The following is a 110,965-nucleotide window of genomic DNA, read 5'->3' on the forward strand; positions in this document are numbered from 1 at the left end:
CGCGGTCGATGTCCAGCATCACCTGGCGCATGCCGGCCTCGCCCTGCGCTTCCACGTCCACCAGTTCCGGCAGGCCACGCAGTGCAGCAGCGACCTTCGGTGCCCATTGGCGCAGTGGCGCGGTATCAGCCGACAGCAGCTGGAACTCGTACTTGCCACTGCTACCCGCGCCTTCCAGGCGGATGTCCTGGTCCACCCACAGATAGAGGTTGCCCCCGGGCAACTTGGGCAGGCGTGCACGCAGGCGGTCGATCACCTGCTGGCTGGAGACGCCGCGTTCGGCCAGCGGCTTCATCTTGATCATGATGAAGGCGTTGTTGACCCCGTTGCTGCCACCGATATAGCCGATGATGTCCTCGATGGCCGGGTCGGACAGCAGCAGTTTGCGGTAGGCATCGATCTTCGGCTGCATCGCCTGGAAAGACAGGCCGTCATCGCCACGCGCGAAGCCGCGCAGCTGTGCGGTGTCCTGCTGCGGCACGATGCCCTTGGGTACCTGCTGGAACAGCCAGACATTGAGTGCGATCACTGCCACGAAGGCCAGCAGGGGCCAGCGCAGTTGCCGCAGGCTGGCCTGCAGGGTACGCAGATAGGCGCCACGCACGCGCTCGAACAGCGCATTGCTGCCGCGCTGCCAGCGCGAGGGCTGTTGTGCGTCATCGACGAACAGGCGCGCACACAGCATCGGCACCAGGCTGAGTGCCACCAGCACCGACACCGTCATCGCCGCCACCAGGGTCAGCGAGAATTCGCGGAACAGGCGCTCGACGAAATCGTCCAGGAACAGGATCGAAACAAACACCACCGCCAGCGCCAGGTTCATCGACAGCAACGTAGCGCCCACTTCCGATGCACCGCGCACCGCCGCCTGCCAGCGGTCGGCGCCCAGTTCGCGATGGCGCGCGATGTTCTCCAGCACCACGATGGCGTCGTCCACCACCAGTACCGCCGCCACGATCAGGGCCATCAGCGAGAGCGTATTGAGCGAGAAGCCCATCAGCGCGATCAACGCCAGCGTGCCGAACAGCACCACCGGAATCGCCACACTGGGTACCAGTGCCGCACGCCAGTGGCCGAGGAAGCCGAGCACCACCAGCACCACCAGCGCGATCGCCAGCAGCAGGGTCACTTCTGCTTCGTGCAGGGTGGCGCGGATCACCGGCGAGCGGTCCATCACCAGCCGCATGTCCACCGTGCTCGGCAGCAGGGCGTGCAGCTGCGGCAGCTGTGCCTGGATCGCATCTACGGTGGCGATGATGTTGGCGCCGGGCTGGCGGCTGACGATCAGCAGCACGGCGGGGCGTTCGTTGTGGAAGCCACTGGCATAGCGGTCCTCCACGCCATCGGCGACGGCGGCGACATCGCCCAGCCGCAGCAGGCGATCATCGCTGGCCTTCAGCGCCAGCTCGCGATACTGCGCGGCTTGGCGCAGCTGCAGCGGCGCCTCCAGTTGCCAGTGCTGCTGCGCGCCTGCGACTGCACCCAATGGACGCACCGCGTTGGCGCGGCTGATTGCCTGTGCCACGTCCTCCAGCGCCAGCCCTGCGTGATTGAGGGCATTCGGGTCCAGCGATACGCGAACCGCCGGCAGCGCGCTGCCGCCTACCTGCACTTCGCCCACGCCGGGTACCTGCGACAGCTTCTGCGCCAGCACGGTCGAACCCAGGTCGTACAGCTGGCCCGGCGAGAGCGTGTCGGAAGTCAGCGCCAGCGCCAGGATCGGTGCCTGCGATGGGTTGACCTTGCGGTACTGCGGCATGCCGGGCATGCCGCTGGGTAGCTGGCCGCGAGCGAGGTTGATCGCGGCCTGCACCTCGCGCGCGGCCTCGTCGATATCGCGGCCGAGCACGAACTTCAATTCGATCTCGGTCTGCCCCTGGGTGCTGGCCGAATCGATGCGCGAGATGCCGGGCAGGCTGCCCAGCGCACGCTCCAGCGGCGTGGCCACGGTCGCCGCCATCGATTCGGGCGAGGCGCCGGGCAGGCTGGCGCTGACTTCAATGGCGGGATAGTCGACCTGGGGCAGCGGTGCCACCGGCAGCAGGCGCAGCGCCAGCAGGCCGGCCAGTACCAGCGCCACCGCCAACAGGATGGTCGCCACCGGACGCTGCACGCAGGCCTGTGCCAGGCGTGCCACAGGGGTCATGCCCGGGCCTCGTCTGCTGTTGCCGGTGCCGCCGCGCGGCGACGCTGCAGACGGTCGAAGGCCAGATAGATCACCGGCGTGGTGAACAGGGTCAACACCTGGCTGACCATCAGGCCACCCACCATCACCCAGCCCAGCGGTTGCCGCAGCTCGGCGCCCGAGCCAGTGGCCAGCATCAGCGGTACCGCACCGAACAACGCCGCCAGGGTGGTCATCAGGATCGGCCGGAAGCGCAGCAGCGCCGCCTGGTGGATCGCTTCACGCGGAATCATGCCGCGTGTGCGCTGCGCGTCCAGCGCGAAGTCGATCATCATGATCGCGTTCTTCTTCACCAGCCCTATCAGCAGCACGATGCCGATCACTGCGATCAGGTCCAGGCTGCGTCCGCTCACCCACAACGCGGCCAAGGCGCCCACGGTTGCCGAGGGCAATGTGGAGAGGATGGTGATGGGATGGATGAAGCTCTCGTAGAGCACGCCCAGCACGATGTACATCACCACCACGGCGGCAAGGATCAGCCACAGCGTGCTCGACAGCGAGCTGCTGAAGGCCGCCGCCGCACCCTGCAGGCGCAGCTCGATGCTCTGCGGCAATGCCACCTGCGCCTGCGCGGCATGCACCGCATCCACCGCTTCACCCAGCGATGCACCGGGCGCAAGGTTGAACGACAGCGTGGCCGCCGGGAACTGGCCGACATGGTTGCGCAGCAGCGCCGTCGGCCCCTGTTCGACGCGCGCCACCGCCCCCAGCGGCACGGTCTGGCCGTTGCTGTTGCGCACGCGCAGGCCGGTGATCGCCTCCGGCCCCGGTTGCCGCGCCGGATCGGCCTCCAGCACCACCCGGTACTGGCTGGCCTGGGTGAAGATGGTCGAGATCTGCCGTTGCCCGTAGGCGTCGTACAGTGCGTCGGCCACCGCTTCCACACTCACGCCCAGGCGTGCGGCGGCATCGCGGTCGATGCTCACCTTGGCCTGTCGGCCCTGCATCTGCAGGTCGCTGGCCACATCGCGCAGCGCGGGCGACTGGCGCAGCGCGTGCAGCAGCTTCGGTGTCCAGGTTTCCAGCGTCTGCAGATCCGGTGTGGTCAGGGTGAACTGGTACTGATTGCGGCTGATGCGATCTTCGATACCCAGCTCCTGCACCGGTTGCAGATACAGGGTGATGCCGGGAATTCTGGCCACGCGCTGCTGCAGCCGCGCCATCACCACGTCGGCGCTCTCGCGCTCGCCGTGTGGTTTCAGTTCGATCAGCAGGCGGCCGGTGTTGAGGGCGGCATTGTTGCCGTCCACGCCGATGTAGGAGGACAGGCTGGCCACGGCCGGGTCCTGTTCGATGGCCGTGGCCAGGGCAAGCTGGCGCTCGCGCATGGCCTGGAACGAGATCGCCTGCGGGGCTTCGCTGATGCCCTGGACCAGGCCGGCATCCTGCACCGGGAAGAAGCCCTTGGGCACGGCGAAATACAGCGCCACGGTGAGCGCAAGCGTGGCCACCGTCGCCAGCAGCATCAGTGGCTGGCGCTGCAGTACCCAGCGCAGCTGGCGGTCGTAGAGGGCAATGATGCGATCGAAGACATCGGGCTTTGGGGTCGGAGCCCTGACGGGATCCGACCCCGCCAGGGTCAGATCCCCTTGGGGCTCTGACCCCTTGGCTTGCGGCTTCAGAAAGCGCGCGCACAACATCGGCGTCAAGGTCAGCGACACCAGCAGCGAAATGCCGATGGCCACCGCCAGCGTCACCGCGAACTCATGGAACAGCGCGCCCACCAGGTCGGCCATGAACAGCAACGGGATCAGCACGGCGATCAACGAGACCGTCAGCGACACCAGGGTGAAGCCAATCTCGCTGGCACCCTTCAACGCCGCCTCGCGCGGGCTTTCGCCGTCTTCCAGGTGGCGGGCGATGTTTTCCAGCATCACGATCGCATCGTCCACCACGAAGCCGGTGGCAATGGTCAGCGCCATCAGCGTGAGGTTGTTGAGCGAATAGCCGGCCAGCAGCATCACCGCGAACGTACCGATCAGCGACAGCGGCACCGCCACGCTGGGAATCAGCGTGGCCGGCAGGTTGCGCAGGAACACCCAGGTCACCAGCACCACCAGCGCGATGGCCAGTACCAGTTCCTTCTGTACGCCGCGCACGGACGCTCGGATCGATTCTGTGCGGTCGCTGAGCACGGTCATCTGCACGCCGGCCGGCAGCGTGGCCTGCAGCTGCGGCAGCAACGCACGCACCTGTTCGACCACGGCGATGACGTTCGCGCCGGGTTGGCGCTGGATGTTCACCAGTACCGCCGGGGTGGTGCCGCTCCATGCCGCCAGCTGGCGGTTCTCGGCGCCGTCGGTGATGGTCGCCACATCGCCCAGCCGCAGCGGTGCGCCCTCACGCCAGGCCAGCACCAGCGCGCGGTACTCGGCAACGCTGCGCATCTGGTCGTTGGCATCGAGCATCACCGCGCGGATCGGGCCATCGAAGCTGCCCTTGGGCAGATTGACGTTGGCCGCGGCGATCGCGGTGCGGATGTGGTCCATGCCCAGGTTGTTGGCGGCCAGTGCGCCCGGATTGACCTGGATGCGCACGGCCGGGCGCTGGCCACCGGCCAGGCTCACCAGACCAACACCAGGCAGCTGCGCCAGCCGCTGCGCGATGCGGGTGTCGACCAGATCGTGCACCTGCGGCAGCGACAGGCCCTGCGAGGTCACCGCCAGGGTCAGGATCGGCGTGTCGGCCGGATTGACCTTGCGGTACACCGGCGGCACCGGCAGGTCACCGGGCAGGAAGCTGCCGGCCGCGTTGATCGCCGCCTGCACGTCCTGTTCGGCCACGCCCAGCGACACCTCCAGGCCGAACTGCAGGGTGATCACCGAGGCGCCGCCGGAACTGGTGGACGACAGCTGTTTCAGGCCGGGAATCTGCCCGAGCTGGCGCTCCAGCGGCGCAGTGATGGTGCGCGTGGTCAGCTCGGGGCTGGCACCGGGGTACAGCGTGGTGATCTGGATGATCGGGTAGTCGACCTGCGGCAGCGCTGCCACCGGCAGCAGGCGATAGGCCAGCACGCCGGACAGCAGCAGCGCCACCATCAGCAACGTGGTGGCCACCGGGCGCAGGATGAAGGCGCGCGAGAGGTTCATGCGCCGGCCTTGGTCGATGCCTCCTCGGTGATGATCTCCACCGCGGTGCCGTCTTCCAGCCCGTCAATGCCTTCGATCACCACCTTGTCACCGGCCACCAGACCGGACCGCACCGCAACGCGACCGTCATCGGCCGGGCCGAGTACCACTGGGCGCCGTTGTGCCTTGTTGTCCTTGTCGATGATGTGCACGTAGTTGCCTTGGCTGCCGAACTGCACGGCGGCATCGGGAACCAGCAGCGCGGGGTGCTCACCCAGCTGCAGGCGCACATTGACGAACTGGTTGGGGAACAGCGCCTGATCGGCGTTGTCGAACTGCGCGCGCAGCTTCAGTGTGCCGGTGGCGGTATCGATGCGGTTGTCGACGCTGGACAGGGTGCCGCTGGCGAGCTGCCGGCGTTCTTCGCGGTCCCAGCTTTCCACCGCCAGCGCCGGCTGCGCCTGTACGGCTTCGAGCAGCGCGGGAAGCTCCGGCTCGGGCACGGTGAACAACACGCTGATCGGCGCCGTCTGCGCCAGCGTGACCAGGCCTTCGGCATCGCTGGCATGCACCAGGTTGCCTACGTCCAAACGCCGCAGGCCGACACGCCCGCTGACAGGGGCGACGATGCGCGTGTACTGCAGTTGCAGTCGTGCTTCATCCACCGATGCCTGGTCGCTGAGGCGACGCCCCTGCAGCTGCCGTACCTTGCTCTGCTGGTCGCTCAGTTCCTGCGCGGACACGTAGTTCTGGCGCTGCAGTTCGCGGTAACGCTGCAGCTGGCGCTCGGCATTCTCCAGCTCGGCCAGGTTCTGCTGCTGCGTACCCTGTGCGTGCGCAAGCTTCACCTGGTAGGGGCGCGGATCGATCTGCGCCAGCAGGTCACCGGCCTTGACCTGCTGACCCTCCTGGAAATGCAGGCGCATCAGTTCGCCGTCCACGCGGCTGCGCACCACCACGCTGTGCAGCGGGGTGACCGTACCGACGGCCTTCATCCGCAGCACCAGCGGTTCGGCGCTGGCGCGGGCGATGCGTACCGGCACTGCCTTGCCGCCACCGGCTTCTTTGCCACCGTCCGCCTCGGCATGCGGCCACAGCCACCACGCCAGGCCAGCGACAAGGGCAAGACCGGCAACGACCAACAGCGGACGGGCACGGCGAAAGCGGGAGTTTTCGGCGACAGACATGGGGCATCCTGCGCCCTGCGTGCACGCAGGGTCATGCGGGCCCGTCGGCACCACGAAGGGCCACGGGCAGCGGGGAGGGGGATTGTCTGGCGGGGCCGTGGACGCGGCGTGGCTGGATGCCGTCGCGCGTGCGACGGGGCGCCAATGGTAGCGGTTTACGCGGGCCGTCGCCGCGTGACCTTGGTCATGCGACCCAGCCGGAAATGCCGGCCAGCGGCCGGCACTACCCTCAAGGGCTCAATGCACTTCGTCGTGGTACACGAACTTCGGCATTTCCCAGCAGTAGTGGATTGCCAGCAGGCGCACGGCAAACCCACCACCCAGGCAGCACAGGATCGCCGTGGCATCGGCCACACCCCAGTGCAGCAACAGCAGATACACCGCACCGGTCAGCAGCGAGATGATCGCGTACAGCTCTTTCTGGAAGATCAGCGGCACCTCGTTGCAGAGGATGTCGCGCAGCACGCCGCCGAAGGCGCCGGTGAGCATGCCGGCGATCAGCACGATCGGCAGCGCATGGCCAGCCTCGCGCGCGATCGAGCAGCCGATCAGGGTGAAGGCGATCAGGCCCAGCCCGTCCAGCACCAGGAACGTGCGGCGGAAGTGATGCATCCAGCGCGCCACCCAGGTGGCGATCAGCGCCGCGCACACGGTGAAGCCCAGGTACTCAGGATGCTTCACCCAGCCCAGTGGATAGTGGCCGAGCAGGATGTCGCGCAGCGAGCCGCCACCGAGGGCGGTGACACAGGCGATCATGACCACGCCGAACAGGTCCATGCGGCGGCGGCCCGCAGACAGGGCGCCGGTCATGGCTTCGGCGGAAATGGCGATCAGGTAGATGATGGACAGCAGCATGGGACAGGCTCCGGGCGCGGTGGGGCCGGCCATGCGCGACCACCGCCGTTGCCTGCGCAACGACGGGATGACGATGACCGGTGCCGCTCCCGCTGTCCTTTTGCCTGAGAGTTCAGCGGCGTGAACCGCGTGCCCCTTCGGCGGATCGTCCCGGGCATGCCCGGTGACCTCTCTCCAGCTCGGCGAGTCGAATGCATGGTTGGTGGGATTCCAGCCCACCGGCCTGAGCGATCATGGGAGCCTGCGCCTTCGGCGGGCGCCAGCGCGGCGCCTCTCTCCTGCATTCGGTCGCCAGTATATCCGCTGCAGTGCAGCACGGCATAATCCGGCCATGGTTTCGCCTTCCCGCCCGTGGTTCCTGTATCTGCTCGAATGCCGCGATGGCAGCTATTACGCCGGCATCAGCACCGACGTGCAGGCCCGTTTCGCCGCCCACCAGGCCGGCAAGGGAGCCCGTTACACCCGATCGCGGCCGCCGCTGCGGGTGCTGGCGGTGCGCGAATACCCGGACAGGGCAACGGCCTCGCGCGCCGAATGGGAGCTCAAGCAGCAGCCGCGCGAACGCAAGCTGGCGTGGCTGCAGGCGCCGGCCGAGGCTGTTCTGTAGAGCCGAGCCCATGCTCGGCTGCTGCACTCGGCGACGGGCATCAGCCGAGCATGGGCTCGGCTCTACAACATCGCCGGTAGATCCACGCCATGCGTGGATGGGGCACATCCGGCCATGCCATGATCGCCCAGCCCTCAGCGCTGGAGACCCGGATGTCCACCGTTGCCCTGTTGTTCGCACTGTCCGCAGGTGCAAGCCCCGCCGCCGACGCCACCACGATCGCCGCCATCGAAGCGACCTGCCACGACTACGTCGACGGACAGCTGGAAGCCGACCCGCAGCGCGTCGCCCGTTCCCTGCATCCGGACCTGGCCAAGCGCGCGGTGCTCGGTGATACGCCCGACGAACGCCTCGGCCTGCGCCGGATGTCGAAGGAAGAACTGGTTGCGTTGACCAAGCAGGGCGCGTTGAAGACACCGAAGGATCAATGGGACCGCCGCTGCACGGTGCTGGACGTGACCGGCAATGCGGCGTCGGTGCGGCTGGAAACGCCGTGGTTCGTCGACTACTTCCACATGGGTCGCTTCGACCAGCGCTGGGTCATCGTCAACGCGTTGTGGTACCCGAAGCCGAAGTAGAGCCCCCCATGCGTGGCTGCGCTACATGCAACCTGCACAGAAACTCATCCACGCATGGCGTGGATCTACTGTGCCGGTCGAGGACGCGCCCACGGCACTACCTATCGCGAAGATTTCTGCCGGACATGAGCGGGTGCCCAGCGGCCCGATGAAGCAGTAGAGCCACGCCACGCGTGGCTACGCTCCATGCAGCCTGCACAGAAATCCATCCACGCATGGCGTGGATCTACTGTGTCGGTCGAGAGGTCACCCACGGCAGTACCTACCGCTTCGGCCGGCGGTCTTCGCGGTCGTCGCCAAAAATGATCCGCGCGCTGCGCTGGTAGCTCCAGTACGCCACCGCCCAGTTCAACAGCACCACGACGCGGTTGCGGAAACCGATCAGGAAGAACACGTGCGCGGCCAGCCAGAACCACCAGGCCAGCACGCCCGACAGCTGCAGCTTGCCCAGGTGCACGATCGCAGCCATGCGGCCGATGGTGGCCAGATTGCCGAAGTCGGCGTACTTGAAAGGCCCCGGTGCCGGCTTGTCGTGCAGGCGTGCGCGAAGCGTTTCCGCCACGTGCTTGCCCATCTGCTTGGCGGCCGGGGCCACGCCCGGTACCGGCTTGCCGTTGGCCTGGCTCAGTGCGGCCAGGTCGCCGGCCACGAACAGTTCGGGATGGCCGGGCAGGGTCAGGTCCGGCTGCACCGGCACGCGTCCGGCGCGGTCCAGCGGCACGTCCAGCGTGCGCGCCAGTGGCGAGGCGGCCACGCCGGCGGCCCAGACCACGGTGCGCGCGGGCACGAACTGGTCGCCCAGTTTGAAGCCCTGTCCATCGATGTGGCTGACCGGCGTGCCGGTCATCACTTCCACGCCCAGCTTTTCCAGCTGCCGGCGTGCCTTCAGCGAAAGCACTTCAGGGAAGGTCGACAACACGCGCGGACCGGCCTCGACCAGCCGCACCTTGGCGCTGGCTGGATCGATGTGGCGGAACTCATTGCGCAGCGTATGCCGGGCGATTTCAGCCAGGGTGCCGGCCAGCTCGACGCCGGTCGGTCCACCACCCACCACGGCAAAGCTCAGCCATGCGGCCTTCTTTGCTGGGTCCGGCTCGGCCTCGGCGCGCTCGAACGCCAGCAGCAGTTTGCGGCGCAGGGCGATGGCATCGTCCAGCGTCTTCAGGCCCGGCGCATCGTCGGCCCATTCGTCATGGCCGAAATAGGCGTGGGTGGCGCCGGTGGCCAGCAGCAGGCTGTCGTAGTCCAGCGTGCTGCCATCGGCCATGCGCACTTGGCGGGCTTCCTTGTCGATGGCCACCACTTCGCCCAGCCGCACCTCCACGTTGCGCTGGTGGCCGAGGATGTGGCGCAGCGGTGCGGCGATATCCGGAGCCGATAGTCCTGCGGTGGCCACCTGGTACAGCAGCGGCTGGAACAGGTGATGGTTGCGACGGTCGACCAGGGTGATGCGTATGCGTTCGCGGGCCAGCGCACGGGTGGCCCACAGGCCGGCGAAACCGCCGCCGACAACGACCAGGTGGGGGACGCGATCACGACTCATCGACTCACTCCAGGGGGGCATGGGGGAAGTGCCTGGCATCTTCGCACGGCCGGTCCTTGTCACGTCAGCGTGCATCCGGATCGGCGATACTCGGGTTCAGGCAACTGCCCGTGAGGAGTCCATGAGCGAACCGGAAAAGCGCATCGCCCTGTTGATCGACGCCGACAATGCACCGGCCTCGAAGATCGACGAAGTCCTGGCCGAGGTCGCTCGCTATGGTGTGGCCAACGTGCGCCGTGCCTATGGCAACTGGAAGAGCCCGCGGCTGAAAGGGTGGGAGGCGGTGCTGCACGAATACGCGATCCGGCCGATCCAGCAGTTCGCCTACAGCAAGGGCAAGAACGCGTCGGACATGGCGATGGTGATCGACGCGATGGATCTGCTGTACGCGCGCAACCTTGATGGCTTCGCGATCGTGTCCAGCGATGCCGACTTCACCCCGATGGTGATGCGCCTGCTGACCGACGGCGTGAAGGTCTATGGCTTCGGCGAAAAGAAGACCCCGGAACCCTTCGTCAACGCGTGCTCGAAGTTCACCTATCTCGAAGCGTTGGGCCAGACCCACGCCAGCGTGCAGGATGTCGAGCAGGCATCGAACGAACCATCATCGAACGAACAGGCGCCCAGCGAACAGGCGAGCAGCGACGATGCGCGCCCGCGCAAGAGCGGCGCGGAAATGCGCAGCGATACACGTCTGGTGAAGATGCTGCGGCGTGCGGTGTCCTCGGCAGAAGGCGAGGATGGCTGGTCGCACCTGGGCCCGGTCGGCAGCCAGATCGGCAACCAGGCCTCGTTCGATCCGCGCAACTACGGTTACGGGAAGCTCAGCGATCTGCTGGCCGCGATCGGTTTGTTCGAACTGAAGAAGGACGGTAAATCCTCCTACGTGCGCGCGCTGCCGAAGAAGAACCGGTAACGCCGGAAAACGCCGGTGCAAAGCAGGGCCGAGCCACGCTCGGCTGCTTTCTGCACGCGCTACAGCGCGCGTGCGTCGGACCCCGCGTAGCCCGCAGCAAAGCCATCGGCGAAATCCTCAACTCCGTTGAATGCCAGCAGCAACAGCCCGGCACACAGCAGCATGTTGCGGTTGGATCGGCGGTACCCCAGCACCAGCGCCACCAGCCCTGCTGCCAGCAGAACGTAATTCACTGCATCCCATGCGGTCATGCCGTTTCTCCTTGTGGATCGGCGTATCGTAACGGCTCCGCGCCCTCTTGGCGCAGCGCTGCACGCAAGGAAATCCGCATGTTGAAGATCTGGGGTCGCCGCAATTCCAGCAACGTCCGCAAGGTGCTGTGGTGTGCCGAGGAAATCGGCCTGCCGTACGAGTCCATCGAAGTGGGTGGCAGCCACGGTGGAACGCAGTCGCCGGAGTACGTGGCGATGAACCCGAACGGGCTGGTGCCGGTGATCGAAGACCACGGCCTGCCGCTGTGGGAGTCGAACACCATCGTGCGCTACCTCAGTGCGCGCTATTCGCTGGGCACGCTGTACGCGGAAGACGCGATGGAGCGTGCGCAGGCCGAGAAGTGGATGGACTGGAGCACCTCGCGGATGGCGCCGCTGTACTCCGAACTGATCTGGGGGATCATGCGCACCGCGCCGGCCGACCGCGATGAGGCGCGCATCAATGCGGCGATCGTGCGCGCCGGTGATTTCCTGGCGCTGCCCAACGCGACCCTGGCCACGCAGCCGTGGCTGTCGGGCGAGAAATTCGCCATGGGTGACATCGCCCTGGGCTCGTTGATCTACGCCTGGTTCGAGCTGCCGATCCAGCGCCCGGACCTGCCGCACCTGGCCGACTGGTATGCACGCCTGCGCGAGCGCCCGGCGTACCAGCGCGGCGTGATGTCACCGATGACGTAACGGTGGATCCAAGGTGGCACCTGTAGTGCCGAGCCATGCTCGGCAGCGCTCTGCCGATCAATACAGGTCGGTGGGATCCACATCCAGCGACCAGCGTACCTTGCGTGCCTCCGGCAGCGCGTACAGCTGCGGCACCAGCTGTGCCAGCACCCCGTGCAGCGGTGGCCGCTGCGCTGCCGACAACAACAACTGCGTGCGCTGGTAGCCGGCACGCCTCGGCATCGGTGCGGGCATCGGCCCATAGGCCTCCACCACGTTCTGCTCGCCCAGCAGTTTCCGCGCGGCCAGCAGGAATGCATTGGCATGCTCCAGCTGCTGCGCTTCGGCGCGCATCAGCGCCAGGTGCGCGAACGGTGGAAAACCCGCCGCTTCGCGCTGGTTCAATTCAGCCTGCGCGAACGGGTGGTAGCCACCGTTCACCAGCGTCTCCAGCAGCGGATGACCCGGGTGATGGGTCTGCAGCCACACTTCGCCCGGATCGCGCGCGCGACCGGCGCGGCCGGCTACCTGGATCAGCTGCTGCGCCAGTTTTTCGCTGGCGCGGAAATCGGCCGAGAACAGGCCTTCGTCGATGCCCACCACCACCACCAGGGTCAGCTTGGGCAGGTCGTGGCCCTTGGCCAGGATCTGCGTGCCGACCAGGATGCCGGGTTCGTTGCCCAGCTTGGCCAGCTGCTGCTCCAGCGCATCGCGCCGTGCGGTGGTGCCGCGGTCGATGCGCACCACCGGGAAATCGGCGAAGGCACTGACCAGGTGTTCTTCCAGCCGCTCGGTGCCGATGCCCTGCGGCTGCAGGGCCAGGCTGCCACAGGCGGGGCAGGCCAACGGTGCCGGCTGCCGCGCACCACAGTGATGGCATTGCAGGCGACGACCACCGCCATGCACGGTCATCGGTGCATCGCAGCGGTTGCAGGGCGCGGTCCAGCCGCAGTCGTGGCACAGCAGCACCGGCGCATAGCCGCGCCGGTTCTTGAACACCAGCACCTGCTGGCCCCGCTGCAGGTGTTCGCCGATGCCGGCCAGCACGTCGGCGGAAAGGCCATCGCGCAGCGGACGCTTGCGCACATCGAGGATGCGCACGCGCGGCGGTCGGGCATCACCGGCGCGCTGCTTCAGGCGCAGGTGCGCATAGCGGCCGGCGTAGGCGTTGTGCAGGGTTTCCAATGAGGGCGTGGCGCTGCCCAGCAGTACCGGAACGCCCTGCGCCTTGGCCCGCACCAGGGCGAAATCGCGCGCGTGGTAGCGGATGCCGTCCTGCTGCTTGTAGCTGCCGTCGTGCTCTTCGTCGACGATCAGCAGGCCCGGCTGCGGCAGCGGGATGAACACCGCCGAACGCGTACCCACGATCACCCGTGCTTCGCCGCGTGAGGCCGCGGCCCAGACCCGCGCGCGTTCGTTGTCGGTCAGCCCCGAGTGCAGCGCGTGCACGGCAATGCCGAGACGGCCGCGGAAGCGCGCCAGGGTCTGCGGGGTCAGGCCGATCTCGGGCACCAGCACCAGCGCCTGCCTGCCCTGCGCCAGGCAATGGATGATTGCCTGCAGGTAGACCTCGGTCTTGCCGCTGCCGGTCACCCCGTCCAGCAGGAATGCCTGGAAGCTTTCGGCGGCGGTGATCGCGGCCACGGCCTCGGCCTGCTCCGCATTGAGGGTGGGGCCGGGCAGGGGCTGGGCGTGCTGCGGCGCCACGCTCAGGGCGATGCGCTCGGCCAGGTCGCGCTTGCCCAGGCTGCGTGCGGCCACCCGCCAGTCCTGCATGCGCGCGGACAGGACATCCTCGTCCACCACCGCGTCGGCCAGCAGCTCGGCCAGTTGCCGTGGTCGGCTGCCGGCGCGCAGCTTTTCGCGCTGGGCATGGCCCTCCGGTGTCAGCTGCCAGCCCCAGTGATGGGTATCGGGCAGCGGTTCGCCGTGCCGCAGCGGGCCGGGCAGGGCGGTGCTCAGCACCTCGCCCAGGGGGGCGTGGGTATAGCGTGCCAGCCACTGCAGGCTCTGCCACAGCTCGCCCTGCAGCAGCGGCGCGGAGTCACACCAGGCCAGTGCCTGGCGCAGCCCCTGGCTGTCCTCGGCCTGCCCGTGGCCGGCCACCACGCCGATCAGTTCGCGGTTGCCGAACGGCACCTTCAGCCGGCAGCCGACCGCCATCGTCGGGCCCTCGCCCTGTGGCGGCAGGTAATCGAACAGGCGCGGCAGGGGGACGGGCAGGGCGACCTGCAGGGTCGGGACGGGGCCGGAATCGGGGGCGAGCATCGGGTCAGTGTAACGGCCCCTGCGAGGGCGCATTGCAGAGGCAGATGCGACTGGCATGCCCTTCGGCGAATCATAAATGTCACCTAAATATCGGTGTCTATTAGAGATTCAGTCTTATCCACATCTTCTGTGGATAAGTCTGTGCGTTAGCGGCTCGTGGCGCCGCATGAGGCCGATGGCGACGGCCTCACGCTTGGGTTGGTCAAAAAATAGCCACACTTTAAAGTGCATTAAAATCAATAAGTTAAGTGTGAAACATTGCTGAAACAGGGTGAATTCAGCCATTCATCAAGGAATCGCCCGATTCCCGCGGGATGCTGTGCACAACCTGCAGCATGAAGTGTCTGGAATCGCAAGCCTGCCGGGCAGCGATGGGCTGCCGCTATCATGCCGGCAGACCTTTGGAGTGACCGATGACGGCTGTGCCCGCCCCTGTTTCCTCGACCGCGGCCGGCGCGCTGTCGGCTTTTCTGCGTGGCGTCGAACGCCGTGCCCTGGTCGTGGCCGAACTGCAGTGCGGCGACCCCGCCCGTGCCGAACAAACGCTGGTGGCGGTGATGCGCGCCTTCGCCGCCGTCGCCAGCGACCTGCCGATGGCGCAGTGGCCCGGCCGCTTCTGGACCCTGCTGGGCCAGCGCCAGGCGCTGCGCGAGCCGACCACCGGTCAGTGGCCGCCGCCGCTGGCCGCGCTGGGCGACATGGCCCCCCTGCCGCGGCTGGCTCTGTTGCTGCGGGTGGGCGGCAGCCTGGACGAGGGCATCGCCACCCGCGTTCTGGATGTCGACGAGGAGGGTTATCAACGCCTGTTGGCCACGGCCTGCCCACGCGATGCCAATGGCCAGCCCGATGCCGCCGCATGGCGGACGCTGGCCGAACAGGTGCAGCTGCGTATCCGCGACCTGCCGGCCAAGCGTCTGCAGCAGCTGGCGCAACCGTCCGCGCCAGCGGCCAACAACCAGGCGCCTGCTTCCAGCTGGCGTGCGCCGCCGCGCGACGAACGCGCGCCTGCCAGCGGCAAGCGTCGTCGCCCCAATACCAAGCCGCGCTGGCGTGGCCCGGTGATCCTGTTGATCACCGTGGCGGTGCTGCTGCTGGCTGCGTTGGGCTGGCGCCATTGGCAGGGCCGCGCGTTGACGGCCGATGGCCCGTTGCCCGAGGGCGTGGTGGGTGAGGCCGGGCCGGTCACCGTCGAGGCACTGCCCGCCAGCGATGTCCGCCCCGCTGCAGGCGGCGATGCGCAGGCCAGCGAAGATGCCGCCATGCTGGCCGACCGCGATTACCCGCTGCTGGCCGAGGCCGACATGCATGCCTGGAGTGCTGCCGGTGGCCCGCTGCCGGTGGACGAGTCACAACCCAAGCCGACCCGCCCGGAACCGGTCGGCGCAGCGCTGGAAACCTCTGCTGCCGATGAATAAGCTCCTCTTCGCCGGCCTGCTGCTGGCCTTGCCGCTGTCGCTGGCCGCTGCGCCGCAATCGTTGAATGTGCCGCTGCCCGCACCCTCGGCAACACCGTCGGCGGCCGCGCCCACCGCAGCGGCGGCATTCGCGCAACTCGATCCCGCCCAGCAACGTCAGCGTCGCAGCGACTACGCCGCGTGGCGGGCCCTGCCAGAGGGTGAGCGCGAACGCATCCGTCAGGCCGCCAGCCGTTTCGCCGCCTTGCCGGCCGATCAGCAGCAGCGCCTGCGCACGCAGTTCCTGGCACAGGACCAGGCCTTCCGCGAAGGCTGGCGTCTGGGCCCGCAACTGGGCGCCGAGTTCCCCAAGCTGCACGGCCTGTTCGGCTTCGTGCCGCCGCAACAGCGCGACGCGGTCCTTGCCGTGCTGCGCCAGCTGAGCCCGGCGCAGTTGGCGCAGCTGGCCCTGGTCGCGCAGCGCACACCGCCGCAGGAACGCGACAGCGTACGCAGCGCATTCCTTACCGTCCCCGCCGCCGAACGCGACACCTGGCTCAAGCGCCAGGCCGGGCAGTAAGAAAAAGGGGAGGGAGGGAACTAGGTCATTTCTAGCCCGACTGTGCCGGATACGACTTGATTCCCTCCGTCCCCTTTATGGGGCAGTCATGGGAATGGCCGCCCAGCGCGCGTAAGATGGCCGGCCGCAACCCGGTGCCTGTGCCCTTCGCGCGCAACCGTAGTTCGCGTCAAGCACCTTATGTCTACTGCAACCTCCACGCCGCGCTTCAGCAAGGAAGTCGGCGCCACCGGTCTGCTTGCCCTGCCGCTTGTGCTCGGGCACGTCTCCACCGGTCTGATCTCCTTCGTCGACAACGTGATTGCCGGCCACCATGCGACATCCACCCTGGCCGCGGTGACCATCGGCACCGCGCTGCTGTGGCTGCCGATGCTGATCCCGATCGGCACGCTGATCTCACTCACCGCCTCGGTGTCGCAGCTGCATGGCGCCGGCCGTGAGCGCGAGATCGGCCCGTTGTTCCGGCAGGCGCTGTGGCTGGCGCTGGGCCTGGGCCTGATCATGTTCACCTTCCTCACCGTGGTGCCGCCGCTGCTGCCGGCCTTCGGCATCGCTCCGGACATCGTGCCGGGCGCAACGGCGTTCCTGCATGCGGTGCGCTGGGGTGGCCCGGCGCTGACCCTGTACTTCTGCATGCGCTATCTCAGTGAAGGCATGCATTGGACGCTGCCGACCATGCTGCTCGGTTTTGGCGGTCTGCTGGTGCTGGCGCCGATGGGCTACGTGCTGGCCAACGGCAAGCTGGGCTTCCCGGAAATGGGCGCCGAAGGCCTGGGCATCGCCTCGGCGGTGATGATGTGGCTGCAGGCGATCGCCTTCGGTACCTACCTGTGGTTCACCAAGCGCTTTGCCCACCTGCAGCTGTTCTCGCATTTCGAGGGACCGCGCTGGTCAGCGATCTGGGACCTGCTGCGCACCGGCCTGCCGATCGGCATCACCGTGTTGATGGAAGGTGGCCTGTTCATCGTCACCGCACTGTTGATCGGTCGCCTGGGTGCCAATGAAGCGGCCGCGCACCAGATCGCGATCAACGTGGCGCAGCTGTGCTTCATGATCCCGATGGGCGTGGCCGAGGCGACCACCGTGCGGGTCGGCCATGCGGTCGGCCGTGGCGATGGCTTCGGCGTGCGCCGTGCGGCGTGGGCCGGCTACGCGATCATCATGGGTACGCAGACGCTGTCGGCGGCGGCGCTGCTGTTCGGCCACGACGCCATCGTCGGCGTCTACACCAACGACCTGGCCGTGGCCGGTCTGGCCTCGACCCTGCTGCTGTACGCGGCCACCTTCCAGTTCCCCGATGGCATACAGGTGCTGTCGGCCGGTGCGCTGCGCGGACTGAAGGACACCCGCGTGCCGATGTTCATCGCCATGTTCGCCTATTGGGGCCTGGGCATGCCGCTGGGCGCCGGGCTCGGCCTCGGCCTGGGCATGGGCCCGCAGGGCATGTGGATCGGCCTGATCGTCGGCCTGACCGCCGCAGCAATCCTGATGGGCTGGCGCCTGAACCGCAGCAGCAAACGCCTGGGCCAGTCCACGCTGGCCTGATACCCCCCCTGTCATGGGCAACCGTGACTGGCGATCCCCTGACTTGTGTCCGATGCCGCCTCACGCGGCACCGGCTATGCTGTTACCACGGCAAGAAGCCATCCGGAGTGCTCCATGAACCAACCCGTGCCGCCGCTGCCCCCGGCGAACCGCAATCCTGTCGCCAGCTTCTTCATCGGGCTGTGGGACGTGATGAATTTCACCCGCCGGTTGATTCTCAACCTGGTGTTCTTCGGCCTGTTGCTGCTGGTGCTGGTGATGTTCATCGTCGCTGCGGGCATGGGCGCTGGCGCCAGCAAGGCGCTGCAGGACCGCACCACCCTGGTGATCGCGCCGGAAGGCCGCCTGGTCGAGCAGTACAGCGCCGATCCGGTCAGCCGCGCGCTGGCCAAGGCCGTTGGTGACAACGGTGCCGAGGAAGTGCAGCTGCGCGATCTGATCCGGGTGATCGAGAACGCGCGCGATGACAAGAAGATCGAGCGCGTGGTGCTGGAACTGGACAAGCTGCAGCCGTCCGGTTTCGCCTCGCTGCGCGAAGTGTCCGCTGCGCTGCAGGAACTGCGCGCTTCGGGCAAGCAGCTGGTCGCCTTCAGCGAGAGCATGGGGCAGTCGCAGTACCTGCTGGCCGCACAGGCCGACGAGGTCTACCTGGACCCGATGGGGTCGGTGGTGCTGGAAGGCCTGGGCCGCTACCGCCAGTACTTCCGTACCGGCCTGCAGGACAAGCTGGGCGTGGACGTGCACCTGTTCAAGGTGGGCGAGTACAAGTCGGCCGCCGAGCCGTACGTGCTCGACGCGGCGTCGCCGGCCTCCAAGGAAGCCGATCTGTTCTGGATGAACGATGTGTGGCAGCGCTACCTCGGCGACATCGCCAAGGCCCGCCGCCTGGATCCGGCGCAGCTGGCGGCCGGCATCGATACCCTGCCTGAAGGTGTGGCTGCCGCTGGTGGCGACCTGGCCAAGTTCGCCCTGCAGCAGAAGCTGGTGACCGCGCTGAAGACCCGCGAGGAATTCGAGGATCTGATGATCGAGCGCGGCGTGGCCGATGAAGACGCCGACGGTGGTTTCCGCAACATCGATTTCGGCACCTACATGGCCCAGCTCGATGCGCGCCGCAACCCGGTTGATTCGCGCCCGCAGGTCGCGGTCATCGTGGCCTCCGGTGAAATCAGCGGCGGTGATCTGCCGGCCGGCCGCATCGGTGGTGAATCGACCTCGGCGCTGCTGCGTGCGGCGCGCGACGATGACGACGTCAAGGCCGTGGTGCTGCGTGTGGATTCGCCCGGTGGCGAAGTCTACGCCTCCGAGCAGATCCGTCGCGAAGTGGTGGCCCTGCAGGCTGCGGGCAAGCCGGTGGTGGTGTCCATGGGCGACCTCGCTGCGTCCGGTGGTTACTGGATCAGCATGAACGCCGATCGCATCTATGCCGATCCGTCGACCATCACCGGTTCGATCGGCATCTTCGGCATGATCCCGAACTTCAGCCGTGCGCTGGACAAGTTCGGCGTGCACACCGATGGCGTCGGCACCACCCGTTTCGCCGGTGCCTTCGATGTCACCCGGCCGATGGATCCGGCGGTGGGCCAGGTCATCCAGTCGGTGATCAACAAGGGTTATGCCGATTTCACCGGCCGTGTCGCCGAGGCCCGCAAGAAGCCGGTCGAGGCGATCGACGAAGTGGCTCGCGGGCGTGTCTGGAGCGGTGCGCAGGCCAAGGAGCGCGGTCTGGTCGATGCCTTCGGTGGCCTGAAGGACGCCGTGGCTGACGCTGCCGGTCGGGCCAAGCTGGGTGCGACCGACAAGTACCGTGTGCGTTACATCGAGAAGGCGGCGACGCCGTTCGCGCAGTTCGTCAGCGGCTTCGCCGGCAGCCACGCCGGCGCCTGGATGCTGGCCGATTCCGGCGTGGGCCGGATGATGCTGGCGCGCACGATGCCGGAAATCGATACGCAGCTGCGCTTCGTTGAGAACGCGGCCCGCGAGAAGGGCAACGGTGCACCGGTGAAGTCGCTGGCGTATTGCTTCTGCGGGTTCTGATTCCCGATCAGCGATGTCCACGCATGGCGTGGATCTACTGAACGCACAACGCCCGGCCTTGGCCGGGCGTTGTTGCATGCGGGGATCTACTGCGCGTCGGCCTCTGCCTTGCGCTCGCGTTCGGCCGCCTCGTCCATGGTCTTCTGCACGCCTTTGGCACGGTCCAGTGGTTGCTTGACTGCCTTGGCCAATGCCTGCGGTTCCGGCGGTCGTTCCGGATTCGGCGGTGCAGGGCGCTGGCACCCGGCCAGCACGGCGGCCGACAGCAGGACGGGAATCAGGACGCGCATGGCAGCTCTCCACGAGGGATGTGGGGCCAGTGTCGCATCACGGACGGGGGGCGGTCGTGAGCGCGTATCCTTGCCGCATCGAAACACAGTGGGCGCGGCCCCGGAGGACATATGACCCAGCAACGGTGGCGCCTGGATGGGCAGACGGCCCTGATCACCGGTGCCAGCGCCGGTATCGGCCTGGCGATCGCGCATGAACTGGCCGGTCTCGGCGCCGATCTGATGATCGTCGGCCGCGACCTGGATATGCTGGAGAGTGCCCGCGACGAACTGCTGGATGTGTATCCGCAGCACCAGGTTCACGCGTTGGCCGCCGATGTGTCCGACGACGAAGACCGCCGGCAGATCCTGGACTGGGTCGAGGACCACGCCGATGGCCTGCACATCCTGGTCAACAATGCCGGTGGCAACATCACCAAGCCCGCCACGGAGTACTCCGAAGACGAGTGGCGTGGCATTTTCGAAACCAATCTGTTCTCGGCGTTCGAACTGTCGCGCTATGCGCATCCGTTGCTCGCGCGCCACGCGTCATCGGCCATCGTCAACGTCGGCAGCGTGTCCGGCCTGACCCATGTGCGCAGTGGCGTGGTCTATGGCATGACCAAGGCGGCGATGCACCAGATGACCCGCAACCTCGCGGTGGAGTGGGCCGAGGATGGCATCCGGGTCAATGCCGTGGCGCCGTGGTACATCCGCACCCGTCGCACCTCCGGCCCGCTGTCCGATACCGACTACTACGAAGAAGTGATCGGGCGCACGCCGATGCGGCGCATCGGTGAGCCGGAAGAGGTGGCCTCGGCAGTGGGTTTCCTGTGCCTGCCGGCATCGAGCTATGTCACCGGCGAATGCATCGCGGTGGATGGCGGCTTCCTGCGTTACGGGTTCTGATCGCAGCCGATCACCGCGGATGAGGGATCCATGCCATGCGTGGATGCCTCACTCGGGCACTGGGCAATTGCTGGCTTCCAGCACGGCCTGCAGGCGCTCGCGTTCGCCGCGCGCCGTCTGCTGATTCTCCGGTGCGACGAACCGCTCGCGACCGCGTGCATCGCGGAAGCGCTGTTGCCAGCTGCCGCAGCGCTGTGCTTCGGCCACTTCCGTGCAGCGGTCGCTGACCACCTCGCAACTGGCGGCGTTGACCGGTGTTGCCCCGCCCAGGCCCTGTATGTTCAACAGTTCGCAGCGACCTGGCGCAGCCTCGTACTCATGCAGGTAGGAACCGCCCTGCGTGTCAACGCACTGGAAGATCGCCGGTAACGGAGGCTTTGCTGGCGCGTCCTTGTCCGTTGCAGCGCCATCACCGCGTTGGTGCAGCGTCGCGCTGTCGAGGATGGTGTCTCCCTCTGCGCTGTCGACCATGCGGGCTTCCATGATCGGACGTTCCTCGCCGGCGCGCGGGCTGGCCGACGCGGCAGTGGGCACGCTGGGCGTTGAGGTGGGGGGCGAAGCAGGCAAGCCCCGGGGAGTGGGTGGCGGAACTTCCGGTGTGGCAGCGACGGGCGCCGTCCGAGCCGGATCGGCCACCCGCTGCACGCGCTGCGTGCTGCCGTCGGGACAGGGCATGCGCTGGATGGTCTGCACGTCGCTGGCCGAGGTGCAGCGGTAGATCACCATGTCATCGGCCAACGCGTTGCCGGGCAACAGGCCGATGGCCAGCCAGATCAGTCTTCTCATGCGAGCAGCCTACAGCCGTGGCCCATGCCCTGGTAGTTGCCAACCTTGGTTGGCACTGCTGTCTGCCAGCGCCCACCAAGGTGGGCCTCTACCAAAGCGGGGCGCAGCCCTCAGCGCAGGGCTCACACGTCCTGGTAGTTGCCAACCTTGGTTGGCCCGCTGTCTGCCAGCGCCCACCAAGGTGGGCCGCTACCAAAGCGGGGCACAGCCCTCAGCGCAGGACTCACACGCCCTGGTAGTTGCCAACCTTGGTTGGCACTGCTGTCTGCCAGTGCCCACCAAGGTGGGCGTCTACCAAAGCGCGGCACAGCCCTCAGCGCAGGGCTCACATGCCCTGGTAGTTGCCAACCTTGGTTGGCACTGCTGTCTGCCAGCGCCCACCAAGGTGGGCCTCTACCAAAGCGCGGCACAGTCCCGGCGCAGGGCTCACATGCCCTGGTAGTTGCCAACCTTGGTTGGCACTGCTGTCTGCCAGCGCCCACCAAGGTGGGCCTCTACCAAAGCGCGCGGCACAACCCCCGGCGCGGGGCTCAGCCGCCGCAGTCCTGCGCCAGCCGTGCATCGATGCCGCGCTGCTCGTTGCTGATCGCGGTGCGCTCGCTCTGCAGTGCGCTGTTGTAGCGCCGGTCCAGTTCCCAGCGACGGTCACGCAGGCGTGCGCACACTTCCTGCGGCGGCAGGGCGTGGCAGGTATCGCGAACCAGGATGTTGCCGGCAGGCACGTTGACGCCGACGCCCACTGACGGCGGGCGATACACCGGCGGCCCGCCGCCGATGGGGGCACCGATGGTGCTGCCGCTACCGGCCGGGCGCGGCCCTGGATGCGGCCCGGGTCGCCCGCCGCCAGGATGACCATGCGGATACCAGACGGTCGTCCACAGCGGTACCCAGCGCGGATTCCCTTCGTTGTTGTCGCTGGTGTAGCGGTCGCCGTCTTCACTCACGCATTCGTACATCGGCTGTGGCGGCTGGATGTAGACATGGCGCACCTCGCGCTCGCGCATCGGCGATGTCTGCGCCGGTGCGGGCACTGCGGCATCGGTGCTGACCACTCGCGGCGGCGGATCGCGTGGACGTTGCAGGTCGCGCACTTCCTGGCGGCCGGCCGTGCAGGGCTTGTCCTGCAGGGCGACGGCGCCATTGCTGCCGACGCAGCGGTAGACCCGCACGTCGTCAGCGGCAAGTGCCGGCAACGGCAGCAGCAGGGCCAGGCACAGGACAGGGCGCAGCAGGGTCATGGGCGCAGCGTGCGCGATCGGCAACGCCGGCGCAATCAGCCTATCAGGAGCGCAGTACGTTGCCACTGAGCGCGTCGCGGATCGGCGTGGGTTGGGCCAGGCCGCCGGTCTGCCCATCGAGGATGCCGTCGAGCAGGCGCAGCAGGCGCGGGTCCAGCTCTTCGCGGCTGCGCGCGGGGGGCTCGCCTGCGAGGTTGGCGCTGGTGGAGACCAGCGGACCTCCCCAGGCCTGGCACAGTGCTGCGACCAGCGGGTGGGCGCTGATCCGTACCGCGATGCCGTTGTGTTCGCCGGTGATCCAGCCGGGCGCGCGCGCGCCCGCGGGCAGGATCCAGGTGTTGGCGCCGGGCCAGCTGGCAAGCACCGCGCGCTGGCGTGCATCGGGCAGCGCCTGCAGGCGCACCCAGCCCTGCAACTGCGACAGTTCCGCAGCCACCAGGATCATGCCTTTCTCGATCGGGCGCTGCTTCAGCCGCAGCAGCAGGTGCACCGCTGCCTCATGCGAAGGGTCGCACCCCAGGCCCCAGACTGCTTCGGTCGGGTAGGCGATCACCCCGCCACTGCGAAGCGTGGCGACTGCGGTGTCCAGTGTGAGTTCTTTCATGGCGGCGACCGGGCCCGGCGTGGGCCTTCATTATCCCCCCGCTGCGTGCACAACGGGTGGAGCAGTGGGTGCGGACCGTTGGTCTGCACACCTTGGCAGATCATCCACGCATGGCGTGGATCTACTTGGCGGCTTTCTTGACGGCCTTCTTTGCCGGTGCCTTCTTGGCCACGGCCTTCTTCGCCGGTGCCTTCTTCGCAGCCGCCTTCTTTGCCGGCGCCTTCTTGGCAGCAGCCTTCTTCGGCGCGGCTTCCTTCTTCACTGCCGCTTTCTTGGCCGGGGCCTTCTTCGCGGCCGCCTTCTTGGCGCCGAAGCCCTTGCGCACCGGCTTGCCGGTTTCTTCCATCAACTGCTGCACTTCGGCCAGGGTCAGCGATGCCGGCTCACGATCCTTGGGAATCTTGCCGTTCATCTTGCCGTCGCTGATGTACGGGCCGAAACGACCGTTCAGCACCTGGATGTCGCTGCCCTCGAACTCCTTGATGATCCGGTTGCGCGCGATTTCTTCCTTCTCTTCGATCAGGAACACGGCGCGCGCCAGGTCGATGGTGTACGGGTCGTCTTCCTTCTTCAGCGAGGCATAGGTGCTGCCGCGCTTGGCGAACGGGCCGAAGCGGCCGATGCCGACGCTGACGTCCTCGCCCTTGTCCTCACCCAGTGCGCGCGGCATCAGGAACAGCTCCAGCGCGTCTTCCAGGGAAATGGTGTGCATCGACTGGCCCGGCCGCAGCGAAGCGAACTTGGGCTTGTCCTCGGCATCCTCGGCCGTGCTGCCGATGGCTGCGTAAGGCCCGAACCGGCCCAGGCGCACGCTGACCGGCTTGCCGGTCTTGGGGTCGGTGCCGAGCTCGCGCGCACCACTGGCCTCGGCGCGGTCGACCGATTCCTTCTTGTCTTCGACCAGTTCCTTGAACGGTCCCCAGAAACGCGACATCAGCGGAATCCACTCTTCCTCGCCGCGCGAGACGGCATCGAGCTCGTCTTCCAGCTTGGCGGTGAAGTCGTAGTCGACGTACTGGGTGAAGTGGCTGGACAGGAACTTGGATACCGCACGGCCCACATCGGACGGGCGGAAGCTGCGGCCTTCCATTTCCACGTACTTGCGGAACAGCAGGGTCTGGATGATCGAGGCGTAGGTCGAAGGACGGCCGATGCCATATTCTTCCAACGCCTTCACCAGCGCCGCTTCGGTGAAGCGCGGCGGCGGCTGGGTGAAATGCTGGTCGGCCACGATGCGTTCCAGCGGCACGCGGTCGCCCGGCTTCATCGCCGGCAGCTTGCGGCCTTCGTCGTCATCCTCGGCGCTCTTGCTGTCCTTGCCTTCCTCGTACACAGCCAGGAAGCCGGGCACGACCACGGTGGTGCCGCTGGCGCGGAACACGTGCTCGCTGCCGGCCGACAGATCCACGCTGACGGTGTTGAGCGTGGCCGGAATCATCTGGCAGGCCACTGCACGCTTCCAGATCAGCTCGTACAGCTTGCGCTCGTCGTCGGTCAGGAACCGCGCGACCTGGGCCGGGGTACGCAGTGCCGAGGTCGGACGCACCGCTTCGTGCGCTTCCTGGGCGTTCTTGGACTTGGTCTGGTAGGTGTTGGGCTGGTCGGGCAGCGAGGCGATGCCGTAGTCACGGGCGATCACGTCGCGGATCTCGGCCAGCGCGTCCTGCGACAGGTTCACCGAGTCGGTACGCATGTACGAGATCAGGCCGACCGTGCCTTCTTCGCCGCCGATGTCCATGCCTTCGTACAGCTTCTGCGCGACCTGCATGGTCTTGCGGGTTGTGAAACCCAGCTTGCGCGAGGCTTCCTGCTGCAGCGTGGAGGTGGTGAACGGCGGCGCGGGGCGACGCTTGCGCTCCTTGCTGGCCACGTCGGTGACATGCAGGGCGCCCTGTGCCGCCTGCTGGATGCGCAGGCGGGCAGCCTCGGCGGTGTCGCCGTCGGTGACGGTGAACTGCTCGAATTTCTGCCCGTCCAGCTTGATCAGCTTGGCGTTGAAGTGCTGCGAAGGGTGCGCGCACTCGGCGGCGATCGACCAGTACTCGCGGGCGATGAAGGCTTCGATCTCTTCCTCGCGCTCGACGATCATGCGCAGCGCCGGGCTCTGCACGCGGCCGGCGGACAGGCCGCGCTGGACCTTGCGCCACAGCACCGGCGACAGGTTGAAGCCGACCAGGTAGTCCAGCGCGCGGCGCGCCTGCTGGGCATCGACCAGGTCGCTGGCGATCTCGCGCGGCTGGCTGATGGCTTCCTTGATCGCGCGCGGCGTGATCTCGGTGAAGACCACGCGCTGCATCGGCTTGTCCCCGACCAGCCCGCGCTCTTTCAGGATCTCGGCGATATGCCAGCTGATCGCTTCACCCTCGCGATCCGGATCGGTCGCCAGCAGGATGTCGTCGGCGCCCTTTGCGGCCTTGGCGATCGCATCGACATGCTTTTCGTTCTTCTCGATCACGTCGTAATGCATGGCGAACCCGTTGTCCGGGTCAACCGCGCCTTCCTTCGGGATCAGGTCACGCACGTGCCCATACGAGGCCAGGACCGTGTAGTCCTTGCCGAGGTATTTGTTGATCGTCTTGGCTTTGGCCGGCGATTCAACGATGAGCAGGTGCTTGGGCATGGCAGCAGGGTCTGTGGGTAAGCCGCGGGGAAGGGCCGCTAGGGTGGAGCAAACGGCCGCATTAGTGAAGCGGCCACGGGCAAATCAATAAACTGAACGCCCGGGACTGTGCCGGGCGTTCAGGTTTCACCTTATTAGAGGAATCACGCCCGGCCTGCCATTGTCAAGCAGGGAGGCGTGAGGATGGCCGTCTGCGACGGCGCATTGGCCCTCGATCCCCGATCAGGACGCCATGTTGGCGATGACGCCGACGGCGATGATGATCGCGGCGAAACCGGCCAGCATCAGCAGGCCGCCCAGCACCAGGATCACGATGGTCACCGTGCCCAGCTCGCGACGCTGCAGCTGCGGCTGGTCGGTGTAGGCCCAGCGGTCGACCACCACGGTGTCGCAGATGAGGTCATGCAGGCCCTGCTTGCGCTCGGTGAAGGCGGCCATCAAGTAGCCGATGCACAGGGTCAGGCCACTGAGGATGGTGGCGAAATAGCGGCCGATGCTGCGGCCCAGGGTCAGGCGATCACCGTTGCCGCGCACGACCTTGATGCCGATGGCCATCTTGCCGAGGGTGGCGCCGCCACGGGAGGCATGGAACCAGCCGTAGTAGGCGGCGGCGATGAACAGGCCAGCCAGGCCACTGATCAGCTGGGTAACCACTTCCACTGCTGTTTCGCCGCTGCCGGTGGCCCCCATGCCGGCGCCGAGCACGAAGCCCAGCACGCCACCGACCACGCCGCTGGGAATCAGCAGGACGAAATAGTCGATCAGGTAGGCGGCAAAGCGCTTCCAGAAGCCCGCATAGACCACTTCGCCGCCCTGCACCGGCTGCGAATAGTCACCGCCGCCTGCGCCGGGCGCAGTGTACGGCGAGCTGCTGAGGGCGCCGGTGCCCGGCAGGGGCGCGGTGCCGTTGTCGATCGCGGCGTAGTCGTTGCGCAGGTCGAAGCCACCGGTGGCGGTGGAGGTGCTGGCATCGGCCAGGGTCTGCAGGCCCAGTTCGTCCACCATCTGCCGCAGCGGTGCCCACTGTCCCATGCCTTCGCGCCAGACCAGCGTGTCCAGGGTCAACTGGCCGCGCTGGAAACGCTGGCGGATCTCGGCGATCTCCAACGGGCCCTGGCGTTGCTGTCCTTCGGCGTAGTACCACTCAGTCATTGCATGTCCCCTGTTGGGTCGTCCTTGGTGGGTTGCCCGATGCGCGGCTCAGCCGTGGCATTGCGTGGGCAGATACTTGTCGTCGCTTTCGCCGCTGCATTCCCAGCGCCCGCTGTCGCGGTCGTATTCGAGCCACAGCAGGTCGCCATCCTGGCTCTTGCCCGGGACTGCCAGCGTTGCTTCGATGCCGCAGTGGCCATTGTTGAAGCGGCCGATATGCACGGCCGACAGGCCCTGGCCTGCGAATTCGTCCGCCGCCGGGAAGCCGGCGTCGTTGGCGCCCGGGCAACGGCCCTGGTCATCGGCGAAATGCTGGACCTTGTCCTTCAGCGGCTGCAGCGCGGTGATCGCGCCGGCGACCTTGGCCTTGATCGTGTAATCGTTGTAGGCCGGCAGCGCGATGGCCGCCAGGATGGCCAGGATCGGCACCACCACCAGCAGGGCAACGCCGCCGATGATGGCGGTCAACGCGCAGCCGGACAGGCCCTTCTTCGTGGCCGGTGCAGCGTCCATCGGCGTCGTCGCGTACGGAGAGGCAGGCGGCAGGGTCGGCGGCAGAGGAGCGGCAGGCGGCGGTGCCGCAGTGACGGGTGCATCAACGGCGGGCACGATCAGGCCCAGTTCGTCGACCACATTGCGCAACGGCTGCCATTGCGGCAAGCCGTCGCGCCATACCAGGGTGTCCAGGGTGATCTGGTTGCTACGGAACAGCTCGATCAACTGTTCCGATGGCAACGGGCCTTGCTGGCGGTTGCCTTCGGCATGGAACCACTCACTCACGGGGACGCTCCTGAATGCGCACGGCCCCCAAGTGTACGGTCAGTGCAGGGGTTCTGGCTCGTCCACGAACATCTGCGTTTCCATCCAGGCGTAGGCCGCCTCGGCGCCGGGCTGGTTGAACAGCACCATCAGCACCACCCACTTCAGGTCGTCGAGGTCCAGTTCGTCCTGATCCAGGGCCATTGCCCGGTCCAGCACCAGCTCGCGCTGGCCGGCATCCAGGATGCCGTGCTGTTCCAGGTACAGCAGGAAACCACGGCATTCCACATCAAGCTTGTCCAGCTCCGGGCCGTGATAGATGCGCACCGGGCCATCGACCCGGGCCTGGGCCGCGCTTGGGCGCTGCGCTGCCAGGGCATCGAGCCATTCGAATGCCTTGTTGATCTCAGTGGGGCTGAAACCGGCCTGGATCAGGCCATTCTGCAGTGAGTCGCGGTCACGGATCAGGTCCGCATCTTCGCTGAAATAGTGTTCAAACAGGTACAACAGTACATCCAGGATGCTCTCTTTCATTGCCCCTCGGCCTGCGTCGCGCGACGCTGTGGAGGTGAAGAAACTAGGGACGTCGACAGTAGCGGCCGTGTACGCACACCACGATCCCCGCAAGTTCCATGGCCAGCAGCATGGAGGACACCTCCGACGCCGTCAATCCACACTGCGTGATCAGTGAATCCATACTGATGGGGTCGTACTCCAGTGCCCGCCACAAGCTCTGGTAGTCAGCGTCGTTCGCCCAGCATGCCGGCAGGTCCGCCGGCGCTGCCTGTTCAGTGGGGGTGGCAAGCCGGGTTTGCAAGTCCGGAAGCTGGAGGCGCAATGCCGGGGCCAGCAGTTCCAGCACTTCCTCGGGGCGCTCGACCAGGGCAACCCCTTCACGGATCAGCCGGTGGCAGCCGGCGGCGCGCGGATTGAGCACCGAGCCGGGTATCGCACAGACCTCACGGCCCGCTTCGGCCGCCAGCCGGGCGGTGATCAGGGCGCCCGAGCGTTGCGCGGCCTCGACCACCACCGTGGCCAGGGCCAGCCCAGCCACCAGCCGGTTGCGTGCGGGGAAGTGGCCCGGCCGTGCGGGCGTGCCTGGCAGGTATTCGCTGAGCACCACACCTTCGGCGGCGATTCTTGCCTGCAGACGGGTGTGGCTGGTGGGATAGGCGCGGTCGGGGCCGGTGCCGATCACCGCAAGGGTGCAGCCGCCTGCGTCCAGCGTCGCCTGGTGGGCGGCGGCATCGATACCTGCCGCCAATCCACTGGTCACGGCCAACCCGGCCTCGACGAAGCAGGTGGCAAACCGGGCGGCGAGGGCACGCCCGGCGGGAGTGGGTGAACGGCTGCCGACCAGGGCTACCGCGGGACGCCAGGCGATGGCCGGATCCCCGGCAACGAACAGCGCCAGGGGCGGATTGGGTGCATCGAGCAGGAGGGGCGGGAAGGCCGGATCGTTGCAGGCCAGCAGATGATGATCCGGCTGCTGCAGCCAGCGCTGCGCAAGCGCGAGGGCGCGGGTGTCGGGACGCTCCAGCGCAGCGCATTGTTCCGGCGTGCAGCCGTGGGCCCGCCAGCCTGCAACGCCCAGCGCCAACGCTGCATCCGCATTGCCGGTGGTCTGCAACAGCGCGCGCCTGGGTGCCAGGGAACCACCGGCGATCAACAGGCGCAGCAGCGCCTCATGTCCATGCTCAGTCATCCTCCGACTATCGGCCCCACACAACAAAGGCGCCCTAGGGCGCCTTCGCGTATTGCTGTCAGGGTATCCCGGAGTGCCGGCCGATGCGGCCGGCGCCATCTGCCGAGGCCGGGCGGGGCCCGGCGCCGGATTATTTCGCGTCCGGATGCAGCGCGCTGTAGCCCACACGCACCGGCTTCACGCCCTGCATCACCAACGCATAGCTGACGTTGTCGAAGGTGCGGAAGACCATGGCATGCGCGGCGTACTCATCTGGCAGGCTGACCCGGCCGGCGCCCGTGCTGGTCGAGTCGTCCATGCGCGAGGACCCCGGGAACTTCATCCGGTGCGCCACGTGGCTGCCCTGGCGCCACAGCGAGAACACGGTGCCGTTGTCCACGCCCTGGGCGCGGCCAGCGGAAATCGCGATCACATCGCGCGGGCCGCCGGCGTTGAACATGTCGGTGACCGCCAGTACGCGCACGTCGACGCCTTCCACACCCGCTGCGGGTACATGCGGGAAGAACTGCAGGTCGTACGGCGTGGCCTCGACCGGTACCAAGCGGTCGCCGGCACGCACTTCACGGCCGCCGCTGGCGTTGTCCAGTACCAGGGTCGACGCTTCGGTCTTGCCGCCGGCCACCTTGGTGATGGTGCCGGTGCCGACCTGTGCCAGCTCGTAACCCAGTACGCCACGGCGGTGGTTGGGGGCGCTGAAGGCCTTCCAGAGGTTGCCGCTGCCCGGGGTGACATCACCGTTGGCGGTCAGGTCCTCGGTTGGCTTGGGCTGGGCGTAGCGCACGGTCGGACGGACCACGGCCCAGCGCTGCCCGACCTGGGCGTCGGCCAGGCGTACATAGGCGGTCTGCCCACCGGTGGCGCGCAGGCGGTTGTCTTCCAGGCCAGCCACGTACGGCAGCTGTTCGATGCTGTCGACCACGCTGAGCTGCTTCAGGAACGGCTCGACCTGGGCCAGCGGCACGCCGGTCACCGGGGCTTCCTGGCGCGGGCCGGGCTGGGCCGTCACACGGTCCAGGTAGGCCAGGCTGAGGACGTCACCGGGATAGATAAGGTGTGGATTGGCGACCTGCGGATTGGCCTGCCAGATCTCCGGCCACAGCCATGGTTTCTGCAGGAAACGTCCTGCGATGTCCCACAGGGTGTCCCCTTTGCGGACCACATAGGTGTCCGGGTGCCCGCCATTCACTTCCACGGCGGTAGCATAGGCAGCCACGGTCAGCATCGCCGCGGCGACGACCGTACGAAAACGAAGCAACATAGGTGTGAAGCCCTGATTCCCCAACAGGTCCGCGCACTATAGTCCAGAAACCGGGGCGCAAGGCAAGCGTTGGAGCTAGAATCTGCGACGTATGCCGGCGTAACCCGGCCCCAACCCCGGAAACTGCCATGGCTTTACTCCCCATCCTTGAGTTCCCCGATCCGCGCCTGCGTACCAAGGCTGCGTTGATCGATGCCGCCGAAGTGACCACGCCGGCGTTCCAGGAGCTGCTCGACAACATGTTCGAGACCATGTACGACGCCCCCGGCATCGGCCTGGCTGCCAGCCAGGTGGACGTGCACCAGCGCTTCATGGTCATCGACGTGAGCGAAGAAAAGAACGAACCGCGCGTGTTCATCAACCCGGAAATCGTCGCCAAGGACGGGGGCCAGGTGTACCAGGAAGGCTGCCTGTCGGTGCCTGGCATCTTCGCCGACGTGACCCGTGCCGACACCATCACCGTCAAGTTCCTGGACCGCCAGGGGCAGCCGCAGGAACTGACCACCGATGGCCTGCTGGCGGTCTGCGTGCAGCACGAGATGGACCATCTGGACGGCAAGCTGTTCATCGATTACCTGTCGCCGCTGAAGCGCGAGATGGTCCGCAAGAAGCTGGCCAAACAGCGCAAGCACGTGGCGTGATGGTTGTTGCGGGCCGCCCTTTCGGGGTGGCTCGCGCCTGTGCGTGACGCGCGGGCTGCCTGGCGCCGGTCGACGGCGCCGTTTTTTTTCCTGCACGATTTCATCCTGCAAGTGGGGTTGCCATGAGGATTGTCTTTGCCGGTACGCCGGAATTCGCGGTGTCGTCGCTGCGCGCGGCCGCGCGTCATCACGAGGTGGTGGCTGTCTATACGCAGCCTGATCGCCCGGCCGGTCGCGGCCGTGGGCTGGCGCCTTCGCCGGTCAAGCTGGAAGCGGTCGCCCGCGGCATCCCCGTGTACCAGCCGGAAACGCTGAAGGACGAGGCGGCCCAGCAGCAGCTGCGTGACCTGCAGCCGGACCTGATGGTGGTGGTGGCCTATGGGCTGATCCTGCCCAAGGCGGTGCTGACCATCCCGACCCACGGTTGCTGGAACGTGCATGGTTCGCTGCTGCCGCGCTGGCGCGGCGCCGCACCGATCCAGCGTGCCATCCAGGCCGGTGACGAGAAGACCGGCATCTGCCTGATGCAGATGGAAGCAGGCCTGGATACGGGCCCGGTGCTGCTGCACCAGGAGCTGCCGATCGCCGCCACCGATACCGGTGGCCAGCTGCACGACAAGCTGGCCGAGCTCGGCGCGCAGGTGCTGTCCGATGGGCTGGGCCTGCTGCGTGCCGGCATCAAGCCGATCGCAAGGCCGCAGCCGGAGCAGGGCGTGACCTACGCGCACAAGCTGGACAAGGCCGAGGCAAAACTGGACTGGGCGCAGGACGCAGAAGCGCTGGCGCGCACGGTGCGTGCGTTCAATCCGTGGCCGATTGCCGAGGCACTGTTGGCCGCTGAGCGCGTGCGCATCCACGGCGCGGTGGCGCTGGATGTGGCGCATGGCCAGGCACCGGGCACGGTGCTGGCCGCTGGCCGTGAAGGCATCGACATCGCTTGCGGGCAGGGCGCACTGCGCCTGCGCGTGCTGCAGCGGGAAGGCGGCAAGGCAATCACCGCCGCCGACTACCTCAATGCCCGCCGTGACCTGCGCGTGGGGGTTTGACGGGTGAGCAAGGCAAACGATTTTTCCATCGCCAAGGCGGCACCGGGCGCGGCCACCCGCATGTTGGCGGCGCGCGTGCTCGCGCAGGTGTTCACCCGCGGTCGTTCGCTCAAGGCGGAGCTGGCCTGGGCGCTGCCGAAACTGGCCGACACCCGCGACCGTGCGTTGCTTGAAGCGCTGTGCTTTGCGGTGCTGCGCCGTCGCAGCACCTATGACGCCGCCCTGCAGGGATGGATGCAGAAGCCGCTGTCCGCGCGCGATGCCGACCTGCGCACGCTGCTGATGGTGGGCTTCGCCCAGCTGGATGTGCTGGAACTGCCCGCCCATGCGGCGCTGTCGGCCACGGTCGACGCCGCGCGCGCACTTGGCCGTGAACGCCAGGCGGGCCTGGTCAACGCGATCCTGCGCCGGGCCCAGCGCGAGGGCTTCCCCGAACAGCCGGCACGCGACGCATTTCCGCTCTGGCTGGCCGAGGCCGTCGAGCGCGACTGGCCGGCACAGGCCGAGGCGATCTTCGCCGCCAGCCTGCAGCCGGCGCCGTTGTGGCTGCGTGCCAACCGCCAGCAGGGCGGGCGCGACAAGATGATGGCGGCCCTGGCCGAGGCGGGCATTGCCGCCGAAGCCAGCCCGCTGAGCGCTGATGCGTTGCGACTGGCCGCGCCGGTTCCGGTGAACCAGTTGCCCGGCTTCGGCGAAGGCCTGTTGTCGGTGCAGGATCTGTCGGCGCAATGTGCTGCCGACGCGCTGGCGCCGCCGGCCGGCAGCCGCGTGCTCGACGCGTGTGCCGCACCGGGTGGCAAGGCCGCGCACCTGCTTGAGCGCGACCCCAGCCTGCGATTGCTGGCGCTGGATATCGACGCCCGTCGCCTGGCGCGCGCCAAGGATACGTTCGCCCGTACCGGGGTGGGCGAAGGCGCCGAGGTCCTGGTGGCCGACGCCAGCGATCCGGGGGCATGGTGGGACGGCGTTCCGTTCGATGCGATCCTGCTGGATGCACCGTGCTCGGCCACCGGCGTCATCCGTCGGCAGCCGGACGTGATGTTCCATCGCCGCGCGGAAGACATCGATGCGCTGGTTGGCATCCAGGCCCGGTTGCTGGAGGCCTGCTGGTCGATGCTGCGCCCCGGCGGTGTGCTGCTGTATGCCACCTGCTCGATCCTGCGCGCGGAAAACGTCGATCAGGTAAAGGGCTTCCTGAAGTGGCACGCGGATGCGGAAGCGGTCGCGCTGGGTGACGCATTTGGTCTGGACTGTGACGGTATCGCACGCCAGCGCCTGCCCGGTGAAAACGATGCTGACGGATTTTTCTACGCGCGTCTGCTAAAAAAGGGCTGACCCAACCGCTGTCCGAGCCCCCATGCTGAAAACCCGTGCGTCACGCCAGACGTGGCTGTTCGTTGTGATGGCCCTGCTGGTGTTGGGTGCCGGTCTGGGACTACGCGATCCCTGGCCCTCGGACGAACCGCGCTTCGCCCTGGTTGCCAAGCAGATGGTGGACAGCGGCGACTGGCTGTTCCCGCACCGTGGGCTGGAGCTGTACTCGGACAAACCGCCGATGCTGATGTGGTGGCAGGCCACGCTGTACAGCGTGGTCGGCAACTGGCGGGTGGCGTTCCTGCTGCCCTCGTTGATCGCCGCACTCGGCACGCTGTGGTGTGTGGTCGATCTGGGCCGGCGCCTGTGGACACGCCAGGTTGGCCTGTACGCCGGTTGGGCGCTGCTGTTCGCCCTGCAGTTCACCTTCCAGGCGAAGAAGGCGCAGATCGACCCGCTGGTGGTGTTGTTCATCACCCTGGCCAACTACGGTCTGCTGCGCCACCTGCTGCTGGGGCCCGCGTGGCGCTGGTGGTGGCTGGGCTGGTTCTTTGCCGGCATCGGGGTGATCACCAAGGGCGTGGGCGTGATCGCGCTGCTGATGATCGTGCCAGCGGTGATCGGTTCGGCGCTGCACTGGCCGCGGGTGCGGCTGCATGCGCGCGACCTGCGCTTCTGGCTGGCGCCGCTGGCGTTCGTGCTGGCCATCGCGTTGTGGCTGGTGCCGATGGTGATGACCGCACTGGCGACCCGCTCCGGCGAGTACCTGGCCTATATGGACGACATCCTGTTCCGGCAGACCGCCAAGCGCTATGCGCAATCATGGGACCACCACCAGCCCTGGTGGTACTTCCTGGGCACCATGCCGTCGATGTGGATTCCCGCCTTCCTGGCAGTGCCGTGGGCGATCCCTGCCTGGTGGCGCCGGCTGCAGCGTCGGGACGCGCGCTATCTGTTGCTGCTGGGCTGGTGGGCGCTGATCGTGCTGTTCTTCTCGATCCCCAATGGCAAGCGCGACGTCTACATCCTGCCGGCGCTGCCGATGTTCTGCCTTGCGCTGGCGCCGCTGCTGCCGGGGCTGCTGCGTCGGCGGGATGTGCAATGGCTGCTGGGCGCGTTCACCCTGCTGCTGTCGCTGGGCACGTTGGCGGCCGGGCTGGCTGCCCTGCTGGGCAAGCCCGGCTTCGAAACGCGGCTGATGCAGACGCGGGGCATCGGCAATGGCGAGATGAACGCCCTGGCCTGGGCGGCGATGGCGATGGGCGGCTGGGGTGTGGCCAGCCTGCTGTTGTTCGGGCGCGGCCGCCGCCAGTTGGCGCTGGTCTCGACGCTCACTGTCGTCTGGGTGCTGTACAGCCTGATCGGCTATCCGGTGCTGAATGATTCAAGTTCCGCCCGTGGCCTGATGCGGCACACCGGCCAGCGCATCGGCGCCGATGCCGAGTTGGGACTGGTGGCCTGGAAAGAGCAGAATCTGTTGATGGCCGACCGCCCGGCGGCAACCTTCGGTTTCAACGAGCCTTGGGATGCACAGCTGGCCGCGGCCGTGGAATGGCAGCAGTTGGCGCCGCAGCGGCGCTGGTTGCTGGTCCACGAAGACGCGCTGCTGACCTGCATCGACCGCAGCCGTGCCGAACTGGCGGGAATCGCCAATCGCCGCCGCTGGTGGCTGGTGCCGGGCGCTGCGGTGCAGGGCCGGTGCGTGGCCAGCCCCGAAGAGCGCGAACGCGAGCGGCGACTGCAGTGCGAGGAGTAACCACTCTGGCCTGTGCTTGTCCAGACTGCCCAAGCAGCGACAAAGGCAGTAAAACGTCAACGTGGGATCGGCCGTGCCGGCGATCCCGTTCATTCCGCAGGATCGCAGCGAAACTTTTCGACGTGGCAGTTTCACAGCACAACCTGGAATCCACGGCCGGCGATCCGCTGGGCGTACCCGTTGGGGGGCGCCCGCGCACTGCGCACTGGTTGGCGCAGATCGGCCTGTTCTGCATGCCGGCGCTGGTGCTGACCATTCCCATCAACCTGCTGCCGTATGGCCTGGTGTTGCTGGTCACGACGCTGATGGCGCCGGAACTGCTGTGGTGTGCGCGGCACATGGATGCCCAGCCGATCAGGGTGCTGACCTGGCTGACGCTGGCGGTGCTGGCCCTGGGCGTGCTCTCGATGGTCGTGTTCGAGCATGGCCTGCGCAACGTGGACAACCGCTCGCGATTCCTGGTGATCCCGTGGATCGCGGTGTGGGTCTGCGCGTTGCGGCCGGACATGCGCTGGTTGTGGCGTGGTGCGTTCGCCGGCCTGCTGGGTACCTTCGCGCTGGCGCTGTTGCAGGTACTGGGAGGCGCGCCGCGCGCGGAACTGTCCACCAACGCGATCGTGCTTGCCGACATCGTGGTGATGCTGATGGTGCTGCTGGTGTTCTGCCGGCCCTCGCGACGCTGGTCGCTGGTGATCGTCGGCATGGCCGCCGGGTGTGGAACCATCATCCTCACCGGCAGCCGTGGTGTGTTCGCAGCGCTGCTGGCGTTGCTGGTGGTGCTGGCCCTCAGCCTGCGCTGGCGCACCGGCGTGGCGCGCCTGTCGGTGCTTGCCGGCATGCTGGCCATCGCTGCAACCCTGCTGCTGTCGGTACCCGAACTGCGCCACCAGGTGCGCCTGACGGAACTACACAGCGATGTGCAGCGCATGGAGCAGGGCGACAGCGACTCATCGGCAGGGGCCCGGGTCGAGCGCCTGCAGGTGGCATGGGATACCTTCCTCGATCACCCGCTGATCGGGGTGGGCGTGGGCCACTTCGACAACGCCATGCAGCGGGTTCCGATCTGTCGTGAGGATCCGCAGGAACAGCGCTGCCATCTGGGCCATGCTCACAACGATGTCGCCGAGTGGGCGGCAACCCAGGGCGTACCGGGCCTGTTGCTGCTGCTGGCCGTGTATGGCGTGCCCCTGTGGGTGTTCGTGCGCCTGCACCGGCGCAGCGGGCACACCACCTTCCGTGGCCCGGCTGCCGCCGGCGTGATGGTGGTGGTGTCCTACATCCTGTGCGGACTGACCCAGTCGATGTTCGCGCACCAGATGACCGCCAGCTTCTACGTCACCATCGTCGGCCTGCTGACCGGCCTGTCGATCGTGGAAGGTGCGCGACACCGGGCAAGGAACGCCCGATAGCGTCCAGCCCAGGCCGATTCCCCGTTCAGCGGTTGGGCGGATCGGACACGGCCTGGCCGTTGCCCAGCATCCACAGCATGATGGTCTTCTGCCGCACGTAGTTGGCGCGCACATAGGCATACACCAGGCCATGCCAGCCGTCGCGGAAGCCGCCACGGAACAGGAAGCCGCGCCAGAACCGCCAGGCCGGGGCCAGCACCAGCTTGCCGAGGGTGGCCCGCTTGCCGCGCGCGAACTCGTGCTCGGCCATCATCCGCGCGTACTTCTCGGTCTTGGCCAGCTGCTGCTGCAGCGAGCGGTAAGGGAAGTGGATGAGGTCCCCGTGCAGGGTGCCGACGGCGCCATCGACGCTGGCTGCTTCGTGGATCTCGCGCTTGCCGCGCCAGCCGCCGTGGCGACGGTCGAACAGGCGCAGCACCCGGTCCGGATAGGCATTGCCGTGGCGCAGGAATCTGCCGAAGTACTCCGACAGGCGGGCGAAGCGGTAACCCGCATGACCTGCAAAACCGCCGTCGCGGGCCTGCTCGATGGCCGTGCGCAGTTCCGGGCTGACGCGCTCGTCGGCGTCCAGGCACAGTACCCAGTCGTGGCGGGCCTGCTCGACGCAGAACGCCTTCTGGCTGCGGAAGCCATCGAACGGGCGCTGCAGCACGCGGGCGCCGGCAGCCTCGGCAATGGCTACCGTGGCATCGGTGGACAGGGAGTCCACCACCACGATCTCGTCGCAGAAGGCCAGCGAGGCCAGGCAGTCGCCGATGCGCCCGGCCTCGTTGAACGCGATAATGCAGGCCGAGATGCGAGGCCGTTCGATGGGAGCGGTCGTGGAGGACATGATGGCCGGGTACCTGTTGTTTGCGACGGAGCGCTATGCGCTGCCTATTCTCGCCCCGTTGGTGCAGGCCTTGCACGCTTCCGGCCAGGAAGTGGCGGCCTGGTTCGAAGATGGTGCGGCTGGCAGCCAGCTGCCAGGCGTGCCGAACATCGGCCTGAAGCAGGCCCTGGCGATGCGTCCGCGGGCGGTGTTCAGCGCGGCCAACTGGGTGCCGACCTTCCTGTCGGGGGCCAAGGTGCAGCTGTTCCACGGCTTCAACGTGGAAAAGCGCGACAGTGCGCGTGGCCACTTCCGGGTGCGCGGCATGTTCGACCTTTACTGTACGCAGGGCCCTGCCACCACCGCGCCGTTCCGCGAGATCGCGGCATTGCAGGGTCATTTTGCCGTGGCGGAAACCGGCTGGCCGAAGCTGGACCCGCTGTTCCTCGACGATGGCGGCGACAGTGCCGCGCTGCGTAGTGCAGCCGGTGGCCGCCCAGTGATCCTGTTCGGTTCAACCTTCACCGAACGCTTGAGTGCCGCCCCGCACCTGCATGCGCAGATCGCGGCCGACATCGCCGCCGGGCAGCACTACTGGCTGCTGACCCTGCACCCGAAGTGCCCGCCGGACCTGTTCGAACGCTACCGCGCGCTGGCCGGCGCCAATGCGCGCTTCATCGAACCGGAACAGGTGATGGCTGCCCAGCGCGCCGCCGACGTGCTGGTATCGGACACCTCATCGATCGTTTCCGAGTTCATCGTCCAGCACAAGCCGGTGGTGACCTTCCGCAACCGCGTGCCGAAGCCGCACATGATCGATTTCGACGATCCGCAGCAGCTGCCGGCCATGCTGGCGCGTGCGCTGCATCCGGATGCGGCGTTGCAGGCGGAGATCGTGCGTTACGCCGATGCCATCCACCCCTACCGCGATGGCCTGTCCAGCGAGCGGGTGATCGCCGCCACCGAGGATTTCCTGTCCGGCGAGATGGGTGCGCTGCGTCGCAAGCCGTTCGGCAGCTGGGTGCGTGACCTGCAGATCCGCAAGGACCTGGGTTACTGGGGGCCGTCGCAGCGGTGACGTAGGTCCTGTAGAGCCGAGCCCATGCTCGGCTGCGGCAAGCCGAGCATGGGCTCGGCTCTACGGTAGATCCACGCCATGCGTGGATGGTCAGTTCAACGCTCGGCCGCTTACCAGCGCAGCTTGCGCCGCGCCAGCGCCGTCGCCAGTTCTTCCATCAACGCATGCGCACGCGCCTGCGGCAGGTAGCGCAGCGCCAGCGCCACATCGCCATGCGCACCGGCGGTGTCCAGCTGCAGGCTGGCCGTGCCCAGCAGTTTGTCCAGAGGTGAGCGCTGCAGGCGCAGGCCCTGCACCTTGTCCAGCTCGGCCCAGCGCCACCAGCGCTTCCACCAGCCGCCGCGCACCGCCACGAACTGGCCATCGAGGTGCCAGCCCATCCGTGCCATCTGCCGGTGCGCGATCAACAGGCTGACCGGCAGCCAGGCCAGCAGCGCCAGGGCCGGCAGGCCCCAGCGCCAGTACAGCGCGGCGGTCAGCAACGGCACCGTCAGCAACGTGGACAGCGACAATCGCCACCATCCGCGTTGCGGTATCGGCTGCCACTGCTGTGGTGGCCATTGCAGCTGCGGCAGCAGGTGGCGCACCAGCCTGTCGCAGGCGCTGGCGCCAGCCAGCGGAGCCAGCTCGCGCAGCGCGCGGTCGTCGTCGCGCGAGGGGCCACCGGCGGCGCTGTCGATGCGCAGCTGGCGCAACCCGAACCAGCGCTGCAGGGTGCTCTCGCCCAGCGTCCATGCCTGGATGCGGCGGCGCGCGACGCTGCTGCGGGTGCGGCTGAGCAGGCCGGTGGAGACGGTAAGGCGCCGTTCGCGCTCGCTGAGGGTGAAGCCGTGGTAACGCAGCAGCGTCAACACCACCGACAACACCCGCAGCAGCAGCCAGCCCAGCAGCAATGCCGCGGCCAGCAGCACCAGCCCACCGGCTACCCCGGTGTGCAGATGGCTGGCGTAGCCGAAGGCCTCGCGCCCGCCGCGCTGGATGGCATCGTCCATCACCGGGCGCGGTACGGTCTGGAACAGAACACCGAAGGTGGCGATCGCCAGCGCCCAGCCGCGGTTGGACAGCAGGCCCATGCGCAGCACATCCCAGCTCGACAGGCGCAGCAGTACCTGTTCGTCGTCGGAGGGCACGACACTGGCAGCCGGCGCGTCGCCCGGCGTTGGCTCGGGCGCCTGTCCACGCTGGCGCACCAGCTGTTCCAGGGCCAGCGCCTGATCCAGCCGCAGCACCCGCATCTCCGCTTCCGGACGCACACCACCGGCCGATTCCAGGCGCAGTTCGGCAACCCCGAACAGCCGATGCAACGGGTTCTGCCGCACTTCCACGTTGTGGATGCGGGCAAAGGGAATCTCGCGCCGGTTGCGCGCCAGCAGGCCGCTGCGCACGGTGATCGCATCGTTGCCGATGCGGTAGCGGTAACTGAGGTACTGCAGTACCGAGACCAGCACCAGCGCGGCGATGGCAGTCAGCGGGATCAACTGTGCCCACATCGGATCGCGGTCGCTGCGTTGGCCGAACACCAGCAACGCGACCAGCGGCAGGAGATAGTGGCGCAGCTGCATCAGCAGCACGAACAGCCACGACCACGGGTGCAGGCGATGCTCTTCGCCACCCTTGGGCAGCGACGGCGGCAGGGGCGGTGGCAGGCTCACAGGGCGTCGGCGTCCTGGTCGAGCTGATGGGCCAGGGTGTCACGCAGGCGCTCGGCATCGGCTTCGTCCAGGCCGTTGACGGTGACCGCACTCAGGCGGGTGCCGGCGGTGTGCACGATCAGCGTGGCCAGGCCAGCACGCCGCTCCAGCGGTCCCCGACGCAGGTCCAGGTGCTGCACGCGCGAAATGGGAATGCGGGTCTCCAGCTGCCACATCAGGTCGCGGCGCAGGCCCAGGCCCTGTGCATCCAACCGCCAGCGGGTGCGGGTCAGGCGGCGATGGCCGATCCAGCCACCGAAGGCGAGGCCGACCAGCAGGCCCAGCGACGCAGCCCACAGGCCACCGGGAAGATCGAAGAACCACCAGACGGCCGCCAGCGGTGCGCCGGGAATGAAGAGTCCGCCGAAGGCGCCCTCCAGCGCCGCCAAACGGGCAGCGCGCCGCGGCAGGGGTTGCCAGTGGTCGAGGGGCATTTCGGCGGCAGCAACAGGCAAAGGAAGTTCGGTCACGCGGGCGTCCGTCGGGCAGCAGGGCGGGCAGGCGCGGTGATGGCCGCACCGCGCAGACGTTAGCAGGTCGCCCGCGTTACTGGGCGGCCTGGATCAGCGCGTCGACATCCAGCAGGTGGCCGGCGCGGTCGGCCTTGGTGCGCAGGTAATGCTCGTTCTCGGCGGTGATCTCGCCGGTGACCGGAATGCAGTCCAGCACTTCGATGCCGGCATTGCGCAGGCGTTGTGCCTTGGTCGGGTTGTTGCTGAGCAGGGCGACACGGGACACACCCAGGCCGCGCAGCATCGCCACCGCGCTGCCATAGCGACGCTCGTCGGCGCCGAAGCCCAGCTGCGCATCGGCGTCGATGGTATCCAGCCCGTCATGCTGGTAGCCGTAGGCGCGCATCTTCGCGGCGATGCCGGTACCGCGGCCTTCCTGGTCCAGGTACAACAGCACGCCGCCGCCCAGCTCCTTCAACTTGCGCAGGCCGCGCCGCAGCTGGTCGCCGCAGTCGCACTTGAGCGAACCGAACAGGTCGCCGGTGAGGCAGGACGAATGCACACGCACCGGCACCACGGCGGAAAGGTCCGGTTCGCCGACGATGATCGCCACCTGGTCGCGCTGGGCGACGCCGCCGCGGAACACTGCGAACGTGGTCATGCCGACATCACGCAGCGGCACCGGAGAACGCGCCACCAGTTCGTAATCATGTGCGGCATGCGCAGCGCCTTCGGCCAGATCGCACAGGCCGACGTCGGCAGCGCCATCGAAGGTGTTGTCGGCCGCCTCAAGGCGCACGGCCACCATCGCCGGCAGCAGCAGGCCCAGTCGGGCCAGTTCCACTGCGCCGGCATCGAACGCATCGCCTGCGCTCCAGGCCGCGGGCATCGGCCCTGGTTCGCGCAGGTAACCCAGCGAGGGCAGGGCATCGAACGCAACGCCAGCCAATGGCAGGCGCGCGCCCTCGGGTGCCTCCACGCCGAGCACGCGGGCGCGGGTGGCGGTCAGGTACAGGTAATGGCACTCGCGCGCGGCGCTGGCGAAGGCGGCAAAGCTGCTGGCAGTGGCGCTGTCCAGCGCGATCACCGCCAGGCGCTGGCCCTGGCCATCGTGGAGCAGGACCGGACGACCGGCACGCAGTTCGGCGACCGCGCGCTCGCAGCGGATCGCGGCCGGATCACCGAACAGGGAGGAAGCAGACATGGCAGGACCGGGGGAGGCGGACATCGGTGTCTCTATGGGGGCGCCAGCGTCGTATTCAACGTGCTGCGGCGGTGTGTCGCAGGCCGGGTGGAGCGGCTTTCAGTGCGGATGCTCGTCGGTCGCGTACGGGTCTTCCTCGCCGCTGCCCGGTGGCCGCAGCGTATAGCGCTTGTAGGTCCACTGGTACTGCGCCGGGTCGCGGCGGGCGATGCGTTCGATACCCGCGTTGAGCGCGGTGGCGGCGACCTGCGGGTCCGGGTCGGCCACGGCCGGGTCGGTCGGCTCGATGTGCAGGGCGAATTCCATGTCCGGGCCGATGCGCTCGCACCAGCCATACAGCACCGTCGCGCCGGTGCGCTCGGCCAGGCGGTTGACCAGGGTCATGGTCAGTGCCTGCACGCCGAAGAACGGCACGAACACCCCGTCGCCGGCCTTGGGCTGCTGGTCTGGCAGGATGCCGGTGGCACCGCCGTCCTTGAGTACCTTGAACAGCTGGCGCACGGCCGGGCCCTCGGCGCGCACCTGCTGCACGTTGTGGCCGCCGCGCACGATCTGCAGGAAGGCATCGCTGGCCTCGTCCTCCGGCGGCTTGTAGACGATGGCGATCTGCCCGCGCGAAGCCAGCCACTGGTTCAGCAGCTCCCAGTTGCCGTAGTGCGGGGCTGCCACGATCACGCCCTTGCCGCTGGCCAAGGCCGCGTCGTACAGCGCCTGGCCGTGGCGCTCCTTCAGGTGCAGGCGCAGGTTGTCTTCGGGCTTCCGGCTCCACAGGCGCAGGGTCTCGATGGCCTGCAGGGCAGTGGAGCGCAGCAGCTCACGCTGCAGGCGTTCCCGCGCTGCGCCATCCAGTTCGGGGTAGGCCAGCTCCAGGTTGCGGCGGGTGACGCGGCTCTCGCGGGCATCGAGGCGCACCCACGTCCAGGCCAGGGCGTGCGCGAACCCGCGCAGCAGTGGCCAGGGCAGGCGGGCGAACAGGGTGGTGGCGCGGTAGACCAGCCGGGCTTTGCGGTGTGGATTCATCTCCCCCAGTTTAGCCAAGGGCGCTGCTATCGTGGCCGGCCCTTGCCTGGAAGCCCGCCGATGCTCGTCCTGATTCAACGTGTCAGCCAGGCCGCCGTGCATGTGGAAGGTGAGGCGGTAGGGCAGATCGGCCCCGGCCTGCTGGCCCTGGTCGGCATGGAGCCGGGCGATACCGAGGCCCAGCTGCAGCGGATGGCCGAACGCGTGCTCGGCTACCGTGTGTTTGCAGATGAGGCCGGCAAAATGAACCGCTCGCTGCGTGATACCGGCGGCGGCCTGCTGCTGGTCAGCCAGTTCACCCTGGCCGCGGACACCCGTTCCGGCATGCGGCCCAGCTTCACCAGCGCGGCACCGCCGGAGGAGGCTGAACGCGGGTTCAATCGATTTGTCGGGATCTGTCGCGAAAATCATGCGCCAGGGGTGGAAACGGGCCGGTTTGGCGCCCATATGGTCGTCAGCCTGGTCAATGACGGTCCTGTGACCTTCCTCCTCAGGCCCTAGGCCACCGGGACCACCGCCCGGCAGGCCGGGCCCCGGGCTGGTATAATGCTACGTTCCCTATTTCCCCCTAGCCGGTGGCGCGAGCACTACATGGCCAACGAACGTCCTGCCCAATCCGAAATCAAGCAACTGATCAGCAAGGGCCTGGAACAGGGCTACCTGACCTATGCCGAAGTCAATGACCATCTGCCGGACGACATGGTCGACCCGGAACAGATCGAAGACATCATCGGCATGATCAACGGCATGGGCATTGATGTCCATGAAGTTGCTCCGGATGTGGAAACCCTGCTTCTCAACGACGGCAACACGGGCAACCGTGAGGTCGACGACACCGCAGCCGAAGAAGCTGCCGCCGCGCTGAGCGCGCTCGACACCGAAGGTGGCCGTACCACCGACCCGGTGCGCATGTACATGCGCGAAATGGGTACCGTCGAGCTGCTGACCCGCGAAGGCGAAATCGCCATTGCAAAGCGCATCGAAGAAGGCCTGTCCCAGGTCCAGGCCGCACTCGGCCAGTTCCCGGTGTCGGTCGAATCGCTGCTGACCGATTACGAAGCGCACAAGGAAGGCCGCAAGCGCCTTGCCGAAGTGATCGTCGGCTTCAATGACCTGTCCGACGAAGTGCCGGCCCCGGCTGCTGCCGTGGCCGACGACTCGGATGACAGCGATGACGCTGATGACGAGGAAGAGGACGATGTCGACGGCGGCGATGAAGAAGCCGCACCGACCGGTCCGGATCCGGAGGAAGTCGCCGCGCGCATGCAGGCGCTGGCTGATGCCCTCAACGCCTTCAAGAAGGCGGCTGCCAAGGGCGACAAGAAGAACCTGCTGAAGCTCCGCGAGGAGATGTCGGCGGTGTTCGTCACCCTGAAGCTGCCGCTGCCGCTGACCGACGTGCTGACCAAGCAGCTGCGCGACACCATGGGCAGCGTCAAGGCCCACGAGCGCCGCGTGCTGAACCTGGCCACCGTCACTGCCCGCATGCCGCGCAAGGACTTCATCCGTTCCTGGGAAGGCAACCAGACCAACCTGGAATGGGTGGAAGACGCACTGAAGCGCAAGCAGAAGTGGTCTTCGGCACTGCGTGAAGTAAAGGACCAGATCGTGTCCGAGCAGCAGGCCACCATCGACATCGAGAAGGTCACCCTGCTGGACCTGGACGAGCTGAAGGAACTCAGCCGTGCCATGGCCTACGGCGAAGCCAAGGCGCGCAAGGCCAAGAAGGAAATGGTCGAGGCCAACCTGCGCCTGGTGATCTCCATCGCCAAGAAGTACACCAACCGCGGCCTGCAGTTCCTCGACCTGATCCAGGAAGGCAACATCGGCCTGATGAAGGCCGTGGACAAGTTCGAGTACCGTCGCGGCTACAAGTTCTCCACGTATGCGACCTGGTGGATCCGCCAGGCCATTACCCGTTCGATCGCCGACCAGGCGCGCACCATCCGTATTCCGGTGCACATGATCGAAACGATCAACAAGTTGAACCGCATTTCCCGCCAGATGCTCCAGCAGTACGGCCGCGAGGCTACGCCGGAGGAGCTGGCCAAGGAAATGGACATGCCGGAAGACAAGATCCGCAAGGTGATGAAGATCGCCAAGGAGCCGATCTCGATGGAAACCCCGATCGGCGACGACGAGGATTCCCATCTGGGCGACTTCATCGAGGACACCAACGTGGAGTCCCCGATCGAGAACACCACCAACATCAATCTGTCTGAAACCGTGCGCGACGTGCTGGCCGGCCTCACCCCGAGGGAAGCCAAGGTGCTGCGCATGCGCTTCGGCATCGACATGAACACCGACCACACCCTTGAGGAAGTCGGCAAGCAGTTCGACGTGACCCGCGAGCGTATCCGCCAGATCGAAGCCAAGGCGCTGCGCAAGCTGCGTCACCCGAGCCGGTCCGAGCAGCTGCGCAGCTTCCTGGATATCGATTGATTTCCAGGTAGTGCCGAGCCATGCTCGGCAACTGCTTCTGTCTGGAAAAACCCCGCTTCGGCGGGGTTTTTCTTTGGGCTGGGCGCCGGATGGCGAGGGTGCCTTCTGTAGAGCCGAGCCCATGCTCGGCTGCTCTCCCACGATGACGTTTTGGCCAATTCTTCGTCGTCTCCAATCGCCAAAATTCGCGCCTTTTGACGCAACCGGCTTGAGCATTGTTGAGCAATAACGCGCGACTCCGAGCGACGGGAAGGAGTTGGCCAGGTCGATCCTCAAGTGCCCCAGTACGTCGAGCTGTTTGAGCAGCCATGGCTCCCGCAAGCCCTGTCGCAATCAACAATTGAAGCCACTACCTTCTCTTCCACACAGTCCCCGCAGGTGCTCAACACACCGTCGTAGGAGGGCTGTCTGCCTAACAGCAGGCAATCGAGGGTCAAGCCGCATCATTCGCCACCCAAGCGAGCCGAAAGGTTTCTGGCCGGGTGGCGCGCAGTCATACAAGACCCCGCAAGGGGAAAAGCTGCGGGCGGCCCTACGACCGTGTTGAAGCACCCGGCCGCCTCTCTCAACAGGAGGCGTAGGAGGTTCGACGAATCGTAGGAGATCCAAGATGAGACAGAAAGCCACAGCCGGCAGGAGCGCTGGCGACCGGGTCCGTGCAGATACGTGTGACTTCCCGCCCCTACTGGATTGGAATGAAGTGATGCAGGACGAACGGGAGGATCGGCTGGGGTTTGCCAGGCGCGCGACGTTCGCGCTGCTGACGCAGTCTGGCGCAGGATTGATCGAAGGCTTCGGTAGCGGCAATCAGAAGGGACTGGAGGGGGCCATGAGGGCAGTGGCGCTGTTCCAAGCGCATCTGCAGGAGATGGAGCGGCTCGCTGGGATAGCCGAGAAGCGGTTGCAGCATGTTGCTCAGGTGCTCGCTACTGCGGACTGAGTAGCCGACTCCGCCCGTGCTCCACTACACTGTGACGCTGTGCAGGGCCTATAGCTCAACGGTTAGAGCAGGGGACTCATAATCCCTTGGTTCCAGGTTCGAATCCTGGTGGGCCCACCAAATTGATGTTCACAGGCATCCAGCCAAGTCCAGTAGTCTGGCCGATAGCCAAAAATAGCCGGATCAAGTGTCCATCGGCGTCCAAGGGCATCCCCTTGCATCCTTAAAGGAAGTGAGTCAGGCTGTGAGTCAAGGACTGGCGTTCGCCTAGCCGACTCACAAATGGGCGACTCACATGCTGACCGACACCAAGTTGCGCTCGCTGAAGCCGAAGGTCGCGGTCTATCGCGTGGCCGACGCAAACGGCCTGTGCATTGAGGTGCGTCCAACTGGTAGCAAGGTCTGGCGGTATCGCTATCGCTACCTAAGGAAGGCGAGCATCATCACCATCGATGAGTACCCGGCCACTTCGTTGCAGGCTGCCCGGGCTGAGTGCGACAGGTTGCGAGCAATGCTTCGTGGCGGTGCCAATCCCTCTCAGGTTGCGAAGGCGGAGCGCGCGGCGCATGGCGAAAGGGCCGCTAACACCTTCTCAGCCATTGCCCTGGAACTGCTGGCGAAGCGGACGAAGGAAGGTCTTACCCCCGGCTCTGTCGTGCGCGAGCGCCGCTTGATCCAGAAGGATCTGGCGCCACTGGCTGATATGCCGGTCACTGAGATAACCGCTCCGATCCTGCTGGGCGCCCTCCGCAAACTGGAGCAGCGCGGCGTTGTAGAGACGGCTCATCGAGCCCGATCGCACGCTGGTCGAGTCTTCCGCTATGCCATGGCTACAGGCCGCGCCGAGCGGAACCCAGCACAAGACCTCGCAGGCGCCCTGGAGCAGCCGCAGACCAAGCATTTCGCCAGCATGACTGACCCTTCGCAGATCGGGCCGCTGCTTCGCGCGCTTTGGGGCTATCGGGGTTCGCTGGTGACGCAGGCGGCTCTGAAGCTCGCACCCATGCTGTTTGTCCGCCCCGGCGAGCTGCGGCACGCCAAGTGGGCGGACATCAATCTAGATGCTGGCGAATGGCGGCACGTGACCAGCAAGACCAGCACCCCGCACATCGTCCCTTTGTCTGCTCAGGCGGCCGATATCCTTCGGGAGCTGCACCCCTATACAAAGCGTAGCGAGTTCGTCTTCCCAGGCGTGCGCAGCGCGCTGAAGCCGATGAGCGAAAACACGCTCAATGCGGCGCTCAGGAACTTGGGTTTCGACGGCTCAACAATGGTCGGGCACGGCTTTCGGGCCATGGCGCGGACGGTGCTGGATGAGGTGCTGGGCTACCGTCCCGACTACATCGAGCATCAGCTCGCGCACGCCGTGCGGGATCCATTGGGTCGAGCGTACAACCGTGCGACACACCTGCCAGAGCGCAGGAAGATGATGCAGTCATGGTCTGACTATCTAGATGGACTGCGTGAAGAGGCATCCAAGACTATGGAATTTCGCGCCAAGTGAAAATGAGTCGCCCAACATCCTATAGGCGTGTCGCCAAGTGGCTTAAGTAGAGGTGGTTGTGAGCACGAAGAATTACATTGCTGAACTTGACGTCGATGAGAGCTCGCCAGCCGTTCAGCGCTGCCACCAGGTGAAAGGCCGTTGCAAGATGAGGCAAGCATGGGAGAGCAGCTTCTATGGGCTCGGTTCGTACGGACTGGATTTGCCCAGCTTGATAAGAGATTCTGTTTCCTCGGGATGCAGCTCGTGACTGACGCGCATTGCACGCTAGATGAGTTTCGCAACATGTGGGACCTAGCACGGCGTGGTGCAGCAGCCGGGAGTTATCAGGATGCAGTGTTGTCAGTCACTATGCTTCTCAGCTTTCTGGAGGCAAACGCCTGCGTTGGGGGTGTGGCCCCTCTGCCAGGTCTGCCAGCCTGGTTGCTCTTAGATGTCCGTTCCGCTCTTCTTCCCACAATTGAGTCTGGTGCCAGCCTAGATCAGGCATTTCATCTAAAGCGCGGAAGGGGGCGTTCTCTGATGGAGCATGCCGAACGAGATATGCACATCAGCTTCTTGGCGGAGCTTATTACCCCGATGGAACGATTGGCTGAAGAGGCTCCGATGCATGGCATTGCAGCTCCTTCAGAAGGAGCGGTGTGGACGGCCGATTCCCTTAGAAAGGCAATAGCTGCGCACGAGCGCCGAATCAAATCGGGCCTTTTGTTTCATCGACACGGTGAGGACGGCTGAGTCACGCTCGCTTTGTCCAATGAAGGCCAGCGAGGCTCATATGCAAGTAGTATCGGCAATAGGCTATCTCCGTCTACCTCAGATCATCGGTGATAAGGCGAGGGGCATTCCACCGATCATTCCAGTTTCAAAGTCCACGTGGTGGGCTGGCGTGAAGTCTGGGAGATATCCGAAGCCTGTCCGAACTCTCGGGTGCAGGATCACCGCATGGTCGGTCGACGACATTCGCGCCTTAGTGCGGTCTTTGGGTGGCGGAAATGCCGGTGAGTAGGGGCTCTCTGCCCCTAGACTTACTAAAGCTAAGGAGGTCGTGGGAGGAGTTCTTAACTCCCCATCGATGGGACGTAGTCATGACGCTGACTTTTGGCACTAGAGCCGGCCGTCCATGGCTCGAGCTTTCGCCGGAAAGGGCTGATAAGGATTTTCGCCGCCTGATTCGGTTCGCGAATGAGCAATTGTACGGAAAGAGGTGGATCCGGAAGAGCTGGCACAAGGGGGTCGTGTGGGTACGCGTGCAGGAAGCGCACCGCGACGGCACATTGCACTATCACGCATGCCTCCATTCTCCTTCGAAGGCGATCTCGGTCAGTCTCGTCGCGCTACTCCAGGAATGGTGGTCCAGGCGCATTGGCATGGCGAGGGTAGAGGTGCCAATCAATCACGCCCGTGCAGTCGCGTACGTCGTTAAAAATGCAGGATGCGGGCCAGCCGTGGAGGTTGAACTGTCCCATAATTTTCATACCATCGCTTGCCTTTAATAAGCGATCTGGCTCGAAACTCCGGAATCAAAATCTAGTGCTGTGACAGAAATGCGCCCTGTGCATCGGCCGGCGCGCCAGGTCTGCCATGCCCATGTGTAACGTAGCTTTCCTTTCAAATGCCCGTGGGAAGCTATTGCTAAGGCTTTGGCCGAGGCTCGTTAACACTAGCTGCGTATTTTTGCCTTGACCTTGACCTTGACCTTGACCTTGACCTTGACCTTGACCCCGCTGTGCATCCTTCAATTCGGGGGCTTTCATAACTGGGTGGCGGCTGGAGTCACGGTTGCAAGTAGGGGTCGATGATCGCTGGCTGACTAGGTCGTTGAAGCGGAACTTCTTGGGCCCTCACTTGCAAGAAGAAGCTATTGATAGCGATGAAAAACAACAACGTCACTACGCAGCCGAGAGTCCTCATGACATGGAACTTCGCATGCTCGACTTCAAATCCTCCCCTTTGGTCCCACAGCGTCTTTCCGCTTTTAGTAAGGGAGATGTACGCAGTAGCACAGGCTATCACCCAGATAAACGGCAGGCCCATAGCTATGCCGTACATCCAGACTCGAGCGGACCGGGCTAGCCATGCGGAAGTGCCCGGTGCGCGGCGACTATGGTGGAAAACCCTTATGCCCAGCAGCCATTTTCCCGGCGTTGTACCGTATCTGGAAAGCAGTACAACCTCGACTCCCAGCCACAGTGCACATGCGAGTACTGATGACGCGGCCACAGTCTGATAGCCCCTCGCCGTGATCGGTCCGAATGCAGTCATGAGAACGAGCGTAGAGGCCAGCGCTAGCTGGAGGTCTAGCATGCGCGCTAGAAGCCTAACCCAGGGTCGGGGGACGCGGGTTAGGGAATGGTTTGAAAGGTCCTCACCTGAATGGGAGCATTCGACGCTTATGCGATTTCGGAGGTGCCAGCAGATGAGGGACGCTAGTCCTAGAGCTATCAGGACTCCTGCAGTTGTGCCGGCAGATGTCTCCCAAGCTGCCTTTACCGCGCCGATCACACAGAGGGCGAATAGAAGCGCGCCGGCTATATTTAGCAGGGCGTTTGGGCTCCGGCACCTCTCCTTAGCTGTCTGACTGGGCTTATCTGATGGGGCGCTGCCGCAGATCCGTCGCTCGAGCTCTTCGTCATATGCAGCCCGGAGCTCTGAGTCTGAAAGAACTCTATAGGCGTTGTTGAGCCTCTTCATCATTTCAAGCGAGGTGTAATCGTCTTGGGGGTGCCTGTCGGGATGCCACCTTTGTGATAGCGATCTGTATGCGCTGCGGATGGCGCCTAGTGACGCTGTCCGGCCGAGGCCGAGCAACCCATAGTGATCTTGGCAGCTCATCTTCAATACGCCTTAGTACGGGAATTATATCCCGTGGTCTTATAGACTACATGACTGCATCGTCTCACGGTGCATCAAGACCTAACGCCATTCGTCGGAGAAGTGATCCGCCAACTACGTGCGGAGGCCGGCCTCAACCAAGAGGAGGCTGCGGACCTCGCGTTAGTCGACCGGAGCTATTGGTCTGCGGTGGAACGGGGCGCTCGAGCCAATCCAAGCATCAAAACCCTTCAGAAGTTCGCGAGCGTCTTCGGGGTGGGTTTGGACGATGTCTTCGCCAGGGCACGTCTTATTCAGCAGAACCGAACAGCATCCTGAGCCTAACCGCCTGGGTTCCGGCCGGGTTTGCCTAGTGTAGGAGCTTTGCTCCATAAGAAAGAATTCGATTGCTAGCACCCGCCTCAACGTGCGGAATCCAGTCTCAACCAAGAGGAGGCTGCGGACCTCGCGCTGGTCGACCGAAGCTGCCGGTCTGCGGTGGAGCGAGGCGCTCGAGCCAATCCAAGCATCAAAACCCTTCAAACGTTCGCGAGCGTCTTCGGGGTGGGTTTGGATGATGTCTTCGCCAGGGCACGTCTCATTCAGCAGAACCGAACAGCATCCTGAGCCTAACCGCCTGGGTTCCGGCCGGGTTTGCCTGGAGTAAAGGGTTTGCTTTACAAAAAAGAATCCGAACGACAGCCTCGCTCTCAGCTTCCTGGGCCGTCACTAATGGGAACGCGCGCGCGCTCGCACGCGCATGCGCACGCGAGGCATCATCAACATTCGGCCCCTAGACTTGCGACGAGGCCCGTCGCTATCACCAAGAGGCGATTGAGCAGCCTGTAGACATGATGCGGGGCAAGAACGTTTCCCTCGCACGGGCGGCCTTTCCGGCGCTGCCGGACTGCTGCTTCGGCAGGTCGGTCCAGTTTGCGGGGATCGATGCGGATTCCGTGCCTATCCCCGGAGATGCAGCTGGCCCAATGAAGGGCAGAGAGGGGGGCACCTGCGTGATCTTCGCCGCCGAACGGAAGTCGCCCGAGTTGGGAGCTGCGAAGTACGTCTGGGAAGTGGCCAGGAACGCCATAGGGGGGCGGAATCCTCGCTGCTTTACGCCACCACCCAGGGCTGCGGCTCGCAGCGGTTCGTACAGCTGAGTCACTAGGTGAGATATAGTTTGTGAGATCATGAGAAAACGTCGTCCATGGCTGCTGCTCTGATTGCTTGGCTTGGCAACGCTTGGCTGCGCGTCTGCGAGCCATCTGACTCCAAAAGTCGAGGGTCATGTTCTCGGCGCGATAAGGGCAATTTCACTCGGGCTGGACTAGTTGGCACGCCTCCTGCCTATACGGGGTTGGCGCAGCTTTTCTTGCGGCGCACGCGTAAGAGAGATTGGAAAGGCATACCGAATGGCGCGTAATGAACGATTGACATGCAAAGAGCTGATCGAGCCCCAGTTGACGGCGCACGGCTGGGCGTGGCAGGAGCAGCTGCGTATTGGTCCGGGACGGGTCAATCTTACCGGCGAGACGATGTACGACGAGACGCAGTCGATCATCGCCGACTACCTGTTGCGCTTCAAGGGCGTGCCTCTGGCCATTGTCGAGGCGAAGTCGGAGGTCGAAAGTGCGGCTGACGGCATGCAGCAGGCGTCTCGCTATGCCCGTCGCCTCTCCCTGCGGTTCTCTATTGCCTCAAACGGCAGTGATTGGATCCTGACCGACAACGATACAGGCGAGTTCGAGTCGCGGAGCGCGCCGCCCTCTCCAGAAGAGCTTGTCGCCCGCATGGGCGCTGCAGTCGATTGGTCGCGTTGGGAAGGGGCGTTTTCCACCGGCTACCACGTTGATCAGGTGTCGCGCAAAGCCGTGCGTCCCTACCAGGATGTAGCTATCAACAAAGCCTTGTGGCACTTCGCTCGAGGCGACGATCGCGTGTTGCTGCTCATGGCCACGGGCACTGGCAAGACCTTCACCATCTTCCAGCTGATATGGAAGCTGTTGAATGGCAAGGCCCTTACGCGCGAGCACGTCCTGTTCCTGACCGACCGGAACAGCCTCAAGGATCAGGCCTACCGCGCCTTCAGTGCCTTTTCCTCTGCCGAGCGCGTGCAGATCGACAAGGACACCGTCGCCCAAGGCCAGCATCTGGTGGGGAAGGTGTTCTTTGCCAACTACCAAAGCCTCGACGAGGAGTTGGACGGCAAGAAGGTCTACGAACACTACGACCCTGATTTCTTCGATCTTGTTGTTGTTGACGAGTGCCACCGCTCCGGCTTTGGTGACTGGTTCGGCGTGCTCGAGCATTTTGGAGGCGCCCTACAGCTCGGCCTGACCGCTACGCCGCGCGAGCTAGAGGAGGGCGAGCGCGCGCTGACCACCGAGGAGAAGCGCCGCGACACCCAGCACTATTTTGGCGATCCGGTCTTCACCTACACCCTCAAGCAGGCCATCGAGGATGGCTACTTGGTGCCCTACTTGTTGGAAGAGCGCATCACGAACGTCGACGAGGAGGGCTATACCGGCCCAGACGGCAAGCGGTATACCACCGCCAACTTTGAGCGCGACATCCGCATGCCGGACCGTACGCGCGCCATCGCCGAGGATCTCTGGGAGGTGCTGGGCAAGTACGAGCTACGCGACGAGAAGACGATTGTCTTCTGCGTGGATGACACCCACGCGGCATTCATGGCGCAGGAACTCCGTCGCCTCTCTGGCAATGGCGACTACGCTGCCCGCATCACACGTGCCGAGCGCAACAGCCACCAACTGGAACGAAATTTTGCGGTCGTCGGCCCAAGTAATCCGCGTGTTGCCGTCACCGTCGACTTGCTGACCACGGGGTTTGACGCTCCAGACGTCAAGAACGTGGTGTTCATGCGCCCGCTGCGCAGTGCCATCCTCTACAAACAGATGAAGGGGCGTGGCACCCGACTGTGTGAAGACATCAACAAGCGCTACTTCACCATTTTCGATTATTCGGGCGCCAGCGCGCTTGAAGACGCCGAGTTCGATGGCCATCCTGCAAACCGCCAAAGGGCCGCTTCCAGCAGCAAGGCCAAGAAGAAAAGCGGCGAAGACACTCTGGTCAAGCCAATCGGCGAGGGCGTGTCCGTCATTATCTCCACCGAGAACCGTTACGTTTGCCTAGCCGATGGCAGCAAGATTCCGTTCGAGGAGTACGCCGAACAGTCGCGCGAATTCATCCTGGACGTCAGTCACAAGGGCATGGATGAGCTGCTGCGCATCTGGATTGACAAAGGTAGTCGTCAGGAACTTCGCGAAGCGCTGCGCGACCGCGATATCTATCCCTCCGCGTTCCGGCACTACCTGGATCTTCCGGATGCCGACGATGTAGACATCCTCGCCAAGATCGGATTCCAGCTGCCGCGGGTGCCCAACCGGGCAGATCGCGCCAACCGCCTATGGGATGAAGATCAGATCTGGTTGCTGGCCCATTTGGGCGAAGCCGCGCTACCTGAAAGCGAGCGCTTTAAGACGCGTTTGTGGCAGACCGCGCTCGACCACTACAGGTTGTTCGGCATCGACGATCTGGAGCAGGCTCGCACTTACAGCGCTCCGCAGTTTTCCGAGCAATTCGGCAGCTTCACCACGCTTACCAGCCGCTACGGCAGTCCGGTTCTGCTGAAAACTGATCTCGAACTGGTGAAGCAGCACCTTTACGTGCCCATGGCCGCTTAACGCGCTTGGGCTCAATAGCAAAAAGAAGGACAGAACGTGAACAAGAACAGCGCCGAGCACCGCCGCACCGAGGTGCAGCAAATCGTTAAGAACGCCTGCGATCAGCTCAATTCGGAGGGCGTGGACGCCCGCAACTACGTGGAGCAACTCGCCTGGCTCTTCTTTCTGAAGGCCTTTGACGAAACCGAGACACGCAAGGAGCAAGAGGCCGCCTTCGACGACACACCTTACGAGCGTCGCCTAACGGGTGATTACGCCTGGAGCCATTGGGCCAAAGACACCGACCACCCCGACGAGATGCTCGAGTTCGTCGACGGGAAGCTGTGGATCAAGCTCACCAGCCCGGACCCCGCCAAAGGCCTGGGCGACGACGGGCTGGCGCAGCGCTTCCGCCGCATCTTCGACAACGTGCGCAACTACAGTCGCCGGGGCGTGAACTTTGCCAAGGTAGTGCAGCAGGTGGATAAGCTGCACTTCTCCAGCGAGACCGACGTCATTGTGCTGTCGGAAATCTACGAGGACTTGCTCAAGCGCGTTGCGGCCGACTCGGCCGGCTACGCCGGTGAGTTCTACACCCAGCGCCACATCATTCGCGCCATGGTGCAGGTGGTGCAGCCGCAGCCCGGCGAGCATGTCTACGACCCCTGCTTTGGCACGGCTGGCTTCCTGGGCGAAGCTGCGGACCACTTGCGCCACAACAGTACCCTCAGCGGCAAGCAACTCGACGAGCTGCAGCATGAGACCTTCTACGGCCTGGAGCTCAAGCCGCTGACCTACTTGCTGGGATCGATGAACATGATCCTGCACGGCATCGAGGGTGCCAGCCTGGAGCTGGCCAACACACTGGAAGTGCACAGCCAGAACGTTGCTGAGAAAGACAAATACCAGGTCGTCCTTGCCAACCCGCCCTACGGCGGGAAGATGGCACAGGAGCTGCAAACCAACTTCCGTGTCCGTTCCGGCGCCACGGAGTGTTTGTTCCTGCAGCACATCATGGCCAACTTGGCGAAGGGCGGTCGCGCGGCGGTGGTGATTCCCGAAGGCGTGCTGTTCCGTGGCGGCCCCGATCAAAAGGTGCGCAAGGAGCTTCTAGAACAGTTCAAGGTGCACACCATTCTTTCGCTGCCAGCAGGCTGTTTCCTGCCTTACACCGGCGTCAAGACGAATGTGATCTTCTTCGATCGCGCGCAAGACGGCTCGGGGACGGAGTCTATTTGGTATTACGACTTGACTAACGATGGGTTCGAATTAAAGCAGACCCGCAAGCCGATTTCGGGCGACCAGATTCCCGACTTCCTGGCTAAGTGGAAGGATCGCGTGGAGGGTGAAAACTCTTGGATTGTGCCGCTGGCTGACGTTGTGGCCAAGGGCTTTGACCTTTCGGCTAAGAATCCGAAGAAGGCCGATGATTACGAGCATCGACCTGCACTCGAACTGGTCCAGTCGATTAAGGCCAAAGAGGCTCGAATTGCTGAGTTACTGGAAGAGCTCGAAGTGATTCTGGAAGGTGGCAATCAGTGATTCCGGATCTTGATTCATCCGTAGAGACTCGCCCTCTGATCGATTTCTGTGAAGTCGTCATGGGGCAAGCGCCCGAAGGAAAAACCTATAACCTTGAAGGACGCGGTCTCGAGCTAATTGCAGGTGCTGCAGATTTTGGATGGGAGACCCCTTCTCCAAAGAAGTGGACCACGGTTCCGACGAAGGTCGGGAAGGCTGGGGACATCATTGTTTGCGTTCGAGCCACCATTGGTGATCTCAATTGGGCGGACCGGTCGTACTGCTATGGACGAGGCGTGGCCGCTGTTCGCGTATTTGATGATACCGATCCCGAGTTCATCTGGTACTGGCTGGATGCTTGTCGTTCACATCTTCTTAGCTTGGGCCGCGGCGCAACTTTCAAGCAGATCTCGAAAGAAGATCTTTCAAATCTTCCGACGCCATTACTCCCTCTAAGTGAGCAGCGCCGTATCGTCGCTCGCATAAAGGAATGCATGGAACGGGTTGAAGAGATTGGAAGTCTCACGAGCAAAGTGCAACAGGATTCCAGTTATCTGTCTCGGGCATTTCGCTTCGACCTGTGGCGAGAGTGCAGCGACCGCTATTCGCTGGTAGAACTCGGAACTCTCGTGACATCGGCAAAAAACGGACTCTACAAGCCACGAGAACATCATGGTTCTGGCTCGATCTTGCTTCGTATGTTCAACATTAATGGCGCCGATTTCGATGCGACTCGGTTAGATCGCCTAAATGTCACCGAGAAAGAGGCGAGTGACTATTCGATTCTCAATGGCGACATGATCGTCAGTCGGGTTAATAGTCGAGAGCTTGTTGGGAAATCGACAGTGATCGCAGGGCTGGCGGAAGCGGCTGTTTTTGAGGCCATGTTAATCCGGCTCCGGATTGATGCTGCAAAAGCACGGCAGGATGTTCTTGCTTGGTTGATGAATGCGCCCCAGTTTCTGCACGATCTGCGGAAGCGAGCCAAGCACGCGATCGGTCAATCGAGCATCAATCAACAAGACCTGTTGGGCTCTCGTTTGCCTCTACCACCGCTCGATGATCAGCGACAGCTTTCTGAGAGGTATGCGGACCTCGGCGAGCTAGCGGTCAATCTTCGCGGCGAATGCAGTGCTCGATGGCAGGGAACGGACGGATTGCGTGAAGCCATCCTCCGGAAAGCCTTCGCCGGGGAGCTGTGAGCATCGTGGAAGGTAAGTCACCACGTGATGTTGCCGCACATTGGGTAGCGGCCTTGCATTCGCTCAGAGGCGAGATGGGCGAATCCAAGTCGTTCATCCGTGAGGTCTTCGCGGCATTGCTGCTGCTGCGCTGGGCCGACATTCGAGATACCGAACAGGAAGCGATGGCCGCGTTCGAGGATCGATCGCACCACCCTCTCCTTCCACGGGCGCTGCAATGGCGCAATTGGTCTTGTCTTGAGCAACCTGAGTCCATCACCGAACGGCTGAGCGAGCTTGCGCAATACGTGACAGGCTCGCGTGGTGACACAGGTCATCCGATGGCGGCTTACCTTCACGCCTTGGCCGATCCGTTACGTCGCGTGTCGAAAGTGAACTTTGTTCACCTACTCGACCTAGTTCGCTGGGTGGACGAAGTCCCTTTAGAGACACCGAGCGAGCGGCGCGCCTTACTCGATGTGTTCGATCAGGTATTGGCCAAAACGGGTGATGCCCGCGACAGCGAGCTTTCCACGCCGATCAACATAGCTCGCCTGGTTGCGGCGCTGGCGAACCCGCAACCGGGGGCCCGTGTGTATGACCCGTGCTTTGGGTCCGGCAATTTCCTGGTGGCCGCCTGGCAGCAGGCCGAGCGCAGCCGCACGGAGCAGCGCCGACCGGGCGCTTTGCTAGATGTGGCGGGGATCGAGATCAATGCCAGCGCCTTCCTGATTGGCCTGACGCGCATGCTGCTCGCAGGCATTGAAAGTCCGAATCTTGAACTCGGCAACAGCCTGGAGCGCGAGTCGCTTAGCAGCCCCAGTCGGCAGGGCTTTGATGTGGTGGTGGCGAATCCACCTATCGGCGTCAAGACCAGCCGTGAGCCGTGGCGCTATCAGCACTTTCCAATCCCGACCAGCGACAGTACCGGGCTGTTCGTGCAGCACGCGCTGTCGCAGCTGAAGCCGCATGGCCGCGCCGTCATTGCAGTGCCCGAGGGCTTCTTGTTCCGCGGCGGCGGAGACCGTAACCTCCGACGCCACTTGTTGGAGCGGGGTCACGTAGAGGCTGTGGTCGGCCTGCCAGCAGGAGTGCTCGCCCCGTACACCAGCGTCAAGAGCAGCCTGCTCGTGCTGAGCAAACAAGGTGGCGCCAGCCGGGTGCGGATGGTCGATGCCAGCGCCTTGTTTGTGCCAGGGTCTGGACACAAGGGGCCGGGACAGCGGTCCGGTCCATTGGGACAAGTGATTCCCACTCCACTGGCCGAGCAGCTGGCCAGCGAAGTGTTCCGCGGCGAACTGCGTCAGCCGCGCGAACTGCCACCTGGCATCTCTGAAGGTGCGCCGGGTTCTGGCGTGTTGTCGCGCTCCGTTTGGGAGGTAGGAGTTGATGAGCTCGCCGCCGCCGATTGGGATTTGTCACCCCGGCGACGCGAAAAGGGTGGGCTGGACGAGCTGCTGGGAAGCCTCAAAGAGACATTGGGCAGTTCGAGTGCGCTAGTGTCGCTGTCCGAGGTGGCCGAGGTCTTTGGCGGACGCTCCATCAAGTCCGTGGACTTAGTTCATGAGCCGCCTTTCGAGCGGGTTGTGGGGTATGTACGCATCAAGGATCTGGGCCAGGGCAAGGTTGGCCGCGTCTCCAGCTGGCTGACGCCGGAGTTGGCTAGCCAGGAGCAGCGGTGGGCGCTGTTGCCCGGTGACGTACTGCTGTCCAAGTCAGGCACCATCGGTAAGTCCGCCTTGGTGCGAAATGGCGCGGTCGGTTCGGTGGCAGCAAACGGACTTTACGTGCTGCGTGTGGATCAGGAGAGGCTAGACGCGGGGTTCTTGCTGGCTTATCTGGCTAGTCCCGCCTGCCAGAATTGGTTAGCAGCGCAAGCGCGCGGCGCAGTAATCCAGCACCTCAACCGCGCTGTGTTGGATAACTTGCCCGTCCCGCTGCCGTCATTGCAGTTGCAGGCACGTGCCGCCGCGCAGTTCCGCGAGTTCGGCACCGATGCGCTGGCTTTCCTATCCCAGGCTACTGAAAGCAACGAAACGGACCGCCTGACAGCATGGCTTGCTGATCTGGACGGCAAAGCACCCAAGTTCGTGGCCGGACTGGACGACACCCCCGCACTTAGCCACTTCGAGTCAATTGTGACCTTAGCCGGTACGGCGGCGCGCTGGTTGGATCAGGAACAAGTTGGCAGCCAGGCGGTGCGTTGGCTGACGCCGCTCACGCAGACCCTGCTACCGCTGGCTGGAGTCGGCCAGATTCCGCCCGGACCAGGACTGTTAAATGTGTTGCAGGAAGCCGAGCGCGGCGTACAGACCGTGCTGGAGCAGACCACTGGCCACCTGCCTACGGAATCCCAAGCGCGAGCCATTGGCGAGCGACTGCGCGAATGGCTGCGCGCGGCCGTGGCCGACTTGGTTAGCGCTGTTGGTTTGCGAGTGCGCATCTCTCCCGACGCTCTGGTTGCGGGCACCTTCACCGAGTTCTCAGTCGAACTAGAGAACGCAGGTGCGTTGCCGCTGCGTAACGTGCGCGTGGCGACCCAGCCTGACTGGGGCGCCGCGGAGGTCGCCTATCTCACGGAGCGCGGGGCGTTCGCGGTGCATTTGCGGGGTGACGTGCCCAAGCGCGGCGGTAAGCTCTCGCTGCGGCTGCTGTGGCAGGCCCGTGCATTGTCCGGACAGCAGGTAGAGGATGAGATCGAGCTGGCCATCCGCGTCAAGGGAGCCGAGCAGGTCGCTGGCGCCCCTGTCCCCGAACTGGGTGGCAGTCCCTATGTGACCGGCAGTCCGCTAGAGCCGCAGCACGGGCACAGCGTCTTCTACGGTCGTGAGGAGCTGATTGCCACGATCAGTCGCCAGATCGAAACCCATGGCAATGTCGTGCTTCTAGAGGGCAATCGACGAGCGGGCAAGACCTCGATCCTCAAGCACTTGGAGGGGCGATTAGCAATCCCGGGCTGGTTGACCGTTTACTGCAGCTTGCAGGGAGCTGAAGGCGATTCGCACGCGGTTGGCGTGCCCACGGCCGAGGTGTTCCGTGAGGTCGCCCGCAGCATTGCCGCGGCGCTGACCACGCTGCGTATCGAAGTGCCGCTGCCCAATGGGCAGGTCCTTGCTGCCGGCAAGCCGGCGCTCGGGGTTGCGCGAGCCTGTCGCGAAGGCATCGGCGCCGAGTCACCCTTTGCCGACTTTCGGGACTACCTGGAAGGGGTATTGGCCGTTCTGGAGCCTCTGAATCTCGGTCTGGTGCTGATGCTCGACGAGTTCGACAAGCTGCAGGAGGGCATCGATAGCGGTGTGACGTCACCGCAGGTGCCAGAGAACATCCGATTCCTAATTCAGAGCTACCCGAAGTTTTCGGCCATCCTGACTGGATCACGCCGCCTCAAGCGCCTGCGAGAGGAGTACTGGTCCGCGCTGTATGGCCTGGGAACTAACATTCCGGTGACAGCGCTGGATCCGGAAAGCGCGCGCAAAGTGGTTGTCGAGCCCGTCTTTGACCGTTTGACGTTCTCGCAGGAGGCCGTCGATCGGGTGATCGAGGTAACGGCGCGACATCCTTATCTGATGCAGTGTCTTTGCAACCGGGTGTTCGACTACGCGGTGCAGTCCAAGAGCCGATCGATCACCGTCAGCGCGATCAACGCTACAGCATCCAGTCTGGTGCGCGACAACGAGCATTTCGCAAGCCTCTGGGACTACGCCGCCATGGGTCCGGAAACTGGCCGTCATCGCCGGCAGATGATCCTGTTACTGTGTGCGCGGAGCCTTAAGCAGGGAACTCACGTCGGCTTCGGCACCCTACAAGAGCAGTTGGCGCAGGTGGGCGTGGATGTCGACGACGAGGCACTGGACGCCGATCTGACCTACCTGCGAGAGCTGGAGCTGATCGACCTCTCTGGTGAGATCGGCGATGGCGAATATTGCCTGACCATTCCGCTGATGGCGGATTGGATCGAACAACAACAGGATGCGGACGTAGTTGCCAGCCGCGTTCGCACAGAAGCCGAGGAAGAAAATGCCTGATAGTCGATTCCCCATCTTGGGCACGACGGTGCCGCCTATGCTTGGGCGGGCGGCCATTCTGCAGAAAGTGATTGGCTCGCTAACGAAGCCCACTCCGGACCATTTGCAGATGGTCGGTCCTCGATTCGCAGGCAAGACGGTTGTTCTGCATGAGCTGGCCGCCCGGCTGCGGCAATCTGGCTCGCCTTACTCAGCGGTTGTGCTGTGGGACCTCGGCCACCAGACACCGTGCTCTGATGAAGTTTTCATGCAGAGCTTGGCGCGAGAGCTTTCTATTGCGCTGTCGAGTAGCCATGAAATCTATGCCGAACATCTTAAGAGCGTGCAGGGAAACCCATATCAGGAAATCGTTGAAGCGCTCGATGCCCTGAAGAAAGAAGGTGTAAAAGTCCTATTGATCATGGACGGCTTTGACAAGCCGCTATCCAATGGTCAGTTGACGCGCAACCTGTGGGACCAGCTGCGGGAACTGGCGCTCAAGCCCAGCTTGCGCCTGATCACCGCCAGTCGGCGTACGCTGCGTGATCTCATCCGCAATCCAGACGCACAGACCAGCGATTTCTGGAACATCTTTGATCCAACCCCAGTGCGTGTAGGGTGCTTCGATGAAGGCGACCTAACGGACGTTCTGGCAACAGTGCCGGCGCACCAACTAGCCGCAGGTGCTCAGACCGAGCTATGGAACGCGAGCAATGGATTTCCTGTGATGATGCTCGGCGTTCTGAATGTGACTTATGAGGCCGCCACAACGCAAGTCGTTGGTCCCGAGGCGATAAAGGCCGCATATGACACTGCATTCCCAGCGTTGCGCGACAAGCTGGATGCGCTTTGGGCCGACTGTCCACCTTCTTCGCACGATCTGCTTAGGCGCGTCCTGGAAGAGGACGTCGTGAGTCGCGCCGGCATCGCTATTGCAGATGTCGAGACGCTGCTTGAGCGGGGATTCGTTCACACAGCTGCGAACAAGCTTCAGAGGCCAAGTCGATTGCTTCGCAAGTATCTTGAGGAGCAACCGAACGAAAGCAATGCGCTCGTGCGATTGTTCGGCACGCCCGATGCCTATGAACGGAATCTCAAGGGTGTGCTGGAGCGGCGGATCGGACAAATAATAGGTATCGACTCAACACTGAAGCGTTACCTTGAGCGTGGCGCCGAAGAGCTGCCTGACCACCCCGACGTCTTCCTGAGCAACGTCCGTGGCATCGTAGATCGGGCCTTTGAGGTCATCTGGGCAGCTGAGATTCCTGACAAGCGGATCCCATCCGGCTGGATGTCGATCTGGAAGCGTAACGACGAGGCTCGAGTTGATGAGTGGGAGACGACGTTTCCTCAGGGGGGGCGCCGCCTGGGCCTGCTCAAGCTAATGACTGGTAGCGAAAAAAGTGCCCCATGCGCGAAGCATGTGACGAAGGGGACGCATGTCTTGATGAACGCGGTGTATGCGTTCGGCGACTTCGGACAACATCAGGAAGGAGTGCCGATCGACCCGGGCACAGCGTATGCAGCCCTTCACCTTTGCATTGAGCTGGCCGGCGCCCTTGCTCGCGAGCTGCCAGACCAGTAGAACTTTAAGCCCGCGAGATGGCTGTCCACTGTAGGCTCAAGTAGTCCGCTGCCAGCCGGGCCAAAAGTGAGTCAGATTGTGAGTCACATTTGCCAGCGACCGTTCAACTATTTATGTATGCTCAGTGGGTTACTGCAACTATTTGGTTGCTGGTGGGCCACCAAAAAGGCACTTAGGCTTCTGCCCAGGTGCCTTTTTTGTGCCGCAGGGAAAATTGCCGGGAAGAATCGGCGCTCGCGCGGTGGTTTCACGACTGGCACGTCGTGATCGTAGCGACCCGTAGTGGTTGGCGATTTGTGCCCGGCCGCATCCTGCTTGTCGCCACGGTTGCCCTCGGTGCCGGTAATTTCCCGGTGCTTTCGACCGTGCATCGAGAACCGCTCATCCTCGGCGATTACTCTCTCGCTCATCGCCATGCGACTGAAGCGTTGCCAAGCGCTGGACATGCCGACATCGAGATGACCGGTGACTACTTCGACGTAGCCCGATCTGGACTGCCCAGCCTGTAACGAACTCCGCGCCTCCGACAAGCCGCCTGCGGGCGGCTCATCTTTGGCCTGATCGCCCAGGCGGCTAGCTTGCCTGCTGTCTCCGCGCCGCGCCCCAGCGCTTGGGTAGCGCAAGCAGAGGACGCTCAAGCAGAGCGTGCACGATGTAGCCTGCGACGCAGCAAGCGAACGCGCTTGCCACCACGAACATCAAGTGCCCGGCCCAGCCAGGCGCCGGCGAGAGCATTGCCCAGACGCGCCCCATGGCTGATATGACAAAGATGTGGGTCAAGTACAGCGAATAGGACGAATCGCCCAGCAGGGTCAGCCAGCGCGGCGCCCGCAACCCGCCCCTGGCTTCCCAGACAACAGCGCCAGCCAGCAGGAGCAGAGCAGCACTGCCAAAGCATGCGACCCGAGTGCCGACCGCCATTGTCGCTGGTCCTGCCTCGGGTAGCGTTACTGCTGCGGACACGGCGACTGCGACGCCAGCGACGACCAACGGCAATCCCAGCCGTGCCGGTATATGACGCCAGTAAAGCCCGAGCAGGGCACCGGCGATGAATTCATAGGTCAGCGGGTTGGTGACAAGAACGTGGGCGGGCGTAGTCGGACCTGGCGGCAACCATGGCGCAACGCCGATGGCTGCTGCCCAGAGCAACAGAAAGGCCGGCACGAAGCGCTCCGGTACAAACGCGATGACACCGGCGAACACCAGATAGAAGTAGGCCTCATGCACCAGCGTCCAGCCCACCGTCAGTACCGGCAACTGGGCGTGAGGAATCAGCAGATAGGAGGCCAGCACGCTCTGGCCGGCATACGAACTGTTCACCATTGAGGGAACCACTGCCATCAGCGCCACGACGAGGGTGGTGAAGATCCAGTACATCGGCAGCACACGCCAGGCACGCTTGACCAGGAACTGCGCACTCGCGCCCGCCTTTGTATAACGACCGGCGGCGATGGTGGTCATCACGAAGCCAGACACCACGAAGAACAGATCCACCCCGGCATCGGCATACCTGGCCACCGCGTCGAGCATCGCCGGGCCTTGCAGGTATTTGATTTCGACACCGCGGAGATGGAACAGAACTACGGCAAGCGCTGCCACGCCGCGCAGGCACTGTAGCGAGTCCATTCGTTGCTGCGTGCCCATTCTTCGCGCTCCATGTGGGGCCGCATGCTACCACCTGACCGCGCCGCACTGCATTGTCAGGACAGGGACGAGCGGCCCGAGCCGTGCTTGAAGCGCCTCGCCGTGCCTGTGCGCTTCAGCGGCCGCGGCAGATTCAAGAATATTCCCAGGCGAAATCCCTCAGAACCTCCCCGCCAGATCCTGATCCCGGAATGCACCGGCAACGTAGTCAACAAAGACCCGCGTCTTCGGCGGCAGGTAGCGGCGATTGGCGTAGTAGATGGAGATCGGTCCGCCGTCGGCTGACCAGTTCGGCAGCAGTTGAATCAGCTCGCCGCGCTGCAGGTAGGGCAGGGCATGCGAGGTCGCCACGAAGGCGGCGCCAAGGCCGAGCGCGGCTGCTTTGCACAGGCCGCCGGGGTCGTCGAAGATGATCCGCTCACCAACAGGGGACACGGCTTCGTTGCCGTGTTCGTCCCGCAGCATCCATTGCACGAGTCGCCCCGTGCGCGTCGAGCGCATGTCGATCAGGTCGAGTCCGGCGAGGTCCTGTGGCGACGCTGGAGGGCGCCGTGCCTTCATGTAGGCGGGCGATGCGACTGCCACGATGCGCACGCGGGCGAGCGTCCTGGAGATGGTGCCCGGAGTCAGCTCAGAGCCCCGCCCTATCGCCGCGTCGTAACCTTCGGCAACAAGGTCGACGTGCCGGTTGTCCAGCTGCCAGTCGATCCTGATCTTCGGGTACGCCGCGAGGAAGCCAGGCAGCAGGGGCAGGACGTAATCCATGCCGAACACGCTCGCCATGCTGACCTTGAGGACACCCGAGGGCTCCTGCTGCTGGTCCGAGGCTTCGGCAATCGCATCCTGCAGGCCCTCGAGGTTGGACCGGATCGATTCCGCCAAGCGCTCCCCGGCTTCGGTCAGTGTCAGCTTGCGGGTGGTCCGGTGAAAGAGCCGGACCGCAAGATTCCGCTCCAGCATCGCGACATTGCGACTGACCGCTGAAGGCGTCAGCCCCAGCTGCTTTGCGGCCGAGGAGAAGCTTCCCGTGGCCGCCGCCCGGGCAAAACACTCAAGGTTGGACAAGGTCTCCATGGGGGCATTCTCAATCAATAATCACAAGTGATTCAACCGATTGATGACTACCGGGAAACGGCGGGCGCCCCGATCCTAGCCGTGCCGCCAGACAGGCGGCCCCTCTCCCCATTCTGGATATGCCATGACCACGCAAACGCTTCCGCAGAATCTCACCGAGCAGTCGTCACAAACCCGCATGGTGCTGGACCGGCATCTGGAGGCCTTCCGTCTGGGCGATGTGGACCGGACCCTGGCGGACTACGCGACGGACGCCATCATCATCAATGGGACGGGGTCTGTGATCAAAGGACACGCAGAGATCCACGAGACCTTCGTGCAGGTCTACCGTGACTACTTCCCGGACGGCACGCGCAACATCACCATCGATGAGCTGGCCGTCCATGGTGAGACCGCCTACATCCGCTGGCGCGCGAAGAACGCGATCATGGCGACCGATACGCTCATCGTCCGCGATGGCAAGATCGTGATCCAGACCTTTGCAGGCCTCTTCAAGGAATAGGCATCGATCGGTACTGGTGCTGGCTTGCTTTCAAACGATGCAGGCGGGACCGTCGGCATCAATCAAAAACGTAATCCGCTTTGCCCGGGGGCACTTCGACCGCATCTCCGCGCCGCACCAGCTCGTCGAAATCCACCGCCTGTGCTGCGAGCGCATCGTGCGCGTCGAAGTCCCACTTCTGCCTGTACTCGCGTGCCAGCAGATCGCAGACCGCTTTGGCCTGCTGGTGCGTGTCCATGTTCTCTGCACGATCCATCAGTTGATCGCGGTGGATCTGGCACAGCGTGAGCTGGTGCGCATCTTCGGATCGCTCGCGTTCCCAGGCAATGTCGGGCAGGGCGGAGAGTGCGGAGGCAAGTGCGACGGCAATCAGGGGCATGATCCAGTTCCGGGCAGTGGCGAAACCGGAGCGTAGGCGATGGTGCATGACGATGGATATGCCGCGGGATGCACGTTTTACTGGGTGTTCACCATTCGCTGGGGAATGGTTGCAGTGTGCAGATGGCGTTCTCCACGCATGGCGTGGAGCTACTGGTTCTGGAACACGGCCAGCTGCGCGGCGAACGCGCGCTGGTACGCCGGCCGCTCCGTCGCGCGGACGATGTAGGCGGCCAACACGGGATACGCATCGACGATGCCGCTGCTCTGCAGCCGCAGCAGTACCGACACCATCAACAGGTCGCCGGCGCTGAATTCTCCGTCCAGCCACTGCGCATCACCCAGTCGCGCGGACAACTCGCCCAGCCGCCTGCGCACGCGTTCGTCGAGCATCACCAGCCGCTGCGCATACCAGGGCTGCTCGCGTTCCAGCACCCACGCCATCGAGCGTTCGACGATCGGCGGCTCCACGGTGTTCAGTGCGGCGAACATCCAGCTGATCGCACGCATGCGTGCGCTCGCATCGGCGGGCAGCAACCCGGGATGCTGTTCGGCCAGGTGCAGGACAATCGCGCCTGACTCAAACAGCACAAGCTCGTCATCCTCGTAGGTGGGAATCTGCCCGAAGGGATGCCGCGCCAGGTGTGCCGGCTGCTTCATCTCCTCGAAGGAGAGCAGATGGACGTCGTACGCCACGCCCAGCTCCTCCAGCGCCCAGCGCACGCGCATGTCGCGGGCCAGACCCTGGCCACGGTCCGGGGAATGCTTGAATGCGGTCAGGATCGGGGTCATCGGGTTGTCCATCGGCGATAGCCCACCTGCTTGGCCGGCCTTCCTTTCATTGACGTGCAAGGAACCCTGAAATCGACACAGGTACTTTCCGAGCAGGCAAGCCAAGGCCGCCAGGATGAACGGTTCACGTCGGGCGGTTCGCACGGGGTGCGTGGTGACGCGATACTGGTCTTCTGCACACCCTTGGGGAAGTACGTGAGCACGTCCAGACTGCCGCGGATCGTTGGGTTCGACGTGCCTCGGCTTCACCAGCAGGTGGATTCGGCTGCCGATGAAGCGATCACTGCGCTGCTGGACCAGGCGCCGGATGAGCAGTGGACTGATCGCTTCCTGCAGCAATGCGCGACGCTGGCGTCGCAGCTTTCATTGGCGGAAGTGAAGGTGGAGGGCACCCGCATCGCCTTCCATGGCTCCATCGCCGATGCGCGTGCCCTGGCCGATGCTGTCATTGCGCTGGTGAACAACCTGAACGATCAACTGATGCAGGAAGGCAACCTGCTTGCCGGACAGGAGTGATCTGCCCGCAGAGTCTGTCAGCCCGCTTGCGGAAGCAGCGCCGGCCCGGACAGGCGGGCCCAGCAGCCCATCGCCATTTCCGCCGACCCCGGGTGGCCACGCAGGCTGGTGCGCAGTGCGAGCCGTGACTGCAGGTCGGTGAGCCACGCCGTGCGCGTGCCGTGTGGGTTGCGGACGTAGATGTCGCACGCCAGGCGGATGACCGGTGCAACCTCGTGGCGGAAGTTGATGGCGGGCAGATCGCCCGTCTGGAATGCGGCCTGCCAGTGCTGCAGCTCGCGTTCGACGTCAACGAAGTCCTTGTTGGTGGTGCGTTCCATGAGACTTCTCCTGTTGGAACGCCAACGTATACCTCCGCGTGTCAGCACCCTGTGTTGGTGCTGCCGGTCCGTTCATGGCGGCTGTTCATTATTCGCACGATCCGATGCAGCTGCGTAACCGGCCGAAGCACACAGTGGCGTTGCAGCAGATGGCTGCGGTGGAGCAAGACATGAACAACAACACGCAAGGCCAGACCGACCGCAACAACGCCTCGACCGATACCCGGCAGGCCGCCCAGCAGGGGCAGACCGATGGCAACGAACTGGGTGGCGAGCAGAAGCAGGATGGCAAAACGGGCCAGCAGGAACAGCAGCAGGACGACCAGCCAGGTGGCCCGCAGAAGTCCGGACAGGAACAGAAGAGCGAGCCGGGCCGCGACGCCCGTCGCTGAGCAGTAAGCAAAGAAAAGGCCGCGCGTTGCGCGGCTTTCCTCTGTCCAACGTTCTGGAAGAGCGCTGATGCCATCCCATGCCCGCGCGGTAAGCCTGATGACGAAGATCATGTACCAGTGCCGACCGGCAAGGACGACGACGATGGCGCGATGCCGCGCCTGCCAGGCACCCAGTCCGGGTGGCATGGAGTGTGCCCGTTGCCTCACTGAGGAACTGGGCGGTGTGATCGGCAACCGCGGCGCCGCTGCGCGCTGGCTGGATTCGTTCCTGAAGGTGCAGCAGGACGAGGCGTTTGTCTTCGTCTGCGCGAAACGGATCGAGGAGACCGCACTGGCGGGTCGCAGTCTGGAGTGACATTGCGCAGGCGTATGCTCGAATCCCAATGGAAGCGAGCGTCATGTCTTTTCAGCGACCTTGCGTCCTGAACCAGCTCCGCTGCCGTATTGAAGGTGCGCAATGGCTAACCTGACCTATCATCCGCCGCTGGGCGTGCGCTGGCTGACATTCCGCCTGCGCAACGGCCAGTCCATCGGCCCGGAGAAGCTGCGGGCCGTGTGGTCCGATGCCGCAGAGACCAACAACTGTTCGGTCCGGCGCGAGCATGTGGAGGGGGCCGGCTTCGTCTATGCGTTGTATGCACCCAGCGGGCTCTGCGTTCCGCGCCGCGCTGAGCTGCGCATGCGGCTGTTGCTGGAAGAAGCGGGCTACGCGTTCTCGATGGGCGTGCTTACCGGCAGCCATCCTGCCTACGGTTGAGCGCACGTTGATCTGATCGGCCCCGAGGTTGCTAGACTGCGCGCCCCGCGCGTCGCCGCAATCACGGAAGATGTCCATGCCAAAGCTGTCTGCTCTCGCTGTTTTCATGGCGCTCGCTGCGTGTGCACCAACCGCACTTGCCAACGAACAGGGCAGCGCGTCGACCATCGCGTTCAAGTCGATCAGCCCTGTGCTGAATGCCTTGATCAATGCCGATGATGCGCAGGAATTGATGGAAAAGGCTGAAGAGGACGACGCCACGCTGCTGCAGTCGCTGGCACTCTATCTGGCGGCAACCCGCGAAGATGCAACGTTGGCATTGGCGCCGTACCGTGCAGCGGCATTGTTCGCTCGCCGCGGTGACGATGCGCTTGCCGAGCGCTATCTTCGTGAAGCCGACGAGCGTGGCATGTGGTTCGCGCCCGCGCTGGCCGACAACGATGACTTCGAGCACCTGCGCGCAACGTCATTCTTCAAGCAGGTGCTGGGCAACACGCAGGCGCGCTATGCGCAGGTATCTGCAGGCAAGGTGGGCGCCATCTCGGTACTGCAACCTTCCAAGAGTGTTGCGATGACGGCCTGTGCGCCGGTACTGGTGTGGCTGCACGGCTACGGCATCAACGGCCACCTGGACAGCAGCAAGCAGCCGCTGGCGGACGCTGGTGTGGTGCTGCTGGGCATCAACGGTACGGAGATGCGCGAGTCGTTCGACAGCTTCAGCTGGACCGGCCCCTATGAAGGCACGCACAAGGTGGTGCAGGCGGGGCTGGATCAGCTGGCCGCAGGCCAGTGCATCGACCGCAAGCAGGTTTATCTGATGGGTTTCTCGCAGGGCTCGCAGCATGCGGGCGCATTGCTGGCGCAGCACCCGGATGACTACGCGGGTGCATTGCTGGTGTCGCCGGGCGGTTGGCGCCAGGCGGTGCCTACGCAGAGCAGCGCACGCGGCAAGCGGGTGTTCGTCATCAACGGCGAACAGGAAGGGCCGGCCAACCAGAAGATGAGTGCAGATTTCCGCGCGCTGTTCAGCGATGGCAACGAACTACGTTCGCGTACGCATGGCGGCGGCCATTTCTATCCGGACGACTGGAAGACCTCGTTTCCGCAGGCCATTCGTTGGATGATGGGCAAGGACGGCTGAGTCAAGGAGCAACAATGGGTCTGCGTGGAAACCGGCTTGAACGGCTGCATGCCCAGCGTGCTGCGCTGCAAGCCGAGATCAATCTCGAAGCGGCCCGACTTGCTGCCAGGCAGCTGCCTGCGGAGCAGTTCGCGGAGGCGCTGATGCCGCTGTCGCTGCGCTTGCAGGCAATTGACCAGCAGATACTGCGGACAACACCTGCGCGGGAGCTGATGAAGCGCCTGCGCGAGGTGGAGCGGCAGTTGTCCGCCCCACAGCAGCGCGGGGCGAGTGAACGTCGCGCTCTGGAAGCGGAGTTGCGCGATCTACGCCTGCACTTCAGCAACCCGCGTCGTCGCCCGCTGACAGTCAAGGTTGTGCTGATCCTGTCGGTGGCTGTTGCCGCAGCATTGTTTCTGCCAAAGGCCATCGTGGCGCTGCTTGCGCCCTGACTGAGTGAGCGGCCGCCGCCTGCCGAAGCGGGCAACGTGCCCACTGCTTCCCGGAAGGCAACATCGCGAGCCCGCCTGGGGGTCTACTGCGCACTCCCTGCGTTGCCTACGCTGATCCCACACGGCCCTTGCCGTGCTCCGGGCCCACGACAGTTCGTGGACGTCGCCTTCAATCGAACCACGCGGTGCTGTGCTGCGGGGCATTGCTGCCCCGGCAGTGCCTTGCCCTGCGCCGCGCGAAGGCTTGGCCCGGAAATGCCAGCCAGCCCTGCCTGCCTGTTTGCCTGCCAGCCAACCTTCGTGGAGACCGCCTCATGTTCAGCCTGGAAAACACCACTACCCACGCCGCACCCGCACTCGACGAGCTTGTTCCCTCGCGCTATGCACTGAAAGTCGGTGACATCGACGTGCTCGTGGTCAGCGACGGCGTGCTGCCGTTGCCGACGCAGATGCTCGGCCATAACGTGCAGGCATCCGAGCGTGCCGAATGGTTCGACGAGATGTACCTGCCACAGGATGCTTTCGACTGGGCGTTGAACGTGATGGTGGTGCACAGCGGTGAGCGCACCATCCTGATCGATGCCGGCCTGGGCATGGACCCGGACCTGCAGCTGCCGCGCGCTGGCCAGTTGATCCGTCGCCTCGGCGCCGCCGGCATCGACCTGGGCGAGATCACCGATGTGGTGATCACCCACATGCACATGGATCACATCGGCGGCCTGCTGGTGGACGGTGTGAAAGCGCAGCTGCGGCCGGACCTGAAGATCCACGTCGCGGCATCGGAAGTGGCGTTCTGGAAATCGCCCGACTTCACCCGCACGAACATGCCGCACGGGTTCCCGGACGCGCTGCGGGCGACCGCCACGCATTTCTGGGCCGAGTACGGCAGCTTCGTGCATACCTTCGAGGATGAGCAGGAGATCGCACCGGGTGTAGTCGCGCGCCGCACTGGTGGCCACACGCCGGGCCACTGCGTGGTACGCGTTGCGTCGGGTGGCCAAGCGCTGACCTTTGCGGGTGATGCGGTGTTCGCGGTCGGTTTCGATCAACCGAACTGGCACAACGGCTTCGAGCACGACCCGGAAGAAGCGGCGCGCGTGCGCATCGAACTGCTCGACGCGCTGGCCGGTACCGGCGAGATGCTGGTGGCCACGCACCTGCCGTTCCCGTCGGTGGGTCGCGTGTCGCGCGAGGGTCAGGCGTTCCACTGGGTGCCGGTGTTCTGGGATTTTTGATCAAGTTTTCTGGACTTAATGTCACTAATGGTCCCGGTCAGGGGCGCACAGTAGCCCCTGTCGAAACCCATCCATATCCGCAGGAGGTCCACCATGAACACCGTTTCCCGCACGCTCACCGCAACTGCCCTGGCCCTGTCGATGCAGGTGGGCCTGTCCGCCCAGGCTGCAGAGCCGGCTTACCCGTCCGCAACCAGCGGCGTCACGCGCACCGCCAGCATCATCACCACCGCCGATGGCGTGCAGCTGTACTACAAGGACTGGGGGCCGAAGAACGGGCCGGTGGTGACCTTCAGCCACGGCTGGCCGCTGGATTCGGACAGCTGGGAATCGCAGATGATGTTCCTGGCCGACCACGGTTACCGCGTGGTCGCCCACGACCGCCGCGGCCACGGTCGTTCCAGCCAGCCGTGGGACGGCAATGACATGGATCACTATGCCGATGATCTGGCCATGGTGATCAACACGCTGGATCTGAAGGACGTCACGCTGGTGGGTTTCTCCACCGGCGGTGGCGAAGTGGCGCGTTACATCGGCCGCCATGGCACAGGCCGGGTGAAGAAGGCCGTGCTGATCAGTTCGGTGCCGCCGTTCATGCTGAAGACCGCAGACAACCCCGGTGGCGTTCCGATCGAAGTGTTCGACGGTATCCGCAAGGCACAGCGGGAGAACCGTTCGCAGCTGTACAGGGACATTCCATCTGGTCCGTTCTATGGATTCAACCGGCCGGGTGCAAAGGTCAACCAGGCGATGGTCGATGCGTGGTGGGCGCAGGGCATGCTTGGTGGCCAGAAGAACACCTACGACTCGATCGCGGCGTTCTCGGCGACCGACTTCCGCGGTGACCTGGAAAAGTTCGATGTGCCGACCCTGGTCATCCACGGCGACGACGATCAGATCGTGCCGATCGACGTGGCTGGTCGGATGTCGGCCAAGCTGATCAAAGGTGCCAGGCTGATCGTCTACCCGGGTGCGCCGCATGGCCTGACCGAGACCCACAAGGACAAGGTCAACCAGGACCTGCTGGCGTTCCTGCAGCAGAAGTAACAGCAGGCGCAGCCCTCAGGCAGGCGGCGCGAGAAGGGCGGTACGGCCACGTCATGCGTGGCTGTGCTGTGCGTGAAGCCAACCGCATCCATGCAGGGCAGAGAGCCCGCCAGTAGAGCCACGCCATGCGTGGCTGTGCTTTGCGTGAAGCCAACCGCATCCATGCATGGCGTGGATCTACTGGATCGAGGCTGGCTGTTTCAGGCTCTGCAGCTTGTTCGGGTTGCGCTGCACCAGGATCTGCACGATCTGCTCGCCGTTGGTATCGAAGGCCATTGCCGATTCCAGCACGCCATCGAAGTAACGCAGCAGCCCGAGTCGTCCATTGATCACGCTCGGGACCATCCGCAGTTGGTCCTTGCGACGCAGGTGCGGGGCATACAGCAGCTGCGCGATGCGTGCGCCGCCGACCATTGGTTTCGGGAAGCTGGTGACGATGCCGCCGCCATCGCCGATCAGCACTGCCGATTCGGCCATCAGGGCTTTCATCGTCCTGAAGTCGCCATTGGCGATGGCCTCGGCGAAACGCCGCATCAGTTTCTGGTGCACGTCCTGCGGCACGTTGTAACGCGGGCGGTCCTGCCGCAGCTGCAGGCGCGCGCGGTGCACGATCTGCCGGCAGGCGGCTTCGGTCTTGTCCAGCGTGCGTGCCACCACGTCGTAATCCTGGTCGAACACATCGTGCAGCAGGAACGCGGCACGTGCATCCGGCGCCAGCCGCTCCAGCACATTGAGGAAGGCCACCGACAGGTCGCTGGCCGTTTCCAGCATGTACTCGGGTGTGCCGGTGTCTTCAGTGAGCAACGGCTCGGGCAGCCACATGCCGACATAGTGCTCGCGGGTGCGCCGGGCCAGGCGCAGGCCATCGATGGCGCGGCGGGTGGTGGTAGCCACCAGCCAGGCTTCGGCGTTCTCGATGTCCTGCTGGTTGGCGCCATGCCAGCGCAGCCACACGTCCTGCACCACATCCTCGGCCTCATGCGAGGAGCCGAGCATGCGGTAGGCCACGCCGAACAGGCGCGGGCGTAGGCGGGTGAACAGTGCAGTGGGGTCGTCCATGCCAGCAGAGACGGGACAGGTCCGCCGATTGTGACATCGGCGGACCTGTGAAGGTGGCTGGTACTGCGCCGACCGGAGGCGGTCAGTGTGGCGGCAGCACCGCCGGCTTGCCGATGTCCTTGATCAGGAACACGACGAACGTGGCAGGTTCGGTCTGGCTGGCATTGCGGCCCACGGTGTGCAGATCGGCGGGACCTTCATGGAAGGCTTCGCCGGGGCCGAGGGTAACCTCGCGTCCGCCGGCCACGCCCATCACGATGCGGCCTTGCAGCACATAGACGAAGCCGTGGGCATCGTGCCGGTGCACGGGATCGGCGCCGCCGGGTGGGTACTGCACCGTCAGGATCAGTGCTTCCTTGCCCGGCTGTTCCGGCAATGGACGGGTCATGACCTCGCGCACGATGGGCTCGGGGGCGCTCGGCGAGGGTGTGGCGGCATTGCTGGTCAGCGGCATCAGGGCCAGCAGGGCGAGGGAACGGAGTGAACGCATGGCAGGTCTCCAGCAGGAAAGTGTGCAGTCGAAGCTCAGGCCAGACCGGCCCTGTCCAGGCCAAAGGTCTGGTCCAGCGAGCCGGGCTTCGTACGGAAGGCTACGTTGGCGCGGTTCCAGGCGTTGATTGCCATCACCGCGTAGGTCAGATCGACGATTTCCTGTTCGGACAGCTGGCTGCGCACGCGCTCGTACATGTCGTCGGGAACGCCCTGCGCAGGCAGGTGGGTGAGCACGTCAGTCCACGCCAGGCAGGCACGTTCGCGCGCGCTGAACAGGTTCGATTCGCGCCACGCCGCGACATGGTGCAGGCGCAGTGGGCGTTCGCCACGGATCGTTGCTTCCTTCACGTGCATGTCCAGGCAGAACCCGCAGCCGTTGAGCTGCGAGGCGCGGATGTTGACCAGATCGATGATGGCCGCTTCGATCGAACTGTTGTGCACGGCATGGGAGAAGGTACCGAGCTTCCTGAAAAGTTCGGGCGACTGCGCGGCGTAGTCCAAGCGTTGGTTCATGGCGATGTTCCGGAGGGAATTGAGGGACGCAGCGAGGCTACGTCCGCTGCCGGAGGCCCGATAGGCGGGGGCAGGGCTGCGCGGTGTTGTGCAGAAATCACCAATGGACTGTCACAGGGGCGGATGCTCACCCGTCTGCCGGGCATGGACACCCCATCTGCCCCGAACCGTGCAGCAGCCTGCCCCGCCAGCGAGCGGGTCTGGCAGGCCTTCCTTGCCGCATTGCACGAACTGCCACCGGACATGCGGGCCGTGCTGTTGCTGCATGACGTGCTGGGTGCGGGCGTCGAAGACATCGTGCCGCTGCTGGGGCTGGACCTGACGACATGCCGCCAGCGCCTGGACCATGCACGCGCCCACCTGCTCGCCCGACGCGACTCCCTGGAGCCTGGAACACCATGAATGTCATGCCGCAGTCCTGTACGGCCAGTGACGGCCGTGATTCCCTCAATGCGTCCTTTTCCGCCAGTTATGCCGGCGTACTGGCGTTCATCGCGGTAGCCGCTGAAGGCAGCTTCGCGCGCGCCGGTGATCGCCTTGGCATCGGTCGTTCGGCGGTCAGCCGCAGCGTGCAGAAGCTGGAGGGGCAGCTGGGCGTGCGCCTGTTCCTGCGTACCACGCGCTCGACAACATTGACCCGCGAAGGCGAGCTGTTTTTGGAAGGCTGCAGCCCGGGCGTTGCGAGCATCCTGCAGGCGCTGGACGAAATGCGCGATCTGCGCGAGGGGCCGCCGCGCGGGCATCTGCGGGTCAGTGCGACACATGGCTTCGGACGCCGGGTGATCGCGCCGCTGCTGTCTGCTTTCCGCGCAGAGCATCCGCAGGTCTCGGTGGAGCTGCTGCTGGACGAGCAGGTGCCGGACCTGGTTGCAGACCGCATCGATGTGGCCTTCCGCGATGGAGTGCTGGAAGACAGCCAGGTCATCGCCAAACAGCTGGTGCCCATGCAGCTGGTGGTCTGTGCGTCGCCTGCCTATGCACAGGCGCACGGCCTGCCGGAGGAGGTCGAGGCGGTGTCAGCCCACGCGTGCATCGGCCGACGCCTGCCCGCCGGGCGCCTGCAACGCTGGGATTTCCGCGTGGACGGCCAGGACGTGAATCTGCAACCGCCGGCGGAGGTGGTGTTCAATGATGCCGATCTTGTCCTGCAGGCAGTGATCGACGGGCTGGGGATCGCCCAGCTGCCCAGCTACCAGGTAAGCGATGCGCTGCGCACAGGTGCTGTATTGACCTGCCTGGACCGCTACGCGCCCCACGATCGTGGCCACTACCTGTGCTATCTCAGCCGACGCCAGCTGCCCAAGCGGATCCGCGCATTCATCGACTTCAGCACCCAACGCATACGTGCGCTGGATCTGGATGTGTTCTCGCACTGGGAGGTGCGGCAGCAGGCGGCGGTACAGCGCGATGCGGCGGCATGGGCATGAGCGTATTGGTGCCGATGTGGCAACAGTGCGTGGCCCGCTGCGGATCTACTGCGCAGGCCAACGCGTCCCTAGCATGCAGCCACATCCGCACCGTCCACGTTCCAGGAGACCTGTCATGAAGATTGTCGTCATCGGTGGCACCGGCCGTATCGGCAGCAAGGTGGTTGATCGCCTGCATGCGGCCGGCCATCAGATCGTCGTCGCTGCACCTTCCACCGGCATCGATGTGCTGAGCGGCGAGGGCCTGGCTGCTGCGATGGAAGGCACCGAGGTCGTGGTCGACCTTGCCAACTCGCCCTCGTTCGAAGATGCCGCGGTGTTGTCGTTCTTCGTGACTGCCGGCCACAACATCCTGGCGGCCGCAGTGCAGGCCGGCGTGCGCCACCATGTTGCGTTGTCGGTGGTGGGTACCGACAAGCTGGCCGCCAGCGGCTATTTCCGCGGCAAGATCGCCCAGGAACGCCTGATCCGTGATTCGGGCCTGGCGTACACGATCATCCACTCGACGCAGTTCTTCGAGTTCCTGCCGGGCATCATCCAGTCAGCCGGTGACGGCCGGACCCTGCATCTGCCGACCGCCGCAGTGCAGCCGATCGCCGCCGAGGATGTGGCCGATGCCGTTGCGCGCATCGCGCAGCAGGCGCCGGTCAATGGCATGGTGGAGATCGCCGGGCCGGAGCGCGAATCGATGGCGGCGCTGGCCCATCGCTTCCTGCAGGCAACCGGTGATGCGCGCGAGGTGATCGGCGATGCCAAGGCGCGCTACTTCGGTGCGCAGCTGCAGCAGGACACCCTGGTGCCGGTGGGACAGGCATGGCTCGGCACCATCGGCTTCGAGCGTTGGTTGCAGCAGTCCGGGCTGGCGCAGGGCCAGCCGGCCTGATCCGCGGTGGATGCGCGCTTCATGCGTGTCTTCCGCTGCAGGAGCCTGCAATGACAGAGCTGAAGCCTCCTTCGACCAGCGTGCTCGACAAGTACCATGGTGATGCGGCGCGCCCGCTGTATACCGGACGGGTACGGGTCAGCGGTGGCGCAGCCCGCCACGGCCGCGCGTCAGGCGTGGTGCGGTCGGATGATGGCGCACTGTCGGTGGATCTGCGATTGCCCGCTGAGCTGGGTGGGCCCGGCGGCGGTACCAATCCCGAGCAGCTTCTGGCGGCGGGCTACGCCGGCTGCTTCCACGGTGCGATGGTGCTCGTGGCTGCACGTGCGGGGCTGGAACTGATCGACCCCAGCATCGAAGTAGCGGTGACGTTCGCACGCGATCCCGTGGACGGTCTGTACCTGCTGTCGGCCGAGATCGTGGTGTTCCTGCCTGGCATGGACCCGATACGTGCAGCCGAACTGGTGCGCAACACCGAGCGGGTGTGTCCCTACGCGAAGATGTTCCATCGTGGCATCAGCCATGTGGTGAGGGTTGCGGTGGACTAGACGTCCTGTCTGCAAGATCGTGTGACCGCTCTTGGGATTCAGATCCAGTGAAGACGCTGCGTCGCCCGCGTGAGCCGGTGGGGTGCGGTTCGGCAGCATGATTACCGCATCAATCGGTACTCACCCGCGAACCACGCGCGTTCGGCCAATCTGGTTCGGCAGGCAACGGATACCACTGTTGTCCTTTCCCCAACGAGGAGACTACACATGAGCACCCAGTCCACCATCGAGCATCGCCTCAACGACCTGATCGAGATCGCACGTGATGGCAAGTCCTTCTACGAGGAAGCCGCAACCAAGGTGAAGGACGCCGAGCTGTCGGCATTGTTCGTCCGCATCGCCGGGGTGAAGGGCCGCATCGTGTCCTCCCTGAGCAGCTCGGTGGCCGCCACCGGTGGCAAGCCGGCCGAGCACGGCACCATGGTCGGTTCCATGCAGCAGTTCTACGGCAAGGTGCGCGCTGCCTTCGGTGACACCAATTACGGCTACGTGGCTGAACTTGAAGAGTCCGAGGATCGCCTCCTGGGCGCGTTCAACGACGTGCTGAAGGACAACGACCTGCCGCCGGCAGTGCGCCAGGAAGTGACCCAGTGGCTGCCGGAAGTGCAGGAATGTCATTCGGTGATGCGCGCTCGCAAACATGCGATGAAGGCCGCCTGATCGCATCTGGCGATCGTCCCCCGCATCGCCACGGCCAGGGCAGCTTCGTGCTGCCCTGGCCGTTTCTGCGTCTGTCATCTGCGCTCAGGCGCGTTTCCTGAGCAGGGCAACGGCCAGGCTGGCCAGCGTCGCTGCAACGGCGGCGGTCCACAGGGATGCGGCAAACCCTTGGCTGTAGATCGCCCGTGCGAGATCGACCGGGGCTCCCTTGGTCAGCGCACCCGTGGCGATGCTGTCGGCCAGGCGCATGACGTCGTCTGCGGGAACACGGGCTGACAGTCCGGCGCGGATGCCGACGGTCAAGGCACTGGAGAGAACCGTGAAGCCCAGCAGGATGCCGACGAAGCGCGTCGTGGCGCTGATGCCCGAGGCCATGCCTGCGCGATCCCGGGGTGCCGAGCCGATGATGGCCTTGGAGGTTTCGCCGTTGAGGATGCCACCGCCTGCGCCGATGATGACCATGGCCAGCAGGGCCATCGTCGGCATGTGGTGCCACGCCCCGATACCGGCCAGCGCGTTGCCGGCGGCAGTGACCGACAGGCCGATGGCCAGCACCATCTCACTCGAGAACCGTCGGCCCAGGCGCCTGCCAACGCTTGGGAACAGCAGCATTGCTGCGGCGAACGGCAGCATGCCTGCACCCGTGGCCAGCGCACTCAGGCCGACGCCGTTCTGCAGGTACTGCGGCAGCATCGAGGCCATCACCTGCGCGCTGACCGCGTAGCCGATCATGGCGATGAGTGCACCGACGAAACGCGGGCTTGCAAGCAGCCGCAGGTCGACCATCGGATGCCGACGCTTGAGTTCGATGCAGGCAAACAACGTACCCATCGCGATGCCCAGGCCCAGGCCGGCCAGCGCCACCACCGATGTCCATCCCTGCGCGAGCCCTTCCACGAGGAAGAACACGATGCCGAAGATCGCCAGGCTGAAGGTGATGATGCCGGGTGGATCGAGTGGGCGTACCACCGTGTCGGCGGAGTCGGGTACCCAGCGGACCGCACCGTAGGCCAGGAAGGCGAGGAAGGGCAGGATCGCGATGAACACCGATCGCCATCCCCACAGCGAGGACAACAGTCCGCCGATCAGTGGCGAGAGCACCATCATCATGCCCATTGCCGTGCCCCAGAAGGCCCAGGCATCGTCGCGTTGCTTGCCCTCATGGAACTCGTGGCCGATCACCGACAGTGACGGCGCCAGCAGGAAGGCTGCACCCACGCCCTGGAACGCGCGGGCCAGATACAGCGCGCTGGCCGTGGGTGCCAACGCACAGGTGAGCGATGAGATGGCGAACAGTGCGATGCCGATCAGCAGCACCCGCCTGCGACCATGGCGATCGGCGATGGCACCGGCGGGGAGAAGCAGTGAGGTGAAGGACAGGATGTAGCAGCTGATCACCCATTCGATGTCGGCGAAGTCCGCCTGCAGATCCCGCGCGATGGTCGGTAGCGCGACAGCCACGGCGTTGGTTTCCAGCACTGTCATCGTGCAGCCGAGCGAGGCGATGATCAGAATCCAGTTGGGCGGCCTGCGGCGGGGAGAGGAGAGGGGCACCAGGTACTCGGGTGGGAGAAGAATGCCCATTCAAGCAGCTTCGATCGTTTGTTTCATTGCCCGTGTTCTTGAAGTACGTTAGGTCAAAGCTAACGACCGGGCGCGAATGGAACGTCGACATCTGCAGTACTACGTCGCACTGGCCGAGGAGCTGCATTTCGGACGCGCGGCGCTGCGCCTAGGCATCGCCACGCCGACGCTGAGCGTGCAGATCCAGGAGATTGAGCGTCGCCTGGGTACGCCCTTGTTTGATCGCAGTCGACGCGAGGTCACGCTGACCTCGGCCGGCGCGATCTTCCTGGCCGAAGCGCGCAACGTGCTGCGCCAGTTCGAGCAGGCAGAGGCCGTGGGCCGCCGTGCGGGTCGCGGCGAGATCGGCAGGATCGAGATCGGTTACGTGGGTTCGGCGGTCCATGCGGGCGCGCTGCAGGAGCAGTTGCAGCGGTTCCGCAGCGCCTCGCCCGATGTCGCCCTGCAGGTGGGTGAATGGCCGATGGCCGACCTGCCGGACCTGCTGCTGGACGGTCGTATCGATATGGTGTTCTGCCGCCTTCCGATGGAGGTTCCAGATGCGCTCGGTTCGCACATCCTGATCGAAGACCAGTTCTGCGTAGCATTGCCGGCATCGCACCCGCTGGCCCGCGCGGCGTTGCCGGTGCAGCCGGAGCTGCTGGCAAAGGAGGCGTTCATCATGCCGGAGCAGCCCGCAGGCACGCTGGAAGTCGCCCGCCGTGGCGGATTCGTGCCGGACATCCGCTCCCGTCCCGGCCATCTTGCCGCCGTACTCGCGCAGGTCTCGGTGGGTGATGGGGCGGTGGCGATCGTGCCGTCGGTACTGCAGCGGACACTGCTGCTGCCGGGCGTGGTGTATCTGCCGATCGCCGGGCCGGTCATCGCCTCGACCATCGCTGCGCTGTACCGTGAACAGGAAACAGCGCCGGTGGTCCGCCGGCTCATCGAGCAGGTGCGGTGCACGCCCTCCAGACGCATCGACATGCTGCCCTTGCCCTGACGCCGTGCCGGACGCCGTTGCCGGTTACCCCGCCATGGCCTTGCTACACTGGCCGCATTCGATCTTCCACCGGATCATCAGATGAACAACGGGAACGGTCCGCAGACAGTCCGCTGAGCCGCAACAACGATACGCACGTTGTTGCGGTGGTCTTTACCTGCGATTTCCACGCACTGGGTTGATCACCGCCGGATTCCCTCCTGAGCGGATGTTTCCCCATGTCTGATCGAAAGGCCCTTCGCTGGGCCCATTCCCTGCCGGGCGCCATCGCGTTGATGGCTCCCTTCGACCTCCTGGCCTCGCTGGCCATGGATATCTATCTGCCTGTTGTATCGGCCATGCCGGATGCACTCGGCACATCGCCTGCCCTCATCCAATTGACGCTGAGTCTGTACATGCTCGTACTCGGGCTGGGCCAGCTGATCTTCGGCCCGCTGTCGGACCGGATCGGGCGACGGCCTGTGCTGCTGATGGGCGCGTTGCTGTTCACGCTGGCGTCGTTCGCGCTGGCCGCGTGCAGTGGTGGCGCGGCGTTCCTGGCCTGGCGCGGCGTGCAGGCGATCGGTGCGTCGGCCGCACTGGTCGCCACCTTCGCTACGGTGCGCGACGTGTATGCCGATACGGCCGAGGGTGCCACGCTCTATGGTCTGTTCGCCTCGATGCTGGCGTTCGTGCCGGCACTCGGCCCGATCCTCGGCGCGTTGATCGCCTACGCACTGGGCTGGCGGGCCATTTTCGTCGCGCTGGGTGTGCTGGGGCTGCTGGCGGGTGTGCGTGCATGCCGGGGCTGGCAGGAGACGCGGCCACCGCAGCACGGCAACGCATCGCCAGCCTTCGCGCGCATCCTCGGCAATGCCGGGTTCTGGGTCCACGCACTGGGATTCAGTGCGGCGATGGGCACGTTCTTCGTGTTCTTCTCGATTGCCCCGCGTGTGCTGATGGGGCGCGCAGGCTATTCGCCGATGGGCTTCAGCCTGGCCTTCGCGACGGTTGCGCTGGTGATGATCGTCACCTCCCGCTTCGCTGCGTGGTTCATCGGGCGATGGGGCATTGGTGGCAGCTTCCTGCGTGGATTGATGGTGATGATCGGCGGCGTGCTGGTCATGGCGATGGCGGCGATGCTGCCGCCGTCATTTGCCAGTGTCGTGCTGCCGATGTGGGTTGTGGCCATCGGCATCGTGATGGTCGTTGCGGTGGCCGCCAACGGTGCCTTGCGCGATTTTGCCGATGCTTCCGGTACAGCGGTGGCGCTGTACTACGCCGTGCAGAGCCTGATCGTGGCCACGCTTGGCACGCTCGCGACGCTGCTGCTGCCGGGCGACACGGTCTGGCCGCTGGTGGCTTATGGGTTGCTGCTGCCATCGCTGAGCCTGTTTGGTCTGGTGATGCTGCGACGATCGTGGAGTGAGCAGCCAGCATCAGAAAAGGATGGATGAGCGTGATACTGTCCCGCCTCGGGCAATCGAGCGCGCTGTGTGGATCGACTCTGCCTCCCTGCTTTCCTTGCCATTGCCCAGGTCGCTCCATGACACCATCCTTCCGCAAGCCCCAGATCGCGATCCTTGGTAGTGCCGATCCCGGCTCACCGGCGTTCGACCTCGCTGCACAGGTGGGGAGGTTCCTCGCAGAAAGTGGAATCACCCTGGTCAGCGGCTGCGGCAGCCCGGCCACGCGGGTGGCAGCCGAGCATGCAGTCGCAGCCGGTGGCACGGTGCTGAGTGTGATTCCGGAAGGCAGCATGCCCGCAGCGGACTGGCCGGCAACGGTGGTGGTGCCCTGTGGCATGGGCGATGCCCGCAACCTGATCATGGCCTTGGCCGGCGATGCCTGCATCGTCATCGGCGGGCGCGCAGGCACAATTTCCGAGGTGTGTCTGGCCTGGTTGCACAAGCGCCCGTTGCTGCCGCTGGTGGGCGCTGGTGGCTGGTCGGATGGTCTTCCCGGCAACCCTCCCGATGAGCGCGGAAACTCACCGATACTGCCGTGGCACGACATCGCGGAGCTGCGCGCGCAGCTGCGCCATCTGCAGCTGCTGGCAGGCTGAACCGGCGCTTTCACTTCCTCTCCCGCACACGCGGGTAGGGTGATGTGGCCTGGAGTCACCAGGCCTATCAGGGAGTGATATCGATGCGAGCCATCAGGAAAGTGATCGCTGCTGCAGTGTTTGCACTTGCGTGTACCGGTTCGGTGGCGGTGGCCGGTCCGGTCCAGCCGTGTGACCTGCCGTGCTGGAAGGCCTACCAGGCCTGCGTGGCCGGCGGTGCTGATGCCATGGAGTGCCAGTTCGAATACGATCGCTGTGTCATGGACAGGTGCGGCGCCATCTGAGGCCTGCATACCGTTCGCATTGGGGGGCCCGATCCATGGGCCCCTTTCCATTTGGCCGCAGCACGCGGTGCGCGGTCGTGATCGCCTGGAGCCACCACATGGCTGTAAAACGCGTCGTCGCCAACATCGCCAGTGCCGATCCCGCGCAGGCGGCTGCGTTCTACGGCGACATCCTTGGCATGGACATCGTGATGGACCACGGCTGGATCGTCACCTACGGCGGGCAGGGCACAGCACTGGCACAGCTCAGCGTCGCCAGCGAAGGCGGATCGGGTACGCCGGTGCCGGATCTTTCGATCGAGGTGGACGACCTGGATGGCGTGCTCGAACGCCTGCGACACGCGAACATCGCTCTTGAATATGGCCCGGCCGAAGAGCCATGGGGCGTTCGTCGCTTCTACGTGCGCGACCCGTTCGGTCGCCTGTTGAACATCCTCGCCCACGTCTAGCCAGCGCGTACCCGACTCAGCGGCGCTTTTTCGCAGGTACCGCCGCCACGCCGACCATGCGCAGGCAATCGGCGACCACCGCAGCGATGAACGCCTCGGGTGACTGTTCGGGTGCGGCGATCAGATCGTCCGTGGCGCCATGCACGCCGGCGTAGATCAGCGAGGCGGTGACCCGTGGCGCGGGCAACGACCACAGCCCTGCCTCGATACCGCTGTCGAGGATTGCCGACAACTGCTGCTGGATGGCGTTGCGGTCGGCGTTGCCGCGTTCGTGGTGATGATGGTTGGCGTAGACCACGTCATGCAGCGCATGCGTGCGCGCATAGATACGGATATTGGCCTCGATCCAGGCGCGCAGGCGGGCCTCGCCGGCGGTGGCCGGATGCTGCTCGACTGCCAGTTCCACTTCAGCCAGGAAGCGTTCGGTATAGCGCTTGGCCAGCGCCTGCAGGATTTCGCCCTTGGACGCGAAGTACGTATAGAACGTTCCCTTGGCGACGTCGGCTGCAGCCACGATGTCGCTGATGGTGGTCGCTTCCACGCCGCGCGACAGGAACAGCGCCTCGGCAGCGTCCATCAGCTCCCCCAGGCGGATCTCTGCGGGCTTGGTGCGGGACTTGGCTGACGCGTGCGGCGGAATCATCGGCGGCGATCCGGACTGGAAGAGGGTGGGCGCCATTCTAAGGCGCGGACAGCATTGACTGACCGCCAGTCATTGACCGACGGTCAGTCAATGGCTAGTGTATGCGTCGATGTTCCTTCTGGGTTTTCCGGCATGCAACGCTTTCGACGCCCAGCCCTGGTGCTGGCGGCCTATCTCGGTACCTTCTTGGCGTCGCTGGACATCAGCATCGTCAACGTCGCACTGCCGACACTGCAGACCGCACTGCGGACCGACATCGCAGGGCTGCAATGGGTCATCAATGCCTACGCGATCGCACTGTCGGCGTTCATGCTCTCGGCCGGTCCGTTGGGCGATCGACATGGCCAGCGGCGGGTGTGGCTGGCCAGTGTCGCCAGCTTCATCGCCGGCTCGCTGGTATGTGCCTGTGCCGGCAGTCTGCAGGTGCTGGTGATGGGACGTGCGATCCAGGGAGTGGCCGGTGCACTGCTGATTCCCAGCGCAATGCCGATCCTCAGCCATGCCTTTCCCGATCCCCGGCAGCGGGCAAGGGTGATCGGCGGCTGGTCGGCCTTCAGTGCCTTGGCGCTGGTGCTGGGGCCGCTGCTGGGCGGTGTGCTGGTGGAGCGTGCAGGATGGCCGAGCATCTTCCTGATCAACCTGCCACTGGGGTTGCTGGCGATCGCGCTTGGCGCCTGGGGCATTCCCGAGCGACGGCACCCGCAGCATGCCGCGCTGGATCCGGCGGGACAACTGCTGAGCATCGTGGCGTTGGCGGCGCTGAGCTATGGACTGATCGGCATCGGCGAGCATGGAGTGGCGGCGCCTCGAACCGTACTGGCGCTGGCCCTTGCCCTCACCGGCCTGGTGGCCTTCGGCTGTGTGGAACGACGGGTCGCGCGCCCGCTGTTGCCTCTGGACCTGTTGGCCGATCATCGCTTTCGCCTGCTCAACGTTGCGTCCTTCGTGCTGGGCTTCAGCGCTTACGCCAGCCTGTTCTTCCTGTCGCTGTTCTTCCAGCAGGTGCAGGGCGGCAGCGCCGCCGACGCGGGGCTGCAACTGGTGCCACAGTTCCTGATGATGGGTGGAGTCTCGCTGCTGTTTGGCCGCATTGTCGGGCGGATTGGCTTGCCGGCAGCGCTGGTGACCGGCTACGCACTGGCCGGCATTGCCCTGTGTGCGATGCCAGGCCTCGATGCCAGCAGCACGCGCGCACATGCAACGCTCCTGCTGTTGCTGCTGGGGTCCGGCATGGGGCTGGCGGTGCCCGCGACGGGCATGGCCGTGATGGGCCACGTGCCGCAGGAGCGCGCGGGTATCGCTTCGGCAACGATGAATGCACTGCGCCAGGCGGGAATGAGCGTAGGCATCGCGCTGCTCGGCAGCGTGATGAGCCAGCGCGCCGTGCAGCACCTCGCTGCAGCTGCCCATGCCGCTGGCCAACCGCAGGTGGCGCTGCAAGCGCGGCTGCTCATCTTCGAACCTGCGGTGGCGTCCAGTTCACCGCACCTGCTGGGCTATTACCGCGCGGCGATGGCCAGTGGGTTCGGCTGGGCAATGGCCCTGGCCGGTGCGCTGGCGGTGCTGACAGCCTTTGCCCTGCATCGCCGGTATGTGGCGCAGTGACCCAACAACTCAGCCTTGTTGACCGCTGCCAGGCTTGCCGGGCATGTCCTGCCGTTGCAGCTGCTGTTGCTGGCGGGCACTGGCATGCCGTGCATGCCCACCTTCACGCCCGATCGCGGCCATGTGCTGGCGATCCAGGCTGATCGCTTCGCCGCCCTTGCGGCCCGCCACGCGGGCCTCATCCGGGCTGAACTGGTGCGCATTGCCGGATGCGTGTGCGGCGCGTCCGCCTTTCGACGCGATCGCGCGCTGTTTGTCCTCGTCCATCGAGGCGAAGCCACGGTTGCTGCTGCCAGTACGTGAGTTGGCCATTGCCGGTCTCCGGATGTGAAATGGAATGCCGCCATCAGCGACGGCTTCATGCTCCACATCGCGGGCTAACGGCAGGTGGACGTTGGCCCCATTGGACTCACATGCCCTGCGCATGCGTTTGACAACCGGTTACCGCGCCGGAAGCGGGGAGATCAGCAGCCGGTCACCACGGCAGACATCGGTGTTGCTGTACAGGATCCGGCGCCCATCGTTGAAGGTGACGCGCAGATTGACGCGGCAACCGGTTCCGCGCAGTGCCACGGTCGCCTGGCCGCCACCTCCCGCGATGGGCCCGGCCAATGCCAAGGCATGGAATGCGTCGGTTTCACTCGCCGCGACTTCCACCGACGTGGCAGGTGCATGGGCGCGGTTGATCAGGGTCAGGTAGTGCAGCGGCGCAGCAGGTGCGCTGGCGGCAATGCACAACAGGCTGGCAGCGAGCAGGGTGCGGGGCAGGTGCATGAGGGATCTCCGTTGGCGACATCGCCATCTGGCGGTGGAGGCCACGCGCCTGCAATCGATCCGGGACGAATCGTCGCGACAGCAGGACCAATCGCAATCGGTCATCGCCCCGCTTCATTGCCGGCCATGCTGTGCCTAAGATGGCGCTGGCCCGCTCCGGGCACCGGGACGCATGCGATGAAGATCCGCCTTGGCCATACCCAGATCGACGTGCTGCGTTACCTGCTGCTGTGGCTGGCGGTGGCGTTCGCCTTCACACTGCAGAGGGTGTTGAGCCACAGCCTGCAGGGCCAGTCATTCCCGTTCGAGGTCTACCTGCGCTGGTCGGTGATCCAGTGGTTCACCTGGGCGGCGCTGGCGCCGCTGGTGTTCGCCCTGGGCGAACGCTATCCGCTGCGGCCGGAGCGAAGGCTGGCCGGTCTGGGGATGCAGCTGCTGGCCAGCGTGGGGGTCACCGGACTGGCGATGGTAGTGGGGGCTCTGGTATCCACCTGGTTCGAGCCCAGCAGTTTTGGTGAGCAGCTGTGGTATTTCATTGCCCAGCATTTCGCGATGGGCCTGCTGACCTACTGGGCCCTGTTCGCGATCCAGCAGGCGCTGCATTTCCAGCAGGAAAAGGTGCGCCGCGAGGTCGAGGCAAGCAGGCTGGCGACCGAGCTGGCGCAGTCGCGGTTGCTGGCATTGAAGTCGCAGCTGCAGCCGCATTTCCTGTTCAATACGCTGCACGCCATCATCACCCTGCTGGATGAAGACAAGGCCAGTGCCGAAGACATGCTGCTGCGCCTGAGCGAGCTGCTGCGTGCCTTTCTGGAAGACTACGACGGCCAGGAAATCAGCCTGCGCCAGGAACTGGAGTTGATCGAGCTGTACCTGGGCATCCAGCGCACGCGCTTCAAGGATCGCCTGCACAGCCGCATCTACGTCGCACCGGAACTGCTTGATGGCGCGGTTCCAAGCCTGATCCTGCAACCGCTGGTGGAAAACGCGCTACGCCATGGCATCGGCCGCAATCTTGGCGAAGACACCATTGAGATCGAGGGCCGCCGCGACGGTGACATGCTGTGCATCGAGGTGCGCAACCAGAACAGCACGCTGCAGCAGCCCGGGGCGCCAGGTGGCCATGGCATCGGCCTGTCCAACACGCGGCTGCGCCTGCGCGAGCTGTATGGCGATGCGGCCGAGGTGCGCCTGGACCTGCTCTGGCCGCAGGGTGTGGCCTGCCGGGTCCGGTTGCCACTGCGGATGCTGGACGATGCCGATGATGCTCCGGAGTTTGTCGTGCACGGCAGCGCCGCATGAGCCTGAGCGTGCTGGTGGTGGACGACGAACCGATCGCCCGGCGCGCGGTGACGCGCCTGCTGCACGGCGATGCAGACATCGACAGCGTGGCCGAGTGCGGTGACGGCGTGTCTGCCGTGGCAGCCATCCGCGCGCAGTCGCCGGACCTGGTGTTCCTGGATGTGCAGATGCCTGGCATCACCGGTCTGGACGTGCTGGCCACCATCGGTGCCGCGCGGATGCCGGCCACGGTATTTGTCACTGCCTACGAGCAGTACGCGGTTCGTGCATTCGAAGCCAATGCGCTGGATTACCTCGTCAAACCCTTCAGTCGCGAACGGTTCGCGGCCACGTTGCTGCGCGCTAAATCCCGTCTGGCCCAGGCCGCCAATGCAACCGACAACACGCGCCTGCTGCAGGCGCTGGATGTGCTGCGCAGGCGCGAGGATCATCTGCAGCGTATCGCCGTACGTGATGGCGAGGCGGTGCTGCTGCTGGCGGTGCAGGACATCCTCTGGATCCGCGCCAATCGCAATACGGTGCAGCTGCATCTGGCCGATCGCGTGCATGAGCTTCGCGAAACCATGAACAGCCTGGCTGAACGGCTTGATCCCCGGCATTTCGCCCGGGTGCATCGCTCGGCCATCGTCAACATAGCGCGGGTCAGGACGATCCACCCCTGGTTCAACGGCCATCACGTACTCACCCTGGAGAACGGCCAGCAGCTGCGCATGAGCCGCTACCAGAACGAAGCCTTCCTGCGGCTGGTGTCGGCCCGCTCGGAGGCGTGAGTGCCTGTTGCCGGGTCAAGCGCCGCCGACCCGACGGCGATGGCATGCAGAATGTCATCGGTTCCTATCGCCGATGCCATCGGGCTTGCCTAGAATCGGGATATCCCGGTAGGTCCCGGGCGCTGTCGAGTGAATGGATTCAATGAAGATTCTGTTGACCGGAAGTTCCGGGCGGATAGGGCGCGCGATCTTCGGTGCGCTGGCGGGTGCCAATGAGGTGGTGGGGCTGGATCGCAGTCCCTTCGCCACCACGCGCGTGATTGCCGATGTCACCGACCGCCGGGCGCTGGAGCGCGCTGTGCAGGGGGTCGATGCCGTGATCCACACCGCAGCACTGCACGCACCCCACGTGGGCCTGGTACCCGACGCGGTGTTCCAGCAGATCAACGTGGAGGCCACCGCGAACCTGCTGCAGCTGGCGCGCGAGGCTGGCGTGCAGCGCTTTGTGCTGACCAGCACCACGGCGCTGTACGGCCATGCCGTGGTGTCCGGCGGCTGCCGTTGGATCGACGAGGACACCGAGCCGCTGCCACGCACGATCTACCACCGCACCAAGCTGCAGGCCGAGGCCGCTGCCGAAGCGGCGGCCAGCACATCGTTCACCGTGCGCGTGCTGCGGATGGCACGCTGCTTCCCCGAGCCTCCTGATCGCATGGCGATGTTCCGCCTGCACCGCGGTATCGACGCGCGCGACGTGGCCAGCGCGCATGCCGCGCTGCTTCACGATGAAGGCGCACCCTTCCAGCGCTACCTCGCCTGTGCGCCGACGCCGTTCCGGCGCGAGGACTGCCTGCAGCTGGCGGCCGATCCGCGCCAGGTGCTGGCGCGCCGCGCACCGCAGCTGCTGGCCGAGTTCGAGCGCCGTGGCTGGCCGCTGCCGCTCAGCATCGACCGGGTCTATGACAGCAGCCGGATGCGCGCAGCGCTGGGCTGGCAGCCGCGTTTCGGTCCAGAGGACGTCCTGCAGCAGTACGCCGCGGGCAGCATCGAGGTCCTGCCCCGCGCGGAGTGGATCCGCGACCGCGTGGCCGAGTAGCACGGGCCGCTGTCGACGGCCGCAGCTGAGCAGGTTCAGGTTTGTGCGTGCGCTGAGGCTCAACCTCGCCCGGCCATGGCCGCTAACCCGGTGCGCGCTTTCCTGCGCCGGGTTCCGATCCGGCAGGGCAGGCGGCCCGCGCGATGGATCGCGCATCTGCGCGGTGCCCTGGTGGCACCGGTCGACCTGAACTGCCTGCGGATCCTCCCATGTCTTCTTCCCGTTCCGTCGCTGCCCGTCGCCCCGGCAGCATCGCCCACAAGCTGATGCTGGGCACCGCGGTGATCGCGTTGCTGTGCTTCGGCGCGACCGCGTTCCTGATCTATCACCAGGCCAGTTCGGCGCTGGTGTCGTCCTCGCGGCAGACCATGGCCAGCGAAGCCCGTGCCGAGGCGCGCCAGGTGGCTGCCGACCTGGGCACGGCCTTCGCCAGCAACGATGCGATGGTGGAAACCGTGCTGGCCCAGCGTGCACGCGGTGATGCGCCTGATCGCGCCAGCCTGGCCAACGTCATCGGCGAGCAGCTGCACGCGCACCCGGAATGGCTGGGCAAGAGCACCATGTGGGAGGCCAATGCCTTCGACGGCAAGGATGCCGAGTTCGTCAACAGCGAGGCGCACGACGCCACCGGCCGTTACATGAGCTACTGGGCCTGGCAGGACGGCAAGCCGCAGCAGTCGACGATGACCGACTACACCGAGACGCCCAGCGGCTCGGGCAACTGGTACATGGTGCCCAGCCGCGACAAGCTGCCGATGGTCAGCGAGCCCTACGCTTACGATATCGGCGGCAAGCAGGTGCTGATGAGCACCCTGAGCACGCCGATCGTCGAGAACGGCACTTTCCTTGGTGTCTTCACCGTCGACTTCTCGCTGGACGCGCTGCAGAAGCACCTGGCCACGTTGACGCCGATGGGCGCCGGCCGTGTCGAACTGCTGTCGCCGAAAGGCGTGGTGCTGGCCTCGGCCGATGCTGCCGAGATCGGCAAGCCGCGTACCGATGCCGCCACCCTCGGCATGCTGGCGCAGATCGCCGCCGACAAGACGTACGAAGCGTTCGAGCCCGACGCTGCCGGCAACGTGCGCCTGTACGTGCCGCTGCAAGTGGGGGACGCGCCGCAGCGCTTCGCGTTGGGCGTGGTGGTGCCGCACGCGGTGATCATCGCGCAGGCCCGCGAGCTGCTGTGGATCATCCTGCTGGTGGGTGTGGTGGCCGCGTTGGTGCTCAGCGGCGGTGTCTACCTGCTGCTGCAGCGGCTGGCCGTGCGACCGCTGGCACAGGCAGTGCGCATTGCAGGCGATGTTGCTGCGGGCAAGCTGGACACCGCCATGCCGGCGCTGGGCAATGATGAAGTGGGCCGGTTGCTGGACGCGATGCAGGGCATGCGTGGCCAGCTGCAGGCGGTGATGGCCGCACAGGCGGAGATGGCGCGCCGCCATGATGCCGGTGAAATCAGCTACCGCATGGATGCCTCGGTGTTCCCGGGCGAGTACGGCCGCATGGTGGCCGACAGCAACCAGCTGGTGGCCGACAGCAACGCGGTCACCCAGCGCCTGGTCGAAGTGATGCAGCGCTACGCGGTGGGCGACCTGAGCGTGGACATGGACGCACTGCCGGGCGAAAAGGCGGTATTCACCGCTGCCATGGCAACCACCAAGAGCAATCTGGCGGCGATCAACGAGCAGATCCAGCAGCTGGCCGCAGCGGCGGCGGCAGGCGATTTCGCGGTGCGCGGCGATGCCCAGCGCTTCGAACATGACTTCCGCCGCATGGTGGAAACCCTGAACAACATGATGCAGGTCAGTGACCACAACCTGGCCGCGCTGTCGACGCTGCTGCGCGCCATCGCCGCCGGTGACCTGAGTACACGGATGGAGGGTGACTTCCACGGGGTGTTCGCGGTGATGCGCGATGATGCCAACAGCACCGTGCAGCAGTTGACCCAGATCGTCGGCCAGATCCAGCAGTCCGCCTCCAGCATCCGCTTGGCCGCAGGTGAGATCGCTTCCGGCAACAGCGACCTGTCGCGCCGCACCGAGCAGCAGGCGGCCAACCTGGAAGAAACCGCCGCGTCCATGGAGGAACTCACCTCCACCGTGCGCCAGAACGCCGATCACGCCCTGCAGGCCAACAAGCTGGCGGCCTCGGCCGCGGGCGTTGCCAGCGAAGGCGGGCAGGTGGTCAGCCAGGTGGTGCAGACCATGGAGCAGATCGAGACCTCTTCGCAGCGCATCGCCGAGATCATCTCGGTGATCGATGGAATCGCCTTCCAGACCAACATCCTGGCATTGAACGCGGCGGTGGAAGCGGCGCGTGCGGGCGAGCAGGGCCGCGGTTTCGCGGTGGTTGCCAGCGAAGTGCGCGCGCTGGCGCAGCGCTCGGCGGGCGCGGCAAAGGAGATCAAGGAGCTGATCGACGCCTCGGTCGGCCATGTCGGTGCCGGTGCGCAGCTGGTGCATGGCGCCGGCCGCACGATGCAGGAGATCGTCGGCCAGGTCGGCCGGGTCAACGAGATCATGGCCGAGATCTCGGCCGCCTCGCGCGAACAGTCGGCCGGTATCGAACAGGTCAACCAGACCGTGGTGCAGATGGACGAGACCACCCAGCAGAATGCTGCGCTGGTGGAAGAAGCCACGGCGGCGGCACGGGCGATGGAAGAGCAGGCCGAGCAGCTGGCGGTGGCGGTGTCACGCTTCCGCCTGCAGGCTGACACCCGGCCGCACGCATCGCTGCGTGCAGCTTGACCCAGGCCGTGAACGAAGACGCCCGGCCAAGGCCGGGCGTCGATGTGATGCTGCGCTGCTGAGCGCTGGGGCTTAGAACATGCCTTCGAAGGGGTTCCAGCTGGTGTTGCCCTTCACCTGTTCCAGGTAATAGCTGTAGTTGGTGCTCGACGCCACCAGGAAGTTCATCGCGATGAACAGCGCACGGGCGACGATGTCCGGCAGCACCAGGCTGACCGCGATCAGCACGATGTTGATGCCGATCACCACCAGCGCCTTGCGCCACATGCCCAGGATGAACAGATAGATCGCGCCGAAGAAGAAGGCGAAGAAGTTGAGGTTGATCTTCAGGCGGTCGCCGAAGGACAGCGCCTTCCACGCCTGCTTGAAGCCGGGCTCCTTGGGGGCGCCGTGCTGCTGGAAGAAGTTGAAGCGGAACTGCCACTTCGGACTGAAGCGGGTGAGGTCGACGGTATTCATGTGAGTAGGGACTTCCCTGTTAGGAAAACGTTTTCATGATAAGTGAGTCACATTCAGCAAACCAGCTTGGAGCGTCAAAAATGTGACGTTCCTACGGCAAAGGGCTTGCGTCCCGGTGCCGCGCCGTCACCCATCCGCCTTGTTTTTAGGATAGGGTGCGCAGTTCCGCTGCCACCCCGGTGTTTCATGGGTAACAGCGGTATGTCCATGGAGGTTGCATGACCACACCAGCTACACCGGAAAACGCACCCGGACCGGTGCTCCTGCCGACACCCGAAGTGGTGCAGGCACAACAACTGCTCGCCCGCCAGCAACTGGCGGTTGCGATGGACCGTGCACGCATCGCGGCCAGCCGCGACGCTGCACCGGCTGTGCTGGAAAACGACTGAGCCTGAAAAAGCCCCTCACGATCGCGCTGGCCTGTTGCCAGCGCGATCGCAGTGCGCATCAGAAGCGCGCGGTCATGCTGAGGAAGTAGCTGCGGCCGGCGACGAAGTAGTCGGTGGAGCCGTCGGCGTACAGCTTCTTGTCGGCCAGGTTGCTGACGCCACCACGCAGGGTCAGCACCTCGTTGACGTTCCAGGCAGCGGTCAGGTCATACAGCGTGTAGGCCTTCAGGAAGGTGCTGACCACGCCGGTCTGCTTGCCGGTGTACTGCGCCGACAGGCTGCTGGAAAACACCGTGTTCGGCGTCCAGTCCAACGACGAATAGCCTGAGAACTCCGGGGTGTCGATCAGGTTGCGGCCGGTGGTCAGGTTCTTGGCTTCCTTCATCCAGGTCGCCGAGGTGCGCCAGCGCCAGTGATCGCCGAAGCGGAAGTTGAGGTTGCCTTCCATGCCGCTGGTGCGCGCGCGCTGCACGTTGCTCATGCGCGTCCACCAATAGCCGTTGAACTTGCCCAGCGCTTCATACTCGATCTTGTTCTTGAAGTCGGTATGGAAGTAGGTCAGGCCGGCGTCGACCAGATCGTTGTCGAAGCTGACGCCGATCTCACGGTTGGTGCTGGTTTCCGGGTCCAGGTCCGGATTGCCGGCCATGTAGCAGCCGCCGCGGGTATAGCCCAGCGGGATCAGCGAGGTGCAGCCGCGGCCGCCGGACTGGGTCGCCGCGCTGGGCGAATTCTCGGTCAGGCTCGGCGCGCGGAAGCCCTTGGAGACGCCGCCACGGATCGTCCACTGCTCGCTCGGGTGCCAGACCAGGTAGGCACGTGGACTGACATGGCTGCCGAACTGTTCATGGTGGTCCAGGCGCGCGCCCAGGGTCAGGGCCAGGGTGCGGTGCAGCTTCAGCTCGTCTTCGACGAACAGCGCCCAGGTGTCCACTTCCAGGCTGGAGCCGACCACCGGTTTGCCGGTGTAGTCGATCGGTGCCTGGCCGATGGTGTCGGTGTTGGTCAGCTCCTGGCGCTTCCATTGGCCGCCCACCGCGAACTGGTGGTCCACGCCCAGTGTGAAGGGGGTGCTCAGGCTGCCTTCGATGATCGTATCGGTTGCCTCGGAGCGACCGGTGGCGCCGATGTCGTTCTTGTACTCGGTCCAGTACGCGCTGAGCTTGGAGGTGCCGAAATCCCACTTGCCGTCATGGTTCAACGCCAGCGAACTGCGCTTGAGCTCACTGGCACCCCATGCGCCTTCGTCCTGCTTTTCCAGCGCCTGGGCGATGAAGGCCTGCTGCACGCCATGGCCCGCTTCCAGCGACACTTCCTGTGCCTCGCTCAGTTTCCACTGCAGCAGCGCGTCCACATTGCGGTCCTTCTCGCCGGCGTAGGCATTGCCATACACGCCGCCGTTGGACCGGTCCGAGTCGCGGCGCATGCTGTTGGCACCGATGCGCAGGCCGAAGCGCTCGCCCAGCGGGCCGGAGAAGGTCGCGCCGATCTGCTGGGTGTCGCCACGGTCGCCATCCTGCGGCCGGGTGTAGCTGTGGGTGGCGCTGCCGTTCCAGCTGTCACCGATGCGCTTGGTGATGATGTTGATCACCCCGCCCATCGCGTCCGAGCCATACAGCGAGGACATCGGGCCGCGCACCACTTCGATGCGCTCGATCTGGTCCGGAGAAATCCAGTTCAGGTCCTGGCGTCCCAGGTCGGGGCGATAGTTGGTCGAGGCCGAGCTGCCCATGCGCTTGCCATCCACCAGCACCAGCGTGTAGTTGGACGGCATGCCGCGCAGCTTGATCTTGGACTGCTCACCGGCGGCGCTGAGCCCACCGGTCACGCCCGGAATGCGGCTGAGCAGGGTGGCCAGGTCGTGCACCGGCTGGCGTTCGATGTCTTCGCGGCTGATCACGCTGATGCTGGCCGGGGCATCCTTGATCCACTGCTGGTTGCCCGAGGCGGTGACCACCACGGTATCCAGGTCCTTGGTCGAGGCATCGGCGCTGGCTTCAGCGGCGGCGAGGGCGGGCAGGGTCAGCAGGCAGGCGGCGGCCAGAGCACTGGCCAGGCGGGTGCGCGACAGGCGCGCGGAACGAAGAGGGGACATGACGGCTTCCAAGGGAGAGGAGAGACCCGGTGGAAGCAGCAGGCGCTCGCAGACAGCAGGCAGCCACCCCTTCCCTGGGTCGTCGGGCGCGCGGAAGGTCCGGCGCAGCTGGGTGGGTCCGGTGCGCGGAGCGCGGCGACCTGCCTGGTTAACGGAATGATAACCGTTCTCGTTTGTTACGATCCAGTACTTTTCGGGATGAATGGACATTCCCTGGCCGCGTGCCGCGGTTCGCCTGCTGATTGCTGAATGGGGAGATTTCCCGGCGTAGACCTTCGCACCCGGCTTACATTCGGGGCCATAGACTGAGCCGCATTTTTCGATTCCGCCCCGTTGGAGATCGTGTGGGTTCCTGTAGTGACAGACATCGACTGCGCGGCATGACGCCGTGGCAGACAGGACAAGTGCGGACGCCGGGAATGCGTGCCAGGAACCTTGGTGCATGCAGCCTGGCCGGGACGGCCGGTCCTGCGGCCTGCAGGGAGTAGGCGGCCATGGGGAGTGAAACCATCGACGCGGAACCGGTCACGGCCGGTCCTGACGCGGGCTGGGCCCTGCTGCCGGCCGAAGCACCGCTGGTGATGCCCGAACAGACGCTGCGCGAAGGCGCGCTGAAAGTCCGGCGCCATCGCACCTCGCCGCGCATGATCGGGCTGCGTCGCCTGTACATCCTCGGCGGCACGGTGGCGATGACCGCCGTGGCCACCCGGATGATGTGGCGGGTGCTGTCCGGCAACGGCATCAGCGTGCTGGAGGCCTGCCTGCTGGTGCTGTTCGTCGGCCTGTTCGCGTGGATCGCGTTGTCCTTTGCCAGTGCCGTGGCCGGCTTCCTGACGGCCGTGTTCGACCGGGGCTACCGCCTGGGCATCGATCCGGACAAGCCGTTGCCGACCGTGCACAGCCGCACCGCGCTGCTGATGCCCACCTACAACGAAGACCCGCGCCGGCTGCTGGCCGGCCTGCGCGCGATCTACGAATCGGTGGCGGCCACCGGCCAGCTGCAGCGTTTCGATTTCTTCGTGCTCAGCGATACCCGTCGCGAGGACATCGCGCGTGCCGAAGAGCAGGTGTTCGCCGAGCTGCGCGAGCTGGTGCCCGATGGCCAGGCGCGGCTGTTCTATCGCCGCCGTGGTGACAACAGCGCGCGCAAGGCCGGCAATATCGCCGACTGGGTACGCCGCTTCGGCGGTGCCTACCCGCAGATGCTGATCCTGGATGCCGACAGCCTGATGACCGGTGACAGCATCGTGCGCCTGGTGGCCGGCATGGAGCACAACGCCGACGTCGGCCTGATCCAGACCCTGCCGTCGGTGATCGGCGGCCGCACTCTGTTCTCGCGCATGCAGCAGTTCGGCGGGCGCGTGTACGGCCCGGTGATCGCCCGTGGCGTGGCCTGGTGGCACGGTGCCGAAAGCAATTACTGGGGGCACAACGCGATCATCCGCACCCGTGCCTTCGCCGACCACGCCGGCCTGCCGGAACTGCCGGGGCGCAAGCCGTTCGGCGGCCACGTGCTCAGCCATGATTTCGTGGAAGCAGCGCTGATGCGCCGTGGTGGCTGGGCTGCACACATGGTTCCCTACCTGGGCGGCAGCTACGAGGAAGGCCCGCCGACGCTGACCGACCTGCTGGTGCGCGATCGCCGCTGGTGCCAGGGCAACCTGCAGCACGGCAAGGTGGTGGGCAGCCGTGGCCTGCACTGGATCAGCCGCGTACACATGCTGATCGGCATCGGCCATTACTTCACCGCACCGATGTGGGCGATGCTGATGCTGATCGGCATCGCCATCCCGTTGTTCCAGGAAGGCATCGATTTCAATGCGCTGCTGCACCTGTCGCCCAGCGTGTACTGGCGCGCGCAGGATGAAGAACAGGTGGTGCGCCTGTTCGCCGCCACCATGGCGGTACTGCTGATGCCCAAGGTGCTGGGATACCTGGCAATGCTGCTCGACCCGGTCGAACGCCGTGGCTGCGGTGGCGCGATCCGCGCATTCCTGTCGATGCTGGTGGAAACCGTGCTGGCCGCACTGATGGCGCCGGTGGTGATGTACGTGCAGTCTCGCGGCGTGGCCGAGGTGCTGTCCGGGCGTGACTCGGGCTGGGATGCCCAGCAGCGCGATGACGGTGGCATCTCGTGGATTTCGCTGGTGCGCGGCTACGGCGGCCTGGGCGTGTTTGGCGCCTTCATGGGCGTGCTGGCGTGGGCGGTGTCGCCCTCGCTGGCGGCCTGGATGGCGCCGGTGGTGATCGGCATGGTGCTGGCGGTGCCGGTGGTGGCACTGACCTCGCTGCGCGGGCCGGGTGCCTTCCTGCATCGTCTCGGCCTGCTCGACATCCCCGAAGAGAACATCCCGCCGCCGGTGCTGGTGCGCGCCGCACAGCTGCGCCGGGAAGCGGCCGAGCAACCGCCGCTGTACTGATCGCACCGTGCCAGCGGCATAATGCGGCTCGAACGTACAGGAGCCGCAACATGCTGCAAACGGTGGAACAGGAAACCGGCGCCTCGCCGCAGTGGTCGGTGATCTGGCTGCACGGCCTCGGTGCCGACGGCCATGATTTCGCGCCGATCGTGCCCGAGCTGGTGCGCCCGCACTGGCCGGCGCTGCGCTTCGTGTTCCCGCACGCACCGGTGCGGCCGATCACGATCAACAACGGCGTGCCGATGCGCGGCTGGTATGACATCGTCGGCATGGACTTCCGCTCGCGCGCCGACATGACCGGCGTGCAGGAGTCGGTGGTGCAGCTGGATGCCCTGATCGCCCGCGAGATCGAACGCGGCGTCGCCGCCGATCACATCTTCCTGGCCGGCTTCTCGCAGGGTGGGGCGGTGATCCTCAGTGCCGCGCTGGCACGCACTGCACCGTTGGCCGGCCTGATCGCACTGTCGACCTACCTGCCGGATGCCGAAAGCGCGTCGCGCGTCGATGGCGCAGTGGACGTGCCGGTGTTCATGGCCCACGGCAGCAGCGATCCGGTGATCCCGCAGGCAGTGGCCGCGCACAGCGCCGAGAAGCTGCGCGCGCTTGGGCTGGACGTGCAGTGGCACAGCTACCCGATGGCCCACCAGGTCTGCGCCGAGGAAATCGACGCGCTGGGCGACTGGCTGCAGGCACGCCTGGGCGTCGCCTGAGTCATGGCCGCGAGCGCTGCCACCCCGTGGATGCCGGAACTGTGCCGCCTGCCGCGGTTGGCAGCCATGCTCGGCCTGGCCGAACTGGTGGTGGTGGTGCTGGCGCTGGCGCCCGATGGCAGCCGGCATTGGACGATGGGTGAACTGGCCTCGGCCAGCGGCTTCGCACTGTGGCTGGCGCTGGCGGTCACCGCCAGCCTGTGCCTGCTGCGGCAGGCGCTGTCGAAGCTGCCGGAAATGCTGGGTGCTGTCGCCGCCGTCGGCCTGGCCGCGCTGATCGCCATCCTGTGCGCGGGCATCATCCATGCCCTGTATGCCGTGCTGGGCGACAACTTCGCGCGCGGTATCGGCTTCTGGCGCTTCACCCTGGGCAGCGCGGCCACCACGGCACTGATCACCGCATTGGCGCTGCGCTACTTCTATGTCAGCGACCGCTGGGCGGCGCAGGTGCAGGCCAATGCCCGCGCGCAGGCGGACGCCCTGCAGGCCCGCATCCGCCCGCACTTCCTGTTCAACAGCATGAACCTGATCGCCAGCCTGCTGCATCGCGACCCCGCGGTGGCCGAGCGTGCCGTGCTCGACCTGTCCGATCTGTTCCGCGCCGCGCTGGGGGCGGGCGAGGGCGATTCGACCCTGCGCGATGAGTGCGAACTGGCCGAGCGCTATCTGTCGATTGAATCGCTGCGTCTGGGCGATCGCCTGCGGGTGCACTGGCAGCGCGATGAACCCCTGCCCTGGGATCTGCCGATGCCGCGGCTGGTGCTGCAGCCGCTGGTGGAAAACGCGGTGCTGCATGGCATCTCGCGCCTGCCCGAAGGCGGCACCATCGAGCTGCATCTGGCCTGTGTGGGCAGCGAGCTGCAGATCCGCGTACGCAATCCCGCGCCCGATCCGCAGGTGCCCGGGCTGGCCCTGGCGCAGGGAGCGGGCCATGCCCAGCACAGCATCGGCCACCGCCTGACCTGGCGCTTCGGCCGCGCCGCGCGGATGACGGCTGGCTGGAGCGAGGGCTACTATGCCTGCCAGGTGACAGTGCCGATCCAGTGAGGGGACGATCGTGAGGGTAGTCATCGCCGATGACGAACCGCTGGCGCGCGAGCGCCTGCGCAGCCTGTTGGCCGCGCAGGAAGGGGTGGACGTAGTGGCCGAGGCCGGCAACGGCGAGCAGGCCCTGCACGCGTGCGCCGAACTGCAGCCGGACCTGGTCCTGCTGGACATTGCCATGCCCGGCCTGGACGGGCTGGAAGCGGCCCGCCATCTGGCCAGTTTCGAGCCGAGGCCGGCCGTGGTGTTCTGCACCGCCTACGATGCGCACGCGCTGTCGGCGTTCGAGGCAGCGGCCATCGATTACCTGATGAAGCCGGTGCGCGCCGAGCGGCTGGCGGCGGCGATCGCACGCGCCCGGACCTTCCTTGCCGGCCGTGACGGCCAACCCCAGCACACCGGCGGCCAGGCCCGCAGCATGCTGTGTGCCCGCCTGCGTGGCAGCCTGCGATTGATTCCGCTGGATGACATCCACTATCTGCAGGCCGAAGAAAAGTACGTGGTGGTGCATCACGCACGTGGCGAGGACCTGATCGAGGAATCGTTGAAGTCGCTGGAGGAAGAGTTCGCCAGCCGCTTCGTGCGCATCCATCGCAACTGCCTGGTGGCGCGCCATGAGCTGGTGGAACTGCGGCGTGGCAGCGGAGGCCAGGTGCAGGCGGTGCTGCGGCATGGCAAGCAGCCGCTGGAAGTGAGTCGGCGCTGCGTGGCGACGCTGAAGCAGGAATTGCGGCATCTGTGAGTGTTCCGCGCGGCCTGCGGCCGCGACTGCTTCGACATCAACATCAACAGCAACAGCAACAGCAACAGCGGGTTGTCGGCTCTGTGCTGTTGCGTGTTGGGTGAGGCTGGATGGGCGGGCGGGACACGCCGTAAACCCATCCATGGGGGCTCGATGGCGCCATCCATGGCGCCAACGGTCCCGCCCGCCCATCCCGCCTCACCCTCGCGAATTTCCAGGTGACGGACGGCAAAAGCATTGTTGTTATCGGGTGGGGAGAAAAATGCAGTGCCGAGCTACGCTCGGCTCCGAGCGAAGCGACCCGCTTTTGCTCTGCTTTTCTTTTGATCTTCCGTGGCTGACGCACACGGAAACTGTCAGAGGCTGGTCGGGGTGGGCTGCGCAGGGGCGTGAGCCGCATGGATGCGGCGACCGAGCTTACATGGACGTACTTGCAGCGACCCCTGCGCAGCCCACCCCGACCGGCCAAGCCCGGCTGCTGCTTCAAGCCACGAGGGGCTCCGCCGTTGGCTGTATCCCGCCGATAGGCGCGATAATGCCCGGATGGAAACCGTCCGCATCGCCACCCGCAAGAGCCCGCTCGCCCTTTGGCAGAGCGAACACGTCGCCGACCGCCTGCGCCAGGCACATCCCGATCTGCACGTGGAACTGGTGCCGATGAGCACCCGCGGCGATGAAGTGCTGGATCGCTCGCTGGCAGCCATCGGTGGCAAGGGCCTGTTCCTCAAGGAACTGGAACTGGCCATGCTGCGGGGCGAGGCCGATTGCGCGGTGCATTCGCTGAAAGACGTGCCGATGGAGCTGGATGCGCCGTTCGCGCTGCCGGCGATGCTGACCCGGCATGATCCGGCCGATGGCTTTGTCTCCAACCTGTATGCCTCGCTGGATGCGCTGCCGATCGGTGCGCGCGTCGGTACCTCGTCACTGCGCCGCCAGGCCCAGCTGCGCGCGCTGCGCCCGGACCTGGAACTGCTGGACCTGCGCGGCAACGTCAACACCCGCCTGGCCAAGCTCGACAACGGTGGCTACGACGCCATCGTGCTGGCCGTGGCTGGGCTGGAGCGGTTGGGCCTGGGGGGGCGCATCGTCGCCCGCCTGCAGCCGCCGCAGTGGTTGCCGGCACCGGCGCAGGGCGCGGTGGCGGTGGAGTGTGATGGCGGCAACGCCGCGCTGATGGCGCTGTTTGCAGGCCTGGATGACGCCGCCACGCGTGCCTGCGTGGAAGCGGAGCGGGCGATGAACCGTGCGCTGCACGGCAGCTGCCATGTGCCGGTAGCGGCGATCGCGCAGTGGCAAGGGTCGGATCTGCACCTGCAGGGTCTGGTCGGCAGTGCCAGCGACGGCCGCGCGGTGCGTGCCGACGCCGTGGGCCCGGCCAGCGACCCGGAAGCGCTGGGCCAGCGCGTGGCGAAGATGCTGCTGGAGGCGGGTGCCGGCGAGCTGCTGAACGTCTGAGTTCGCTGGATCGTGCCCACCAAGGTGGGCACCTACCGGAAAAGAAAACGGGCGCCTGGCGCCCGTTTCGCTTACTTGAACTTGTAGACCACGTTCATCGTGGTCAGCGTATCGGTCTTGCGCTTGTCCACGGCGACGTCGCTGTTGTAACGCGCCTGCCAGCCGGCCTTCAGCGCCAGGTGCTCGTTCATGCTCACCGAAACACCGAAATCGTTCTGGCCGAAGGTGTTGTACGAACCCGATTCGACCAGCAGGGTGTTGATCAGGTCGGTGTTGTCGGTCAGCGAGTACTTCAGGTCGAACAGGCCACGACCGATCAGGCCGGTGCGGGTACGGTCGTCCTCGGTGCTGTGGGTGCGGCGCACACCGGGGCCGATCTGCGCGTCGAACGAGAAGCGCTCGGTGTTCCACAACCGGGTGCCGTAACCCAGACCGAACGAGCTCTGCCGATCGTAGGTGGCGAAATCATCACGCTCGGTACGTACCGTGGCGGTCAGCTGGCGATGTTCGCCCAGCTGCAGCGCGCTGCCAGCACTGCCGGTGTAGCGGTTGGCGGTGGTGTTGTTGCGGCGGGTGGTGGTGCCGTCGTCGCTGGTCTCGATCACCTTGGAGCTGGAGCGCAGACCGAACAGGTCCATGCTGTGCACCCAGTCGCCATCGGTATAGCGCAGGCGCAGGCGGCCGTTGAAGCTCTCGGTGCTGCTGTTGCCACGGGCCGACGCGAAGCCGAGTTCGCCACCACTGCCACTCCACGGCGAGGACATCGCCGCCAGTTCGGAGGCATCCTGCGCATACGCCAGCGGGGCACAGAGCAGCAAGGGGACCAGCAGGGACACGCGCAGGGACATCGAGGCTTCTCCGAAGCGATTGGCAGCCGGTGATGATACTGGAAGCGTGATGACCGTCCGAATCGCCCGTCCCGCCTGCTTCAGCAGGCGTTGCCGGTGCGCCCCATTCAGGGCAGATCGACCTGCAGGGCCGGATCGTTGAAGCGCGAGTAGCGCAGCCGCAGCTGGAACGGTTTGCCGTTGTTGTGGCCACTGCGCACGATCTGCCGTGGCAGGCCCTGCGCATCCACCCAGTACTCCAGGCCTTCACCGGCGGTGGCGCCGCGCAGGCGGTAGTGGCGCGTGCTGACCCCATCCAGCGTCTGCTCGCCCAGGTCTTCGGCCTCCAGGGCCTGGGCGGGGATATCGGCGGGCAGCGGGCTGCGCCATTGCTCCAGCAACCCCGGTGGGGTCGGCACCTGGCGGATCGCATCGTCGGCCTGCAGGAACATGGTGTCGCCGATGATCACCTGCGGTCCGGCAGGGGTCTGCACCCGGAAGCGATCCGGGGCGACGAAGTCCATCGCGGTACGCACCGGCTGCTGCGCGCCCAGCACCTCCAGCTCGGCGTGGAAGCTGCGCAGGGCAGCAAACCTTTGGCTGGCAGACAGCACCGCCTGTGCCGGATCGGCAGCGGGGACGGGCGTTGCAGCATCGGTGGGCGCCGGTGCGCGGTCGCAGGCGGCCAGCAGCAGGCAGGCCAGCAGGGGCAGGACAGACAACCGGCGCATCGGGCGCTCCGCAGGGCAGGGGGCGCCCACGATAGCCCAATCGTCCGCCACAACGCCCGAGACTCGGACATAATCGGGGGCATGGACCGATACGAACGCATCACCGCCCTGCATCGTCTGCTCAAGTCCGCACGCTATCCGGTGACGGTGGCGACCCTGCAGGACAAGCTCGGTTGCTCCCGGGCCACCGTCTACCGCGACCTGGCGTTCCTGCGCGATGCGCTGATGGCGCCGATCGAGGGCGATGGCGAGGCCGGCTTCCGCTACATGGCCGACGAGAGCGACCGCTTCGAGCTGCCCGGGCTGTGGCTGAGCTCGGAGGAGCTGCACGCCCTGCTGGCCTCGCAGCACCTGCTGGCCCGTACCGGCGGCGGCGTGCTGTCTTCGGTGCTGGCGCCGCTGCAGCAGCGCATCGAGAGCCTGCTGGCTGCCCAGGCAGGTGTTTCCAGCTGGCCGGTGGACCGGGTCCGGGTGATTCCGCACCGTGGCCGCAAGTTCGATGAAGCCAGCTTCCGTTCGGTCGCCTCGGCGGTGCTGGAGCGCAAGCAGCTGGGCTTTGAATACCGTGCCCGCTCGACCGACGAAGCGACCAAGCGCACGGTATCGCCGCAGCGGCTGACCCATTACCGCGACAACTGGTATCTGGACGGCTGGGACCATGATCGCGAGGCCCTGCGCAGCTTCGCGGTGGACCGCATCTACAAGGCGCGGGTGATCGACAGCACCGCCCGCGATGTCGCCGACAGCGAGCTGGACGAGCAGCTGGGTGCCAGCTACGGCATCTTCTCCGGTGCGCCGAAGGGCTGGGCAACCATCCTGTTCAGTGCCAAGGCCGCACGCTGGGTGGCCGACGAGCACTGGCACTCCAAGCAGCAGGGCCGCTTCCTCGCCGATGGCCGCTACGAACTGAAGGTGCCTTACAGCGTGTCGCGCGAACTGTTGATGGACGTGTTGCATTACGGGTCCGATGCCGAGATCGTCGAGCCGATGATGCTGCGCGAGCAGGCCAAGGCATTGCTGGAACTGGCCCTGACCAACTACGAAAAATCCTGACACCTCCCCCCCCGAGATCGATTGCGCCCATGAAGAAGACCCTGTTGCTGCCCCTGTTCGCCGCTGCGCTGGCACTGACCGCCTGCGGCAAGTCCGGCGAGCCTTCGCAGAAGCTGGTGGTGGCCGCCACCGCCGTGCCGCACGCCGAGATCCTGGAAGTGGTCAAGCCGATCCTCAAGCAGGAAGGCGTGGAGCTGGACGTGCGCGTGTTCAACGACTACGTGCAGCCCAACGACCAGCTGGTGCAGAAGCAGGTGGATGCCAACTACTTCCAGACCGAGCCGTACCTGGACGCCTACAACCGCGATCGCAAGACCGACCTGACCAAGGTGGTGGGCGTGCACATCGAGCCGTTCGGTGCTTACTCGCGCAAGATCAAGTCGCTGGCCGAGCTGCGTGAAGGGGCCGACGTGGTGATCCCCAACGACCCGAGCAACAACAGCCGTGCGCTGATCCTGCTGCACAAGGCCGGCGTGATCGAGCTGAAGGACCCGACCAATGCGCTGGCCACGCAGCGCGACATCGTGTCCAACCCGAAGAACCTGAAGTTCCGCGAGCTGGATTCGGCCATGCTGCCGCGCGTGCTGGACCAGGTCGATCTGGCCCTGATCAACACCAACTATGCGCTGGATGCCGGCCTCAACCCGACCAAGGACGCGCTGGCGATCGAGAGCAAGGACTCGCCGTACGTGAACTTCCTGGTTGCCCGCCCGGACAACAAGGACGACGCCCGCGTGCAGAAGCTGGCCAAGGCGCTGACCAGCCCGCAGGTGAAGACCTTCATCGAGACCAAGTACAAGGGCGCGGTGCTGCCGGCGTTCTGACTGCCGATCGCCGGGCATGGCCCGGCGCTACGGTCGTTCTGGCCATGTGGTAGTGCCGGCCGCTGGCCGGCAATCTGCAAACGCCGCCAAAGATCATGGGGTTGCCGGCCAGCGGCCGGCACTACCGTCAATCGACGTGGAAGGCGAGGGTGGCGGCCACGGCCTGCTGCCACCCTGCGTAGAGCTTCTCGCGCCGGGCCACCGCCATCTGCGGTTCGAAGCGGCGATCCAGACCCCACTGTGCCGCGATCTGTTCGCGGCTTTCCCAGAAGCCGACCGCCAGCCCCGCCAGGTAGGCCGCACCCAGCGCGGTGGTCTCGGTCAGCCGCGGGCGCAGCAGCGGCACGCCGAGGATGTCGGCCTGGAAGCCGGCGAGGAAGTCGTTGCCGATCGCACCCCCATCGGCACGCAGTTCACTGAGCGAGATGCCTGCGTCTGACTGCATCGCGTCCAGTACGTCGCGGGTCTGGTAGGCCATCGCCTCCAGTGCTGCCCGCACGAAGTGCGCCTTGCGGGTGCCACGGGTCAGGCCGAACATCGCGCCGCGCACGTCGCTGCGCCAATAGGGTGCACCCAGGCCGACGAAGGCCGGCACCAGATACACCCCCGCGCTGTCCGGCACCTGTGCGGCCAAGGCCTGGCTGTCGGCGGCGCGATCGATCATGCGCAGGCCGTCGCGCAGCCACTGCACCACCGAGCCGGCGACGAAGATCGATCCTTCCAGCGCGTACTCCACCTTTCCATCCAGGCCCCAGGCAATGGTGGTCAGCAGGCCATTGCGCGAGCGTACGGCCTGCGTGCCGGTGTGCATCAGCATGAAGCAGCCGGTGCCATAGGTGTTCTTGACCATGCCCGGCTGGAAGCAGGCCTGGCCGAACAGCGCAGCCTGCTGGTCACCGGCGATGCCGGCGATCGGGATCGGATGGTCGAAGAAGAACTGCGGGCGCGTGTGCGCATACACCGAACTGGAATCACGCACCTGCGGCAGCATCGCGCGCGGGATGTCCAGCAGTGCCAGCAGGTCATCGTCCCATTCCAGGGTATGGATGTTGAACAGCAGCGTGCGCGCGGCGTTGCTGTAGTCGGTCACGTGCGCCTGGCCGCCGCTGAGATTCCACACCAGCCAGCTGTCGATGGTGCCGAACAGCAGCTCGCCGCGTTCGGCCCGCTGCTGCGCGCCTTCGACGTGATCGAGGATCCAGCGGATCTTGGTGGCCGAAAAATAGGCGTCGATCAGCAGGCCGGTGCGCTCGCGGATCAGCGCTTCGTGGCCGCCGGACTTCAGCCGCTCGCAGATCGCCTGGCTCTGCCGCGACTGCCAGACGATGGCGTTGTGGACCGGCTGGCCGCTGGCGCGGTCCCAGACCACGGTGGTTTCGCGCTGGTTGGTGATGCCCAGCGCCGCGATGTGGCGGGGATCGATCTGTTCGCGGCTGAGCAGTTCGGTGATCGTGGCATAGACGCTGGTCAGGATCTCGCGCGGGTCATGCTCGACCCAGCCCGGCTGTGGAAACACCTGTGTGAACTCGCGCTGCGCGCTGCCGACGATGTCGCCGCTACGATCGAACAGGATCGCGCGCGAACTGGTGGTTCCCTGGTCGATGGCCAGCACGTAGCGGGGCGTCATGCAGCGTCTCCGTTGGCGATGTTGGAATCGTAATGCATCGGCGGCGGCTGGCCGTGCCTGGCACTACCGGCAATGTGAATCCATCCACGCCTGCAGCCGTGCCGCCTGCGCCGCATCCATCTGCAGCCCCAGCTTGCTCCGTCGCCACAGTACATCCTCGGCGGTGCGGGCCCACTCCTGGTCGCACAGGAACACCACCTCGCGTGCGTGCAGGCCCGCGCCAAAGTCTTCGCCCAGATCGAGCAGGCTGTGTGCGCCGTGCAGCAGATCCAGGCTGCGGCTGCCATAGGCGCTTGCCCAGCGCCGCCGCGTGGTCTCCGGCAGCCACGGGGCCTGTTGCTGCAGTTGCCGCCGAGCCTGCCCGGCATCGCCCCAGTCACTGCCCGGCAGCGGGTCGCCTGCCGCCGTCCAGGCTGGGCCTGCGTGCGGCAGACTGGGGCGCAGCAGATCCAGTGCTTCCTCGGCCAGCACCCGGTACGTGGTCAGCTTGCCGCCCAGCACGTGCAGCGCAGGCGCACCGTCGGCGTCCAGTTGCAGGCGATAGTCGCGGCTCAGTTTCGCCGCGCGCGGGTCCGGGTCGGCCAGCAACGGGCGCACGCCGGCAAACTGCCAGACCACCTCGGCAGGTGCGATCGGGTCGCGCAGGTAGCCGTTGGCCGCGCTGCACAGGTAGTCCACTTCCGAGGGCAGCACACTGCAGCGTGCGGGGTCACCGCGATAGTCGGTGTCGGTGGTGCCAATCAGCAGATGGTCATGGAAGGGCAGCAGGAACACCACGCGGCCGTCGGGCTGCTGCAGCAGGCAGGCCCTGTCGTTGGGCCAGGGGCGGCGCAGCACGATGTGGCTGCCCTGCACCAGGCGCAGCGCAGGTCCGCCGCTACGGGCGTGCATGCGCTCCAGCAGGCCGCCAGCCCAGGGGCCTGCGGCGTTGGCCACCGCCCGCGCCTGCACGGTCTGCTGATGGCCTGAGGTGTCTTCCAGCACCACGCGCCAGCGCCCGTGCTCGCGGCGCAGATCCACGCAGCGCGTGCCGGTCAGGATGCGTGCACCCCGTTGCGCAGCATCGAGCGCGTTGAGGATGACCAGCCGCGCATCATCCACCTGCGCATCGGCATAGCTGAAGGCCTGCCGCAGCTGCGGCGACAGGAGCGCGCCGAGCGGATCGTCGTGCAGATCCACGCCGCGCGACGCAGGGAAGGCGGGGCTGCGCCGGCCCAGGTGGTCGTACAGCCAAAGCCCGAGGCGCAGCATCCAGCGTGGACGCAGGTGGGGTTGCCACGGAAGCACGAAACACAGCGGCCGCACCAGGAACGGCGCCTGCCGGCGCACCACCTCGCGCTCGCCCAGCGCCTTGCGTACCAGGCCGAACTCGCTCTGCTCCAAGTAGCGCAGGCCACCATGAATCAGCTTGCTGCTGGCGCTGGAAGTGTGCGCTGCGAGGTCGTGCTGTTCGCACAGCAGCACCTTCAGGCCACGGCCACTGGCATCACGGGCGATGCCGGCACCGTTGATGCCACCGCCGATCACCAGCAGGTCGACCTCGTCCATCGCGCCTCCGCATCTTGTTTATGTAGAGCCGAGCCCATGCTCGGCTGCTTTCCGGGTGGCCGGGCAAGCTTGACTCTACAAAAAAGCAGCCGAGCATGGGCTCGGCTCTACAGGCGGAATGCGGGTGACGGAAACGACGACGGGCCCCGAAGGGCCCGTCGCGGTACAACAATGACGCAGAAGCGCTTAGAAGCGGGCGCCGATGCCGAAGCCGACAGTCCACGGATCCATCTTCGCTTCGCCGATCTTCTCGCCGCCGACCTTCACGTCCGGACGCGAGCGCATGTAGCGGGCGTCGGCACGGGCGAACCAGGTCGAGTTGATGTTCATGTCCACGCCGACGGTGCCGATCACGCCCTTGGCATCCTTCAGGCGGATGTCGGAGTCGCTGCCGTCTGCCAGGGTTTCATTGCTGAAAGCCGACTGGAAGTAGCCCACGCCCACGAACGGACGGAACACGTTGTCGGCCTGGCCGAAGTGGTACTGGCCGCTCAGTGCGACCGGCTGCTGCTCGACGCTGCCGAGGCGGGCATTGCCCGGGCCCTTCACCTTGTGGTCGAACTTGTCTGCAGCGCCCCACAGTTCAACGGCCCAGTTGTCGTTGATGTAGTAGCTGAAGCTGACGGTCGGTGCCGGGCCGCCATCGACCTTCTTGATGCCGTCGATCGGGTCATTCTTCGGCTGCAGCAGCGAGACGCCGCCAACCACGGCAAAATGCTTGCCGGAGGCGGTGTCGGTGCTGCTGTCCTGCGCGAAGGCAGCCGGTGCGAACGCGGCGGAGGTCAACAGGGCGAGGCTCAGGATACGGATGGAGCGCATGGGGGAATCTCCTAATGTTTCTTGTTTTGGGCCCCGGTTGCGGGGCGAGCACACCGTAGTCGCCCCAACATGAATCGAATCCGACGCGCGTTAAAAATTAGTTCGCATTGTTCAGCGAACAGCGCGAAACGCTTGTTTTCATGCGGTTTCTGCCATCCAGGAATATTCATGCAGTTGGAGAAGATGTGAGCACCGCAACGTTGTGCATCGGCCTGCCTGCGCAGGTGAACACGGATTGCCGGGTGTTGCTGCTGGGTTCAATGCCCGGTATCGCGTCGTTGCAGGCACAGCATTACTACGCGCACCCACGCAATCGCTTCTGGCCATTGCTCGGCGAACTGTGCGGCTTCGATCCGTCGTTGCCGTACGCGCAGCGACTGCAGGCACTGGCCGCCAATGGGGTCGGCCTGTGGGATGTGATCGGCCGCTGCGAGCGACGCGGCAGCCTGGATGCGGACATCGTGCGTGGCACGGAAGTGGCCAATGCGCTTCCCGCACTGATCGCCGCGTTGCCTGACCTGCAGCTGATCGGCTGCAATGGCGGTGCAGCGATGCAGGCCTTCCAGCGCTGGGTGCTGCCGCAGCTGTCCGCCTCGCCAACAGTGCTGGCGCTGCCGTCCACCAGCCCGGCCAATGCAGCATGGTCGTTGCCGCGCCTGCGCCAGGCCTGGCAGCCGGTGGCCGTCGCACTGGCGACATCAAGCGGACATCGACAGGACAATACGCTACCCACTGGAGGCGCCGGCGAGCCATGAGCAACAGCGTGTCCCGGCTGCGTGCGTACTGAAAACACCTGTAACGGTTGGCGCTGGCTCCCGCTGGCCGCACAATAGACGTTTCCCTACACCAGATTGCCGGAGTTCTCCCCATGGCCGAAATCAAGGAAGCACGTGTCCCCGATATCGGTGACTACAGCGATATCCCGGTAATCGAGGTGCTTGTTGCCGTCGGCGATACGGTGAAGAAGGACCAGGGCCTGGTCACGCTGGAAAGCGATAAAGCGACCATGGAGGTGCCGTCCTCGGTGGCCGGCGTGGTCAAGGAAATCAAGGTCAAGCTGGGCGACAGCCTGTCCGAAGGCAAGGTCGTGGCGCTGATCGAAGTGGCCGACG

103 protein-coding genes, 1 tRNA gene, 1 pseudogene and 2 riboswitches (1 of these 107 running past the window's edge) are annotated in these 110,965 nt (G+C 65.5%); of the genes and pseudogenes, 63 read left to right on the forward strand and 42 right to left on the reverse strand.

All coding sequences use genetic code 11. The annotated features are described in order from the left end of the window. The 4 genes from AC27VL_RS07865 to AC27VL_RS07880 form a co-directional block, all read right to left on the reverse strand. Window positions 1-2,146: the 5' portion of an efflux RND transporter permease subunit gene (locus tag AC27VL_RS07865; RefSeq protein WP_488765970.1), read on the reverse strand. Its footprint begins 914 nt before the window's first position; 2,146 of the gene's 3,060 nt are visible here — the first part of the coding sequence; its start codon is at window positions 2,144-2,146; its stop codon lies beyond the left edge, outside the window. Beyond that, entirely contained in the window at window positions 2,143-5,274 is a 3,132-nt protein-coding gene (locus tag AC27VL_RS07870) for a multidrug efflux RND transporter permease subunit (RefSeq protein WP_488765971.1), read from the reverse strand. The genes AC27VL_RS07865 and AC27VL_RS07870 overlap by 4 nt, the downstream gene beginning before the upstream one ends. Then, the gene (locus AC27VL_RS07875; RefSeq protein ID WP_488765972.1) at window positions 5,271-6,440 is read right to left on the reverse strand and encodes an MdtA/MuxA family multidrug efflux RND transporter periplasmic adaptor subunit; all 1,170 of its coding nucleotides are present in this window, start codon (window positions 6,438-6,440) and stop codon (window positions 5,271-5,273) included. Before AC27VL_RS07875 ends, AC27VL_RS07870 begins: the two co-directional genes overlap by 4 nt. A 237-nt stretch (window positions 6,441-6,677) precedes the next feature. Then, window positions 6,678-7,295, reverse strand: a complete 618-nt coding sequence (locus AC27VL_RS07880; RefSeq protein ID WP_488765973.1) for a trimeric intracellular cation channel family protein — start codon at window positions 7,293-7,295, stop codon at window positions 6,678-6,680. Window positions 7,296-7,377: 82 nt separating this feature from the next. Next, window positions 7,378-7,483, reverse strand: a riboswitch (glycine riboswitch). Window positions 7,484-7,496: 13 nt separating this feature from the next. After that, window positions 7,497-7,586: riboswitch (glycine riboswitch) on the reverse strand. 40 nt (window positions 7,587-7,626) lie between these two features. On the opposite strand from AC27VL_RS07880, the gene AC27VL_RS07885 reads away from it, so the two are divergent. Next, entirely contained in the window at window positions 7,627-7,902 is a 276-nt protein-coding gene (locus AC27VL_RS07885; protein WP_089237208.1) for a GIY-YIG nuclease family protein, read from the forward strand. Between the two features lie 152 nt (window positions 7,903-8,054). Continuing rightward, a complete protein-coding gene (locus AC27VL_RS07890; protein WP_488765974.1) occupies window positions 8,055-8,480 on the forward strand; it encodes a nuclear transport factor 2 family protein in 426 nt (141 codons plus the stop codon). A 262-nt stretch (window positions 8,481-8,742) separates the two neighbouring features. Here the strand turns inward: AC27VL_RS07890 and AC27VL_RS07895 are convergent, their stop codons facing one another. Then, the gene (locus AC27VL_RS07895; RefSeq protein WP_375069136.1) at window positions 8,743-10,023 is read right to left on the reverse strand and encodes an NAD(P)/FAD-dependent oxidoreductase; all 1,281 of its coding nucleotides are present in this window, start codon (window positions 10,021-10,023) and stop codon (window positions 8,743-8,745) included. Between the two features lie 121 nt (window positions 10,024-10,144). Here AC27VL_RS07895 and AC27VL_RS07900 point away from each other — a divergent pair, with 121 nt between their 5' ends. Next, the gene (locus tag AC27VL_RS07900; RefSeq protein ID WP_100553750.1) at window positions 10,145-10,939 is read left to right on the forward strand and encodes an NYN domain-containing protein; all 795 of its coding nucleotides are present in this window, start codon (window positions 10,145-10,147) and stop codon (window positions 10,937-10,939) included. Window positions 10,940-10,998: 59 nt separating this feature from the next. Here the strand turns inward: AC27VL_RS07900 and AC27VL_RS07905 are convergent, their stop codons facing one another. Further along, window positions 10,999-11,190: a hypothetical protein gene (locus AC27VL_RS07905; protein WP_100462249.1), complete on the reverse strand. Its 192-nt coding sequence runs from the start codon at window positions 11,188-11,190 to the stop codon at window positions 10,999-11,001. A 78-nt stretch (window positions 11,191-11,268) separates the two neighbouring features. On the opposite strand from AC27VL_RS07905, the gene AC27VL_RS07910 reads away from it, so the two are divergent. Beyond that, complete coding sequence (locus tag AC27VL_RS07910; protein WP_089238140.1) at window positions 11,269-11,889, forward strand: glutathione S-transferase family protein; 621 nt, start codon at window positions 11,269-11,271, stop codon at window positions 11,887-11,889. 57 nt (window positions 11,890-11,946) lie between these two features. Here the strand turns inward: AC27VL_RS07910 and AC27VL_RS07915 are convergent, their stop codons facing one another. Next, the gene (locus AC27VL_RS07915) at window positions 11,947-14,136 is read right to left on the reverse strand and encodes a primosomal protein N' (RefSeq protein ID WP_375069141.1); all 2,190 of its coding nucleotides are present in this window, start codon (window positions 14,134-14,136) and stop codon (window positions 11,947-11,949) included. 413 nt (window positions 14,137-14,549) lie between these two features. Between AC27VL_RS07915 and AC27VL_RS07920 the strand changes: the two genes are divergently transcribed. From AC27VL_RS07920 to sppA, 4 genes are all read left to right on the forward strand, one after another. Continuing rightward, window positions 14,550-15,551, forward strand: a complete 1,002-nt coding sequence (locus tag AC27VL_RS07920) for a hypothetical protein (RefSeq protein ID WP_346559655.1) — start codon at window positions 14,550-14,552, stop codon at window positions 15,549-15,551. Continuing rightward, window positions 15,544-16,110, forward strand: coding sequence for a DUF3106 domain-containing protein (locus tag AC27VL_RS07925; RefSeq protein WP_180165374.1), 567 nt, complete (start codon window positions 15,544-15,546; stop codon window positions 16,108-16,110). Before AC27VL_RS07920 ends, AC27VL_RS07925 begins: the two co-directional genes overlap by 8 nt. A 180-nt stretch (window positions 16,111-16,290) precedes the next feature. Beyond that, window positions 16,291-17,655 carry an MATE family efflux transporter gene (locus tag AC27VL_RS07930; protein ID WP_089237194.1) on the forward strand — a complete coding sequence of 455 codons (1,365 nt, stop codon included), beginning with the start codon at window positions 16,291-16,293 and terminating at the stop codon, window positions 17,653-17,655. Between the two features lie 114 nt (window positions 17,656-17,769). Beyond that, window positions 17,770-19,692 (forward strand): signal peptide peptidase SppA, encoded by a 1,923-nt coding sequence (gene sppA, locus AC27VL_RS07935; RefSeq protein WP_100553746.1) that lies wholly within the window; start codon window positions 17,770-17,772, stop codon window positions 19,690-19,692. A gap of 86 nt (window positions 19,693-19,778) precedes the next feature. On the opposite strand, the gene AC27VL_RS07940 is transcribed toward sppA, so the two are convergent. Continuing rightward, complete coding sequence (locus AC27VL_RS07940) at window positions 19,779-19,982, reverse strand: hypothetical protein (protein ID WP_100553745.1); 204 nt, start codon at window positions 19,980-19,982, stop codon at window positions 19,779-19,781. A gap of 111 nt (window positions 19,983-20,093) precedes the next feature. On the opposite strand from AC27VL_RS07940, the gene AC27VL_RS07945 reads away from it, so the two are divergent. Continuing rightward, window positions 20,094-20,870 carry an SDR family oxidoreductase gene (locus AC27VL_RS07945; protein ID WP_025879399.1) on the forward strand — a complete coding sequence of 259 codons (777 nt, stop codon included), beginning with the start codon at window positions 20,094-20,096 and terminating at the stop codon, window positions 20,868-20,870. 48 nt (window positions 20,871-20,918) lie between these two features. On the opposite strand, the gene AC27VL_RS07950 is transcribed toward AC27VL_RS07945, so the two are convergent. The 9 genes from AC27VL_RS07950 to AC27VL_RS07990 all read right to left on the reverse strand — a co-directional run bounded on the left by AC27VL_RS07950 (window position 20,919) and on the right by AC27VL_RS07990 (window position 30,992). After that, window positions 20,919-21,656, reverse strand: a complete 738-nt coding sequence (locus AC27VL_RS07950) for a hypothetical protein (protein WP_488765975.1) — start codon at window positions 21,654-21,656, stop codon at window positions 20,919-20,921. A gap of 530 nt (window positions 21,657-22,186) precedes the next feature. Then, window positions 22,187-22,894, reverse strand: coding sequence for a hypothetical protein (locus tag AC27VL_RS07955; RefSeq protein ID WP_100553743.1), 708 nt, complete (start codon window positions 22,892-22,894; stop codon window positions 22,187-22,189). Between the two features lie 43 nt (window positions 22,895-22,937). After that, entirely contained in the window at window positions 22,938-23,498 is a 561-nt protein-coding gene (gene tsaC, locus AC27VL_RS07960; RefSeq protein WP_089237186.1) for an L-threonylcarbamoyladenylate synthase type 1 TsaC, read from the reverse strand. A gap of 121 nt (window positions 23,499-23,619) precedes the next feature. Continuing rightward, window positions 23,620-26,118, reverse strand: coding sequence for a DNA topoisomerase I (locus tag AC27VL_RS07965; protein ID WP_100553742.1), 2,499 nt, complete (start codon window positions 26,116-26,118; stop codon window positions 23,620-23,622). A gap of 222 nt (window positions 26,119-26,340) precedes the next feature. Beyond that, on the reverse strand, window positions 26,341-27,270 hold the full coding sequence (locus tag AC27VL_RS07970; protein ID WP_488765976.1) for an RDD family protein: 930 nt from the start codon (window positions 27,268-27,270) through the stop codon (window positions 26,341-26,343). A 48-nt stretch (window positions 27,271-27,318) separates the two neighbouring features. Further along, complete coding sequence (locus AC27VL_RS07975) at window positions 27,319-28,050, reverse strand: GYF domain-containing protein (RefSeq protein ID WP_488765977.1); 732 nt, start codon at window positions 28,048-28,050, stop codon at window positions 27,319-27,321. 39 nt (window positions 28,051-28,089) lie between these two features. Then, window positions 28,090-28,563, reverse strand: coding sequence for a DUF494 family protein (locus AC27VL_RS07980; protein WP_025879062.1), 474 nt, complete (start codon window positions 28,561-28,563; stop codon window positions 28,090-28,092). A 43-nt stretch (window positions 28,564-28,606) separates the two neighbouring features. Further along, entirely contained in the window at window positions 28,607-29,734 is a 1,128-nt protein-coding gene (dprA, locus tag AC27VL_RS07985; protein WP_488766017.1) for a DNA-processing protein DprA, read from the reverse strand. 130 nt (window positions 29,735-29,864) lie between these two features. Continuing rightward, window positions 29,865-30,992 (reverse strand): LysM peptidoglycan-binding domain-containing protein, encoded by a 1,128-nt coding sequence (locus AC27VL_RS07990; protein WP_100553738.1) that lies wholly within the window; start codon window positions 30,990-30,992, stop codon window positions 29,865-29,867. Window positions 30,993-31,120: 128 nt separating this feature from the next. Between AC27VL_RS07990 and def the strand changes: the two genes are divergently transcribed. The 5 genes from def to AC27VL_RS08015 all read left to right on the forward strand — a co-directional run bounded on the left by def (window position 31,121) and on the right by AC27VL_RS08015 (window position 37,158). Next, window positions 31,121-31,633 carry a peptide deformylase gene (def, locus tag AC27VL_RS07995; protein ID WP_025879059.1) on the forward strand — a complete coding sequence of 171 codons (513 nt, stop codon included), beginning with the start codon at window positions 31,121-31,123 and terminating at the stop codon, window positions 31,631-31,633. Window positions 31,634-31,755: 122 nt separating this feature from the next. Further along, window positions 31,756-32,679: a methionyl-tRNA formyltransferase gene (gene fmt, locus AC27VL_RS08000; protein ID WP_089237173.1), complete on the forward strand. Its 924-nt coding sequence runs from the start codon at window positions 31,756-31,758 to the stop codon at window positions 32,677-32,679. A 3-nt stretch (window positions 32,680-32,682) separates the two neighbouring features. Further along, a complete protein-coding gene (gene rsmB / locus AC27VL_RS08005) occupies window positions 32,683-34,014 on the forward strand; it encodes a 16S rRNA (cytosine(967)-C(5))-methyltransferase RsmB (protein ID WP_488765978.1) in 1,332 nt (443 codons plus the stop codon). Between the two features lie 22 nt (window positions 34,015-34,036). Beyond that, on the forward strand, window positions 34,037-35,749 hold the full coding sequence (locus tag AC27VL_RS08010) for an ArnT family glycosyltransferase (RefSeq protein WP_488765979.1): 1,713 nt from the start codon (window positions 34,037-34,039) through the stop codon (window positions 35,747-35,749). Between the two features lie 233 nt (window positions 35,750-35,982). After that, on the forward strand, window positions 35,983-37,158 hold the full coding sequence (locus AC27VL_RS08015; RefSeq protein WP_488766018.1) for an O-antigen ligase family protein: 1,176 nt from the start codon (window positions 35,983-35,985) through the stop codon (window positions 37,156-37,158). A gap of 25 nt (window positions 37,159-37,183) precedes the next feature. Here AC27VL_RS08015 and AC27VL_RS08020 read toward each other — a convergent pair whose 3' ends face one another. Continuing rightward, the gene (locus AC27VL_RS08020; protein WP_100553735.1) at window positions 37,184-37,990 is read right to left on the reverse strand and encodes a glycosyltransferase family 2 protein; all 807 of its coding nucleotides are present in this window, start codon (window positions 37,988-37,990) and stop codon (window positions 37,184-37,186) included. On the opposite strand from AC27VL_RS08020, the gene AC27VL_RS08025 reads away from it, so the two are divergent. Next, the gene (locus AC27VL_RS08025; RefSeq protein WP_488765980.1) at window positions 37,989-39,047 is read left to right on the forward strand and encodes a CDP-glycerol glycerophosphotransferase family protein; all 1,059 of its coding nucleotides are present in this window, start codon (window positions 37,989-37,991) and stop codon (window positions 39,045-39,047) included. The genes AC27VL_RS08020 and AC27VL_RS08025 overlap by 2 nt on opposite strands. A 110-nt stretch (window positions 39,048-39,157) precedes the next feature. Here the strand turns inward: AC27VL_RS08025 and AC27VL_RS08030 are convergent, their stop codons facing one another. The 4 genes from AC27VL_RS08030 to AC27VL_RS08045 all read right to left on the reverse strand — a co-directional run bounded on the left by AC27VL_RS08030 (window position 39,158) and on the right by AC27VL_RS08045 (window position 43,414). Next, window positions 39,158-40,699 carry a PH domain-containing protein gene (locus AC27VL_RS08030; RefSeq protein ID WP_488765981.1) on the reverse strand — a complete coding sequence of 514 codons (1,542 nt, stop codon included), beginning with the start codon at window positions 40,697-40,699 and terminating at the stop codon, window positions 39,158-39,160. Continuing rightward, entirely contained in the window at window positions 40,696-41,172 is a 477-nt protein-coding gene (locus tag AC27VL_RS08035) for a PH domain-containing protein (protein WP_100554223.1), read from the reverse strand. Before AC27VL_RS08035 ends, AC27VL_RS08030 begins: the two co-directional genes overlap by 4 nt. 112 nt (window positions 41,173-41,284) lie before the next feature. Beyond that, window positions 41,285-42,418, reverse strand: a complete 1,134-nt coding sequence (gene ribA / locus AC27VL_RS08040; protein WP_488765982.1) for a GTP cyclohydrolase II RibA — start codon at window positions 42,416-42,418, stop codon at window positions 41,285-41,287. 75 nt (window positions 42,419-42,493) lie between these two features. Continuing rightward, the gene (locus AC27VL_RS08045; protein WP_488765983.1) at window positions 42,494-43,414 is read right to left on the reverse strand and encodes a lauroyl acyltransferase; all 921 of its coding nucleotides are present in this window, start codon (window positions 43,412-43,414) and stop codon (window positions 42,494-42,496) included. Between the two features lie 60 nt (window positions 43,415-43,474). Between AC27VL_RS08045 and dtd the strand changes: the two genes are divergently transcribed. The 6 genes from dtd (at window position 43,475) to AC27VL_RS08075 (ending at window position 49,793) form a co-directional block, all read left to right on the forward strand. Next, window positions 43,475-43,915, forward strand: coding sequence for a D-aminoacyl-tRNA deacylase (dtd, locus tag AC27VL_RS08050; RefSeq protein ID WP_089237155.1), 441 nt, complete (start codon window positions 43,475-43,477; stop codon window positions 43,913-43,915). 90 nt (window positions 43,916-44,005) lie between these two features. After that, window positions 44,006-45,856, forward strand: a complete 1,851-nt coding sequence (rpoD, locus tag AC27VL_RS08055; protein WP_488765984.1) for an RNA polymerase sigma factor RpoD — start codon at window positions 44,006-44,008, stop codon at window positions 45,854-45,856. Between the two features lie 703 nt (window positions 45,857-46,559). Beyond that, entirely contained in the window at window positions 46,560-46,796 is a 237-nt protein-coding gene (locus tag AC27VL_RS08060) for a hypothetical protein (RefSeq protein WP_223879979.1), read from the forward strand. 44 nt (window positions 46,797-46,840) lie between these two features. Continuing rightward, window positions 46,841-46,916: transfer RNA gene (locus AC27VL_RS08065), tRNA-Ile, on the forward strand. 175 nt (window positions 46,917-47,091) lie between these two features. After that, the gene (locus tag AC27VL_RS08070) at window positions 47,092-48,300 is read left to right on the forward strand and encodes a tyrosine-type recombinase/integrase (RefSeq protein WP_488765985.1); all 1,209 of its coding nucleotides are present in this window, start codon (window positions 47,092-47,094) and stop codon (window positions 48,298-48,300) included. A gap of 1,085 nt (window positions 48,301-49,385) precedes the next feature. Next, entirely contained in the window at window positions 49,386-49,793 is a 408-nt protein-coding gene (locus AC27VL_RS08075; protein ID WP_488765986.1) for a rolling circle replication-associated protein, read from the forward strand. Window positions 49,794-50,073: 280 nt separating this feature from the next. Here the strand turns inward: AC27VL_RS08075 and AC27VL_RS08080 are convergent, their stop codons facing one another. Continuing rightward, window positions 50,074-51,132 carry a DnaJ domain-containing protein gene (locus AC27VL_RS08080; RefSeq protein ID WP_488765987.1) on the reverse strand — a complete coding sequence of 353 codons (1,059 nt, stop codon included), beginning with the start codon at window positions 51,130-51,132 and terminating at the stop codon, window positions 50,074-50,076. A 102-nt stretch (window positions 51,133-51,234) separates the two neighbouring features. Here AC27VL_RS08080 and AC27VL_RS08085 point away from each other — a divergent pair, with 102 nt between their 5' ends. From AC27VL_RS08085 to AC27VL_RS08120, 8 genes and pseudogenes are all read left to right on the forward strand, one after another. Further along, complete coding sequence (locus tag AC27VL_RS08085) at window positions 51,235-51,450, forward strand: helix-turn-helix transcriptional regulator (protein WP_488766019.1); 216 nt, start codon at window positions 51,235-51,237, stop codon at window positions 51,448-51,450. Between the two features lie 99 nt (window positions 51,451-51,549). After that, window positions 51,550-51,738: pseudogene (locus AC27VL_RS08090) on the forward strand (helix-turn-helix transcriptional regulator); the annotation flags it as partial. Between the two features lie 785 nt (window positions 51,739-52,523). Continuing rightward, window positions 52,524-54,815, forward strand: coding sequence for a DEAD/DEAH box helicase family protein (locus AC27VL_RS08095; RefSeq protein WP_488765988.1), 2,292 nt, complete (start codon window positions 52,524-52,526; stop codon window positions 54,813-54,815). A gap of 36 nt (window positions 54,816-54,851) precedes the next feature. Then, the gene (locus AC27VL_RS08100; protein WP_488765989.1) at window positions 54,852-56,336 is read left to right on the forward strand and encodes a type I restriction-modification system subunit M; all 1,485 of its coding nucleotides are present in this window, start codon (window positions 54,852-54,854) and stop codon (window positions 56,334-56,336) included. Continuing rightward, on the forward strand, window positions 56,333-57,517 hold the full coding sequence (locus AC27VL_RS08105) for a restriction endonuclease subunit S (RefSeq protein ID WP_488765990.1): 1,185 nt from the start codon (window positions 56,333-56,335) through the stop codon (window positions 57,515-57,517). Before AC27VL_RS08100 ends, AC27VL_RS08105 begins: the two co-directional genes overlap by 4 nt. Continuing rightward, window positions 57,514-61,521 (forward strand): N-6 DNA methylase, encoded by a 4,008-nt coding sequence (locus AC27VL_RS08110; protein ID WP_488765991.1) that lies wholly within the window; start codon window positions 57,514-57,516, stop codon window positions 61,519-61,521. Before AC27VL_RS08105 ends, AC27VL_RS08110 begins: the two co-directional genes overlap by 4 nt. After that, complete coding sequence (locus AC27VL_RS08115; protein ID WP_488765992.1) at window positions 61,514-63,085, forward strand: hypothetical protein; 1,572 nt, start codon at window positions 61,514-61,516, stop codon at window positions 63,083-63,085. Before AC27VL_RS08110 ends, AC27VL_RS08115 begins: the two co-directional genes overlap by 8 nt. A gap of 263 nt (window positions 63,086-63,348) precedes the next feature. After that, complete coding sequence (locus AC27VL_RS08120) at window positions 63,349-63,594, forward strand: hypothetical protein (protein ID WP_488765993.1); 246 nt, start codon at window positions 63,349-63,351, stop codon at window positions 63,592-63,594. 64 nt (window positions 63,595-63,658) lie between these two features. On the opposite strand, the gene AC27VL_RS08125 is transcribed toward AC27VL_RS08120, so the two are convergent. Together AC27VL_RS08125 and AC27VL_RS08130 are read right to left on the reverse strand one after the other, a co-directional pair. Beyond that, a complete protein-coding gene (locus tag AC27VL_RS08125; RefSeq protein ID WP_488765994.1) occupies window positions 63,659-64,729 on the reverse strand; it encodes an acyltransferase family protein in 1,071 nt (356 codons plus the stop codon). Between the two features lie 159 nt (window positions 64,730-64,888). Further along, complete coding sequence (locus tag AC27VL_RS08130) at window positions 64,889-65,803, reverse strand: LysR family transcriptional regulator (protein WP_488765995.1); 915 nt, start codon at window positions 65,801-65,803, stop codon at window positions 64,889-64,891. 124 nt (window positions 65,804-65,927) lie between these two features. On the opposite strand from AC27VL_RS08130, the gene AC27VL_RS08135 reads away from it, so the two are divergent. Continuing rightward, the gene (locus tag AC27VL_RS08135; RefSeq protein ID WP_165378199.1) at window positions 65,928-66,305 is read left to right on the forward strand and encodes a nuclear transport factor 2 family protein; all 378 of its coding nucleotides are present in this window, start codon (window positions 65,928-65,930) and stop codon (window positions 66,303-66,305) included. Between the two features lie 58 nt (window positions 66,306-66,363). Here the strand turns inward: AC27VL_RS08135 and AC27VL_RS08140 are convergent, their stop codons facing one another. Together AC27VL_RS08140 and AC27VL_RS08145 are read right to left on the reverse strand one after the other, a co-directional pair. Beyond that, the gene (locus AC27VL_RS08140) at window positions 66,364-66,684 is read right to left on the reverse strand and encodes a hypothetical protein (RefSeq protein WP_488765996.1); all 321 of its coding nucleotides are present in this window, start codon (window positions 66,682-66,684) and stop codon (window positions 66,364-66,366) included. A gap of 149 nt (window positions 66,685-66,833) precedes the next feature. Next, a complete protein-coding gene (locus AC27VL_RS08145) occupies window positions 66,834-67,475 on the reverse strand; it encodes a glutathione S-transferase family protein (RefSeq protein WP_488765997.1) in 642 nt (213 codons plus the stop codon). 30 nt (window positions 67,476-67,505) lie between these two features. On the opposite strand from AC27VL_RS08145, the gene AC27VL_RS08150 reads away from it, so the two are divergent. Beyond that, window positions 67,506-67,991 (forward strand): hypothetical protein, encoded by a 486-nt coding sequence (locus AC27VL_RS08150; RefSeq protein ID WP_488765998.1) that lies wholly within the window; start codon window positions 67,506-67,508, stop codon window positions 67,989-67,991. A gap of 17 nt (window positions 67,992-68,008) precedes the next feature. On the opposite strand, the gene AC27VL_RS08155 is transcribed toward AC27VL_RS08150, so the two are convergent. After that, entirely contained in the window at window positions 68,009-68,311 is a 303-nt protein-coding gene (locus AC27VL_RS08155) for a hypothetical protein (protein ID WP_100553663.1), read from the reverse strand. Between the two features lie 170 nt (window positions 68,312-68,481). On the opposite strand from AC27VL_RS08155, the gene AC27VL_RS08160 reads away from it, so the two are divergent. From AC27VL_RS08160 to AC27VL_RS08190, 7 genes are all read left to right on the forward strand, one after another. Next, on the forward strand, window positions 68,482-68,703 hold the full coding sequence (locus tag AC27VL_RS08160) for a hypothetical protein (RefSeq protein WP_133120099.1): 222 nt from the start codon (window positions 68,482-68,484) through the stop codon (window positions 68,701-68,703). 142 nt (window positions 68,704-68,845) lie between these two features. Continuing rightward, window positions 68,846-69,058 (forward strand): hypothetical protein, encoded by a 213-nt coding sequence (locus AC27VL_RS08165; RefSeq protein ID WP_223879982.1) that lies wholly within the window; start codon window positions 68,846-68,848, stop codon window positions 69,056-69,058. Between the two features lie 102 nt (window positions 69,059-69,160). Then, the gene (locus AC27VL_RS08170) at window positions 69,161-69,460 is read left to right on the forward strand and encodes a hypothetical protein (RefSeq protein WP_025879032.1); all 300 of its coding nucleotides are present in this window, start codon (window positions 69,161-69,163) and stop codon (window positions 69,458-69,460) included. A gap of 76 nt (window positions 69,461-69,536) precedes the next feature. Beyond that, window positions 69,537-70,601, forward strand: coding sequence for an alpha/beta hydrolase (locus tag AC27VL_RS08175; protein ID WP_488765999.1), 1,065 nt, complete (start codon window positions 69,537-69,539; stop codon window positions 70,599-70,601). 14 nt (window positions 70,602-70,615) lie between these two features. Further along, window positions 70,616-71,032, forward strand: coding sequence for a hypothetical protein (locus tag AC27VL_RS08180; protein WP_100553659.1), 417 nt, complete (start codon window positions 70,616-70,618; stop codon window positions 71,030-71,032). A gap of 314 nt (window positions 71,033-71,346) precedes the next feature. Then, the gene (locus AC27VL_RS08185; protein ID WP_488766000.1) at window positions 71,347-72,267 is read left to right on the forward strand and encodes an MBL fold metallo-hydrolase; all 921 of its coding nucleotides are present in this window, start codon (window positions 71,347-71,349) and stop codon (window positions 72,265-72,267) included. 93 nt (window positions 72,268-72,360) lie between these two features. Further along, window positions 72,361-73,314: an alpha/beta fold hydrolase gene (locus AC27VL_RS08190; RefSeq protein WP_191077379.1), complete on the forward strand. Its 954-nt coding sequence runs from the start codon at window positions 72,361-72,363 to the stop codon at window positions 73,312-73,314. A gap of 177 nt (window positions 73,315-73,491) precedes the next feature. On the opposite strand, the gene AC27VL_RS08195 is transcribed toward AC27VL_RS08190, so the two are convergent. The 3 genes from AC27VL_RS08195 to AC27VL_RS08205 all read right to left on the reverse strand — a co-directional run bounded on the left by AC27VL_RS08195 (window position 73,492) and on the right by AC27VL_RS08205 (window position 75,378). Continuing rightward, window positions 73,492-74,373, reverse strand: a complete 882-nt coding sequence (locus AC27VL_RS08195) for an RNA polymerase sigma-70 factor (RefSeq protein WP_100553656.1) — start codon at window positions 74,371-74,373, stop codon at window positions 73,492-73,494. 82 nt (window positions 74,374-74,455) lie between these two features. After that, the gene (locus AC27VL_RS08200; RefSeq protein WP_191077380.1) at window positions 74,456-74,863 is read right to left on the reverse strand and encodes a cupin domain-containing protein; all 408 of its coding nucleotides are present in this window, start codon (window positions 74,861-74,863) and stop codon (window positions 74,456-74,458) included. 35 nt (window positions 74,864-74,898) lie between these two features. Beyond that, complete coding sequence (locus tag AC27VL_RS08205; protein ID WP_100553654.1) at window positions 74,899-75,378, reverse strand: carboxymuconolactone decarboxylase family protein; 480 nt, start codon at window positions 75,376-75,378, stop codon at window positions 74,899-74,901. A 123-nt stretch (window positions 75,379-75,501) separates the two neighbouring features. Here AC27VL_RS08205 and AC27VL_RS08210 point away from each other — a divergent pair, with 123 nt between their 5' ends. The 5 genes from AC27VL_RS08210 to AC27VL_RS08230 all read left to right on the forward strand — a co-directional run bounded on the left by AC27VL_RS08210 (window position 75,502) and on the right by AC27VL_RS08230 (window position 78,896). Then, window positions 75,502-75,780 (forward strand): sigma factor-like helix-turn-helix DNA-binding protein, encoded by a 279-nt coding sequence (locus AC27VL_RS08210; protein WP_100553653.1) that lies wholly within the window; start codon window positions 75,502-75,504, stop codon window positions 75,778-75,780. After that, window positions 75,777-76,805 (forward strand): LysR family transcriptional regulator, encoded by a 1,029-nt coding sequence (locus AC27VL_RS08215; protein WP_488766001.1) that lies wholly within the window; start codon window positions 75,777-75,779, stop codon window positions 76,803-76,805. The genes AC27VL_RS08210 and AC27VL_RS08215 overlap by 4 nt, the downstream gene beginning before the upstream one ends. Window positions 76,806-76,920: 115 nt before the next feature. Further along, a complete protein-coding gene (locus tag AC27VL_RS08220) occupies window positions 76,921-77,688 on the forward strand; it encodes an SDR family oxidoreductase (protein WP_100553652.1) in 768 nt (255 codons plus the stop codon). A gap of 50 nt (window positions 77,689-77,738) precedes the next feature. Beyond that, a complete protein-coding gene (locus tag AC27VL_RS08225) occupies window positions 77,739-78,236 on the forward strand; it encodes an Ohr family peroxiredoxin (RefSeq protein WP_100553651.1) in 498 nt (165 codons plus the stop codon). A 207-nt stretch (window positions 78,237-78,443) separates the two neighbouring features. Further along, a complete protein-coding gene (locus AC27VL_RS08230; RefSeq protein WP_089237109.1) occupies window positions 78,444-78,896 on the forward strand; it encodes a PA2169 family four-helix-bundle protein in 453 nt (150 codons plus the stop codon). A gap of 84 nt (window positions 78,897-78,980) precedes the next feature. Here the strand turns inward: AC27VL_RS08230 and AC27VL_RS08235 are convergent, their stop codons facing one another. Then, on the reverse strand, window positions 78,981-80,480 hold the full coding sequence (locus tag AC27VL_RS08235) for an MFS transporter (RefSeq protein WP_488766002.1): 1,500 nt from the start codon (window positions 80,478-80,480) through the stop codon (window positions 78,981-78,983). A gap of 76 nt (window positions 80,481-80,556) precedes the next feature. On the opposite strand from AC27VL_RS08235, the gene AC27VL_RS08240 reads away from it, so the two are divergent. From AC27VL_RS08240 to AC27VL_RS08260, 5 genes are all read left to right on the forward strand, one after another. Beyond that, complete coding sequence (locus AC27VL_RS08240; RefSeq protein WP_488766003.1) at window positions 80,557-81,462, forward strand: LysR substrate-binding domain-containing protein; 906 nt, start codon at window positions 80,557-80,559, stop codon at window positions 81,460-81,462. Between the two features lie 218 nt (window positions 81,463-81,680). After that, a complete protein-coding gene (gene cml, locus AC27VL_RS08245; RefSeq protein ID WP_488766004.1) occupies window positions 81,681-82,898 on the forward strand; it encodes a CmlA/FloR family chloramphenicol efflux MFS transporter in 1,218 nt (405 codons plus the stop codon). 89 nt (window positions 82,899-82,987) lie between these two features. Next, a complete protein-coding gene (locus AC27VL_RS08250) occupies window positions 82,988-83,506 on the forward strand; it encodes an SLOG cluster 4 domain-containing protein (protein WP_488766005.1) in 519 nt (172 codons plus the stop codon). 83 nt (window positions 83,507-83,589) lie between these two features. After that, window positions 83,590-83,790, forward strand: coding sequence for a hypothetical protein (locus AC27VL_RS08255; RefSeq protein ID WP_331273719.1), 201 nt, complete (start codon window positions 83,590-83,592; stop codon window positions 83,788-83,790). Between the two features lie 98 nt (window positions 83,791-83,888). Further along, complete coding sequence (locus AC27VL_RS08260) at window positions 83,889-84,239, forward strand: VOC family protein (protein WP_108268312.1); 351 nt, start codon at window positions 83,889-83,891, stop codon at window positions 84,237-84,239. 16 nt (window positions 84,240-84,255) lie between these two features. Here AC27VL_RS08260 and AC27VL_RS08265 read toward each other — a convergent pair whose 3' ends face one another. Then, window positions 84,256-84,882, reverse strand: a complete 627-nt coding sequence (locus AC27VL_RS08265; protein ID WP_488766006.1) for a TetR/AcrR family transcriptional regulator — start codon at window positions 84,880-84,882, stop codon at window positions 84,256-84,258. 132 nt (window positions 84,883-85,014) lie between these two features. On the opposite strand from AC27VL_RS08265, the gene AC27VL_RS08270 reads away from it, so the two are divergent. Next, a complete protein-coding gene (locus AC27VL_RS08270) occupies window positions 85,015-86,487 on the forward strand; it encodes an MFS transporter (protein ID WP_488766007.1) in 1,473 nt (490 codons plus the stop codon). 9 nt (window positions 86,488-86,496) lie between these two features. Here AC27VL_RS08270 and AC27VL_RS08275 read toward each other — a convergent pair whose 3' ends face one another. Together AC27VL_RS08275 and AC27VL_RS08280 are read right to left on the reverse strand one after the other, a co-directional pair. Then, the gene (locus AC27VL_RS08275; RefSeq protein WP_488766008.1) at window positions 86,497-86,799 is read right to left on the reverse strand and encodes a KGG domain-containing protein; all 303 of its coding nucleotides are present in this window, start codon (window positions 86,797-86,799) and stop codon (window positions 86,497-86,499) included. A gap of 129 nt (window positions 86,800-86,928) precedes the next feature. After that, entirely contained in the window at window positions 86,929-87,261 is a 333-nt protein-coding gene (locus AC27VL_RS08280) for a hypothetical protein (RefSeq protein WP_375069189.1), read from the reverse strand. 177 nt (window positions 87,262-87,438) lie between these two features. Here AC27VL_RS08280 and AC27VL_RS08285 point away from each other — a divergent pair, with 177 nt between their 5' ends. The 4 genes from AC27VL_RS08285 to AC27VL_RS08300 all read left to right on the forward strand — a co-directional run bounded on the left by AC27VL_RS08285 (window position 87,439) and on the right by AC27VL_RS08300 (window position 93,110). Continuing rightward, window positions 87,439-88,560: a sensor histidine kinase gene (locus AC27VL_RS08285; protein ID WP_375069191.1), complete on the forward strand. Its 1,122-nt coding sequence runs from the start codon at window positions 87,439-87,441 to the stop codon at window positions 88,558-88,560. Further along, window positions 88,557-89,330: a LytR/AlgR family response regulator transcription factor gene (locus AC27VL_RS08290; RefSeq protein ID WP_375069193.1), complete on the forward strand. Its 774-nt coding sequence runs from the start codon at window positions 88,557-88,559 to the stop codon at window positions 89,328-89,330. Before AC27VL_RS08285 ends, AC27VL_RS08290 begins: the two co-directional genes overlap by 4 nt. 142 nt (window positions 89,331-89,472) lie before the next feature. Then, window positions 89,473-90,366, forward strand: a complete 894-nt coding sequence (locus AC27VL_RS08295; RefSeq protein ID WP_108268324.1) for an NAD-dependent epimerase/dehydratase family protein — start codon at window positions 89,473-89,475, stop codon at window positions 90,364-90,366. Between the two features lie 209 nt (window positions 90,367-90,575). Next, window positions 90,576-93,110, forward strand: coding sequence for a methyl-accepting chemotaxis protein (locus AC27VL_RS08300; protein ID WP_488766009.1), 2,535 nt, complete (start codon window positions 90,576-90,578; stop codon window positions 93,108-93,110). Window positions 93,111-93,182: 72 nt separating this feature from the next. Here the strand turns inward: AC27VL_RS08300 and AC27VL_RS08305 are convergent, their stop codons facing one another. After that, entirely contained in the window at window positions 93,183-93,569 is a 387-nt protein-coding gene (locus AC27VL_RS08305; RefSeq protein ID WP_025879013.1) for a DUF2628 domain-containing protein, read from the reverse strand. Window positions 93,570-93,787: 218 nt separating this feature from the next. On the opposite strand from AC27VL_RS08305, the gene AC27VL_RS08310 reads away from it, so the two are divergent. Continuing rightward, on the forward strand, window positions 93,788-93,958 hold the full coding sequence (locus tag AC27VL_RS08310) for a hypothetical protein (protein ID WP_162887695.1): 171 nt from the start codon (window positions 93,788-93,790) through the stop codon (window positions 93,956-93,958). A gap of 58 nt (window positions 93,959-94,016) precedes the next feature. On the opposite strand, the gene AC27VL_RS08315 is transcribed toward AC27VL_RS08310, so the two are convergent. After that, window positions 94,017-96,053 carry a TonB-dependent receptor domain-containing protein gene (locus AC27VL_RS08315; RefSeq protein WP_191077391.1) on the reverse strand — a complete coding sequence of 679 codons (2,037 nt, stop codon included), beginning with the start codon at window positions 96,051-96,053 and terminating at the stop codon, window positions 94,017-94,019. A 494-nt stretch (window positions 96,054-96,547) separates the two neighbouring features. Here AC27VL_RS08315 and mdoH point away from each other — a divergent pair, with 494 nt between their 5' ends. The 5 genes from mdoH (at window position 96,548) to hemC (ending at window position 102,424) form a co-directional block, all read left to right on the forward strand. Beyond that, entirely contained in the window at window positions 96,548-98,473 is a 1,926-nt protein-coding gene (gene mdoH / locus AC27VL_RS08320; protein ID WP_100553637.1) for a glucans biosynthesis glucosyltransferase MdoH, read from the forward strand. Window positions 98,474-98,523: 50 nt separating this feature from the next. After that, a complete protein-coding gene (locus AC27VL_RS08325) occupies window positions 98,524-99,183 on the forward strand; it encodes an alpha/beta hydrolase (RefSeq protein WP_100553636.1) in 660 nt (219 codons plus the stop codon). A 30-nt stretch (window positions 99,184-99,213) separates the two neighbouring features. Then, a complete protein-coding gene (locus AC27VL_RS08330; protein WP_100554212.1) occupies window positions 99,214-100,230 on the forward strand; it encodes a sensor histidine kinase in 1,017 nt (338 codons plus the stop codon). A 10-nt stretch (window positions 100,231-100,240) separates the two neighbouring features. Next, window positions 100,241-100,969 carry a LytR/AlgR family response regulator transcription factor gene (locus AC27VL_RS08335; protein WP_025879008.1) on the forward strand — a complete coding sequence of 243 codons (729 nt, stop codon included), beginning with the start codon at window positions 100,241-100,243 and terminating at the stop codon, window positions 100,967-100,969. Between the two features lie 543 nt (window positions 100,970-101,512). Beyond that, window positions 101,513-102,424, forward strand: coding sequence for a hydroxymethylbilane synthase (gene hemC / locus AC27VL_RS08340; protein ID WP_488766010.1), 912 nt, complete (start codon window positions 101,513-101,515; stop codon window positions 102,422-102,424). Between the two features lie 71 nt (window positions 102,425-102,495). Here hemC and AC27VL_RS08345 read toward each other — a convergent pair whose 3' ends face one another. Then, entirely contained in the window at window positions 102,496-103,272 is a 777-nt protein-coding gene (locus AC27VL_RS08345) for a DUF481 domain-containing protein (RefSeq protein WP_089237075.1), read from the reverse strand. A gap of 107 nt (window positions 103,273-103,379) precedes the next feature. After that, on the reverse strand, window positions 103,380-103,982 hold the full coding sequence (locus AC27VL_RS08350) for a LolA family protein (protein ID WP_488766011.1): 603 nt from the start codon (window positions 103,980-103,982) through the stop codon (window positions 103,380-103,382). An 81-nt stretch (window positions 103,983-104,063) separates the two neighbouring features. Here AC27VL_RS08350 and AC27VL_RS08355 point away from each other — a divergent pair, with 81 nt between their 5' ends. Beyond that, window positions 104,064-105,035 carry a helix-turn-helix transcriptional regulator gene (locus AC27VL_RS08355; protein WP_089237071.1) on the forward strand — a complete coding sequence of 324 codons (972 nt, stop codon included), beginning with the start codon at window positions 104,064-104,066 and terminating at the stop codon, window positions 105,033-105,035. 29 nt (window positions 105,036-105,064) lie between these two features. Continuing rightward, complete coding sequence (locus AC27VL_RS08360) at window positions 105,065-105,859, forward strand: MetQ/NlpA family ABC transporter substrate-binding protein (protein ID WP_025877387.1); 795 nt, start codon at window positions 105,065-105,067, stop codon at window positions 105,857-105,859. Window positions 105,860-105,986: 127 nt separating this feature from the next. Here AC27VL_RS08360 and glpK read toward each other — a convergent pair whose 3' ends face one another. From glpK to AC27VL_RS08375, 3 genes are all read right to left on the reverse strand, one after another. Continuing rightward, window positions 105,987-107,486: a glycerol kinase GlpK gene (gene glpK / locus AC27VL_RS08365; RefSeq protein WP_488766012.1), complete on the reverse strand. Its 1,500-nt coding sequence runs from the start codon at window positions 107,484-107,486 to the stop codon at window positions 105,987-105,989. 63 nt (window positions 107,487-107,549) lie between these two features. Then, window positions 107,550-109,034, reverse strand: coding sequence for a glycerol-3-phosphate dehydrogenase (gene glpD / locus AC27VL_RS08370; protein WP_488766013.1), 1,485 nt, complete (start codon window positions 109,032-109,034; stop codon window positions 107,550-107,552). A 186-nt stretch (window positions 109,035-109,220) separates the two neighbouring features. Next, window positions 109,221-109,853: an OmpW/AlkL family protein gene (locus AC27VL_RS08375; RefSeq protein WP_165378166.1), complete on the reverse strand. Its 633-nt coding sequence runs from the start codon at window positions 109,851-109,853 to the stop codon at window positions 109,221-109,223. Window positions 109,854-110,038: 185 nt separating this feature from the next. Here AC27VL_RS08375 and AC27VL_RS08380 point away from each other — a divergent pair, with 185 nt between their 5' ends. Together AC27VL_RS08380 and AC27VL_RS08385 are read left to right on the forward strand one after the other, a co-directional pair. Next, entirely contained in the window at window positions 110,039-110,608 is a 570-nt protein-coding gene (locus AC27VL_RS08380; RefSeq protein ID WP_488766014.1) for a DNA-deoxyinosine glycosylase, read from the forward strand. 113 nt (window positions 110,609-110,721) lie between these two features. After that, the coding region (locus AC27VL_RS08385; protein WP_488766015.1) for a biotin/lipoyl-containing protein at window positions 110,722-110,965 on the forward strand (244 nt) is incomplete at its 3' end.

The sequence above is a fragment of the Stenotrophomonas sp. 14P6.2.3 genome, assembly GCF_057799055.1.

What these genes read in the sequence shown, in the direction of transcription:
- AC27VL_RS07870 (WP_488765971.1), bottom strand. Translation starts at nt 5,274, where the DNA reads ATGAACCTCTCGCGCGCCTTCATCCTGCGCCCGGTGGCCACCACGTTG.
- AC27VL_RS07875 (WP_488765972.1), bottom strand. Translation starts at nt 6,440, where the DNA reads ATGTCTGTCGCCGAAAACTCCCGCTTTCGCCGTGCCCGTCCGCTGTTG.
- AC27VL_RS07880 (WP_488765973.1), bottom strand. Translation starts at nt 7,295, where the DNA reads ATGCTGCTGTCCATCATCTACCTGATCGCCATTTCCGCCGAAGCCATG.
- AC27VL_RS07885 (WP_089237208.1), top strand. Translation starts at nt 7,627, where the DNA reads ATGGTTTCGCCTTCCCGCCCGTGGTTCCTGTATCTGCTCGAATGCCGC.
- AC27VL_RS07890 (WP_488765974.1), top strand. Translation starts at nt 8,055, where the DNA reads ATGTCCACCGTTGCCCTGTTGTTCGCACTGTCCGCAGGTGCAAGCCCC.
- AC27VL_RS07895 (WP_375069136.1), bottom strand. Translation starts at nt 10,023, where the DNA reads ATGAGTCGTGATCGCGTCCCCCACCTGGTCGTTGTCGGCGGCGGTTTC.
- AC27VL_RS07900 (WP_100553750.1), top strand. Translation starts at nt 10,145, where the DNA reads ATGAGCGAACCGGAAAAGCGCATCGCCCTGTTGATCGACGCCGACAAT.
- AC27VL_RS07905 (WP_100462249.1), bottom strand. Translation starts at nt 11,190, where the DNA reads ATGACCGCATGGGATGCAGTGAATTACGTTCTGCTGGCAGCAGGGCTG.
- AC27VL_RS07910 (WP_089238140.1), top strand. Translation starts at nt 11,269, where the DNA reads ATGTTGAAGATCTGGGGTCGCCGCAATTCCAGCAACGTCCGCAAGGTG.
- AC27VL_RS07915 (WP_375069141.1), bottom strand. Translation starts at nt 14,136, where the DNA reads ATGCTCGCCCCCGATTCCGGCCCCGTCCCGACCCTGCAGGTCGCCCTG.
- AC27VL_RS07920 (WP_346559655.1), top strand. Translation starts at nt 14,550, where the DNA reads ATGACGGCTGTGCCCGCCCCTGTTTCCTCGACCGCGGCCGGCGCGCTG.
- AC27VL_RS07925 (WP_180165374.1), top strand. Translation starts at nt 15,544, where the DNA reads ATGAATAAGCTCCTCTTCGCCGGCCTGCTGCTGGCCTTGCCGCTGTCG.
- AC27VL_RS07930 (WP_089237194.1), top strand. Translation starts at nt 16,291, where the DNA reads ATGTCTACTGCAACCTCCACGCCGCGCTTCAGCAAGGAAGTCGGCGCC.
- sppA (WP_100553746.1), top strand. Translation starts at nt 17,770, where the DNA reads ATGAACCAACCCGTGCCGCCGCTGCCCCCGGCGAACCGCAATCCTGTC.
- AC27VL_RS07940 (WP_100553745.1), bottom strand. Translation starts at nt 19,982, where the DNA reads ATGCGCGTCCTGATTCCCGTCCTGCTGTCGGCCGCCGTGCTGGCCGGG.
- AC27VL_RS07945 (WP_025879399.1), top strand. Translation starts at nt 20,094, where the DNA reads ATGACCCAGCAACGGTGGCGCCTGGATGGGCAGACGGCCCTGATCACC.
- AC27VL_RS07950 (WP_488765975.1), bottom strand. Translation starts at nt 21,656, where the DNA reads ATGAGAAGACTGATCTGGCTGGCCATCGGCCTGTTGCCCGGCAACGCG.
- AC27VL_RS07955 (WP_100553743.1), bottom strand. Translation starts at nt 22,894, where the DNA reads ATGACCCTGCTGCGCCCTGTCCTGTGCCTGGCCCTGCTGCTGCCGTTG.
- tsaC (WP_089237186.1), bottom strand. Translation starts at nt 23,498, where the DNA reads ATGAAAGAACTCACACTGGACACCGCAGTCGCCACGCTTCGCAGTGGC.
- AC27VL_RS07965 (WP_100553742.1), bottom strand. Translation starts at nt 26,118, where the DNA reads ATGCCCAAGCACCTGCTCATCGTTGAATCGCCGGCCAAAGCCAAGACG.
- AC27VL_RS07970 (WP_488765976.1), bottom strand. Translation starts at nt 27,270, where the DNA reads ATGACTGAGTGGTACTACGCCGAAGGACAGCAACGCCAGGGCCCGTTG.
- AC27VL_RS07980 (WP_025879062.1), bottom strand. Translation starts at nt 28,563, where the DNA reads ATGAAAGAGAGCATCCTGGATGTACTGTTGTACCTGTTTGAACACTAT.
- dprA (WP_488766017.1), bottom strand. Translation starts at nt 29,734, where the DNA reads ATGACTGAGCATGGACATGAGGCGCTGCTGCGCCTGTTGATCGCCGGT.
- AC27VL_RS07990 (WP_100553738.1), bottom strand. Translation starts at nt 30,992, where the DNA reads ATGTTGCTTCGTTTTCGTACGGTCGTCGCCGCGGCGATGCTGACCGTG.
- def (WP_025879059.1), top strand. Translation starts at nt 31,121, where the DNA reads ATGGCTTTACTCCCCATCCTTGAGTTCCCCGATCCGCGCCTGCGTACC.
- fmt (WP_089237173.1), top strand. Translation starts at nt 31,756, where the DNA reads ATGAGGATTGTCTTTGCCGGTACGCCGGAATTCGCGGTGTCGTCGCTG.
- AC27VL_RS08010 (WP_488765979.1), top strand. Translation starts at nt 34,037, where the DNA reads ATGCTGAAAACCCGTGCGTCACGCCAGACGTGGCTGTTCGTTGTGATG.
- AC27VL_RS08015 (WP_488766018.1), top strand. Translation starts at nt 35,983, where the DNA reads ATGCCGGCGCTGGTGCTGACCATTCCCATCAACCTGCTGCCGTATGGC.
- AC27VL_RS08025 (WP_488765980.1), top strand. Translation starts at nt 37,989, where the DNA reads ATGATGGCCGGGTACCTGTTGTTTGCGACGGAGCGCTATGCGCTGCCT.
- AC27VL_RS08020 (WP_100553735.1), bottom strand. Translation starts at nt 37,990, where the DNA reads ATGTCCTCCACGACCGCTCCCATCGAACGGCCTCGCATCTCGGCCTGC.
- AC27VL_RS08035 (WP_100554223.1), bottom strand. Translation starts at nt 41,172, where the DNA reads ATGCCCCTCGACCACTGGCAACCCCTGCCGCGGCGCGCTGCCCGTTTG.
- ribA (WP_488765982.1), bottom strand. Translation starts at nt 42,418, where the DNA reads ATGTCCGCCTCCCCCGGTCCTGCCATGTCTGCTTCCTCCCTGTTCGGT.
- AC27VL_RS08045 (WP_488765983.1), bottom strand. Translation starts at nt 43,414, where the DNA reads ATGAATCCACACCGCAAAGCCCGGCTGGTCTACCGCGCCACCACCCTG.
- dtd (WP_089237155.1), top strand. Translation starts at nt 43,475, where the DNA reads ATGCTCGTCCTGATTCAACGTGTCAGCCAGGCCGCCGTGCATGTGGAA.
- rpoD (WP_488765984.1), top strand. Translation starts at nt 44,006, where the DNA reads ATGGCCAACGAACGTCCTGCCCAATCCGAAATCAAGCAACTGATCAGC.
- AC27VL_RS08060 (WP_223879979.1), top strand. Translation starts at nt 46,560, where the DNA reads ATGCAGGACGAACGGGAGGATCGGCTGGGGTTTGCCAGGCGCGCGACG.
- AC27VL_RS08070 (WP_488765985.1), top strand. Translation starts at nt 47,092, where the DNA reads ATGCTGACCGACACCAAGTTGCGCTCGCTGAAGCCGAAGGTCGCGGTC.
- AC27VL_RS08075 (WP_488765986.1), top strand. Translation starts at nt 49,386, where the DNA reads ATGACGCTGACTTTTGGCACTAGAGCCGGCCGTCCATGGCTCGAGCTT.
- AC27VL_RS08080 (WP_488765987.1), bottom strand. Translation starts at nt 51,132, where the DNA reads ATGAGCTGCCAAGATCACTATGGGTTGCTCGGCCTCGGCCGGACAGCG.
- AC27VL_RS08095 (WP_488765988.1), top strand. Translation starts at nt 52,524, where the DNA reads ATGGCGCGTAATGAACGATTGACATGCAAAGAGCTGATCGAGCCCCAG.
- AC27VL_RS08115 (WP_488765992.1), top strand. Translation starts at nt 61,514, where the DNA reads ATGCCTGATAGTCGATTCCCCATCTTGGGCACGACGGTGCCGCCTATG.
- AC27VL_RS08125 (WP_488765994.1), bottom strand. Translation starts at nt 64,729, where the DNA reads ATGGGCACGCAGCAACGAATGGACTCGCTACAGTGCCTGCGCGGCGTG.
- AC27VL_RS08130 (WP_488765995.1), bottom strand. Translation starts at nt 65,803, where the DNA reads ATGGAGACCTTGTCCAACCTTGAGTGTTTTGCCCGGGCGGCGGCCACG.
- AC27VL_RS08135 (WP_165378199.1), top strand. Translation starts at nt 65,928, where the DNA reads ATGACCACGCAAACGCTTCCGCAGAATCTCACCGAGCAGTCGTCACAA.
- AC27VL_RS08140 (WP_488765996.1), bottom strand. Translation starts at nt 66,684, where the DNA reads ATGCCCCTGATTGCCGTCGCACTTGCCTCCGCACTCTCCGCCCTGCCC.
- AC27VL_RS08145 (WP_488765997.1), bottom strand. Translation starts at nt 67,475, where the DNA reads ATGACCCCGATCCTGACCGCATTCAAGCATTCCCCGGACCGTGGCCAG.
- AC27VL_RS08155 (WP_100553663.1), bottom strand. Translation starts at nt 68,311, where the DNA reads ATGGAACGCACCACCAACAAGGACTTCGTTGACGTCGAACGCGAGCTG.
- AC27VL_RS08160 (WP_133120099.1), top strand. Translation starts at nt 68,482, where the DNA reads ATGAACAACAACACGCAAGGCCAGACCGACCGCAACAACGCCTCGACC.
- AC27VL_RS08165 (WP_223879982.1), top strand. Translation starts at nt 68,846, where the DNA reads ATGGCGCGATGCCGCGCCTGCCAGGCACCCAGTCCGGGTGGCATGGAG.
- AC27VL_RS08170 (WP_025879032.1), top strand. Translation starts at nt 69,161, where the DNA reads ATGGCTAACCTGACCTATCATCCGCCGCTGGGCGTGCGCTGGCTGACA.
- AC27VL_RS08175 (WP_488765999.1), top strand. Translation starts at nt 69,537, where the DNA reads ATGCCAAAGCTGTCTGCTCTCGCTGTTTTCATGGCGCTCGCTGCGTGT.
- AC27VL_RS08180 (WP_100553659.1), top strand. Translation starts at nt 70,616, where the DNA reads ATGGGTCTGCGTGGAAACCGGCTTGAACGGCTGCATGCCCAGCGTGCT.
- AC27VL_RS08185 (WP_488766000.1), top strand. Translation starts at nt 71,347, where the DNA reads ATGTTCAGCCTGGAAAACACCACTACCCACGCCGCACCCGCACTCGAC.
- AC27VL_RS08190 (WP_191077379.1), top strand. Translation starts at nt 72,361, where the DNA reads ATGAACACCGTTTCCCGCACGCTCACCGCAACTGCCCTGGCCCTGTCG.
- AC27VL_RS08195 (WP_100553656.1), bottom strand. Translation starts at nt 74,373, where the DNA reads ATGGACGACCCCACTGCACTGTTCACCCGCCTACGCCCGCGCCTGTTC.
- AC27VL_RS08200 (WP_191077380.1), bottom strand. Translation starts at nt 74,863, where the DNA reads ATGCGTTCACTCCGTTCCCTCGCCCTGCTGGCCCTGATGCCGCTGACC.
- AC27VL_RS08205 (WP_100553654.1), bottom strand. Translation starts at nt 75,378, where the DNA reads ATGAACCAACGCTTGGACTACGCCGCGCAGTCGCCCGAACTTTTCAGG.
- AC27VL_RS08210 (WP_100553653.1), top strand. Translation starts at nt 75,502, where the DNA reads ATGCTCACCCGTCTGCCGGGCATGGACACCCCATCTGCCCCGAACCGT.
- AC27VL_RS08215 (WP_488766001.1), top strand. Translation starts at nt 75,777, where the DNA reads ATGAATGTCATGCCGCAGTCCTGTACGGCCAGTGACGGCCGTGATTCC.
- AC27VL_RS08220 (WP_100553652.1), top strand. Translation starts at nt 76,921, where the DNA reads ATGAAGATTGTCGTCATCGGTGGCACCGGCCGTATCGGCAGCAAGGTG.
- AC27VL_RS08225 (WP_100553651.1), top strand. Translation starts at nt 77,739, where the DNA reads ATGACAGAGCTGAAGCCTCCTTCGACCAGCGTGCTCGACAAGTACCAT.
- AC27VL_RS08230 (WP_089237109.1), top strand. Translation starts at nt 78,444, where the DNA reads ATGAGCACCCAGTCCACCATCGAGCATCGCCTCAACGACCTGATCGAG.
- AC27VL_RS08235 (WP_488766002.1), bottom strand. Translation starts at nt 80,480, where the DNA reads ATGGGCATTCTTCTCCCACCCGAGTACCTGGTGCCCCTCTCCTCTCCC.
- AC27VL_RS08240 (WP_488766003.1), top strand. Translation starts at nt 80,557, where the DNA reads ATGGAACGTCGACATCTGCAGTACTACGTCGCACTGGCCGAGGAGCTG.
- cml (WP_488766004.1), top strand. Translation starts at nt 81,681, where the DNA reads ATGTCTGATCGAAAGGCCCTTCGCTGGGCCCATTCCCTGCCGGGCGCC.
- AC27VL_RS08250 (WP_488766005.1), top strand. Translation starts at nt 82,988, where the DNA reads ATGACACCATCCTTCCGCAAGCCCCAGATCGCGATCCTTGGTAGTGCC.
- AC27VL_RS08255 (WP_331273719.1), top strand. Translation starts at nt 83,590, where the DNA reads ATGCGAGCCATCAGGAAAGTGATCGCTGCTGCAGTGTTTGCACTTGCG.
- AC27VL_RS08260 (WP_108268312.1), top strand. Translation starts at nt 83,889, where the DNA reads ATGGCTGTAAAACGCGTCGTCGCCAACATCGCCAGTGCCGATCCCGCG.
- AC27VL_RS08265 (WP_488766006.1), bottom strand. Translation starts at nt 84,882, where the DNA reads ATGATTCCGCCGCACGCGTCAGCCAAGTCCCGCACCAAGCCCGCAGAG.
- AC27VL_RS08270 (WP_488766007.1), top strand. Translation starts at nt 85,015, where the DNA reads ATGCAACGCTTTCGACGCCCAGCCCTGGTGCTGGCGGCCTATCTCGGT.
- AC27VL_RS08275 (WP_488766008.1), bottom strand. Translation starts at nt 86,799, where the DNA reads ATGGCCAACTCACGTACTGGCAGCAGCAACCGTGGCTTCGCCTCGATG.
- AC27VL_RS08280 (WP_375069189.1), bottom strand. Translation starts at nt 87,261, where the DNA reads ATGCACCTGCCCCGCACCCTGCTCGCTGCCAGCCTGTTGTGCATTGCC.
- AC27VL_RS08285 (WP_375069191.1), top strand. Translation starts at nt 87,439, where the DNA reads ATGAAGATCCGCCTTGGCCATACCCAGATCGACGTGCTGCGTTACCTG.
- AC27VL_RS08290 (WP_375069193.1), top strand. Translation starts at nt 88,557, where the DNA reads ATGAGCCTGAGCGTGCTGGTGGTGGACGACGAACCGATCGCCCGGCGC.
- AC27VL_RS08295 (WP_108268324.1), top strand. Translation starts at nt 89,473, where the DNA reads ATGAAGATTCTGTTGACCGGAAGTTCCGGGCGGATAGGGCGCGCGATC.
- AC27VL_RS08300 (WP_488766009.1), top strand. Translation starts at nt 90,576, where the DNA reads ATGTCTTCTTCCCGTTCCGTCGCTGCCCGTCGCCCCGGCAGCATCGCC.
- AC27VL_RS08305 (WP_025879013.1), bottom strand. Translation starts at nt 93,569, where the DNA reads ATGAATACCGTCGACCTCACCCGCTTCAGTCCGAAGTGGCAGTTCCGC.
- AC27VL_RS08310 (WP_162887695.1), top strand. Translation starts at nt 93,788, where the DNA reads ATGACCACACCAGCTACACCGGAAAACGCACCCGGACCGGTGCTCCTG.
- AC27VL_RS08315 (WP_191077391.1), bottom strand. Translation starts at nt 96,053, where the DNA reads ATGTCCCCTCTTCGTTCCGCGCGCCTGTCGCGCACCCGCCTGGCCAGT.
- mdoH (WP_100553637.1), top strand. Translation starts at nt 96,548, where the DNA reads ATGGGGAGTGAAACCATCGACGCGGAACCGGTCACGGCCGGTCCTGAC.
- AC27VL_RS08325 (WP_100553636.1), top strand. Translation starts at nt 98,524, where the DNA reads ATGCTGCAAACGGTGGAACAGGAAACCGGCGCCTCGCCGCAGTGGTCG.
- AC27VL_RS08330 (WP_100554212.1), top strand. Translation starts at nt 99,214, where the DNA reads ATGCCGGAACTGTGCCGCCTGCCGCGGTTGGCAGCCATGCTCGGCCTG.
- hemC (WP_488766010.1), top strand. Translation starts at nt 101,513, where the DNA reads ATGGAAACCGTCCGCATCGCCACCCGCAAGAGCCCGCTCGCCCTTTGG.
- AC27VL_RS08345 (WP_089237075.1), bottom strand. Translation starts at nt 103,272, where the DNA reads ATGTCCCTGCGCGTGTCCCTGCTGGTCCCCTTGCTGCTCTGTGCCCCG.
- AC27VL_RS08350 (WP_488766011.1), bottom strand. Translation starts at nt 103,982, where the DNA reads ATGCGCCGGTTGTCTGTCCTGCCCCTGCTGGCCTGCCTGCTGCTGGCC.
- AC27VL_RS08355 (WP_089237071.1), top strand. Translation starts at nt 104,064, where the DNA reads ATGGACCGATACGAACGCATCACCGCCCTGCATCGTCTGCTCAAGTCC.
- AC27VL_RS08360 (WP_025877387.1), top strand. Translation starts at nt 105,065, where the DNA reads ATGAAGAAGACCCTGTTGCTGCCCCTGTTCGCCGCTGCGCTGGCACTG.
- glpK (WP_488766012.1), bottom strand. Translation starts at nt 107,486, where the DNA reads ATGACGCCCCGCTACGTGCTGGCCATCGACCAGGGAACCACCAGTTCG.
- glpD (WP_488766013.1), bottom strand. Translation starts at nt 109,034, where the DNA reads ATGGACGAGGTCGACCTGCTGGTGATCGGCGGTGGCATCAACGGTGCC.
- AC27VL_RS08375 (WP_165378166.1), bottom strand. Translation starts at nt 109,853, where the DNA reads ATGCGCTCCATCCGTATCCTGAGCCTCGCCCTGTTGACCTCCGCCGCG.